A 115,343-nucleotide genomic window follows, 5' to 3' on the forward strand; every position below is an offset into this window, starting at 1 on the left:
GTGAGGATGTGCCTTTGGGTGCGGGCCGCGACTGTGCTTCATAAGATTGCCGCATGGTGCCAACGGGCGCTTGCTGTACGGTCTGTTGCGAGAAGATGGGACGCGCGAGGGAGAGAACGTCTTCCAATGAGAGGATAAGCGCGGTGCGCGAGAGAGACTGCAGGAATCGGCGGCGGGAGAAAGACAATTGCTTGGCTCCGGATGCGTGTTGGATGGTGGATGTTGCGTCTGGAGAGCAAGTATATCGAAACGATGGATAGTATGCGGCGGCCTCGGGCTGGTAGGCTTGGGCCGTACTTCGAGGGTGTGTGCGATGCGTTCTCCCAAATTATTTTTGACGATGGCTCTGGTACTGGTATCTGTCGCCACTGTTCATGCACAGCAGAGTGTCGCCGATCTGCATACGATTGACGCAATTTCATTCCGCATGGATGGCCCGGCTCTGCGCGCGAATGCTGAGGCGCAGAAGCCTTTCACTGTGGCGGGAGAGCGCGGCGTGCTGCTAGGGCAGCAGGATGGAACGATGGAAGCATGGGTGCTTCCAGTAAAGCTGCTTTCGCATCTGACGCTGGAAGCAGAGATGGAGAACTATCCAGTTCCGATTGATGTGAACAAGATGGCCGCGCAGATTGAGGTGCGGCCAGACCGCACAATCATCACGTACTCGCATATCGGCTTTACAGTGCGGCAGATTATGTTCTCGCCAAACAACAATGCGTGGCATGGCGGCCCTGTTGTGCTGTACGAGTTCGATTGTCTGCGCCCAACGGATTTTACCTTTCGATTTACCCCAGAGCTGCAATGGATGTGGCCGGAGCGCAATGAAGGTGTGCCGGGTGTGGAGTGGGTTGCGAACGGCAGACAAGGCTACTATGTTCTGCACTCTGATTACCCGGATTTCGCCGGAGCAATTGCGATGCCGGGAGCGAAGCCGGGGATATTGGCCCCGTATCAGGAAAGGCCGCAGGTTCATCCCGTTGAGTTGCATTTGCATATCGATCCCGCGCGCGACAACGGGAAGCTGTTCCCGCTGTTGATGGCTGTCGGAAAAAATGCAAGCGATGCTGGCAATGCAGCGCTCGGAGCTTCACTGGCAAAGCTGAATGTGAATGTTACAGCGGCATACGCAGCGCATGCGGAGGAATGGAAGAAACGGCTTGCGGATTCAGCGCAGATTGAGACTCCGGACGCGGTGCTGGATGAGGCGTTTCAGTGGGCGGTTATCTCCATCGAGCAGTTGAAAGCAACACTACGAGAGCGTGATGGCAGCGAGGAGACGGCGCTGGTAGCGGGGTACTATTCGTCCGGTGACTCAGCACGGCCAGGCTTTGGGTGGTTCTTTGGACGCGATGCGCTTTATACGCTCTATGCGGTGAACGGATTTGGAGACTTCAAGCTGACGCGGCAAGAGTTGGAGTTTCTAATTCACCGGCAAAGGGAAGACGGCAAGATCATGCACGAGTATTCGCAGACTGCGCCGGCTGTTGATTGGAAGGCCTTCCCATATATGTATGCCGCGGCAGATGCTACCCCGCTGTTCCTGCTGGCCGTTGCGGATTACGTGAAGACGAGCGGGGATGTGGGGTTTCTGCGCGAGCATTGCGATGCCGTAGAGAAGGCGTGGAAGTTTGAGACAACGCATGACACCGACGGCGATGGGATTTACGACAACTCGCAGGGAACTGGCTGGGTGGAGAGTTGGCCGGGTGGGATGCCGCACCAGGAGGTTTATTTAGCGCTGCTGGACCAGCAGGCTTCTGCGGCAATGGCACGGATGGAAATGTTGTTGCAGGATGCCACTGCAGTGAATGCGGCGAAGAAGCGCGCGGAGACGATTGCGAAGACGATTGAGAGTGAGTATTACGACGCGCCAAAGGCTTGCTATGCGTTCAGCCGGAATGCGGATGGAACGCAGGATAAGACTTCTACGATTTATCCGGCGTTGGCGTGGTGGGACCCGGTGGATGGAAGAGCTAAGCTTGCGCATACACGGGAATGCCTGGAGCAGTTTATAGCTTCACCGCTGAATACAGACTGGGGCACGCGGGATGTAGCGAATACCGAGAAAGTTTATGACGGGATGAGCTACCACCAGGGGTCTGTGTGGCCGCTGTTTACGGGCTGGGCTTCGTTAGCGGAGTATCGCGGAGGGCAGTCGTTGGCAGGGTATCAACTACTGATGGAGAATGCGAACCTCACGCAGGCGCAGGATGTTGGCGCGGTTACAGAGCTGCTTTCAGGTGACTACTTTGTTCCGTTTGGGCGCAGTACGAGTCATCAGCTCTGGTCTTCTGCAATGGTAATTACGCCGACGCTGCGCGGATTGTTTGGAATTACCGTGGATGCACAGACCAAGACGATTACGGTGAATCCGCATTTGCCGGCAAGCTGGGAGCACGCTTATATGGGCGATATTTCGCTCCCAGACGGAAAAGCTTCGCTTGATTTCGTGCAGCAGAATGGATCCCTTGATGTTTCTTTCATCGCTCCCGACGATTGGCACTTGCGTAGCGATACTGTGGGCGCATCCTTTGGTCCATTAGAAAGCAGCAGGCTGCCAGAACTGCAAATCATTAAGCCGCGAAATGGTATACGCATTCAACTTCCTGAGCTTGAAGCGGATTTTTCGCTCGGAGACCTGCATCCAATAGAAAGTGTTCTGTCAAAGCAGCCGACATTATCTCCAATTCCGGGTGCGCGTACTTCGCAATTCCGCGTTCTGCATAGCGAATACGCAAATCACAAGCTTGTGCTTACGTTAGAAGGTAGAGCTGGAACCAGTGGCATTCTCAATCTTGTACGCCGAGGCCACCTTATTCCAAAGGCACAGACAGAGCCAGTCGGAACGCCTGATGCTAGCATTTCGTTTCGTGCATGCGATGCGGATCTCTATGCCTGCAAGACACTGCCGCTGGTTGTGAGCTTTCCGCAAGGAGATGGATGGAAGACGATTACCGTGACGTTGACGTGGTGACGACGGTGTTTTCGTGCGCCAGTGCGGTCATTCGCAGGTACACAGCATTGCTCCATCCGAAACCGATTTCGTTGCTCTTGTAGCCGGTTTGTATCTGCACGTTGGCATTGCTGGTAACTACGTTGTACTTTTCGCGGATGGTTCCGTCTTTTGCGAAGCCTGCGTCGATGGTGGCGGTGAAGTGCTCGGAGATGCGTGCTGCATCAGCGTGGAAGCCCGCTTCTTCAAGACCGGCGACGGAGACCCAGTTAGCAGGCGCCCAACCGAAGGGCTCGTCCCATTGCAGGCCAGTGTTGGTGTTGCTCATAGAGAGGCCGCCGGGGCGCTCGAAGAGGTTGAGCTTGGCTACGACTTGCTTGGCTTCATCGTGCGTGGCTACTCCACCCCACAGCGGGTAGAGCGATGTGATGTAGGCATAGGTGTCAGGCGTGTGATGGATAAAGTCGTAGTCGGTGAAGTGGCCTTCTTTCGGCTGCCACAGGTAGCGATGCATGGCGACGTTGCGGGCTTGGGCGCGGTGTTTCCATTCGGTTTCCTCGGATTTTTTGCCTAGCATTGCAGCGAAGTGGGCCATGTCTCGCTCATAGCGATGGAGCAAGCTGTTGAGGCAGACAGGCGCAAAGTGATGCGTGGCTCCGGAGAATGGGCCAAAGCGGAAGCTGGGGTCGTAGCCGGATTCGCGCATGGCGCGGTCGCCGATGTAGAAGTCGCGAGTGAGGCGGTAGCCGCCAGCCCAGGCTTTCATGCAGACGGCGCTGGTGGTGACGTCGCAGCTTGTTTGCTTGAGTTGTTGCGCTTCGGCAGCGCTGGGATGTTCGGAGCCTTTCACTAGGTAGCTGTCTCCGCTGGTACCGGGATGTGCGAGTAGCCAGCGGATGATGTCGGGATAGTAGGTGTCATCATCAGCCATTTCGGGGACAGGGCCGGTGCCGTAGTCGAAGTAGCGAGCAAGACCAGTATCCCCTGCGCGATGTTCGGGGCGCAGCCAGATGGAGTAGTCCTTGGCGGCTAATGCATAGGCGCGTTCCAGCCACTTTTGTTTTTCTGCTTTGCCTTCAGGCGTTGCAGGAAAGCTGGCAGGATTTTCAAGGACGGAGCGAATCATGGAAGTGAGGAACGGAGGCTGCGAGCGCGTGAGGTAGTAGGTGCGGTTGGCATTGAGGACGCCGCCGTAGTTTTCGATTTCAAAGAGGAAGTTATCGACCATTCCCTTAGCGAGTGCTGCGTGATTGTCCGCCTCCAGGCCGAGGAGAATAAAAAAACTATCCCAGCCGTACATCTCGTTGAAGCGGCCGCCGGGCACTACGTAGGGGTTGGGGAGATAAAGCAGGCCGGGCGCTGGGAGTTCCTGGGGCTGCACATCGCCGAGTTTTTCAATACGGCGAGGGAGAGTGATGATTTGCACCTGGCACTGTTGCTTCACTGCATTGACTGTGGGAGGCACGGGCACGCCTGCCGGAAGGTACAGGATGGGATGGGTGGAAATCTTGGTATCGACGAGCGAGCTGCATGAAGTCATCGAACGCGTCAGCGTGTCCCATGAGGCATGGATGTAGCGAAGAGTGGCCTGTGGGTCGGATGCGACAGGTGCGGAGGGCTGCTGCGCGGTGGCGATGGGCAGAATGGCAACTGCGAGAAGAACGATACTGCGAAGTTTCATATTCGCTCCTACGGTGCACCCGTATGATGCACCGCAGTGTATCGCAGTTGCTGGCTGTCAGGCGTTCAATTCTTGCGCGGAGGCGCTTTCTGGAATGTGGCTGAGAGCGTTTGTGCGGAGGCTATAGAGGAAGACGACCGCGTAACAGATGGCTACGACGGAGTAGCCCAAGGCGTAGCTGTCAGAGCGTTTGGCGATGAAACCGACCATGGGTGGCATAACTGCTCCGCCGACAATGGACATGACGATGAGCGAGCTGGCGAGCTTGGTGCGCGGGCCGAGATTCTTTACTCCGAGCGCGAAGATGGTGGGGAACATGACGGAGAGGAAGAAGCTGGTGAGGAGAATAGCGCCTGCTCCGACGATGCTGGGATGGAGAACGCCGGTAGTGATGAGAGCAATGTTGACGAGCGCGTAGACAGACATCATGCGCGTGGGCGGAATCCAGTGCATAAGAGCTGTGGAGAGCGCGCGGCCAGCGGCGAAGGCGATGAGGTTGCCGGTGAGAAAGAGCGCTGCGGTTCGTTCAGGGGCGGATGTGTACTGCTTGACATAGGGGATGAAGGCAGACCATCCGGCAACCTGCGCGCCGACGCAGCAGAACTGCGCGACGATGGCGGCCAGGACCTGCGGCGTGCCGAGGAGACTGCCGATTTCATGCAGAGCGTTGGAGCCGGCGGTGTGTTCTTCTTCGTGTGAAGACGAGGGGAAACGCACGGTTGCGATAATGGCGGCGAGTCCCAGCACTCCGATGCCGAGGCCAACATAGGTGGGAACCACGCGCATCAGTTCGCTGTGCAGGTAGGCTGCGTAAGTCCCCTGCACTTTGAGCTCGGCGATGCGGGCGGGTGAGAGCTCAACGCCAGAGAAGATGAAGAATGTGCCGAGAATGAGGCCGAAGATGGTTCCGGGAGGATTGAAGGCCTGCGAAAAGTTCAGGCGGCGAGCGGAGCTCTCAGGTGCGCCAGTCTGCGCGATGAAGGGGTTCGCAGAAGCTTCCAGCGTGGCGGAGCCGCATCCGACGATGTAGAGAGCCATGAGCATGAGCCAGTAACGGCCAATGACAGCGGCAGGCCAGAACATGAGAGTACCGATGCCGAAGAGAGAAAGTCCGATGAGAATGCTTATCTTGTAGCCCCAGCGCCGCGCTGCAAGCGCTGCCGGGAGCGCCATGCAGAAATAGCCGAAGAAAACGGCTGTTTGGACGAGCTGGGCTTCCAGCGGAGAGAGCTCGAAGGATTTTTTGAATTGCTGTACGAGGATATCGGTGAGGTTGTTCGACATTCCCCAGATAAAGAAGAGCGCTGTGACAAGCGCAAAGGGAAGAAGCTGACCAGCCGGAAAGAGCGGGGCTGTTGTTGAGCTTCCGGATTGGGAACGCGGGGAAGTGTCAATGTTCATACATTGCTCGCAGAGTGGAGATGATAGAGTGCGGCTGCATTTGTGCCAAAGATTTTTCGCTTTTCGTCTTCGCTGAAGGCGGAAAAATATTCGTGGAGCGTTTTCCACCATTGGGAATAAGACGTTGCCAGAAGGCAAACGGGCCAGTCAGAGCCGGCAAGCAGGCGGCTGGGGCCGAAGGCTTCCACGCAGATGTCCAAATATGGGCGTAGCGTGTTGAGACTCCAGGTGTTCCAGTTATCTTCCGTGACGAGGCCGGAAAGTTTGCAGCAGATGTTTGGGCGCTTTGCTAATTCACGAATGCTGGTTGCCCATGGTTCCAGCTCGCGTGCCGCGATGCGGGGCTTTGCAGCATGGTCGAGCACGAATGCTTGTTTCGGATGGCGGTCAACGAAACGGATGGCTTCGGGGAGTTGGCGTTCGTAGACGAGCACGTCATAAGTGAGGCCACGCTGCGTAAGCAGCAAGATGCCGCGATTGAAGGCTGGAGCATCGAGGAAGCCGTCGGGTTCGGCCTGTACGATATGGCGCAATCCTGCGAGGCGTGGGTTGCTGATTTGATCGAGAAGTTCGGAGATATTCTCTGCATTAAGCGGCAGCCAGCCTACTACTGCGGCGATTTCCGGAGTTTGGTTGGCGCAGTCGAGCAGCCATTGGGTCTCTTCGAGAGATTGCCTTGCTTGTACGGAAATTGCGGCGTCTATCTGCACGGAATGCAACGCGGCGGCGAGGTCTGCTTCAAGAAAGCTGCGGCGGATGGTTGCCATCTCCTCGGTAATCCATGCGTATTCCTGCGGGTCATATTGCCAGAGATGGTGATGGGCATCGACGCGGAGCGGGCGGGAGTTTGGCGTGGATTGCGTAGAGGTAGTCATAGGGAAAGTGTGTGCTCAGGCGGATTTAAGAATGATGTTGGAGTATTGCGCGGTGCCGGCAGTGCGAATGAGGCCAATGGCATGTGGGACGCGACGCTTGAACTCGATGTGCGGCTCGAATGTGATGGATGGCAGAAGTTTTGCGAAGGACTGAAGAAGCTCAGGCGGATTGTGATGGCGGAATTCAGTCGCCATCCATGCGTTGCCGATGATGAAGTTGGGCGTGACGGCTTCCAGCACTTGCAGTACGGTGGGAATGTCATCGACAAGCGTGATATCCACGGTCTCGATTTCTGGCCAGAAAGGAAAGCCGCGGTCGGCAATCACCAGGGTGTTGGTGTGCCGAACGCGGCTGAGCAGCGAGTTAATTTGCGGATTGAGAATTCCTGAGCGAAGCATTTTCCTCTTTCCGGTTCCAGCGTTGGTTATGCCTGCCGGGTGCGATTGTGAAGCGTGCCAATTCCTTCGATCTCAATCACCATGTCTTCTTCGGGCTTGAGCCAGCGTTGCGGATTGCGGCCCAATCCTACGCCCGGAGGCGTTCCCGTGCTGATGATGTCGCCGGGCTCAAGCGGCACGATGCTGGAAATATATGCGATCAGCTCAGGGATGCGAAAGATGAGGTCGCGCGTATTGGCGGATTGCATAACTTCGCCGCTGAGCGTGAGCTTGATGCCGAGTGCATGCGGGTCGGCGATTTCGTCGCTCGTGACAATCGCAGGGCCCATAGGCGTGAACGTAGGGAAGCTTTTGCCAAGAGTCCACTGGGAGGTGGCAAGCTGGATATCGCGTGCGCTCACGTCGTTGACGATGGTGTAGCCGAAAACGTGTTTCTCCCAATCCTGCGGCTGAATGTAGTGACCGGGCTTGCCGATAACTACGGCTAGTTCGGCCTCATAGTCGGTCTGCGTGGCGTTAGAGGGCAGCAGAACATCTGCATCTGGGCCACAGATAGACGAAGGCAACTTGAGGAATACGGTGGGTACAGCCTGTACAACCATCTTGGATTCGGCTGCGTGTTCGCGATAATTAAGGCCGATGCCAAAGATGCGTGGCGGATGCAGTAGTGGAGCTAGCAGGGTGACTTCGCTGAGTGGAACCGACTGGCCGTCCAATTGCGGAGCGGCATTGCCACTGGCAATAAAAGCAAGTGCATCGTCGCCACCTGTAGTGGCGAATGTTTTGATGGTTGTGCCCTCCAGGATGCCGCTGCGTGCGGGGCCGCCATTATGACGGAATGAGACCAGTTTCACTGAAGATTTCCTTTCCATTCTGCGCCATCGGGAAATGCGAAGCGCTCAAGAGACTCTTTTAAGATTTCGCCGCTATAGCCGGGTTGCGTAGGCGCCATGTAGCGGCCTTTTTGAATCACAACCGGGTTTACAAAATGTTCGTGGAGGTGGTCGACGTATTCGATTACGCGATCCTGCATGGTGCCGGAAACGCATAGAAAATCGAACATGGCGAGATGCTGTACGTATTCGCACAAGCCTACGCCGCCCGCGTGCGGGCAAACGGGGATACCGAACTTGGCTGCCATGAGAATAATCGCGAGGTTTTCGTTGATTCCGGCAACGCGGCAGCTATCGATTTGGCAGACGTCAATCGAGCCGGCTTGCAGAAGCTGCTTGAACATGACGCTGTTGTGGCAGTGCTCTCCGGTAGCAATGCGCGTGGGCGCCGCCTCGCGGCGGATACGTGCATGGCCAAGGATGTCATCAGGACTGGTTGGTTCCTCCATCCACCACGGCTTCAACTCGGTCAACTGCAGCGTGCGGCGGATAGCTTCTTCCACACCCCACTTCTGGTTGGCGTCCACCATCAGGCGGTTTTCCCAGCCGATTTCTTCACGAACGATGCGGCCACGGCGAAGGTCGTCAGCGGCATCGCCGCCTACTTTCAGCTTGAAGTGCGTCCAGCCTTCGGCCATTCCTTCGTGGCAGAGGCGGCGGATCTTCTCATCACTGAAGCCGAACCAACCAGCGGATGTTGTGTAAGCAAGGTATCCGCTTTGTTCGAGATAGGCGAGGCGTTCGGTCTGGCCTTTTTTCGCGGCGCGCAGAATTTCCAGCGCTTCCTGCGGTGAAAGCGCGTCGGCGATGTAGCGAAAATCAATGATTGCAACAATCTGTTCGGGAGTCATCTCCGAGAGCAGACGCCAGACAGGCTTGGACTCGGCTTTGGCGTATAAGTCCCACACAGCATTCAGGACAGCGGCAACTGCAAGGTGAATTACGCCCTTTGCCGGGCCCAGCCAGCGGAATTGCGTATCGCCTATGAGCTGGAGATAGAAGCCGTTGAGATCGGAGGTGATGGATTCGAGAGTACGGTTGGTAGCGAATTGTGCAAGGTGCTTGAGTGCGCCGGTGACCAGCTCGGTTCCGCGGCCCAGGGTGAAAGTGAGGCCGTGGCCCTCGATGCCGGAATCGGTTTCAAGAATGCAATATGCGGCGGAGTAATCCGGGTCGGTATTCACCGCATCGGAGCCGATGCTCTCACGCGAAGTAGGAAAGCGCAAATCGACGATACGAACGCCGGTGATGGTGATGGGTTTCAAGATGCTCCTTTACAAAAATCGGCAAAAAGCACTGGAATTTGGCGAACACGGAAAAGGCGGAGTTTTCGTCAGAGAAAACTGTAATTCATTAGTGGAAGAGTATGCCAGTCCCGAATTAAGATGCGCAATGTGGGATTTTTCCAGTATTTACAAAGGCGCAGGCATTTGACAACCAGAAGAAACGCACAGTACAACCGAAGCGAGACCGACAGCGGGAGAGTGAAACGTGCTTAGTTTGGCAGGGCGGCGAGCCATTGTGACAGGTGCTGCCAGTGGAATTGGTTTGGCGGTTGCAAAGCTCTTTGCTTCCAGTGGGGCCAGCGTTGCGCTGGTAGACCTGAATGCGCAAAAAGTGTCAGAGGCGGCTCAATCCATTGAGCCCGTGCAGGATGCGCATGTGCACAGCGTCGCTTGCGATGTTTCCAGCGCGGAGAGCGTTGAGAAGGCCTTTGCGGAAATTCCGCAGGCGCTTGGTGGCGCGGTGGGAATACTGGTGAATTGTGCCGGTATCGCGCATGTGGGTAGCCTTGCCAGCACGGCTCCTGAAGCGCTGGACCAGTTGTATGCCGTGAATGTGCGGGGAACGTACCTGACGATGCGCGCGGTGCTTGGGCCAATGTTGGAGCAAGGCGGCGGCGTGATTGTGAATATGGCTTCAATTGCCGCGACGGCGGGTCTGCCAGACCGCTTTGCGTACTCGATGACCAAGGGAGCTGTTCGCTCCATGACGCTTTCCGTGGCCCGGGATTATATTCCGCAGGGGATTCGCTGTAATTGCATTTCGCCGGCGCGCGTGCACACGCCGTTTGTGGATGGCTTTTTGGCAAAGAACTATCCGGGGCGCGAAGCAGAGAAGATGAAGGAACTGGCCGCAGCGCAGCCGATTGGACGCATGGGAACTCCGGAAGAGGTTGCGCAACTGGCTCTTTACCTTAGCTCCGATGCTGCCTCCTTTATTACCGGCGCCGATTATGTGATTGACGGCGGCTTTATGAGCGTGCGCTAGAACGGATTAGGAGCAGTCTTGGACTTAGGACTCAAAGAACATGTAATTCTTGTTACCGGTGGTGGGGCAGGCATTGGCGCGGCGATTACGCGCGCGTGTTTGGCTGAACAGGCGCGCGTGGTTGTAGTTGGCCGGATGTCAGAGAATGTGAAGCATTTTCAGGCGGAGATGCAGACTGCGAATCAAGCGTGCGAGTTTGTTGAAGCGCAGCTTGCGGATGCGGAGCAGTGCAAGCATGCAGTTGAGCATGTTGCCGAATGCTACGGACGCATTGATGGACTGGTGAATAACGCGGGAGCGAATGACGGAGTAGGTTTGGAAAGTGGCGATCCGGATAAATTCACCGAAAGCCTGCGCCAGAATTTGCTGCACTATTATGCGATGGCGCATTATGCGCTGCCTTTGCTGAAAGCGAGCAAAGGTGCGATTGTGAATATCAGTTCAAAGGTAGCGCTGACGGGGCAGGGGGGCACGAGTGCGTATGCTGCTGCGAAAGGCGCGCAGCTTGCGTTGACGCGTGAGTGGGCGGCAGAGCTTCTGTCTTACAGCATTCGCGTCAATTGCGTGCTTCCCGCAGAAGTGATGACACCGCTTTATCGCCGATGGATTAATACGCAGAAAGATCCTGAAGCCGTATTGCAGCGCATTACACAGCGCATTCCGCTTGAGCACAGGATGACGGAAGCGGAGGAAATTGCTGCGATGACTGTGTTCCTGTTATCGCCCATACAGTCCGGGCATACAACGGCGCAGCAGATTGTAGTGGATGGCGGGTATACGCATCTGGACCGTGCTTTGTCGTAATCGCGTTTCAGAGATACGTGAAAAGGCCGGAGCAATTGCTCCGGCCTTTTGTTATTGCGCCTGGTAGAGGCTATCGGGAGCCGTAACCATATCCATATCCGCCCCAACCTCCGTGTCCTCCACCTTGCTGGAAGTCGAAGAGGCTGAATAGGTCGTCAAGTGCGGGAGTGTTGATCGGCGCATACGGATTGCCGGGGAAGGTTACGGGGTTGGGATTGTTATCGCGGCTGCGGCGCGAGACCGTGGGCAGGTTCCAGTTGCGCTCGATTGGCTAGCCCGATGATTTGTACCAGTGAGGAGTTAGTGTAGCGCATTGATCTCTGAGTTCAGATCGATGCAGGTTGTGGCAGCAAGGGGAGCCGGGAGCAAAGCGACTGGCTCCCCTTGCTGCCGATTGGTTGAAGTCAGCCATGCCTCAGGCGCCGTTGCGCTGAGGCCATAGCCGATAGGAACTCCATCCATAGCAACAAGGCCTAGTGGCTGCGGTGCGCGATGCGCGAGCACTTCAAGGTCGAGATAAGTGATTGCCGAGGCATTCAGCACGCGCCACAGTTGCTTCTCTCCGGGTTTCACGCGAATGGTGGCTGGAGGATAGTATCACCACTCTGCGGGGAGGCGTATGCGGCGAGATTCGCTTCGAGCACGCAGCCTTTTGAACGAAAATCCGCAGGTTCTTCTACCAAGCTACCGGGTTGTAGTCTTGTGCATAGCGACTGGGCTTGTAAATGTATGGTGTAGCTTGCTGTAACGGGGAGAGAATATATAACTCCACGCAAAACGTTTGTACCGGATAGGCATTGGGGCATCCGGCAGAAAGGCTGAAGGGGAACCAGAAGCCGCATCGATTACTCCGTCCATCAATGCTTTCAATGGAAGCGGATTAGCGCATTAACGGAGCATGAAATGGCTATGCTTGGAGTTTGCGAATGTGTGCGCCCCGTGGGTTGTATAAGGTTATGCGGCGCGGTTGTAGGCGAGTTGCACAATCTTGTTGATCATGTCTGAGTACGAATAGCCAGCCCTCTTTGCAGCCATGGAGAATTCGGCTGTGCTAGCGAGCCATGGGTTTGGATTGGCCTCGATGACGTAGACTTCGCCTTTCTTATTCAGTCGCATATCAATGCGTCCGTAGTCGCGCAGTTTGAGAGCGCGATAGGCTGCGAGTGCAATCTCCTGAAGTTTTTGTGTAGTCTCGTCGTCAAGGTCTTCGACAGGTGCGGATTTTGTTAACTTGTAGGCTTCAGTTTCGCGAAAGAACTTCACATCCTGGCCGGCGATGCGCGGGGTACCCTTGGGAAGCTTCGAGAGATCCAGTTCGATGAGTGGGAGCACTTCGGGACTGTCATTGCCGATGATTGCTGCATAGATTTCACGGCCTTCGATGTATTCCTCGATGAGTGCGGGACTATCGAATGTTTCGTGGATATAGTGGATACGCTCCATCAGGTCTTTCACAGTGTCCACGACGGAACTGTTGTCGATGCCGATGGAACCGTCTTCCGAAACAGGCTTCACAATAAGCGGAAACTTGATGTCATGTGAGTGGTCGGTGAGGCCTTTGTAAGAGGTTGCGAAGTCAGGTGTTTTAATTTTGTGAAAGTCGAAGATCTTTTTTGCGATGGACTTGTCCTGGGCGAGATAGAGTGCCTGCGGGCCACCGCCTGTGTATGGAATGTGCAACATCTCCATATAAGCGGCAATGTTCTTGTCCATCGTGTCATCGCCTGCGTATGACTCTGTGAGGTTGAAGATGAGGTCGGCGTTGCTCTTGGAGAGCGCAAACAATGATTGGTTCTTGCCGTCGAGGATGTGATAGGAAGGCTCGTATTCAAGCTTGGTCAGCGCATCAAAAATTTCTTCACGCTCATTGAGTGGTTTTCTTTTCTTCGCGGCACTCCCGGCATTTTTGCCGCGCGGTGGTTTAACTGGTTCCGGCTCTGGCTCTGGTGCGGTCTCTTCCCAGGAGTCATATAAGATTGTGACTTTCAGATTTGCCATAATTCCCTACGCGTTTCATTTTGGCCCTAATTCGATCGAGTTCTGCTCTTAGGCAGATAAAAAGTACCAATCAGGGCAATATGAATTTGCCTCTTGCGATGTAGTTCATCGCAAGAGCGGTTGCATATACAGTTACTTCTGTCAGATATTCTCTTTCGTATTTCATATCGGCACGCAGGCCGAGATCGTTTACTTTCGCTTCAATTGCTTCTACTAATTTTTTCACGAGCGGACGTTGAACGCCTGTCCAGTAATTTACTTTGTCAATGAGAACTTTGCGATTTTCCCGAAGAAGATCTGCTGCAGGACGGACATTTTTTCTGAGCCTCTTCGATGCGTTGAAGATATCGCTGAGATCTGTATCGAGCGGAAGTTCACCGGGCGAGAGTTGCTGATCGAGTGCGTGTTCATAGAATTCAGCGACCGTCTCATTCATTTCATCGACAGTGATATCGGTGTTGCCTTGCGCTACTATTGGGTCCGCATTGCCGAATGTACGGCCAATACGGTCCATGTAAAGCAGCTTCTTCATTGCTCCCCAACCCTTGTATCGCTTGCGCCAGTTAGAACGCGGGGTTAGCCATACTGCAAAGGTTTCTGCAAAATCTTCGTCAGGATGCTTTTGCGCATACCATCCTTCCATGTGGCGCACGAACTGGCGTGAGAAGGGGACTGGTTTGTAGTTATCTCGATAAGCGCGCCGGAACGGCCCGAAGAGCTTGCGCCACTCTTCCGTCTTAAAAAGCGCATAAGCGTAATTGAAGGCGTGTCCGGCTTCATGACGCATGTACATCATGATCTGTCTGGCGTCTTCTATGTCATTCATTGCCGATTCCAGGCGTTGCAGTTTTGGATCGGCGAGGTAGAACGGAATTCCAATGACAGGCTCTTCGCTAGGGCATCCCCACTCATCGCTGAGATAGCACATGGGGCGGAACTTCTTGAGCCCTTTCGCATCCAGCTCTTTATAGAGTTGGTGAACGAAGCGTTCGAGGGGCCCACCTTCCAGCTTCAGGCCGAGTTGCTGAATCGGCTTGGAGAGAATTTCCTGAACTTCTGCCGGCGCTTTTTCAAAGTTAGCCACAGGTGGTTAGAGGGTAGCACATACGCGATGAAGTTTGAGCAGCACAGGCTGTTTGGAGCGGGCCGTATATCCCAAACTTGATTGCTTCCGTAAGTGGGAATAATCAGGGACGCGGAATTGCGCCAAGCACTCACGGTTCATCGGCTCATGCCTTTGTCTTGGCAGGCGTGAGCGCGTCTGACTTGAGGATTTTCCCACCTTCCTGAAGAACGTAAACGCGATTCACGTCAAGATTGCTGAACTTATCAATCTGACCACTAAGCCAATGCACTTCAACGAGCTCGGCTTGTTTTGCCTGGTCGAGGCCAAAGTGCAGGCGCGGGTCGTTCTGCGAGAAATAACTCCCTCCGCTGCGCAGTTCGTCCATTTGTACGAGAGGCTTGTCGCCGTTGGAGCCGGTGGTGGCTGTCACGATGACGCGACTGCCTATGCCTGAGCGATTGGTTTTCGTTCCAACAAGCCGGAACTTTATCCAGTTGCGGCGTTGCGTGGAGTCGCAGCGCAGAAGCTGCGGTGTGGAGTTGATGCAATTAACCACAACATCGATATCGCCATCGTTGTCGAAGTCACCAAAGGCACAGCCGCGGGCTGGCGCGTTTTCTAAAATGCCGGAGCCACCTTTGTCCGTGACTTCTTCAAAGCGGCCGTTGCGTAGGTTGCGATAGAGATACTTATGCTCCGCGTATTTCAAGTCCGCTTTGGAGTTATCGACTTCGGGGTAAACGTGGCCATTCGACATAAGAATGTCGGGCCACCCATCGTTGTCCATATCAAAGAAGCCAACACCCCATCCAAGCAAACGAGTGTTGACGCCAAGGCCGCCGGGATAGGTGCGGTCTTCAAAGTTGCCGTCGCCGAGATTGGTATAAAGTGAGTCCGTGTCGCCGGCAAAGTTGGTCTTGACGATATCGAAGCGGCCAGCGTGGTCGTAGTCGGAGACGGAAACCCCCATGCCCGCTTGAGGTTTTGCTTCAGCGGACAATGCAGCGCCGGCTTCAATGGCGATGTCTTTGAAGGTACCATCTTTCTGGTTTTGATAGAGCGTGGCAGGAGCGGAATCGTTGGCGACGTAGATATCAGGCCAGCCATCATTATCGAGGTCTGAGGCTACGACGCTCAGGCCATAAGTGCCGACGGCGGTCCACATGCCGGATTTCTGACTGACATCAGTGAAGGTGCCGTCTCCGTTGTTGTGGTAGAGGATATTTTTACCGCCGGGTAGACCGGGAGGGCCGCAGGCTACGAGGATTCCCTTGTAGGTGCAGGGGCCGTCCTGAGGAAGCGGTGCGGTTTTGAGATCGAAGTCTACATAGTTGGCGACGAAGAGGTCGAGATGCCCATCGCGGTCATAGTCAACGAAGGTACACCCGCTGTTCCAGCGAATTTTGGGGCCGGGCTGGATGAGTCCGGCCTGTGCAGTGATGTCTGTGAATGTACCGTTGCCATGGTTGCGGTAGAGAACGTTCTGGCCGTAGTAGGTGACGAAAAGATCGTCGAGGCCATCGTTGTTGTAGTCGCCAACACAGCATGCCTGTCCCCATCCGGTTTTATGTTCAAGCCCTGAGCCAATCGAGACGTCTGTGAATGTGCCGTCACGGTTGTTCTTGAAGAGGTGGCAGTGTGGCTCCTTGCCTGTCGGGAAGCCTTCAAGGCGCCAGCCGTTGACGAAGAAGAGGTCCATCCATCCATCGTGGTCGTAGTCGTAAAAGGCTAGACCGCAGCCGGTGGTTTCGAGAAGATATTTGTTGTGCAGTTCACCGCCGTAGATAGTTTTGTCAGTTAAGCCGACTTGCTGTGCGACTTCAACAAAGTTGATGCCGAGAGGGGAGCCTTCAATGGGCGACTTGGGGCCAGGCGGTGGCGGAGCCGGCTTAGCGTCATAAGTGCGCTCTTGCGCGCCAATTTTAGGCGCTGCTTGCTGCGCAAGGGCGAGAATGTCAGCGAAGGGTAATACTAAAGCAGTGCGGCTGAGCGATTGAAGAAACGCGCGGCGGTGGATTTTCTGATGAGCCAAACGGGCTGTCCTTTCTGCTTAGTGAGATCCGCCGCTTGCGGTTTGCGGGGGCTGGCTGTACATGCTGCCATGGATATGGAACGGTGCGCTCTCGTTGGAGATTTCAGGATGCTTGCGGAGATATTCGAGCGAGTAGGTCGGCGCTCCGGGATCGATGCGCTTCATGGTGTATTGCGCGGACTCCATCTCTGCTTGATGTTTCATGCCCTTGCGGCGGTAGAGGATTGCAAGGTTGTAATGCGCGGCCAGGTCGTCGGGGTCGATTGCCTGCAGCGCTTTGAACTGGGTAATCGCGTCATCCGCGCGATGTTGTTGATAGTAGGAGATGCCCAACTCGCGGCGCGCATCACGGGACTCAGGGTATTGCGCAACAACTTTTTCGAGGTCGGCAATTTCTGCTTCGGAGTGGCGCTGACGGCGTTCGACTAATGCAAGGTAATAAAGAGCGCGGGCATCATTCGGACGAAGTTCGAGGGCCTTTTCCAAAGGCTTGCGTGCTTCGTCGTACTTTTCCCAATCGATATAAGTAAGGCCGAGGTTGATGTATCCATCTTTGTAATCTGGGCGCAAGCGCACAACCTGCTCAAAGGCGTGGATTGCTTCGGCATGCTGCAACTGGTCAAGGTAGCCAATGCCGAGATTGTTCCAGCGCATCCAGTCAGGATTGTCCGTAGATAACGCAGGCATTGGCTGATTCTCGCCGATATTGAAAACGCGGCTTCGCGAGGCAATTTCTACAACAGGATAAGCCGGATGGTCAGGGCCGAAGATGTTGTTGAGATAGCTTTGGCGCAGATGACGGTAGTTGACTTGCGCGCGAATGGTGATGGGCCCTTTTGCATCAGCAGGGATGTGGAACTGATAGCGAATGAGTGCGGAGCGGCCAGACTGAACGGTGTTGTCGTAAGCCATGGAATGGATGGCAGAGACGACGTGGTTATCTACAAAGTCGCCGAGTACGTTAACGGGACGGTTAGTGAAGCTATGCGCGCCGGGTTCAAGCATTCCGTCAGGCTTGAGGAACCCGCTTTTGTAGATTTCGTTGCCGGATGCGTCAGTGACAGTGAATTGCGTCCATGCTTCGTAGAGGTCGCGGACTTCTGGAACAAGCGAATGGCCGATGTTTTTGTTTTGAACGATGACGATGGCTTCTACCGCATCATTGGCATGGAGTGAAAACGGCGCAGAACCAACCGGCGCGATTAGCGGGCTGTTATCACCGATGCGAAGTGCGGTGATATCAACATTGATATAGTTGCCGGTTTTGAGAAACTCGATTGTTTTTTCGAGCTGCTCTTTGTAGCCGTAATAAAAAGGAACGGCGGTGTTGCCAGCAAGCCAGCGATGGGAGACGAAGGTTCCCTTTTTGGCTCCGGGTTCAGGCAAAACGTTTGGGGCGCGCTTCATGTGGCAACCCTGGCAGGTGGTGAAGTCGGCGGTGTAAAAGCTGAGTGGGTTGCGGTTAGAAAATTTGGAGTTCTGCCACTCGTCGTATGCAGTGAAGGCGCGAATCCACTTGTACTCATTGAGCATGGGGGGAAGGTTGGCTTTGTGGCAGGATGCGCAGAATTCCGGTGAGTGAAGAATATCCTGCATGACAGCTTTAGAGTGGCGGTCGGGATGCGCAAGGATTTCCGAATCAGGCACAACGCCGGGGATTCGTTTGCCGTTTTTATCGACCATCACCGCAGGCACGGCCATGACGAACCCGCCATTGCCCAGTTTGGATTGCACGCTCTGGATGGAGTGGCAGGTAGTGCAGGTGAGGCCGTCGCTATCCATGGCGCGATCCACGTTTGCACCAGTGGTCATGGCTCCGGCGAAGACTGCGACAGGGTTGTGGCAACTGTCACAGTGCCGCGCAAACTCGATGCCCTTGGTGCGGAGCAGGATGTTGACGCTGGCGCGGTAGAACGGCGTGCGGAAGGAGTTGGAGTGCAGCGCCTGCCGCCACTGGCTGTATGCCTCCTGGTGGCAGTGACCGCAATATTGTGCATCTGGAAATGCGCTGGGCTCCAGGAAATCACTGCCTTCCACTGCGGCGTTGCCAGGTAATGAGATGTTGCCTTTTGCAAATGGATAAGCGTAGGTGGTGCGTATCTTGTCGGCGTAAGCTTTGCGTGTCGCAGCTTCATTTTCCTGTGCGCTTTGTGTGCTGTTCTGCGCAGCCACAGAGAAGACACCAAGGGTGCATGACGACAGAGCCAAAAGTACGATGCGCCTTGTGAGGCTACTGTGCACTGTGGACACCTTGGGGAAGCCGCTCAAAACTCAGGGAAAGTATAGGCGAGCTTTTGATTGTTGTATACCCACCTTTCGGTGGAGACGAAAATCCAGGCTACTGAAATGACTTTTGAAGCGATTTTGCCTGTGTGCGCTCCGCTTTAGCCTCTACATATTTGCCCTGTTTTTCGAGGGCGTCAGCCAGGGCTGTATGTGCGTCGGCATAGTTAGGGTCGAATGCGATTGCACTGCGAAACTGGACTACAGCGTCGTCCAGTTTTCCGCTTGCAAGCAGTGTTTTGCCGGAGTTTGTGGCTACTTCGGCGCGTTGCAGATTCATGTGCGTACGCATCAGGCCTGCTGCAATCTTGCGTTCCGTGGCGGCTTCGGCGGCTTGATTTTGCTTTACGAGAACCGAGGCAAGAATCAGGTGGGAGTCGGCCTGGTCCGGAAGCAGGCGTATCGCTTCTCGCAGCGCATGAACAGCATCTGGAAGCTCGTCTAGCTTGTTATAGATGCTGCCGAGAGTAGCCCACGCGTCACCATTGTCTGGATGCAGTTTCAACGATGCTTCTAACTGCTGGGCCGCCTCCGGATAACGCGCAACTTGCATGTAGAGCAGTCCCAGCACATATGGTGCTTCATAGCCTTCCGGATTCAGCTTGGCTGCTTTTTCCAGTTCGGGAATGGCGTCTATGGCGTCATCCTGAAGCTTGTAAGCAACACCGAGGTCGTAGTGGAGTTGCGAGGTGTCGGGGGAAGCAGCGATAGCAGCCTTCAACTGATTGATGGCATCGGCAACCTGGTTGATCTGAATGTAGGCAGCCGCTAGATCCTGATGCGCCGTGGCATTTTGCGGCGCGAGAGCAATCGCACGCTGGAGATATGGAACAGCGTCAGTAGCCTGATGCTGCTGCGTTAATGCGACGCCAAGGTTGGTCAGTGCTTTGACATTCTTTGTCTCTGCTTCGACAACACGCTTAAGGAGCACAATGGCGTCCGTAACGTGATCCGTTCGCTGCAGGACGATTGCCAGTTGGTAGTTGGCCTCGGCAGAGTTGGGTTCAAGCTCAACTGCATGCCGCAGAATAGGTAGCGCCTGCTCGTCCTGCCCGGACTCTGCCAATGCCTTTCCTGCAGAGAGGGCAATCTGATGGTCGGACGGCGCAAGGTTGTAGGCTCTTAGCCATTCGTTAGCGGCTTCTGGATTTTGTTCGGCCTGCAATACGAATCCCAGGTGTAGATGCGCCTCGGCGAAATTGTCTTTAAGCCGAATGGCCTCGGCAAATTCCTCTTGCGCATGCGGCCAATCTCGCTGCTGAGCGTAAAGCGAGCCTAGATCATTGTGGAGTTCTGCATTGTCTGGCGTCGTCGCAACTGCTTCTTTCATCTTTGCTGTTGCGGATGCTTTCTGCCCGGAAGTGGCTAGAGCACGCGCATAGGCTGTCAGTACTGCGGCTGAGAGCGGGTGCCGCTCCGCATTGGCTGCCGATTCGAGTTTGGCGAATAGCGGAAGAGCCTTGGATGCTGTACCCAATTGTGCATAGGCCATAGCCAGATTCATCTGCGCGGCAGCATCATTGGGTTTGAGAGCAAGCGCTTTTTCGAGTTCATGAATGCCTGCTGCCCATTGTCCTTCGCGAATCAGCACCGCTCCTAGGGCGCTATGCCCCTGCTCCGCGGAAGGGGCAAGGCGTGTCACAGCTTCAAATTTCAGTTGTGCAGTTTTGAGGTCGTTCTGGTTGAGAGCGGCGACACCTTCGCGATAATCCGCATCCGCTTCTTTCAAGCTCGCGGAAGGCGCCTGCGCCGCAGCGTATCCCGTCATGTTTATGGGAAACAGGACGCCTGCGAGAAGAAGCCATCTTGGTTGGATACAAGAAAAAGGCACGATAAAAACTCGCCATATTCTACCTTGCGTTGCTGTTTTGGCTTCCGTCACTCGCGCCATTGTGTAACAGCAAGCTGGCCAGAACTAGTTAGCATCTCTCACACAGCGGAATCCCAGAGTACCAGCGCGGTCATATCCCGGAGCCATCATGAGCAGCTTGCTGTGCTGATCATTGTGCTGGGCCTGTGGGAAGTACCAGATGGAACCTTGCGGATGATAGTAACTTCCGCCGCGCAGAATCCCGCCACGCGTGTGGTCATCGACATACTCATCTGTCCATTGCCACACGTTTCCTACCATGTCCATTACGCCGAATGGGCTAGTTCCACTCGGATGGGCATCCACGTCATCCGGCCCGCGCATGGTCCGGCCTGATTCCGGAACAGGGATCGCCGTTGCATTCGGGAAATTTCCCCAGGGATACATGCGGCCATCCGTGCCTTGAGCGGCATATTGCCACTCCCATTCATGCGGCAGGCGCTTGCCGGCCCATTTTGCGTAGGTGCTTGCGTCTTCGCGCGAAACCCACGTCACAGGCTTCTTATCCCATCCTGCCGGATAGGTTCCGTTCGCCCAGTCCTTCAGGAAATTTACATCGTCTTTTGGATGATAGTGTGTCGCATCTAGAAACTTTTTGAACTCAGCATTGGTGACCGGGTACTTGTCGATGTAAAAGGGCTTCACCTGTATGTGGTGTTCATGGAAGCGCCGCGGCGTTTCTTCCCAGGGAAATTGCACATCCACGCCGGTATCATCACTGCCTTCCACTTCTGTTCCACTTACGCGGAAAACGTAATCGCCTCCGGCAATCCGCACCATTCCTTCCACATCGCCTTGCGCAGGTGTGGTCGCGGGAATTTCAGTCATCTGCTGCGTCAGCACCTTCCACTCGTGGGAATAACCGGAAAGAGGTTTCTCCGTCATCGCCTTCATCTTCGCCATTAACTGGCGAATCTGTGCGCTCGGCTCGCCCGAAGTTGCAAGCACCATGCCGTATCCGTGTTCTTCCAGCGGAAATGAAAGCGTAACGTTGTCTCCCTCACGTTCGGGAGTCAGTTCCTCTCCGTGGTACAGGTCAAAATAACGCACGCCCTGTTTGAAGGGGACTGGAAGCACGCGTCCGTCAACGGAATATTCATTACGGTTAACGATGGTCCAGATTGTTTCGTCCTGCAGTGGCCACCGGCTTGCATAAACGCCGTAGACATCTGTTGGATAGAGCGGTTCCCAGCCAGGGCTTGCGAAAAACTTAGCCACGGCTCGCTCCATGGTTGCCACGCGGCGAGTGGCTTCTCCATCTCGCGGAGTAATTCCATTCCAGATGCCCCAGACATTCTCCCAGCTTTCCCACCCTTCGCCGTTGAAGAAGGCAAACTGCAAATCATCGGTCTTATCGCGGTTCCAGCGCCCTTGGATATTTACCTGATGACGTGGTTCCAGCCAGCGATACTTATCAACCGTCGGCGTGAATTGAAACTTGTACTGGCCCCAGGTCAGCACATTCCACGCCAGCGCTTCGTCCGATGGACCATCCTCCGGCTCAAATGCGAGTGGATGCCCCACCTTCTCCGCAGCGAGAGAAAATGCCAGTGGAACGCCATCCTGCGTATCGCCATTTACGCCGTCGGCGCCAATCTCTTTCATCAACTCCGCTGTCGCGTCGTACCAGCTTTTGCCGGGATCGCGCGTTCCCTGGTCCCACATCATAATGGGAAATAGAACTCGCACGCCGCGACGATGAAAGTCAGCAACCATCTGCCGCACTCCCGCCACGCCGCCCGGCATGGAGCGCACCATATCCTGCTGATTGCGATTGTCGATGCCCATGTTCGGATAGGTTGCCCAGATCAACACCGCATCGATTCCGCCGTAGCGTTTTTTCAGATCATCCAGATAGCGATCGACCGTGTATTTGCCTGCAACAGTATCGTAGAAGTAGCGGTCATGCACCATCATCTGGGGCTGCATAAACGCGGATTGAGCCCATTTCAGCTCTGGCATCTCGTAGAGCGAGCCATCATAACCAACGCGAATCCTGCGTTCCGTGCGCCAATCGGTAATGGCTTTAAGCCATTGCTGGTGGGTAAACGAAGTACAGGGAGCGCCGTCACCCTCCCATGGAAAATGAAGTGTAAGGCAAGCCGGCGGAGGAATCTGCTGTTCGCGAGGGGCGTACCGGAAGTCCTGAGATTGGACGATGACTGCTGAGGCGCAGGCAAGAAGCATTGCATTCAAAATCTGTATGACTTGTTCAGTCCTAAGGCGCTTCATCATCCTCAACCTTCTCCCTCCCTCACGGCTCAAAAGCAGTTTTTGCTGTAACGCACGACGAACTCATCCTAACTATTGGCAAGATGTTCGGAGCGATTCTTCTTTGCATATTTGGCAGACGAGGCATCACCCACATCCAAAAATGACAAAAACCTACATTGCAGGCTTTCTGGGAAATGTAAGAAACTGCCACGGACTGAAAGCAGGTATTTTTAGCCTGTGGAATGCAATTTTAAGTTGTTTATTTTGAAAATGGTAGGCACGACTGGACTCGAACCAGCGACCTCTTCCGTGTCAAGGAAGCGCTCTAACCAACTGAGCTACGCGCCTGCGTTTGCCCTTTGCGGGCTGGACTGGGCCTCTGCAGGGATGCTGCAATGGCCCGATAAGTAGTTTATCAAGCATTCACGCCGATGGCAAAGTGGGTTCGGCTATCGCGGCCATCTGGCCCTTGATGGGTAAGATGTTGCATGCTTGGAATCTGGGAACTTTTCTGATCGACCATGTCTGATTTGCCTGCACAGCCTATACGCACGAATCCGCTGCGAGCTATGCCGAATTTGTTGACGCTGGCTCGCATTTGCCTGGCGCCGGTATTGGTGTCCGCAGTGGTGGAACACGAGTTCGGGCTGGCATTTGGGCTGTTTGTGGTGGCGGGGCTTACTGATGCGCTGGATGGGCTTTTGGCGCGATGGCTGAAGCAGCGGACGATGCTGGGGCAGTATCTTGACCCGGTGGCGGACAAGTTGTTGCTCAGCATGCTGTTCTTGGTGCTGACGCACGAAAAGCTTATCCCAGCTTGGATCACAGCGCTGGTCTTTGGCCGGGATGTAGCGATTTTGGTAGTGGCGGCGCTGCTGTTTGCTTCGGTAGGGCGCAGGGAGTTTCAGCCAAGCATTTTTGGCAAAACGAATACTTTGGCGCAGATTACAGCCGTGGCCGTCGTGTTGCTGAAGCAGGTGTATGCTGCGCCATGGGTAGTTGAACTGCGCACAGTAGCGCTCTATGCAGCGGCAGCGCTGACAATTGCTTCAGGATTGCACTATGCGTGGACCGTGAGCCGACGGCCGGCGAATGGAAGCGCCGGAGGGCACGCCGCCTGACGGGCTGCAACTAGGAATCCGCCTCTTCTTTTTCTTCTTCCGCCTCGGCGCTTTCTTCAATTGCCATATCGCGGAACTCTTCGGAATCAAAGACTTCGCCGCATTCCAGGCACTCAACAAACTCGGTGTCTTCGTGCCGGGATACGACGCGCACTCTAGGATGTTTGCAAACGGTAACCATGGTTTCAGATGAGTTGAGATTCGGTCGGTGCGCCCATTGTTGCATCCTCTGTACAATTTTTGCCATCAGGATTTCATTGGGCGGGCGGTTTATGGGGCTGAATGGCTAAAATTCACAATTCAGACACACTTGGGGGATTTTTCGCCGGGTGAGCGGTCCTGAAAAGTCCTACTTTGCGGAATAGAAGCAAATCAACCTTGTATCAAAAATCGGAATAGCCGTATACTTAAAACGGACCTGTCAGGTCCGAATTCCTATGCTAAAGCTGACAAAAAAGGCGGACTACGGATTGATGGCCCTGAAGTATCTGGCCGAGCATCCGGAGACTCCTGCGTTGAGCGCGAAGGAAATTGCCGACGCGTATAGCATTCCTGCGCAGTTGCTGGCCAAGATTCTGCAGCGTCTTACCAAGACGGGGCTGTTGAAGTCGCACGCTGGAATGAATGGCGGTTATGCGTTGGCCAAGGACGCACACCAGATTTCAGCCTTTGAAGTGATTCACGCAATTGATGGACCGCTCTTCATCACTTCGTGCACAAAAGGCGCAAATGGTTGCGACCTGACCCCGAGCTGCACCATCAAAGAGCCATTGGCGCGTGTGAATGAAACGATTGCAGGGGTGCTCAGAAGCATCAGCATTGGTGATTTGGCTGACGAAGCGCAGGTTACGGCAAAGACTCCGGCGCATGGCTTGGTGACGCTGACACTGCCATAGGTTTTTCAGAGAGAATTGGTGCCGTTCCAGAGAAACGGTAAGCGAGAAAACAGGCTGACAGCGAATGCCGGCCATGAAGATTCGGCTGATGGACGACTCAGCCCGCAGATTTAAGGATGGATACACGATGAGCACAGTGGAAACGAACCACCTGGATGTTCCGGCAGGAGTGAGCCTGCCGATTTACATGGATTATCACGCTACCACCCCGCTGGACCCGCGGGTGCTGGAGGCGATGCTGCCTTACTTCACCAGCAAGTTTGGCAATGCGGCCAGCCGCAACCACTCCTTTGGTTGGGAAGCAGAGCAGGCTGTGGAAACGGCCCGCGAACAGATTGCAAAGCTGATTGGCGCAACGTCGAAGGAGATTATCTTCACCTCTGGCGCAACGGAGAGCGATAACCTTGCTATCAAGGGCATTGCGGAGATGTACCGCGAGCGCGGCAACCACATCATTACGCAGGTCACGGAGCATAAGGCGATTCTCGACACCTGCAAGCGCCTTGAAAAGTACGGCTACCGCGTAACCTATCTGCCCGTAAAAGCAGATGGCCTTATCGATCTGGAAGACCTGAAGCGCGCAATCGACGACAAGACGATTCTTGTCAGCATTATGGCTGCGAACAACGAAATCGGTGTTCTGCAGCCGATTCGCGAGATTGGCAAGATTTGTCACGAAAAGGGCGTAATCTTCCACTGCGATGCGGTGCAGATTGCAGGCAAGGTTCCCTTCAACGTAATTGAGGACAACGTGGACGTTGCCTCGCTCTCTGCACACAAGGTTTACGGACCCAAGGGCGTTGGCGCTCTCTACGTTCGCCGTCGCAACCCCCGTGTACAGATTGCCGCACAGATTGACGGTGGCGGTCACGAACGTGGCATGCGTTCCGGCACGCTGAACGTTCCGGGCATCGTCGGTATGGGCAAGGCCTTTGAAATTGCGCGGGAAGAGATGGCTGCGGAAGCCGCATATCTCACCAAGCTTCGCGATCGCCTGAAGGACAAGCTGGAGTCAGTGCTCGACTACGTTCACATCAACGGTTCGTGGGAGCACCGCCTGCCCGGCAACCTGAATATGAGCTTCGTCTACGTAGAAGGCGAATCTCTGCTCATGGGCATCAATGACGTGGCAGTTTCGTCCGGTTCGGCCTGCACTTCGGCCACGCTGGAGCCCAGCTATGTGCTGAAGGCTCTTGGACTTGGCGACGACGTGGCTCACTCAAGCATCCGTTTCGGCCTGGGACGCTTCAATACGGAAGCGGAAGTGGATTACGTGGCTGTCAAGGTCATCGACATTGTGCAGAAGCTGCGCGAGCTTTCGCCGCTCTATGAGATGGTGAAGGAAGGCATCGACCTGACTAAGATTGAGTGGACGGCGCACTAACAACTGGCTTACGAATTGAGTAGCATCGGCAGACGGTTCTGCTGAATCAAAAATGTAGGATACGCGGATTCCCCCCGCGGGAGGAGAACAGAGATATGGCATATAGCGACAAGGTTGTGGATCACTACAACAATCCCCGCAACGTGGGTACGCTGGACAAGGCCGCGCAGGAGGTTGGCACGGGTCTCGTCGGCGCCCCGGAGTGCGGTGACGTGATGCGCCTGCAGATCAAGGTCAATCCTGAGACGCAGGTCATCGAAGAAGCGAAGTTCAAGACCTTCGGCTGTGGCTCGGCCATTGCCAGCTCTTCGCTGGCGACCGAGTGGATCAAGGGCCGCACGGTGGAAGACGCGCTTGCAATCAAGAACACCGACATCGTGAAGGAGCTTGCGCTTCCTCCGGTGAAGATTCACTGCTCGGTTCTTGCGGAAGATGCGATCCGCGCTGCCATCGGCGACTGGAAGAAGAAGAACGGCGTTGCCGAAGCGGCTCAGACTGCAGAAGTAGCCGCTCACTAAGAGCGGGACAGGCTCAGGCGGCCCGGACAACGCTGTTCGGGCCGTTTGCTATGTCGAAAGGGAAGTATGTCGAATTTTGTGAGTATCGAGAGCAAGCCCGCTCAGGGGATAACTGCTGCTTCAGTGCAAACCGCGCCGGAGGCGCAGTCGCCTGGACGGCTAGTCCCTCCTGCACAAGGTCTTCAGGTCACCCCAAAGGCGGTAGCACGCATCAGAATCGCCATGGCCAAGGAAGGCATTTCGCCGGAAGAAGGCGGTCTGCGTCTTGGTGTACTTGGCGGCGGCTGCTCAGGGCTTTCGTACTCCATCAAGTTCGATACGCGGCCCCGCGAACGTGACCGCATTTATGAGTTCGATGGCGTGCGTGTTTTCGTAGACCCCAAATCGTTCCTCTATCTGCACGGAATGACGCTGGACTACGAAGAAACGCTGATGCGCCAGGGGTTCAACTTCATTAATCCGAACTCTTCGCGCTCCTGCGGTTGCGGCTCGTCCTTCTCGGCGTAATTTTTTTGAACAGCCTTGCAGGCCGGAAAGATATCCGGTTAGAAAAGTTGACCATGTTGAACGCCGCAAACTCTGCCACTACAACAGCCGTTGCCGCTGAAACCACCTGTTGGTCCTGTTCGGCAGCCATTGATGAGTCCGCACTCTTTTGTCCGCAGTGCGGCAAGATTCAGCCGCCGCGAGGCGGCAATTTTTTCTCCGTCTTCGGGCTGGTCCCGGCACTGAACCTTGATCTTGGCATGCTGGAACATCAGTTCCACAAACTCAGCCGTAAGCTGCATCCCGACCGCTTCGGACGTGCATCTCAGCAGGAGAAAGACTGGAGCCTCGCTCAGTCCTCGCTGCTGAACGACGCTTACCGCACGCTGAAAGACCCGCTCACGCGTACATACTATCTGCTCAAATTGCACGGTGCGGAAATTGGCGAGGAGTTCGCGGGCAAGGATAAAAAAGACCCATCCCGCGTTCCGGCAGACTTGCTGGAAGAAGTCTTCGAGTTGAACATGCAGCTTGAAGAGATGCGTATGGGCCGCAAGATGGGTGAGGTCGATGAGCAGTTGCTGGCCGACCTGAAGCAAGCAGAAAAGAAGTTTTTAGCATTGCAGGATGAAGTGGACGAGCAGTTGCGCGCACAATGGACCGCGTGGGATAACGGCGATGCCGCCGCACGCGAAGCCGCGCAGAAGACGATGGTGGCGCTTCTTGACCGCCGCCGCTATTTGAGCAATCTCGTCCGCGACGTAACCGAGACATTGGGAGCCTGATCCATGCCATTCGTCCGCATCTCGGTTTACCAATCCACGCCTCTCTCCGACCGCAAGGCCATTGCGGATGCGGTTTACGAGGCGATGCGCGAAACCATCGGCATCCCGGAGGGTGACAAGTTCATCGTCGTCACTGCGCATCCCGCGGAAGAGTTGCACATCGACCCAACCTTCATGGGGATGAACCGCACCGAGCGCTTCATCCTTTCGCAGATCGTTCTCAGCCAGGGGCGCACGGTCGAACAGAAACAGGCACTCTACAAGCGCATTGCGGAGCGGCTGCACGAGGCCGTCGGTGTTACAACGGACGATGTGATGACCGTGCTGACGGAAAACTCTTACCGCGACTGGTCTTTTGGCAAAGGCGAAGCGCAATTTGTTCTGAATCCTCCCGCGTGGGTAAAGCAATCCGCGGAGGGAAACTGAGGAATTATGGCAGCAAACAGTGAAAACAGCCGCGTAGTCGGCATCGACCTGGGAACGACCAACTCTCTCGTAGCCTACATGGAAGGCGGAACGCCGGTGGTCATTCCTGGCGTGGACGGCTCGAATCTCGTCCCGAGCGTAGTAGCGCTGGACCCCGTTTCCACAGAAGGCGGACGGCCCACAGTAACGGTGGGTAATAGCGCTCGCAAGGCTCTGATTGAGACGCCGGAGCGCGTCATCTACTCCGTCAAGCGCCTCATGGGCCGCGGTGTGAGCGAAGTGCAAAGCGAGTTGAAGCTTTTCCCCTTCCGCATGGCAGAGAACGTGGAAGAAGGCGAAGTACCGCGTGTGCAACTTGGCGAGTTAAGCTTCACCCCTCCCGAAATTTCCGCATACGTACTGCGCCAGTTGAAGCGCAACGCAGAGCGCTTCTTCGGAGCCCCGGTCACACAGGCCGTCATCACCGTTCCCGCGTACTTCAACGATGCACAGCGCCAGGCAACCAAGGACGCAGGCCGCATGGCTGGCCTCGATGTGCTGCGCCTCGTCAACGAGCCCACAGCCGCCGCGCTTGCCTACGGTCTGGACCGCGCCAAGGAAGGCACCATCGCCGTCTACGACCTCGGCGGCGGTACCTTCGACATTTCCATCCTCAAGCTGCGCGACGGCATCTTTGAAGTCCAGTCCACCAACGGCGACACGCACCTCGGTGGCGACGACATCGACAACTTGTTGCTGACAATCGCGCTCGATGAGATTCACGCGGAGCACGGCGTTGATTTGCGCCAGCATCCCGGCGCAGTGCAAGCGCTCCGCAAAGCCGCGATTGACGCGAAGATTCAGCTTTCGGCAAATCCAGTTGCGCATTTTGATATCGAGCTGCCCAACGGAGATCGTTACCAGCGCGAGATTCCCCGCGAAGTCTTCGATGATCTGATTGAGCCCATCCTGCAGCGCACGGCTGGGCCATGCAAGCAGGCGATGCTCGATGCCGGCGTGCTCCCCGAGCAGATTGATGAAGTCGTTCTCGTCGGCGGCTCCACGCGCATCCCCTCCGTGCGCCAGCTTGTAGATGATTTATTCCACTTGAGCGCACGCCGCAAGAAGGCGCACACGGAGCTGAATCCCGACGAAGTAGTGGCACTTGGCGCTGCAGTCCAAGCGGACATTCTGGCCGGATGGTCGAAAGCGACGGAAGAGTTACTACTCCTCGACGTAACACCGCTCTCGTTGGGCATTGAAGCATTGGGCGGCACAGTCGCAAAGATTATTCAACGCAACTCAACCATCCCCGCCTCAGCAACGGAGCATTTCACCACCGGCGTCGATGGCCAGACAAACGTTGCCATTCACGTTGTCCAGGGCGAGCGCGAACTCGCTTCGGACTGCCGCTCGCTGGCGCGGTTTGACCTGAAGGGTATTCCGCCGATGCAGGCCGGACTACCGCGCATCGAAGTGAAATTCCTGATTGACGCCGATGGCATTCTGCAAGTCTCTGCCCGTGAGCAGCGCAGCGGCAAAGAAGCGCAGATTGAGGTGAAGCCGACCTACGGTCTCACGGATGAGCAGGTCGAAAGCATGATTCTCGACTCGTTCGATCATGCGGAAGAGGACTTCGCCAAGCGTCTTCTGATTGAAGCGCGCAACGAAGCGGAAAACATTCTCTCCAAGGTGGAGCAGGCACAGGCCAATCCCGCATGGGCGCATCTGACGACAGAAGAACAAGGTGCGATTGAGGCTGCCAGCAGCAAACTGGTCACGGTGAAAACTGGTGAGGACGCAACCGCCATTCGCGAAGCGACTCTGGTACTCGATAAGTCCACGCAGCGGCTTGCGGAGTTGATGATGGATGCCGCTGTAGCAACCGCCATTCGCGGCAAGACAATGGAAGCTGCAGGCGAAGAACTAAGCGACAACATCGCCGCTCCGCACCCGATGGCTCCGGCAGAATTTAAATAGGATTGGCGCGGCAAACGCGCAAGAGGAACTGGGACAAGACTATGACGAACACCACGAACATTCCCGCCGACAAGCTCGTCCGTGTCACCTTCGAACCGGAAGGTAAGACCGTCGAGTTTGAATATGGCACCATGCCTTACGACCACCACGGCAAGCCAATGAGCTTTCTCGACGTGGCGGAAAACTTTGATATCTTCCTCGACCATGCCTGCGGCGGTTCCTGCGCCTGCACCACCTGCCACATCTGGGTGAAGGAGGGTACAAGCGGCATCAGCGAAGCAGAAGACGACGAACTGGATCGGCTAGATATGGCTGCAGACCAGCAGTTGAACTCGCGCCTCGGCTGTCAGGCCGTAATTACCAAGCCGGGCACATATGTGGTTGAGATTCCCAAGTGGAACCGCAACTACACTTCGGAAGGCAAACCGCTGGACATGGCTTAACGAACAATCAGGAGACACGATGCCGCGCGAAATTTACTGGACGGACGCCGAAGAAATCGGCATTCAACTGCAAGAGAAGTTTCCTGAAATCGACCCGCTGACGGTTCGCTTTACGGACCTTCATAAATACATCATCGAGCTGGAAGGCTTCGCCGACGACCCGGCAAAGTCGAATGAATCCAAGCTCGAAGCCATCCAGATGGCATGGCACGAAGAGTACGAAGACGCAAAGGGCTGAGGTCACCACCTCAGCCCTTTGTTTTTGTCCGATTTATATTGAATCGTAGTTCGACATCGAAGCATCTCTTGCGGTAGGATGGCTGCCGTGTCTACCAAACAGAAAGAGAAAACCACTGCGCCCAGGCTCTGGGTCGTGCTGGCGCGGGCCTATGGCGCGTTGGCCGCGTATGTCGAGCAGGTTGTCGAAGAAGAAGGGCTTTGCCTCAGCGATTTCATGGTCTTGGAAGTGCTGCTGCACAAGGGCAGCATGACCATCTCCGAGATCGGTGAGAAAGTTCTGCTCGCCGCACCCTCCATGACTTCCGCGATTGACCGGCTCGAAAAACTCGAATACGTTATCCGCAAGAGCTCGAAGGAAGACCGGCGCATCCGGCTTGTGGAGCTTACGCCAAAGGGGCGCAAGTTTATCTCGGCGCTCTATGAGCGTCATGCCGAGTTGCTTGAATCAATGGCGAGCGTCTTGACCCAGGCGGAGAAGAATCAATTGCGCGACTCTCTGAAGAAGCTTGGCATGGAAGCCTCGGCGCAGCTAGAGGCCCGGCGCAAAGCTTCCAGGGTGGCATAAAGAGAAAGGATAGACACTTATGATTGCTGTTCGCCGTGGCGCAGACAGAGGGCACGTCAAGCGCGACTGGCTTGAGTCCTATCACACCTTCTCTTTTTCTAGCTATCAGGACCCCAATCACAACGGATTCCGCGCATTGCGCGTGTTGAATGACGATGTGATTGCGGCTGGTCGCGGCTTTGGCGCGCATGCGCACCGCGACATGGAGATTCTGAGCTATGTGCTCGACGGCAAGCTGAAGCACAAGGACTCAATGGGCAACGTGCAGCTGATGGGTCCGAACGAGATCCAGAAAATGTCAGCCGGATCAGGCGTAATTCATAGCGAATACAACGGTTCCGAGACGGATTCAGCCCATTTTCTGCAGATATGGATTTTGCCAGAGAAGACCGGAGCGCCGCCGTCCTACGAGCAATTCAAGTTTGAGCCTGAGGAGAAACGCGGCCGCTGGAAGATGCTGGCGTCCAACAACCCAGAACCCGGCGCGGTTTCCATCCAGCAGGATGCGCATGTTTATCTCACCGAACTGGCTCCCGCTGGCACGCTTTCAAAGCCTCTGGCGACTGGCCGCGCAGCATGGGTTCACGTTGTTACCGGCGAAGTGAAGGTGAACAGCGAGGCGCTTACTTCCGGCGATGCCGCCGCAGTAACAGATACAAACGAAGTGCAATTGGAAACAGACGACAAGGGCGCTGAAGTGCTACTTTTCGACCTTGCCTGATTAAAAAAGTGCACTGAGAAAGCAGCAAAATTTGCTCCCATGAAGAAGGAAAGGCCGTCGATGAGGCGGCCTTTTTCATTTCCGCGGCATCTTTCTATGCAGCGTCAGGGCTCAACTCGCAGGCGCAACTCCGTGGATTTTGAAGCCTTATGGGGTTTCTGAATCTTTTTATTCGATATCGAATCTTTTCTTAACGAAGGAGATGCACAATGGACCCTATTGTAGGCCTGCATCACGTAACTGCTATTGCTTCCGACCCGCAGCGCAATCTGGACTTCTACACACAGATTCTCGGACTGCGTTTTGTAAAACGGACCGTCAACTTTGACGATCCGGGAACTTATCACTTCTACTTTGGCGACGATGCCGGTTCGCCGGGCACAATTCTGACCTTCTTCCCCTGGCCCAATGCCCGCAAAGGCAAGGTGGGCGCGGGTGAAACCAATAAGACGGCATTCAGCGTGCCGGTTGCTTCGCTCGACTTCTGGCGCGAGCGTCTGAAGTCCAAGGGCATCGAGTTCACCGAGTCCACGCGCTTCCAGGAAACGCTGCTGACCTTCGCTGATCCCGATGGAATGGGCATTGAGATTGTCGGCAATAACGAGCCGGGCGAACCAAAGGCCCCGCGCTACGCGGATGTTCCATCCGAACACTCGATTCGCGGCTTCTTTGGCGTAACGCTTCTCGTTCGCTCCGGTGAAGGCACAATCGCCACGCTTGAAACCATGGGCTTCAAAAAGGTGGACCAGCACAGCAACATCCACCGCTTCAGCGCGGCGGGCAATGCACTGGGCAACCACATTGATGTCATCGTGGACCCGAATGCCCCATGGGGCCAACCGGGTGCGGGCAGTGTGCACCACATCGCTTTCCGCAATACGAATGATGCCTCGCAATTGGAGTGGCAGAAGGAGCTTTCTAAGACGCTCCACGTAACGCCGGTGCAGGACCGCACGTACTTCCACTCAATCTACTTCCGTGAGCCGGGCGGTGTACTCTTTGAATTGGCGACCGACCCGCCGGGCTTTGGATTGGATGAGCCCGCCGAGTCGCTCGGCGAAGCGCTGAAGCTTCCGTCCTGGTTGGAGCAGTATCGCGGCCAACTGGAGCAGGTGCTGACCAAGCTTGAGCTGAAGAAGGCCGCAGCCCCGGCTGCTGTGCAGGCGTAACCAAAACCTACGAGGGGAACAGGAGACCCAATGGAGCGAGTGCTGGTTGTTTTTCAGGCCACCCAGGCAAAGACAGAAAGCTTGGCGCTCGCCTTTGGGCTCGGTGCTGTGGAAGGTGGCGCAAACATCCGTTTGCGCCACCTCGACAGCACAGCTTCAACCGAACTCGAACATCAAGGCTACACAACGCCGAAACCCGCGGACCTCGAATGGGCTGAGGCGGTTGGTCTGGCGCTGGAATCCCCAGAGCCACAGCCAGTTCTACTCGATTTTCTAAATCTGCTGGATAGTTCAAAGACCGCAGACAAAAAGCTCTTCTACGTCTTCGGAGCGGAAGCGCAGATGCCCGTAGTAAAACACGCGCAGAAGTCGCTTGAGCGATTAGGGGCGGCACTAGTTGGAGCCGAGTCGGCAACTGCAACCACAGAGACGGCGCAGGCTATCGGGAAACAGATTGCTGCGCAAGCTTGAGCGTGTTTTAAAGGTATTTTGCGCTTTGGCACGGATGCAGTCTATTCAAAGTTAGAGACAGATGGCACCACTCTTGATGACTTAAGGGTGCTAATCAATCTAAATTTTCCGTTCATACGCGAGTATAAATTTGTATGCTGGGCATATGCCCTCGTGCATCTTGAATCTGGTTCGCATTGCTGCTGTTGCAATGATGCTTACTTTTCCGGCTCATTGGCTGCATGCGACGCAAGTAAATACGAAAAGTGAAGAGTCGTCCGCCATCGTCATCGATGGCCTGGGCAAGGGGACTGCTTCCCTCAATGGGCCATGGCAATTTCATCCTGGGGACAATCCTGCATGGGCCGCTCCTGCTTTCGATAGTGCGAACTGGGAGCAGTTGAGTGCAGACCGCCCATGGGGCGAGCAGAATCATGCGCATCTCACAGGCTTCGCCTGGTACCGGGCATCCATCACTCTCACTCCCGCCCCCGGAGTACAGCCGCAGTTCTCTCTTCTAATTCCAGATATCGATGATGCGTACGAGGTTTACTGGAACGGCTCGCTCATCGGAAGCAATGGCAATCTCCAATCCCATCCCGTCTGGTACATTTCGCAGCCGGCGCAAACTTTCGAGCTCGGCAAGGTGCAGCACGGCATTCTGGCTGTACGTGTCTGGAAAGCTCCTCTGCTCTCCGATGATTTAGGAGACGTAGGCGGTTTTGAATCTGTTCCCTTAATCGGAAGCCCCGAGGCCATTGCAACTGAGAAAGCCTCACTCGAGTATCAATGGTTGTGCAGCCGGCAGCTTCTTCTTGGCGAGGATCTTCTGTGTGCCGTGATTGCTCTCTTGAGCTTCCTTCTCTGGTGCAGAACACCATCCCGCCGGATTTTGCTCTGGATGGCAGGTTTCGCCGCTGTTCCGCCAGCCGATCTCCTGTTAGTGAATGCTCACATGGGCCTGCCTTACTCCTTGGCCATGGGTGCCGAGCAGCCCCTGACCGCCGTGCAGGATATATCGCTCTGGTTTCTCCTTCTCTGGCTTCTGTGTCTCCATGAGAATCGCACGATTGCCCGTATCACCCGCATCCTCGCCTGGGTTGCAATCGTCAACACCACGCTGGACGGAATACTCGTTGCCATCAGTTGGAATCCGCAGTGGACCGGATTCATCCAGACTGCCGATGCCACATTAGCTCTCCTCTATAACCCGCTTGAAACTTTCCCCCTGATCCTGGTGAGCTACGCGCTCTTCAAGCGCAAGCGGCTCGGTTCCTCCACTTGGCTGGTCGCCGTTCTGGCATTCCTCGACGGAATGCTTCTCGTCTTCCGCAATGCCATCAAGCAAGGCCGCCAGTTCACCGGCTGGCCCATCGCAACCAGCATCGATAAGCCTCTTTTCACCATCCATGGCAGTGCAATTTCTCTTTCCGCACTGGCCGGGGGATTCCTTCTCGTCGCAATCGTCTACGCCGTCTACAGCAGCGTACGCGAAGACCAACGCCGTCAGGACGCATTGGAACGGGAGAAGCGAGAACTGATACGCGAAAGCCACCAGATGCGCCACCATGCGGAGCACGACGGCTTGACCGGCCTTTGGAACCACCGCGTCATCGTGGATCGTCTGCGCGAAGAGATGAGCCGCTCACGCCGCAATGAAACGCCACTCAGCGTAATTCTGGTAGATGTGGACCACTTCAAGAGAGTGAACGACAGCTATGGTCACCCAGCCGGCGATCTGGTCCTGAGGGAGATAAGCGCCATCTTTGCGCGCTCGCTACGCGCCGATGACTGCGCAGGCCGCTACGGCGGCGAGGAGTTCCTGCTTATCTTGCCGGGGTGCGGAATCGAAGATGCGCTTCTTCGCGCCGAACAGATGCGGCTGGCCGTGCAGGCGGCTCGTATTCGGGATGGCGAAACAACGCTGCAGGTGACAGCAAGCTTTGGCGTGGCCTCGGCCTTTCCATCCAATTACGAAGCTGATTCCGTAATCAGGTCTGTCGATATCGCGCTCTATCGCGCAAAAAGCAGCGGACGGAACTGCGTTATTGCTGCAGGAATCAACATCCCGCAGAAGGTATAGGCAAAGGCGTTGCGGCTCATACCTTCTGCAGAAATCTTCTGTTTACTGAAGTGCGTGCAGGCTATTTAAGAGGTTCACCTAAAAGCGGAGACTGCTCTGCAAACGCCTCTTCCGTGCTGGCGCGAACCTTTTTCACAATGCCCGTCCATATCGGATTGGTGTGCGAAGCATCCCATGTTCCGGCCTCCACAGCCTTTTCCATGGCCACGCTCTCTTCCAGCCCGGCTTGATACGCAGGAAGCTCTTTCACCAGCTTGAAGGCTGCAGCGAGCACCACGCCTACATCGTCCTTCAGTTCTTCCGGTATCGTGGCGTAGACCTCAGGCTTGTGTTCCTCGATCCACTGGAACGCAACAGGCAAAACAACAGAGCTAACCCAGTCGCTGTAAGAGTGCAGGGCTTCGACACCTGCAATCCACGACGGGTGCATCTCCCAGTCATGATGTCCATGATGCTTCCGGTGCGTAGGTGGGCAATGCTTGCACTTCTCCTTGGTATGCGACACAAATATTCTCCTTCTCACAGCAATGTCATGCGTGATGGTTCGGTGCCGAATATATCGGCACAATTGGTTTGCTATCGGAGTAGCTTTTTTAAGACGGCGGTTGAGTACGCTTTGGATAGCGCAGTCTTTTTGCAAATCCGGGAGAAAACATCAAGGCAATATTGCGGTTGGGGGAACCAGTTCAGTTCTATCACTCGTATACCGAATTGCAAAGCTGACGAGCTTCCGCTGCATTTCTTAAGACGCAAACTTCTTCATGTGAGACGCTGCTACGTGTCCCGGTGAATAATTCTCCTTGTGAAAAAGACACCGTCCGTATCGTTGAATCGCCGTGACCTCATCCTTGGAGCAGCCTCCGCTGCTTCGTTTGCCGCCATGCCGCTGCGCGCACAGAGCACCAGGCCGTCATTGCCGTTCGCAGACCTACGTGAAGCGCCTGCGCAGTTAACGGTCTTCGCAGGGCTCGACTATGCACGCGCACTCACGCGCTCCGGCAGCGAGTGGCGTTCTGGCGACGTGGTCGTCACGCTCGACAACGTACGAACAGGTGTCGCCGTATCGCTAGCCTCACCTTCCCTTACCCTCACTCACCTGCGTTTCCGCTGGCAACTCCAGCAGCCGGAAGATATCGCCGTACTCGGCGACGCATGGGAGCGTTCCTACGGAGACCTTGGCTGGCGCAACGTAGTTCCCGAGCGCCCTCTGCCCTGGTACTGCGCCGTTCATCAGGATGAAACCACGCATTGCTACGGCGTTGAAACCGGAGCGGCAAGCTTCGCAATGTGGCAGATTGATACCGCAGGCATCACGCTCTGGCTCGATGTGCGCAGCGGCGGAGAGGGCGTCCATCTCGGCTCACGCGTGCTGAAAGCAGCAACAATCGTCACCCGCCGCGGTGACCACGGCGAGTCGATTCACAGCGCTCTGTCTGCATTCTGCCGCACCATGTGCCCATCGCCACGCCTGCCCAAGAGCACAGTCTACGGCTCGAACGACTGGTACTACGCCTACGGCAAAAACACTGCGGAAGGCATTCTTCACGATGCGGAGCTTGTAGCCTCACTCGCTCCCACAAGCGGCCCCAAACCATTCGCCATCGTTGACGATGGCTGGCAGGACAAGCGCGCATTTCCTGACATGGCGGATCTCACAACACAAATCCGCTCCAAAGGTGCTCGTCCGGGATTGTGGATTCGCCCACTGCGAGCGCCGCAGACTGCTGACAGCAAATTGCTTCTTCCCGAAGCGCGCTTCGGCCATCATCGGGAGCGTTTCCGCGACCTCGCCTACGACCCCACCATCCCGGAAGCCCGCGAAGCTGCGCTCAGCACCATGCGCGAAGCCGTGCGTTGGGGAAATGATCTCGTGAAGCACGACTTCTCCACCTACGAACTATTCGGCGCGTGGGGCAGTGAGATGGGCCCTTCGATGACGATAGGCGGCTGGCACTTCAACGACCGCTCGCAGACCAACGCGGAAATCGTGCTCAGCCTGTATCGCGGCCTGCGTGAAACCGCCGGCGAGCAGACCGTCGTGATCGGTTGCAACACCATCGGCCATCTCGCTGCGGGCATCTTCGAGGCCAATCGAACAGGAGACGACGTAAGCGGTCGTATCTGGGAGCGAACGCGCCGCATGGGCGTCAACACGCTTGCCTTCCGGCTCCCGCAGAACCGCACCTTCTTCATCTCAGACGCAGATTGCGTCCCGTTCACAAAGGCCATCGCGTGGGAGAAGACGCGTATGTGGCTCGATGCTGTGGCCCGCAGCGGAACCGCGTTAATCGTCTCACCCGAACCCGATGCAATGGGCAACCCACAGAAGGAGGCCCTGCGAGAAGCCTTCGCCATTGCAGTGGCAACGCCTACTGCTGTAGCCGACGACGCACTCCTAACCAACACCCCGCAGCATTGGACATTTCAACAGGGCAGCAACACGAAGAGAACATCTTATAGTTGGGACGAAGATGGAGCATCGCCGTTCCCAATTTAGCGTGTAGCTTTCGTGCGGCCTCTTAACAAAAGGGCGCAAAATAGAGGCCATACCATGGGAATCTTGCTCACTGTAGCCCCTGCGAGTGTATGCTGTTGCGCATGCCGAAACCATCCCAAAAAATCCTCTCGCAGAAAGTCTCTGAAACTGCCTCGAACTTGCAGGTTGATCGCCGTGAATTTATCAAAACAAGTTCTCTGGCCGCTGGAGCGCTCACGTTTGGGGTTCCGGCGCTCTTGCGTGCTCAAAATCTTAACAGCAAGTTAAACATCGCCTGTGTCGGAATCGGAGGCAAGGGCCGTAGCGACACGGACGCTTGTGCTGGTGAGAACATCGTCGCGTTGTGCGACGTGGATTCAGGCTCTGAGGCCTACACCACCCAGACACAAAAATATCCCAGTGCAAAGTTCTACAAAGATTACCGCCAGATGCTGGACCAGATGGGTAACCAGATTGATGCGGTGACGGTCTCAACGCCGGATCACATGCATGCCATCGTGGCGTCTGCGGCAATGAAGAGAAACAAGCATGTATTCGTGCAGAAGCCGCTGACGCAGACCATCTATGAAGCGCGTTACCTGCGCAAGATGGCACACGAGAAAAAGCTCGTCACGCAGATGGGCAACCAGGGCAGTGCAGCCGACGGCCTACGCCGTGGAGTCGAAACAATTCAGGACGGCCTCATCGGTCAGGTGCATCAGGTTCACGTCTGGACGAATCGTCCCGTTTGGCCACAGGCCATGGACCGCCCCGTCGGAGAAGACCCGGTTCCCGCAACACTGGAATGGGACATCTGGCTTGGGCCGGCCCCGGTGCGGCCATATAAAGCCAGCTCTAAGCCAGACGCCCGGTATGGAATTTACGAGCCGTTCAACTGGCGTGGCTGGCAGGATTTTGGCACCGGCGCGCTCGGCGACATGGCCTGTCACACAGTCAACTTGCCGTTCCGCTCCTTGGACCTCGATTACCCCACGGAAATCGAAGCCATGCCCTTCGGCCACATGAACAAGGAGTCATACCCCGTAGGCTCCAAAATCCGCTTTGAGTTCCCCAAGCGTACAGGCCGCATTCCTCTCGAGCATCCAAGCTTCTTCCACCATTACAGAAAGGTTGAGCACGACCCCGTCACGCTATGGTGGTACGACGGCGGCCAGCCCGATCCCTCAGAGAGAGACGGCCACGACTTCAGCAACAAGCCGCCCGTCGAGCTCACTGCCGACATCGTTGCCCTGCTAGGCGAGATTCCCAAGAGCGGCTGTTTGCTGATTGGTGAGGAAGGCAGCGTCTTCTCGCCGGACGATTACGGAACCAGCTTCTTCATCAAGCTGAAGGGCGACGCGAAGTACGTTCACTACCTCAAGCACCCTGCCATGGCGCAGTACCCAATCCGCATTCCGCGCAACACGTACAGCAAAAACAGCGTACTTGCCCACGCGCAGGAATGGCTTACTGCAGTAAAGGCAAACAAGCCGGAGCAATGCTACTCGCGCTTTGACGTCGCCGCCCGCCTCACGGAAATCATGCTGCTCGGCTGCGTATCTCTACGCGCTGGACAGAAGATAGAGTGGGACGGACCGAAGATGGTCGCGAAAAATTGCCCGGAGGCTGCGCAGTTTATTCAACGCCAGGACCGTTCCGGCTGGGCTCTTTCCTAAGCAAGAGAACTTCCGGCAAACCGAATCAACAAAATCCTGACGGTTGTCATTCAAAGCGCGTTTCCAGTGTTCTTACACTGAAAACGCGCTTTGGCATGAAGCATTCCATGAACACGGTATGGGATCTACAGAAACCCAATAGCCCTTCCCGCAACGCCAACTCCTAGCCACATCACCATCGAAATTACCGCCACAATTCTCGACCACGGAGTAAGCGCGCGCTGGTCAGCCTGGATCAGCGCACGTCTGTGCAGCGTGAAGTAGAACAGAATCGCCGCCGTAAGCAGCGCCATCTTCCACCGAAACGCCGGACTGAAATAGCACTTCAGCGCCTCTTCCGAAAGCAGGGCAATCCCCGTCAGAATCAGCACAACAAGGCTGCCCAGCAGAAGCCTGCCAATATCCCGGCCAAGCACGCGTGCCGGCTCCTTGCGAAAAATCACGCCAAGCAAACGCAAATCGAGAATGAGCACGGACCCGCCAAGCACCGCCAGCGCAAGCAGGTGAATTGCCTCCGTAACCGCAAAGGCCCATACCGAGGTTTGCATGTAACGGCCAAGCGCGGAATGGCCAAGCGCAACAAACAAGGGATGCATTCTTACTTCTGTTCTCCCGCTACAACAAAGGTTTTGTTCGCCGTTTAGAAATACGCAATAAAACGTCCGGCCACAATAACACCGCTCCAAAGCGTGAGCGATGCAAGAGCGGCAATGCGAGCCCGCCACGGAGCTACTTCAGCAAGCTCCCACTCCTCAGCACGGCGATAAATTCCCGTGTGAAAGATAAGCGGATTGAGCCCCGCAAGAATCAGCAGCACAAGCTTGGTGCGAAATGCCGGATTCATATAGTTCTTTGCCGCCTCTGACCAGAACAACAGAAAGCCGCTGGCAAACAACACACCGAACCCCACCCACGTAACCGGCAGCACCGCGCTGGCAATCCGCCTCACTGAAATCTTGCGCAGAATCACGCCCAGCATGCGCAGATCAAGCACGGCAACAGTTCCTGCAAGCAGCGTAATAGCAAGCACGTGAACCGATTCGATAATCGGGAAAGCATAGTCGGACTCGCGAATCGCCGTTCCAATTCGCGAGTCATAAAGTAGCTGGCAAAAATGTTGCAGAAAGAGCATTGGCTAATTCTTCTTTGTTCCTGCGCCTGGTAGCGCGCCCTGATCCGTGCCATTGTCGCCCGGCCCGCCATCGCCCGGCGATCCGCCATAAATCGAGCGGCCATCCGGCAGTGTCACGCGCCGCGCATCGATGAGGTGCGAACCATCTTTCGCGCGATAGCCGTCCACAACAACCTGGTCGCCAATCTTCAGATCGCCCTTCTTCCATCCGCGTCGTGAAAGCGCGCCGGGTCCAGCGCCCTCGCAACCCCATGTCTCCGTCGAGCCCGTTTTTGGATTGACGATATCCACGTAAAAGTACGAGTGCGGATTGGTCCACTCAACGCGGGTAAGCTTGCCGACAAGGCGCACAGGCTTGTTCGCGTCAAACTCGGCAGCAAAGGAGTGATGCGCAAAAGCTGGCGCGGCAGACAGGACAAGAGCGCCGGCAAGCAGGGATGCAAAGACTCGTTTCATGGTGTTACCTTTCCTCGAAAATTTGGTGCGGAAATCCAGCTTGCAAAACCACATGCCGCAAAAAATAAAAAGCCCGCATGCAGAGAGCGGGCTTGACTGGGCTTGATGAATTCTGGCGATAGCGCTTGCTCAACCGGCGTCAAATACAAATAAGCGGAAGAGATTCAACTCTGGCCACATCGCGCGACGAATCGCGGCCCGTTCCCGCAAGAGCGGAAGGGCAACAACAATACGTCCATGCACGAGTAAGCATACGATGCACTTTATGGCCGCGGCTTTGGAATGTCAAGCAAAACCAAAACGCTTGACCACGCTGGAAACATGGTCTATGGTATGCCCATGCATCAATCCAGCATCTGTACCGCCGCATGTTGTTGTACTCGCCGCCTGAGTTGAGTACCTTGCGAGCCTGCGTTTAAGACTGCCGGATTGCTCTTCCCAATTTCCTCTCAAATCAGAATCTCATCTGAGCGTAAGCACGTTGAGCCGCCGCGGAATCGCTGAATCGTTTCCATCTGCTTCTCTTTGCTGCGCTTCCAAAGGAGAACTCCTGCATGCGATTCAGACATCTCGTTCCAGTATTTTTCTTGTCTGTATTGGTAGCGGGGTCGCTGCCCGCACAGGCTCCGACCCAACCTCAGGGACAGGGCAACGAGTGGGCTCTCGACAGGGCACAGCACGGCAAAGAACCGCCACCGCGTGACATATCCGGTCGCGGCGGAGACTCTCCGTTTGCGCGCAATGAGGCCGACCTGCCCAAAGGCCCCGCGCCGCGCATCAACGGTCATCCCGATTTATCCGGCTACTGGATTCCCTCGCGCAAAGACAGGCCGGTCGGCAATCTCGGTAAAGATTTGCCCGGATACAAACTGCCTTTCACGCCGGAAGGCGAAGCCGCGCACAAGTACAACGTAGAGCATACCGTCGATCCCGAAGCGCTCTGCATCGTCGGCGGTCTTCCACGCCATAACGCCAGCGGCCTGCCTTTCCAACTTCTGCAGGGTTCTGACCACCTGGCCTTTCTCTACTGGTACACAACCTATCGTCTTGTTCCCTTTGACGGTCGCAAACACGCGGAGGACCCAGACCCATCTTTCTTCGGCGAAGAGATTGGCAATTGGGATGGCGACACCTTCGTCATCGATTCGATTGCCTTCAAAGACAAGCGCACCTGGGCAGACGAAAATGCCGACCCGCACAGCGACCAGGCACATGTAATTGAGCGCTGGACACGTCCCGACCCCGGCCACATTCACGTAGAGATGGATGTTATCGACCCGAAGTACTACACCAGGCCCGTTCATTATCAGCGCACGTGGCTGTTGGGCAAACCCGGCGATGAAGTAAAGGAATACTCCTGCGCCGAAGACAATGTGGATGCGCCTCATCTGCAGCCCGGCCCCGGTCTCATTGGTGCGGACGGCCAGCGCGGCTATGAAAAGCTTGCGCCTCTTCCTCCCCCGCCAACCAAGGACCATCCCGCCACCACATCCACCGGAATTGATTAAGACAGAGAGTCCATAGCACGCGAAAGGGACTATGCAAACTCGTATGCACGCAGCAAGAAAATACAGTAGGAGCGCGGCTGTTATCGCCGTGCTCGTTATTCCGTCAGCGATGGCGCACAGCCAATCCACGCCGCTGCCGAATGGCGTAGAAAAGATTGGCTCCATAGTTTTTGACAAAGACAAGGTTCGCCCGGCACGTGTAGAAGACAGCGCTGTGCCTGTGATAGAAGAAGCCGTAAAGCGGCTGAAGCAATCGCCGGATAAGAAGCTGGTTCTAGTTGGTCAGGCAGATATAGTGCATGACGCCGAGACCAATAAGAACGGCATGGAGCGTGACACGGAAGATCCATCTGGTCGCGATGTCCGTTTCGAGGACCTCGCCGCCTATCGCGCCATCAATACCAAGTGGTACATCACCACCTACTACCACGTTGATTCATCGCGCATCCTGCCAACCACGCAAGACTACATCGAAGGCCAGACGGTAACGTTTTATCTCGTCCCCGGAACCGCTGATTTCAACCACAACTTCGTAGGCGCCACCAAAACAAACGAAAAGCCCTGCACCATAAAGCCCTGCTACACGCCGGACGAGGAAACGCTCAGTGCCCAGCCCCGTTCGCGCATTGCCAAAGCAAGCCACCCCGCGCCGTAGCAATCAGTGGCGGATTCCATCAGTCCCGCTCAAACCCGTTACAATTCCTGTCGAACATGTTGGGCAGTGGCAATTACGAGGATAACGATGGATCGCCGCTCTTTTCTGATTCGTACCAGCGCCGCCGCGGCCATCGCGGCCTGTTCCGGAATTTCGAACGCAGCCGATGCACCCGCCGAACTGCGCCTGTCAGAAGACGCGTCGCTGGGGCAGATTCCGCTCACCTATACAGGCCTGAGCTATGAATTGGCGCAGCTAAGCGAGCCGGAATTTTTCTCCGCCGCGCACAAGGCACTCATTGCGCACTGCAAGTTGCTAAGCCCGCATGGCGTACTGCGCATCGGCGGCAACTCAAGCGAGTTCTGTTGGTTTGCAGCGGATGCTTCCACGTCCGCCATCAAGCTGCGCGTGCCGCCGGGCGACATCAGCGCCAACTGGATGCCGCATCGCCTCTTCAAAATCACGCCGCAGGCCATTGATAATCTGGCGGAGTTTCTCCACGAGACCGGCTGGCGCATAATCTACGGCATCAACTTCGGAAACAACACGCCAGAGCGCGCAGCAGTCGAAGCAGCATACGTCTACTCAAAGCTAGGAGACAAGCTCGAATACTTCCAGATAGGCAATGAGCCGGATCTCTACCGCACGCCGACAAACGGCACACGCCCACCCGGCTGGGACTTTGACGACTATGTGCGCGAGTGGGTGGAGATGGCGAAAGCTGTGCTTGCGAAAGTCCCGCAGGCAAAATTCGGCGGCCCGGACGTAGCAGGCTCGTCAGACTGGGTAGTGCGCTTTGGCGAGCGCGTGCCGTCGCTGCTGCCGGGCAAGCTCGTCTCACTGAGCGGACACTACTATGTCATGGGCCCGCCAAACGATCCAAGCGTAACCATCGAGCGCCTGCTGCGTCCCGTTCCAAAGGTTGCAGCGGACATGCAGAAGATTGAAGCTGTAGCCAAACCGCGCGGGCTCGCCTATCGCATGACGGAAGGCAACTCCTGCTATCGTGGCGGCAAGCCGGGCATGAGCGATGCCTTTGCCTCAGCGCTATGGGCAGGCGACTACATGTTGAATCTCGCCACGAACGGCTGCATAGGCGTGAACTTCCACGGCGGCCTCGCAGGGTTTTTGAATGCAAGCCTCGGCGACCACGCACCGGGTTATGAGGTAGCAAAAAAGCCGCAATGGAAAAAAGGCGGCTACTACACGCCAATCGACACAGAGCCTGACAGGCAAGTCACTGCAATGCCAATCTTCTACGGCATGATGACCGCAAACCAGCTAGCTGGCGGTGCGCTGCTGAAAACCGATTTGCAAGCCGGCAGCGCCAATGCCACAGCCTACGCTGCCCGGCACGGCAAAGAAACAAAGGTCGCAATCTTCAATAAAGACGAGGCAACCGCGCTCGACCTTGTAATTCATGCTCCGCAGAAAGCGCATTCCGCCACGGCATGGAGATTATCTGCCCCATCACTGGACGCAACTGAAGCCGTAACGCTGGCTGGCTCAGGGATTAACGATGTGCAGGCAACATGGGCTCCGCGAGATGTAGAGAAGCTGGAGATACGCGGCGATTCCGTGCGAATCCATATCCCCGCAGCAAGTGGCGCGTTAGTTTTTATCAGCTAGCAAATCTTGCGCGGCCAATGGATCGCCAGAATCACTGCGCATCAGCCTGCGTAGCAGGCGCTTCCTGCACCTTTAAGTAATTGCCCGCACCAACCACAACCGTAGAGCCAAGCAGTAGCAGCACACCCGCAGTCACCAGCGCCTTGGTGCGCATCGTTGTGCCCTTCCATTCCTTCAGCACAAGCCCCCACAGCGTCGCGAAGAGGATGATCGAAGCCATATGCAGCGTCCACGAGGAAAACTCCAGCCGCCCCATCTTTGTCTGGCCCATCGAGTAGAAAAAGAACTGAAAGTACCAGATAGCCCCGGCAAGCGCCGCAAAGAGATAGTTCGCAACCAGCGTGCCCGTCGAAAGCCGGAAGTGCGACGGGTCTGTCGGGTCAAGATCCTGCTGCGTGTAGCCGCTGCCATGCGTAGCGCGCAGAGGATTGCGCCCCGGGCTCCCAAGAAACTCCGCACCCGAGCGGTTGCGCAAAATAAGAATCGACGACCAGACAAGATTGGTAACAAACCCGCCCCACAGCACCACAATCAGCACAGGCAAGTTCTGCCAAAGCGGCAAATGCCCTTCCGCAACCAGGCTTTCGCGAGTCATGTCGGCAATCGGCTTGCCCGCATCCAGCCCTACCGCGAAAAAGCTGCTCATAATTCCGGCAAATACGGCAACAGCCAGCCCGCGCGCCCAGTTGTAGTCGCGCTCGCCAGCCTCAGCCATGTCCGCCTTGGATATCTCATGCTCCTTGAAGTAGCCCGCCGCTCCATTGACGGCAATCGCCAGCAGGCACACCCCCACGCCCAGCAGAACCACCTGCCCCGAGCGATCTGCAACAATGGAGCCGAACTGCCCGTGCATGATCGGCGGCAGAACTGTGCCAAATGCCGTGCAGAACCCAAGTGAAATGGCATAGCCAAGCGAAAGCCCAAGATAGCGAATGGACAGGCCAAACGTAATGCCGCCGAACCCCCAAAGAACGCCCCAGAAGATAATGTGAGCAATCGTTTCATGCGGCGTCGCGGCAAGAATGGAGAACAGATGCGGAACAAAGAGGGAAGCAATCAGCGGTGGAGCAACAATCCACGCGGCCACACCCTGGATGAGCCAATAAATCTCCCATGACCATTGCCGTATGCCGCGGAAGGGAATAAAGTTTGTGGCACAGGCGAAACCGCCGATCCAGTGATAAATGACTCCAAGAAACGGGTTGGCCCCCATGCAGGCGTGTGCTCCAGCAAGAAAATCAGTTGCGAGCCATTGTAGCCGACCGTCATTGCACATGAGGAATAAATTTGCTATTGAATAACGAGAGGGAAATTCCGTGCGCGTCGCACTCTTCATAACTTGTTATAACGACACACTTTTCCCCGCAACAGGCAAGGCCGTTGTCCAGGTGATCGAGCGCCTTGGGCACGCGGTGGAATTCCCCGCCGGGCAAACCTGCTGCGGCCAGATGCACTGGAACACCGGCTACCAGCGCGAAGCGCTGCCGCTCCTTCCGCGCTTTCTCGATCAGTTTGAGCACGCGGAAGCCGTCGTTTCGCCGTCCTCCTCCTGCATCGCCATGATGCGCGAGCATTACCCCATCATGGCCGAGCGCATTGCCAGCGAAGGCGGCGACAAGTCGCTTCCCGAACGCGTAGCCGCGCTCTTGCCGCGGGTATGGGAATTCACGGAGTTCCTGACAAAGAAGCTAGGCGTAACCGATGTAGGAGCCTACTACCCACATCGCGTAACCTACCATGCAAGCTGCCACGGCCTCCGCTCGCTGGAACTCGGCGGCGGCCCCGAATCCCTGCTGCGAGCCGTTCGCGGCATCGACCTCCGCAAAATCGACAGGCCACAACAGTGCTGCGGCTTCGGCGGCACCTTCGCCATCAAGAATGCCGATGTCTCCGGCGCAATGCTCGCGGAAAAAGTCCAATCCGTATTGGCCACAGGTGCGGAAGAATGCACAGCCTGCGACAACTCCTGCCTCATGCACATTTATGGAGCACTGCACCGCGGCAAAACCGGCGTGCGCACGCGCCACATCGCAGAGATTCTAGCCGGCGAACCCGCGCTACAAGCAGACCTGCGGGAGGCACAATGAGCACCGCTGTTGAAACAAGACTCGATCCGCGCACTGCCCCTTCGTTCCCGAAAGCCGCCAAGGTACTTCTGCGCGAAGAGCAGTTACGCGCCAACGTTCGTCGCGCCACGGACACCATCCAGGGCAAGCGCCGCAAGCTCGTCGAAGAAAAGACCGACTGGCAGCAGCTCCGCGAGAGCGCACGCCAGATTCGCGCTCATGTCCTCAAGCATCTCGACATATATCTCGAAGAGTTCGAGCGCAACTTCACCGCCGCTGGCGGCCACGTGCACTGGGCACGCAATGCTCAGGAAGCACAGGAGATTGTGATTGGCCTGGCGCAACAGGCCAACGCCTCCGAAATCATCAAAATCAAATCGATGACGACGGAAGAAATTCATCTCAACGACGCCCTCGAAGCCGCCGGCATTCACGCCTATGAGACAGACCTCGCCGAGCTGATTATCCAGCTAGGCCACGATCAGCCATCGCACATCGTAGTCCCCGCGCTGCACAAAAACCGCACGCAGATTCGCGAAATCTTCAAGCGCGAAATGAACCTGCCGGAGATAGGCGACACCCCGCAGGATCTCGCAGAAGCCGCGCGTCGTTTTCTGCGTGAAAAGTTCCTGCGAGTAAAAACAGGCATAAGCGGCGCCAACTTCCTCATCGCGGAAACAGGCGGCGTCTGCATCGTGGAGAGTGAAGGCAACGGTCGCATGTGCCTCACCCTGCCGGAAACGCTAATCTCCGTCGTCGGCGTAGAAAAAGTAATCCCACGCTTCACAGACCTCGAAGTCTTCCTGCAGGTACTGGCCCGCTCCGCCACTGGCGAACGCATGAACCCCTACAACTCCATCTGGACCGGCGTAACCCCCGGCGACGGCCCCCGCAACATGCACGTAGTCCTGCTCGACAACGCACGTACCGAAGTGTTGGCCGACGAAGAAGGCCGCCAGACCCTCCAGTGCATCCGCTGCGGAGCCTGCCAGAACGCCTGCCCCGTCTATCGCCAGACCGGAGGCCACGCCTACGGCAGCGTCTACGCAGGCCCCATCGGCGCAATTCTCACGCCACAGCTAATGGAGATGAAACACGGACAGTCGCTCCCCTACGCTTCCTCCCTCTGCGGAGCCTGCTATGAAGTCTGCCCGGTAAAAATCAACATCCCCGAAGTGCTGATTCACCTCCGCAACAAGGTCGTAGAGCAAAAAGGCTGGTACGCTCCGGAAGCGCTGGCCATGAAAGCCGCCGCAAAAGTCTTTCTCTCCGAAAAGAAATTCCGCGCCGCCCAGCGGCTAGGCCGCATGGTCGAAAAGCCGCTCGTCAAGAAGGAATTGGAAATCGTAGGCCAGCAAAAAACAGAGCCGCAAGGCTGGGTTAACTGGCTCCCCGGCATCTTCGGCGGATGGACCGCAACGCGCGACCTGCAGGCAATGCCCAGCGAGAGCTTCCGCGAGTGGTGGGAGAAGAGGCGCGTATGACAACGGCAAGGGAAACAATTCTGGAACGCATCCGCAACACCAACACGGGCAGCACCACCGATGCCAGCGCCAGCTACGCACAAATCGAGCGGACCTACCAGCAATCCGCGCAACTAAGCCACGCGCAGATTCTCGACCTGCTCGAAGAGCGGCTTGTCGATTACGATGCGCATGTCTATCGCGTCACCGAGCCGGAAATTCCGGCAAAAGTAGCGCAGCTACTAGCCGAGCGCAACATCCGCCGCGTCATCACCCCGCAGGGCCTGCCAGGCGAATGGCAAACCGGAGCAGAGTTCGTGCAGGATGCAGACTTCGACCCCATCATGCTCGATACCTTCAGCGGAGTAATGACCGCCTCCGCCTTCGCAATCGCCGAAACCGGAACCATCGTTGTGCAAAACGTCCCCGGCCAGGGCCGCCGCGCCATCACGCTCGTGCCGGACTACCACCTCTGCATCGTTCGCGAGCGCGACGTAGTGGAGACAGTAGTAGAAGGCATGCGCCGGCTCGACGCAACGCACAACCTGCCGACAACCTTCTTCAGCGGCCCCTCTGCCACAGCAGACATAGAAATGACGCGCATCAAGGGCGTGCACGGCCCGCGTTTTGTGGATGTACTACTGGTCAGGGAGTAGCTTCCAGCCGGAAATCTGGATTGACATCCCTATTTCCAGCACGATAGTTTGATAGAGTTTCAATAGGTACGTTATTTCTGAGGTGGAATATGAGCCAGCGCGAGCGCATCTTTGCCGCCCTCGACGCCTTTCGCATCGAGATCCCGTCCTGGGGCTTTGCTAACACCGGCACTCGCTTTGGAAAATTTGTGCAGGCAGCCGCTGCTACAAACCTCGAAGAAAAGTTCGCCGACGCAGGCGAGGTCAACCGTCTCACCGGAGCTGCGCCCACAGTCGCTCTGCATGTCCTCTGGGACCTGCCCAACGGCGTCAAAGATGCCGCCGCAATCCAGAAGCTTGAAAAGCAACACAACGTGCGCGCCGGCTCCATCAACCCCAATCTCTTCCAGGAACAGGAGTACAAGTTCGGCTCCATCGCCAACCCTGACGCGGAGATTCGTCGTAAAGCCCTCGCGCACCTGCTCGACTCCGTAGAGATCGCCACCGAGCTCGGCTCCAACGACATCTCCATCTGGGACTCCGACGGCTCCAGCTACCCCGGCACGCAAAGCATCCGCCGCCGCATCCAGTGGACAGAAGAAGCACTTAGCACCGTCCACGCCGCGCTCAAGCCCAACCAGCGCATCCTCATCGAGTACAAGCCCTTCGAGCCGTACTTCTACCACACCGATATTGGCGACTGGGGCATGGCCCTCGCACTGGCCTACAAAGCCGGCCCGCAAGCCAAGGTCCTCGTCGATACCGGCCACCACTATCAGGGCCAGAACATCGAGCAAATCGTCGCATGGCTCCTGCATCTCGACATGCTGGGCGGCTTCCACTTCAACGACCGCAAGTACGCCGACGACGACCTGACCATCGGCTCCATCGATCCCTATCAGGTCTTCCGCATCTTCAATGAAATCGTGCTCGACAAATCCGGTGCGGCCAACAACGTAGCCTTCATGATCGACCAGAGCCACAACCTCAAAGGCAAGCTCGAAGCCATGGTGCAAACCGTAGCTACCGCGCAGGAAATCTACGCTAAAGCCGCGCTAGTGGATCAGGAACAACTCGCCGCCCTCCAGGACGCATGCGACTTAGTTGCAGCCGAAGAGCTCTTCCGCGGCGCCTTCTTCACCGACGTAAAACCACTTGTACGCGAGTGGCGCGAATCAAAGAAACTCCCCGCAGACCCGCTGGCCGAGCTCTACCGCAGCGGCTACGTGGAAGAGGCAGCGCGTGAGCGCAGCGCCCGCAACGCCGGTTCAGTAGCGAGCTACGCATAAACCCGGCAACAACAAAATTCAGCAACATAGAAATGGAAGTGAGGATTATGGCGGCAACGCTGCGTTTTCTTGAAGACAAGTGGGATGAAAAGCTGGCCGGAACCCTCGACGGCCCGGAACTTTTGCGCTATCGCTCCAACTTACTCGGCTCAGACCTCCGCATCACTAACTTCGGCGGCGGCAACACCAGCTCAAAGCTGGAGCAGCCCGACCCCATCGATGGCACGCCGAAGCAAGTCCTCTGGGTGAAGGGGAGCGGTGGCGACCTCGGCTCCATCAAACGCTCCGGTTTCGCCACGCTCTATCTCGACCGCCTGCACGCCACCGAAAAAATCTACCCCGGCGTTGAGCGCGAAGATGAAATGGTCGCGCTCTACCCGCAGATCACCTTCGGAGCCAATCCCGTCGCCGCATCCATCGACACACCGCTCCACGGCTTCCTGCCTTTCCCGCACGTAGACCATCTCCATCCCGACTGGGGCATCGCCCTCGCCGCATCTTCCAACGGCCTCCAGCGTATGGAAGAGTTCAACGCCGAGTTCGGCCACAAGCTGGTCTGGCTCCCATGGCAGCGCCCCGGCTTTGAGCTGGCCATGATGATGAAGCGCGCCGTAGAAGCCGCGTCCGGCTGCGACGGCATCGTCCTCGGCGGCCACGGCCTCTTCACCTGGGGCAACACCCAGCGCGAGTGCTACCTGAACACCATCACCATCATCGACCAGATCGGCCAGTTCATCGACAAGCACGACAGACAGCTAGGCAAGCCCCATTTTGGCGGCCAGAAATACACCACCCCCACCGACCGCGAGCAGGTAGCCACGCAGGTCTTCTCCGCACTGCGCGGAGCAGTCAGCCGCAAACAGCGCTGGATCGGCAACTACGTCAGCCATGACGACGCACTCAACTTCGTAAACAGTGTGCAGGCAAAGGATCTGGCGTACCTCGGCACAAGCTGCCCCGACCACTTCATCCGCACCAAGATCCGTCCCATGTTCATCGACTGGAACCCAGCGGGTGACGCCAAGGAACTCCCCGGCCTGATTGACGCCGCGCTCGAAACCTACCGCCGCGAGTACGCCGAATACTACAAGAAGCACGCCCAGCCCGATTCGCCCGCCCTGCGTGACGCCAGCCCGACCGTCGTACTCATTCCCGGCATCGGCATGTTCACCTTCGGCAAAAACAAAACCGAAGCCCGTCTCACCGGCGAGTTCTACACCAACGCCATTCACGTCATGCAGGGCGCAGGCTCACTCGCCGGCGCGGCAGACGTAAAGAATGTTCCGCAAGCCGGCCCCGCAGCCAGTGCAGACCAGTTCACCGTCTACGCAAACTACGTAGCCATGCCGCCCAGTGAAGCCTTCCGCATCGAATACTGGGCCCTCGAAGAAGCAAAAATCCGCCGCCAGCCCCCCGAGAAAGAGCTGAGCCGCCGGATCGCTCTCGTCGTTGGCGGAGGCAGCGGAATTGGCCGCGAAGTAGCCCTCCTTGCCGCCGAGCGCGGCGCAGCCATCGTCGTCGCCGACCGTGACGCCGCAGCCGCTGAGCGCGTAGCCGAAGAGTGCAAAAAGATTGCCGGTAAAGAGATGGTCACCTCCACGGCCATCGACATCACCAGGCGAGAGACCATCCAGTCAGCCCTCGATGCCACCGTGAACGCCTTCGGCGGAGTGGACCTGCTCATCAACACCGCAGCCATCTTTCCATCCTCGCCCGACGGCATCATCAACGACGCGCTCTGGGCCACCACGCTTGAAATCAACGTAACCGCCAACTACAAGCTGGCCGACGAAGCCTCCAAGCTCTTCAAGTCACAAAGCATCGGCGGATCCGTAGTTCTCACAAGCTCCGCCAATGCCGTAGTAGCCAAGAAGGGCAGCGAAGCCTACGACGTATCAAAAGCCGCCCTCAGCCACCTCGTACGCGAGCTCGCTGTAGGCCTGGCCCCCGTGCGCGTCAACGGCATCGCCCCGGCAACGGTCGTCAAGGGTTCGACAATGTTCCCCCGCGACCGCGTAAAAGCCTCGCTCGCCAAGTACGAAATCGCCTTCACCGACGCGGAGACTGACGATGAGCTGCGCAACAAGCTGGCCGCTTTCTACGCCAAGCGCACGCTCACGCACGTTCCCATTGATCCCAAGGACTGCGCGGAAGCCATCCTATTCCTCGCCGGCCCCAAAACCCCTGTAACCACAGGCCACATGATCCCCGTTGACGGCGGACTCGTAGAGGCATACCTCCGCTAATGCCAGTTTCTCCGCAACAAGACAAGCGCGCGCTCATTGCAGTTGACCTCGGTGCTGAAAGCTGCCGTGTCTCCATGCTGAGCTGGAGGCATGGGCGCGCGCACATCGAGCTAATCCACCGCTTTGCCAACGGGCCAGAACAACGTCCCGACGGCTTGCGGTGGCCTCTCGACCGCATCCTCCTGGGCGTAAACGAAGGCCTTCGCCAGTGTGCAGCCATTGCGGAAGAAGGTGTACGTTCCATCGCCGTCGATGGCTGGGCCGTCGATTATGTCCGCCTTCACCCAGACGGAAGTGCAATCGAGGACCCCTTCTGCTACCGCGACCCACGCAATGCTGCAGCGCTTGAATCACTCCACAACCGCATCTCATCCGAACGCCTGCGAGAACTCACAGGCATCCAGGTACAGTCACTCAACACCGTCTACCAGCTTCATGCCGACACGCTAAGCGGCACTCCGCAATCCTGCTGGCTCAACCTGCCCGAATACTTGCTGCATCACTGGGGCGGCGAGCCCGTAGCCGAGCGAACCAACGTCACACACACCGGCGTCGTCGCACTCAACGGCGACTGGAGCGAAGAAATCCTTAAAGCAGTCGGCGCAGAGCTCTGCCATGCGCCTCGCATCGTCGAGCCCGGCACGGAGATAGGCGAATATCGCGGCAGCATTGCCCGCCTTCGCGGTGTCAAGCTCATCGCCCCCTGCTGCCATGACACCGCCAGCGCCGTCGCAGGCATCCCTGCTGAAGGCGAAAACTGGGCCTACATCAGCTCTGGCACATGGTCGCTCGTCGGCGCAGTTTTAGCGCAGCCCTGCAACACCGCAGACGCTACACGCGAAAACTTCACCAACCTCGGCGCAGCCGGTGGCCGCACCCTCTTCCACAAAGGCATCCCCGGCATGTGGCTGCTCAAGCAGTGCATGGACGCATGGAACCAGCCCGACGTAGCCTGGCTCGTCGAGCAGGCCCGCATCGCGCCAGCACACGCGCCAAACGAGCTCCTCGACATCGAAGACCCCGCTCTCGCGCTCCCCGGCGACATGCCCGCCCGCATCAATGCCCAACGCACCCAGCGCGGCCTCTTGCCCATCAACGAGGAACCACAACTGACCCGCCTGATTCTCGACTCGCTGGCCGCACGCTATGCCCAGGTGCTCCACGCTATCGAACAAATCACGGGCAAAAAGCTGGAGCGCATCTACATCGTAGGCGGAGGCTCGCAAAATGAACTGCTCAACCAGCTCACCGCGCAGGCAACCGGGCTGCCCGTCTCTCGTGGAGCAGTAGAAAGCTCCACAGTAGGCAACTTCGCCGTACAGTCGGCTGCTACAGAAGGCAACGCCTCCGCAGACAGCGTAGCGCGATGGGCCGCCCAGCTCTCCCCCGAGCTTACATAAGCGCTTATCCTTGATTTTTCTTAGCCTTGCCGCAAAATTCCATTACAGAAATAAGGTTTCTTCGGTAAGCTTAGGACTGAAAATCAGGAGCACAAGTCTTGGCTCGCAAGAAAAACCTCTATCTAATCCCTGTTCTCTCCAAGGCGCTCGACATTCTGGAGCTGCTGCAGAATGAAAACCGCCCGTTGACGCTCGAAGCCATTCACCAGCGCACGCGCGTATCCAAGACCACCGTCTACCGCGTGCTCAAAACCTTCGTGCATCGCGGCTACTTGGTGCAGACCCCGGAAGGCACCTACCGCCACATCCTCCGCCGCCCCAAGATGCGCTTCGGCTTCGCCGGCCAAAGCACGGAGATGCCATTCTCCAATGAAGTTTCGCGCAGCCTGTCAGACGCGGCCCTTGCAGTAGGCGTCGAGCTCACAATCCTCGACAATCAATACGACGGCGCCGTCGCCATTCACAACGCAGAAGAACTCATCCGCGGCGGCGTAGACCTCATCTTTGAGTTCAACGTAGTGCATGAGGTTGCACCCGTCATCGGCGACCGCGCCGCCGCCGCGCACATTCCTCTCATCGCCATCGATATCCCGCACCCCAACGCCATCTTCTTTGGCGTAGACAACTACCGCGTAGGCGTCGATGCAGGAGAACTACTCGCCGCGCACGCCAAAGCGCACTGGGACAATCAAGCGGACTGGATGCTTGGCCTCGACCTTCCCGGAGCGGGCACGCTAGTGCAGGGCCGTGTCTCCGGCGCATTTGAAGCCATCCGCGCCGCCATCCCCACACTGCCTGCCGAAAATTACCTCCGCATCGATGGCCGCGGCCAGCTTGAAGCCAGCCAGAAAGCCGTCGGCGACTTCCTCGACAAGCATCCAAAGGAAAAACACATCCTCATAGCTGCAGCAACCGACTCAAGCGCCCTCGGCGCAGTAGCCGCTGCACGCGAGCGCAAGCGCACACGCCATGTCGCCATCGTCGGCCAGGACTGCATCCATGAAGCAGTCACAGAAATGGACCGCGCCGACTCGCCGCTCATCGGCACCATCTCGCACGAGACAGCCACCTACGGCCCGTCGCTCATGCACATCGCGCTGGACCTGCTCAAAGGCCAGCCCGTAGCCCCATACAACTACGTCACGCACAAAATAGTCTCGCGTGGCTCGCTGCTTCAAAAATAAGAAGGCCATCCCGCATGAAACACCTATTGCTTCTTGCCGCCGCGCTCGCGCTCACAGCCGCTCCGCATCTCCCCGCCCAATCAGAAGGCGCGCAAAAGATTGCCGACCTCGGCGCTTGCAAACTCGAAAGCGGAGCAGTGCTTGAGCATTGCCGCGTAGGCTACCGCACCTTCGGCCATCTCAATGCCGCACGCGACAACGCCGTGCTCATGCCCACATGGCTCTACGGCAAAAGCAGCGACCTCGTAGCCCTCTTCGGTGACGGCAGCTCCCCTTCGCATCTCGTAGACACAGGCAAGTTCTTCGGCATAGCCGTAGATTCCCTCGCAAACGGCGTCTCCTCCTCGCCATCCAATAGCGAAACACAGCACGGCCCGGACTTCCCCGCAATCACAACACGCGATATGGTCAATGCTGAGTACCGCCTGGTAACCGAAATCCTCGGCCTCAAGCATCTCCATGCCGTCATAGGCCTTTCCATGGGCGGCGAGCAGACCTTTGTCTGGTCCGTAGCCTATCCCACCTTCTTTGACCTCGCCGTGCCAATACTAGGCACCCCGCGCCCCACCCCCTACGACCTGCAGGTCAAGCAAATTCAGTTGGAAACAATGTACGCCGACCCCGACTTCAACGGCGGCCACTACACCAAACAGCCCGCGCTCAAATTAGCTAATCTCTTCGGCTCGCTCACCGTCACCACACCCGAGTACCGCAACGCGCAAACAACCCGCGATAACTTTGAAGAGTTCCTTCGCGTCACGGAAGCTCCGCAGCCCATCGATGCCAACGACCGCATCGCACAAGTCAAAGCGATTATCCGCCATGACGTAATCGGCAAGCGCACACTCGCTGAAGCCGCGCAATCCACATCCGCGCACTTCCTCGTCATCGTTAGCGCGGAAGACCACCTCGTCAACCCTGGTCCCGCGCTCGACTGGGCCGCCGCGCTCCACGCGCCAACCTACATCTCGCACGGAAGCTGCGCGCACATCATCATGAGCTGCGACGCCGCGGCAGTCTCCGCCCGTGTGCGGCAGTTCCTCGCAACCGGCGCCCTGCAGCATTGAGAGACACAAGCCCATGCCGCAAGATATTCTGCCAATACACAGAGCCCGCCGAAGTCTGTCCTTTTTCCAGTGCTCTCACTTTCAAGGTGGTAAATAATGCGTCGCCTCTTGTCCGTCTTTGTCCTGTTTCTTGCCTGTAGTAGTGCATACGCCAAGCCCTCGGCCATGTTCTACATGACGAACGACGCAAACTCGGTCCAGTCCTTCCTCGACCACGCCGCAAAAATTGATGTGCTCGTCCCCGCCTGGTACAGCGTGGATGAAAACGGCCTCGTAACAGGCATTCCCAACGCAACCGTAATGGCAAAGGCGCATGAAAAAAACGTGCCCGTAATGCCCATCATCGCCCTCTTTAACAAGAAGAAGTTTCACGAGCTGGCCACCAGCATCGAAGCACAAAAGCAGATGAACGACGCCATGATCCGCGAGTGCAAGTTGCACGGCTACACCGGCTTCCAGCTTGATCTTGAGAACGTGGACTATCTCGACAAAACAAACCTGAACAACCTCGTGCACGAGTCCGCCGAGCGTCTGCACGCCGCGGGCCTCAAAATCACCATCGCCACCGTGCCCAACGCACCCGGCTATCCCGGCACCGGCGGATTCTCCAAGTGGATATTTACCGACTGGCGCGGAGCCTATGACATTGCAACGCTAGCCAAGTACGTAGACCTGCTCTGCCTCATGACTTACGACCAGAACACGCGCTGGACCGAGCCCGGTCCCGTAGCAGGCTGGCAGTGGACCGTCGAAAACCTCGACTACGCGCTCAAGGTCGTGCCCAAAGACAAGCTCTCCCTCGGCATCCCGCTCTACGGCTACCACTGGTACACCAACGCGCCCACCGTGGATAAAGATGGCACCGAGCGCCCCAGCCCCAGCGCGGATTACATCAGCACCTCAGAAGTTCTGCGCCTTGCCGCCGAGTTCAACGCCAAGCCGCAATGGGATGACTTCGATCACACCGCGTTCTTCTACTTCTATCGCGACCAGATGCGCGAATGGATTTTCTACACTGACCAACGCACCTTCCAGGACCGCTACGAGCTTGTAAAGCAGCGTGGCTTGCAAGGCTTCTGCTCATGGATGCTCGGCACCGAAGACCCCGCCATCTGGAGCCTTCTGCCTGATGTTCACTAGAGCCATCGAGTTGGGCTTAGACAAGCCGGAGTTATAGGAAAGAATGTCGTATTTTCTCGCAATTGATTCAGGCGGCACCAAAGCCGAGTACCTTCTCGCTGACGAAACACGCGAGTTGAAACGCACCTTCAGCGGCGCCATCCGCCGCGTCAATGCCGACGCAGCCGTAGCGCAGCAAAACATCGCTGGCGCGCTCGCGGAGCTGGAACAGGCCACAGGTGTCAAGATGTCCGAAATCACCTGCACCTGCATCGGCACATCCGGCAACACCGTCCCGCTCGTCACCGACTGGCTACGCGAAGAGTTCTCCAAGCGCGTCGGCGGCAACCTGCTTATCCTCGGCGATGTAGAAATCGCGCTCGATGCATCCTTCCAGGGAGGCCGTGGCGTGCTGATTCTCGCAGGCACTGGCTCCAACGCCGCCGCCCGCGCCGCAAACGGCGAAATCATGACCGCCGGCGGCTGGGGCCCCAACCTCGCGGACCAGGGCTCAGGCCACTTCATCGGCCTTGAAGGCCTGCGCCGCGGCTTTCTCGCCCGCGATGCACATCGTTCCTCGCAACTACTGGAAGCCGCGCGAAAACTATTCGACCTTCCAACCGTCGATGCGCTTATCGAGTTCGCCAACGCGCAGCATCCCGTGCGCTACGCATCCAAATTTGCGCCGAAAGTAGTCGAGCTGGCAGAGCAGGGCGATGAAGTCGCCATCGAAATTCTGGAACAAGGCGGCCGCGACCTCGCTTATCTCGCCACTCTGCTCATCGAGCGCATGCGCGCCATTGAAACCGGAGCCGCAGAAACCGCAACCTTCGCCCCGCCGCGCGTCGCCACCGCGGGCAGCATTCTCACGCATGTCGAGCGCGAGCGTGACGCCATGCGCGCCGCACTGCGCGAGCGCTATCCTGCCATTGAATTTCTCGATATACCCGCCGACCCGGTGCGCGGCGCGTTGTGGCACGCCATGCGCGGGGAGTAGAAACCTACCCCCGCTCCGTGCCCACCGTAACCGCATCCAGCGCCTGGCGCAATGCACGCACATCCTCGGCATACACCGCGTTTCGCACATACTCCACGCCCGGCGTGCCAAGGTTCACCCTGGGATTTTTATAGCGGGAAATACTAGGCGCAGTCGCACCCAGCGAAGTGTGTACCGCCTCCACACCCGTAGCAAGCACAAAATCGTGCACATTATTGCAGCGCACGCCGCCCCCGGCCAGGATAGTAATCCGTCCGCGAGCATCCTTCCGCAACTGCGCAATGCTCGCCGTGCCTGCAATGCTGTCCCGTTCGCCGCCCGATGTCAGCAGAATCTCCGCGCCAGCCGCAATCACGTCTTCGAGCGAGCGGTCCAGCTCACGCGTAACGTCAAAAGCGCGATGAAAAGCCACCTTCATCGGTCGCGCTGCCGCAACAAGCTGAGAAGTAACCGCAACGTCCACATCGCCATCGGGCGTCAGCACGCCAAACACCACGCCGTCCGCACCCAGCGCACGCGTCTGCTCAATGTCTTCGAGCATCGTCTTCACTTCGTCAGGTGTGTAACAGAAGTCCCCGCCGCGCGGGCGAATCATCACATGGACCTTGATGGTCAGAGCCTCGCGCACTGCGCGAATCAACCCCGCGCTGGGAGTAATCCCGCCTTCGCTCAATGCTGAGCACAATTCGATTCGGTCCGCGCCACCCGCTTGGGCGGCAATGGCGGATTGCAGAGAGTCCACACAAATTTCAAGCAGCATGATGCTGAGCCAAATCCTTCAAGCCTGGCCTTTCGAGCCAGTAAATCCGTAACCTGCACGGAAACGGCTGTCGAAAAAATAGCAGCCGCCTATCCAAAAGTGTAACGCGGTTGGAAACACACGGAAACAAACATCGTCTGAAAGCAAAATATTTCACATAAAAACGTCCAAAGCGTGCGGTTCCGGACAGTCGGAACCGCACCCGGAAGCTACTGCACTCGCAGCGTAGCCACCGCCGGCAAATCGGCGGAAGAACTCCCCACCATCAGCCTCACCGGCTCAGCCTCCACGCGGAAGTCCTTAGCCTTCTCATCCCAGTAAGCCAGCGCGCTCGCCTTCAGCGGAATCTCCACCGTCTTCGTCTCACCCGGCTGCAGCGTCACGCGTTGAAAGCCCTTCAGCTCCTCATTCGGCCGCACAACCTTGGAAGCCAGGTGCTTCACATAAAGCTCCGCCACCGCATCCCCGGCCCGGCTGCCCGTGTTGGTCACATCCACGCTCACCGTCACCGAGCCATCTTTCGCCACGCTCGCCGCACTGGTGCGCAGGTTCGCGTACTTAAACGTGGTGTAGCTCAACCCAAACCCAAACGGATACAGCGGTTCGCCCTTGAAGTACATGTACGTTTTCCCATGGCGAATGTTGTAGTCCATCATAGGCGGCAACTGGTCCAGGCTCTTCGGCCACGTCTCCACAAGATGCCCACCCGGATTCAAATAACCAAACAGCGCCGCCGCCAGCGCCGTGCCCTCATCCTGCGACGAGTGCGCCATATGCAGAATCGCCGGCACATTCTCCTCGGTCCAGTTAATCGCCAGCGGAAAGCTCGAAACCAGAATCACAACCGTCTTTTTATTGACGCCGTAAACCTGCTTCACAAGCTGTTCTTCCGTAGTGTTGATCGTCTCGCGGTCGCGCCCCTCGCGCCCATCGCTGGGATTGCTGCAGGGAAACGTTCCATTGTCCGACCAGTCATGCGCCATGTCCGCATCGCACTTCGGGTCGTTGCCAATCACAACAACCGCAACATCAGACTCCCGCGCCGCCTTCACCGCGGCCTGGTCAACCTCGCTCTCCGCATAGTTGATCTTCACATCCGGCCCCACCGCGGCCTTGATGCCATCCAGCGGAGTCACCTTATACGCCGGCGTACCGCCATACCAATCCCACTCCACGCTGTTAGCCAGCGGCCCAATCACCGCAATCGATTTAATCTGCTCCTTCTTCAGCGGCAGAAAATCCTTCTCGTTTTTCAGCAGCACAACCGACTCAAACGCAATCTTCTTCGAGACAGCCTTGTCTTTGTCAGAGTTCCAAGGCTCCGGCCCGTCCTTGATCTTGGCGTAAGGCACCAGCTCCTGCGGGTCCAGCAGCCCCAGCCGAACAGCCACGCGAAACTTGGGCCGCAGCAGCTCGTCAATATCCTTCTCGCTGATTGAGCCATCCTTCAGCAGCGCATGCGTCTCGTCTTCCCACTTATCAAGAAACTGGTTGATACCCGCCTTCAAACAAGCCCGCACTGCGGCCTTCTGGTCAGCAAAAAGATGCCGCCGCTGCCACAGCAGCCGCACCGCTCCTCCATCCGACGAAAGAATATCCACGCCCCACTTATCGCGCAGAATCGACTTCAAAATCGGATTGATAGCCATCGCCGTACCATTCCACGCGTTGTAGCTCGCCATCACGGCCTTCGCGCCGCCATCCTGAAAACCCATCCGAAAGGGAACCGAGTAGTACTCCCAAAACAGCCGCTCATCAAAGTCAGAAGAAGTCCCAGCGCGGTCATCCTCATTACTGTTCGCCAGAAAATGCTTCAGCAGCGCCGCAGCCTGCCAGTACTTCGGATCGTCCCCCTGCAGCCCATGAATAAAAGCAGTGGCCATCGTCCCGTTAAAGAACGGGTCTTCCCCATAAACCTCTTCGCTGCGCCCCCAGCGCGGGTCACGCGCCAAATCCGACTGCGGCCCCCAGTTGATAAGAATCTGCCGGTCGTACTTCGCTGTCTGCGTAATGTACCGCGACTCATACCCCTGCACACTCGCAGCCTCGCGCACAATCTCCGGGTCCCACGTATCGCCCATGCCCGGTGGCTGCGGAAACTGCGTGGTAGTCACAGGCTGGCGTCCGTTCCGCGGTTCACGTTGCACCACGCCATGAATGCCTTCTGTAGAGCCCATATTCGGCACGCCCAGCCGAGGCACCCCCGTCTGCGTTCCCAGCACAGCCACCTTCTCATCAATCGTCATGTGGCTAAGCAGGTCAGTAATGCGCTGCTCCATCGGCAGCGTCGGATCTTGAAAGGGATATTTGGAGCTCTGCTGCGCAAACGCACACGCAGCCATCGAGAAGACAGACACAACCAGTAGAGCAACAGCTTTCTTCGTCATCACAAGGCCAGTCCTGAAGAGTTTTTTGAGAAGTATCTGCATCACCGCGAGCGCCGCAAAATTAGCGTGCTGGCGGTAGCGCTCTTCCCAGGCGCACCAACTCTATCACGCGGCATCTATCGCAAGTAAAGCGATTGATTCAAAGCTTTTCGCACACATTTAACTTGGAGTAGAGTTCAATCCGCCGCGCCCTGGCGCCCTGCATTCACCCCAAGCGCGGCATCTATAGCATGCAGCAATTTGCCATTCGCATCGCCCTCGTAGCTCCAGAACATCATGCCGGCCAAATGATGCTCACGCACATAGCGCCCCTTCGCCGCAATCGATTCCGCATCCTCATACGAAACAAAAATGTGCTTCTCTGCGTTGTAGAGATAAGGCACCGAAGCGACAGAATCCCAGTAGCGCACATACCCCTGCCCCAGCATCGTGGACTCAATCCCGTTGTATGCCGCATAAGCCCCCGGAATCGGCTTGCCCGCCTGGTAAAGCCCATGCGCCGTGCCGCCAACCTCGCCCCACACATGGCCATAAAACGGCACACCCAGCACAATCTTCTCCGCAGGCACGCCCGCGCTCTCAAAAGCCGTCACAGAAGCATCCGCAGAAATCTTCTTCGGGTCTGCAGGATTCGTAAACAGCGGCGCATGATGCCCGGTCAACTTATCCGAACTAGGCTCGTAATAGTCATAAGCCATAACGTTGACCGTATCCACAACCCGCGCAACCTCCGCCATCTCCGTATGCGCAAGCCATTCATCCGAACCCCCTGCGGCAATCGTCAGATAAAGCCGCCGATGAGTCTTCTTCTGTTCCTCATCAAAGCGAGCGCGCAACTCCCCAAGCAGCAGCGTAAAGTTGTGCTTGTCCTCCGCACGAAACACATGCCCCGCGCCCACCATCCCCGGATACTCCCAGTCAATATCCAGTCCGTCGAGGTCGTACCGCCGCAAAAACTCCATCACGCTGTCAATAAACACAGCGCGGCTCTGCGCCGTAAGCGAGGCATCGGAAAAGCCCCCCGACCAAAGCCATCCGCCCACAGAAACCAGCACTGTCAGCGAAGCATTCTGCCTCCGCATCGCAGTCAGCGTGGCATAGTTCGCCGCATCATTCGCAAACCCTGCCACCATGCGCCCGTTCTCAATATTCGCAAAGGCATAGTTGATGCGCGTCAAAGCACGCCCATCCACCTGCCCAGCCGCCAGCGCCGCATTCTGCGGAAACACATAAGCCGCCACAACAGGCGCATCCTTCTGCGCACCTGCAAAAGAACCAGCAGCCATCGCCATCATCAGCGCACCCTTAAACCACCTTGTCATCCGCTTGCTCCATACTCGCATCGCCATAATGCTGGCATCCAAAGACGCGAAAATCCTTCACACCCTTCAGACGGAACTGTCCGCTCTTCTTGCGTTGCGGAAACTTCAGCCGAAAGAAATCAGCCCCATCCACATCTTCCAGGTAAAACGCAGGCCGCGCATCCTCGCGCCCGGTAGCAATCTCCACATTGCTCAACTCAAGGTTCCGCGCATGCCGCACAAAAATCCCCGCCGCTGGCAAATCGCCAAACATTCTAGGGTCAGGATACTTCTCCGCATTCTCCGGCGGGTTGATCGAAGCCATCGCCTGTTCCGCACCGCCCACCTGGTGCAGATACACATCGCTAATCTTCACATCCTCCACCGGATGTCCCGGCACTCCCGCAATAATCGACGGCAGCAGGGAAGCCCCCGAGCTGCTCACACCGCTGATAATCACCCGCTTCAGTGACCCAATCACCGTCTCCGGCTTCGGCCCGCGCAGCCGCGCTCCCAGCCGCAAAAACAGTGGAGCCGTATTGATATCCCGCATCGTCACGCCGGTAACAGTAACGTCTTCCACAATCGCGCCATCTTCCGTCTCCAGCGCAAATCCCTGGCAAGCCTCAAACACGCAGTTGGAAATCGCAATATTGCGAAAACCGCCATTCGATTCCGTGCCCAGCTTAATGCGCCCCGTGCCTGAACGCCGTCCATCCACGCTCATAATCGGCTTCCACGTCCCATCCAGCACCGAGCCCAGCCTGTACCCAGCCGTAACAAAGCAGTTCGTAATCGTCACATTCTCCGTCATGCGCGCATAGCCCAGCGAATACGAGCTCTTCGGACAAATCGCATCGTCCCACGGCGAGTTCACCGTACAGTTCGACACCCGCACATTACGGCAACAATCAATGTCCATCCCATCGCGATTCGTATCAATCTTCAGGTTGTCGATAGTCAGGTTGTCCACGCCCGTGGCCAACACCCCAAACCACCCGCCCTGCAAAATCGAAAAGTCGCTCAAAATCACGTTGTAGCAGTTTTTGAGCGCAATCGCCTTGTTCCCCACACCGGGAGCCGTAGTGTTCGGCAGATTCTTCCCATCATCGTCATGCCCGCGGCTCAGTCCCTTGCCATAAATCAATCCCGGCCCAAAGATGCCAAAGTCGTGTATCCCCTCGCCCCAGATAAGGCTGTTGTGCCAATGGTTGTGCCCATAGTCCTGATATGGGTCCCACTTCCCATTCGACTCCGCCGCATCATAGCCGCCGCTCGTCACACCCTCATACGGGGTGGAAGCCGCAAGAATCGTCGCTCCCTGCGAAAGGTACAGCGCCACATTGCTCTTCAGGTGAATCGAATAGCACGCATACACGCCCGCGGGAAAAATAACCGTGCCACCGCCCGCATCCGCCGCCGCAGCAATCGCTGCATTAACCGCAGGCGTATCAATACTGTTGCCATCGCCCTTGGCTCCATAAGCGCGCACATTGAAATAAACAGGCCGCCCATACGTTACTGAGCCGCTCTGCGAACCCGCAGGCTGCGGAACCAGCGTCGTCGCTCCGCCCACAACCCCCAGCCCCGCCATACGCAAAAACTCTCTGCGAAACTCCTGCATTCTTCACCTCGTGAGTAAACCGCATCGGGAAAGCACAACCATCCAATCAGGTCGCGCCATTTCACCGCAACTCGGCAATCCCGCATCGTGCGTCAAATATGCGAGACTTGGTGCGAGGCAGAATACAAGCGCAGTCAGGTACCTCAACAAAAATTCTCGGCAAAATTTCTCCGATGGATCAGTACGAAAAACAGTCCGCTCTTTCTCTTCTGCTAATCGACGACGACGAAGAGCTCTGCGCCATGATGACCGAGTTCTTCACCCAGGCCGGCCACCGCCTCGACTTCATCACCAATGGCCGCGACGGTCTCTCCACCGCGCTCAACGGAGCCTATGACCTCGTGGTCCTCGACGTCATGCTGCCCATCCTCAACGGCTTTGAAGTCCTCCAGCAGCTTCGTCGCCGCAAAAACGTGCCCGTCATCATGCTCACCGCGCGCGTTGAAGCGCAGGACCGCATCCTCGGCCTCAACACCGGCGCAGACGATTACCTCCCCAAGCCCTTCGACCCCGACGAACTCCTCGCCCGCATCCGCGCTGTCCTCCGCCGCTCCGAGTTCGTTCCCCCCGCGCAATCCTCCGAGCGTTCCATCGGCGGCATCCGTCTCAACGCCGCAACCCGGGAAGCATGGGGAAACAACCAGCTACTCCCCCTCACCGGCATGGAGTTCGATCTGCTCGAAATGCTCGTCCGTTCCGCTGGCCGCGCCGTCTCCCGCGAAGAAATCACCGCCGCCCTCTTCGAGCGTGAAGCCACGCCCTACGACCGCTTCCTCGACGTGCACATCAGCCACCTGCGCAAAAAACTCCCCAACGGCCAAAACCTAATCCGCACCGTCCGCGGCGTAGGATACATGTTTACGGGAGCCGAATAGCCGTGGAGCGCGTATTCCAGCTCAAATCCCTCATCGTGGCCACGCTTGTTTCGCTCGCGGTCATCCTCGGCTTCTCGTTCGTCGTCTTCCAGGCCATCTCCAACCGCATCACGCAAATCCGCTTCGAGCCCACCTTCGACAAGATGGACGAGGTGCAGCTCGAAAGCCTCCGCTCGGCCTATGAGCAGGATGGCGCACAAGGCCTCTCCGTCTACACCGCCATGCTCAACCGCATCTTTAGCGGCAAGCACTTCCTGCTCGATACGCACGGCGTAGACATCCTGACCGGAGAAAACCGCAGTTGGCTCCTGCCTCCCCAGCCCGCCGTGCAATCCCGCACCAACGACGGTCACGGCCACTGGATCGTCACCCGCCGAGCACGGGACGGAGAATTCTGGTTCGCTGCTACCGGCCAGCAGGGCCGCACGCTCATCTGGACCTTCCTGCCCTACTACTTCCTCGTTATCGCCGCTGTAGCCGCCGTCTTCTGGCTTACAGCGGTCGGCGTCGTGCTGCCCATCCGCCGTATCGCCTCCACCATCTCCATCTTCGGCCAGGGAGATCTCTCCGCTCGCACCAACAACAGCCGCCCCGACGAAATCGGCCAGCTCGCCCGCTCCTTTGACCGAATGGCCGAACGCCTCGAACGCCTCATCGTCAGCGAGCGCCAGCTCCTCGGCGACATCTCCCACGAACTGCGTTCCCCGCTCGCCCGCCTCAAATTCGCCGTCAAATTGGCCCGCACCGCTCCCGACCCGCAATCTGCCCTCGACCGCATCGAGCGCGACATCGACCGCATCTCCGCCCTTGTCGCCGATATCGTAGAAGTCACCTTCGTCGAAGGCGATCCCGCCCTGCGCGGCGCGGAAAATGTCTGCGTCTCCGATCTGGTAGAAGACGTAGTCCGCGACTGCGCCGTAGAAGCCGAAATTCGCGGTTGCCACATCGAGCTTTCCGGCAGCATCACGGGCCACATTATGGGCAGCCGCGAAATGCTTCGCCGCGCCGTAGAAAACGTCCTTCGTAACGCTGTCCGCTACTCGCCCAAAGACACAGCCGTAGAAGTCACCGTCTCAGAGGTAGACCGCAACGCCGTTATCGTAGTCCGCGACCACGGTCCCGGCGTCCCGGAAGAAGCCCTCGCCCGCATCTTCGACCCCTTCTACCGCGTAGAACAGGCCCGCAACAAAGACGGCGGCGGCTCCGGCCTCGGCCTCGCCATCGCCCGCCGCGCCGCACAAGCCCACCACGGCTCCATCGACGCCGAAAACATGTACCCCGGCCTCCGCGTCCGCATAGTGCTCCCCCTCGCCACCGCCCGCCTCGCCGCGTAAAAAATCTTTATACGCCGCACCATTTTCGAGGCACTTCTGAAAACGTATTCAAATATGGTACGGCAGGAAATGTCATCTAATTGAATTATTTTCAATAGTTTCCACTCCAAACCAGCACCGTAATTTAAGCGCTTTACATTTCTTAAAGTTCATTCTTGACAATCGTGTGTTGCAATCTATCTAATGCCGTACCCCACACGGGGTAATCTTCACGCGGCAGGTTTGAGGAGATCCTCCTATGAAGCGCTTCCTTTCTTCCGCCGCAATCCTTGCTCTGGTTTCCGTTGCTCCCGCTTTCGCTGCCGCCAACCAGAAGTCCGTCACTTTTCCTGAAGCTGTGACGATTGGTTCCACCCAGCTCCCGGCCGGCGACTACAAGGTCACCTGGACCGGCACCGGCTCCAATGTTCAGGTCAGCTTCGAGCAGAAGGGCAAGAAAGCCGCCCCCGCCGTTGTTACCGCCAAGGCAGAGGACCAGAAGGACGGCCACACCGGCTTCACCGTCAACCGTCAGGGCAGCGTCAACCAGCTTGAAACGCTGCAGCTCGGCAAGACCAACCTCCTCTTTGGCGCCGCTCCCTCAAACGGCCAGTAAGTTTCTTCAAGTTTCTCGGTCGCGTTTTAGCCCGTGGCCGTGAAAAAAGCATCGTGCCAACCAGTGCGGTGCCTCCTGACTTTCGTGCTGTTGCACCTTCCGAACTCCCTTGTCCACTCGCTGCGGACAAGGGAGTATTTTTCTGCTGCGCACACAGCGAATCGTGCTCCACGCCGTCTGTCTTCTCCCAATAACAAAGCTGTCATCCTGAGCGACCGGAGGGAGTCGAAGGATCTGCAGTTGTTTTTGCATTTCAGGCCCCCCAGCCCTCAGTCCACAAAGTCCCTTGTCATCGACTGCACTCCAATCCGACAATCAACAAATGGACATCCAACGCACAGGCATCAAGCCATCGAGCAAAGGCCCATCCGACTGGTTCACCGGCAGCGTCCGCATCGACCCGCTCTTCAGCGCCCCTGATCCAGCCTTAGTGGCCGGAGCCAGCGTAACCTTCGAGCCCGGCGCGCGCACTGCATGGCACACCCACCCCCTCGGCCAAACGCTCATCATCACAGCGGGCACAGGCTGGGTACAGCGCGAAGGTGGCCCCATCGAAGAAGTCCACCCCGGCGACGTAGTCTGGTTCCCGCCTGAAGAAAAACACTGGCACGGAGCCACGTCCACCACCGGCATGACCCACATTGCTATTCAGGAGCGCAAAGACGGCAAAGTAGTCGATTGGCTCGAACACGTCACCGACGAGCAATACAGCCGCTAGAGGAACGTCTTTATCGTTCCCTCGGACCCTTGTTCCCTCGTTCCCTGCGGTTTGAGACTTCCCCTCAACGCGTACTTGCGCTATACTAGAAATTCGGCAAGCCGTGGGCCGCGAGCCAAAGTGCGCGTACGCCCCGTTTCTGCCGGTCCGGACCAGCGTTGATGCGCGGCCTTGGACCCGCAAGCCGCCCCAAACGGGCAGCATCCGCGCGAAATTCAGACAAGTTTTGGAGCAGAAGTCATGGCACAGGTATGTGAAGTTTGCGGCAAGGGTCCGCAGTTCGGTAACAACATCTCGCACGCGCACAACGTAACGCGCCGCCGCTGGAACGTAAACCTCCAGTCGGTCAAGGCTCTCGTCAACGGAGCCTCCAAGCGCATCCGCGTCTGCACAAGCTGCATCAAGACTGGCAAGATCGTCAAGGGATAAGCACCCGGCGATAAGAAGCCAGCAGCCTTTCCTCATAAATCTGCGTTCCACGAACGAACCCCGTCCCTCAGACGGGGTTTTGTCGTGCCTGAAAACTTCCTATAGCATTGGCAGCGATGAACCGCCGAAGCTTTGCAAAGCTCATAGCTGCCGCCACGGCCAGCCCACTCGCCGCGCCCACCCTCCACGCACAGCCCCAGCCCACCCCGCCCTACTCGCTTTCTGTCATGCTGTGGTCCGTCTTCCGCAAGCTCCCACCCGGCCCTTCTAATTTCGAGCAGCGCCTTGCAAAAATAGCTGAAGCCGGTTACCGCAACGTCGAGCTGGTCAGCGAGTACGACCACTGGCAGCCCGAAGACTTCGATCGCGCCAAAGCCGCCTGCAAGCGTTACGGCATCCAGATCGACTGCACCGCTGGGCTCCCGCACGGCATCGGCAACCCCGCCGACCGCGACGCCTTCCTCGCCGACCTCCTCCACTCCCTCGTCATCATGGAAACCCTCTCCATTCCGGCGATAATCGTGCTCACCGGCAACACCGTTCCCGGCCTCTCCCGCGAAACCCAGCACCAAAGCTGCATCGAAGGCCTCAAGCGCGCCGCAGCCCTCGTCGAAGGAAAACAAATCAACGGTCAACCAATCCGCATCCTGCTCGAGTGCATCGACCTCGAAGAAAACCCCAAATACTTCCTGCCCTCAGCCGCCGAAGCCATCGAGATAGTCCGCGCCGTCAACCACCCGCAGGTGCAATTTCTCTACGACATGTACCACGAGCAAATCGCCGAAGGAAACCTCATAGAAAAACTCGAAAAACACATCGATGTAATTGGCCTCATCCACGTAGCCGATGTCCCGGGCCGCCACGACCCCGGCACCGGCGAAATCAACTACGCCAACATCTTCCGCAAACTGAGGGAGCTGAACTACCGCCACATCGTAGCCATGGAATTCTACCCGGAAGGCGACGAAGTAGCCGGCCTAGCCGCCGCCCGCCACCTCGCAGGCTTTTAAAAACAGGGAATAGGGAACAGCATCGGATGCCGTACGCCCCAATTCGGGTGCCCCCGGCCCTTCGCATTTGGGAACAACCGGGATATCGATACCGATAGTTCCCCCATCCAGGCTCTTCCACAAAAGAAAGCAGTGTCATCCTGAACGAAACCGTTTTTCAGGCGGAGGGAAGGATCTGCGGTCGTCCTTTATAGCTTTTGCTTTTTATAGCTTTTCTGTCCTTTACAGCTTTAGCTATTTATCTATAACCCTGTCCCCCGTACCCTGAACCCTGTACCCTGTCTCTATGTCCACCCGCGTCCGCTCCCACGCCAAAATCAACCTCGGCCTCTACATCGGAGCCCCGCGCCCAGACGGTTTCCACGAGCTATCCACTGTCTACCAGACGCTCGAAATGCACGATTTCGTGACGGTAACCGCCCGCCCCGCCACGAAAACCGCCATCAAGCTCACCTCCAACGACCCCCGAGTTCCCACCGACAACCACAACACCGCGTGGAAGATGGTAGAACTAGCCGTCAAAGCCCTCGAAATTCCTGCCGAAATAGAAATCTACATCGAAAAACACCTCCCCGTGCAGGGAGGCCTCGGCGCAGGCTCAGCGAACGCCGTAGCCGCCCTTGTTGGCTTGGAAGAGGAGCTAGCCACCAATCTGGACGATGGGCTGGAAGGCTCAGAAGCCATGGTGGATATTCTCCAACGCGTCGAAAAAATCAGCGGCGACGACTGGGCACAGAAAAGACTAGCCTTAGCCGCCCAGGTAGGCTCGGACGTACCGCTTTTCCTCATCGGCGGAACTTCGCTGGGCGTAGATCGCGGCCAGGAAGTCTACCCCCTCCCCGACATCGAACCCACCTGGACCGTCATCGTAGCTCCCGCCCTCGGCGTCTCCACCGCGCAGGCCTTCCGCGACTGGGACGCCCTCTGCGCCACACAAGGGTTGACCCAGCAGGGCAGTGCAAGTAAACTAAAACAGTTGAGCCGCGCCTACGCGAGTGCTTTTGCGGGTAGTCGAGGCTCCTCCGGTGTTCTTCCAGGCAGGAAGAACCTGGCCGGACCAGAAGAGTCCGCGCTTGTCCGCACCGGGATACTTAGCTGGATTCAGAACGATTTTGAAACTGTCGTCTTCCCCCAGCATCCCTCCTTGCGCGAAATCAAGCGTCTTCTCTCATCCGCCCACACACCGGAGGCAGCCCTCTACGCCTCACTCTCCGGGTCCGGTTCCGCTCTCTTCGGGTTATACCCAACCCGCGAGAGCGCAGAAGCTGCTCTCCACCGGCTGAGCCAGTTCACGGAAGTTGAGGTAGAAACAACCCTCACTCGAACCGTGCCTCGCGCAACCTATTGGAGCCAGATGTTGGGTTGACAAGCATCCGTTCGGCGCGAAACATTAGCCAACGGCTGCCGGACAGATTCAGTCAGGCGTACTTGCCTGTCTGGGAGAAGTTGTTGGGCGATCGTCTAACGGTAGGACAGTGCCCTTTGGAGGCATTAGTCTAGGTTCGAATCCTAGTCGCCCAGCCACAAATTTTGTTGTTTGTTTCACCGGTTAAGAAGCACAGCCAAAGCAAACCAGCTTGGAGGTACTTGAAAGATGGAAACGGGAACGTCAACGGTGACAGTGGAAGAAAACAAGGGCGCGGCCAGCGCAGTAAGTGACGTGGCCGCCTCTACCGCCAAGGCGCAGGACACCAAACAGCCTGCTCCCGAGCGTAAGCGCAGCAAGAACCTTGCCGAAGGAAAGCGATTCAAGCTCTTCTCCGGCACCGCCAACCGGCCTCTTACAGAGGAAATCGCCCGCCACATCGGCGTGCCGGTAGGCGAGGCCAAGCTGCAGCGCTTTGCCGACGGCGAAGTCTACTTCCAGTTGCTCGAAAACGTTCGCGGAGTGGATGTCTTCGTGGTGCAGCCGACCTGCTATCCGGTCGATCAGCACCTTCTGGAGCTCCTGATTATGATCGACGCGCTCAAGCGTGCGTCGGCGGCCCGCATCACGGTGGTCGTTCCGTATTACGGATACGCCCGCCAGGACAGAAAGGACCGCCCCCGCGTCGCCATCAGCGCCAAGCTCATAGCGGACCTGCTCACCACGGCTGGCGCCAATCGCGCTCTCTTCGTGGACCTGCACGCCGCCCAGATTCAGGGCTTCTTCAACATCCCGGTAGACCATCTCTTCGCGAGCCCCGTGCTTGTCAGCTATTTCGACAAGCTCAAGCTCCCGAACCTCACCGTCGTCTCGCCCGATGCGGGCGGCGTGGAACGCGCGAGATTCTTCGCGCAAAAGATTAAGGCGCCCTTGGCTATTGTGGACAAGCGCCGGACAGATATTAATGTCACCGAGGTGATGCACGTGATTGGCGATGTAAAAGACCGCACCTGCCTCATCATTGATGACATCGTGGACACGGCAGGAACGCTCGTTAAGACCGTCGATGCCCTGTACGCCAACGGCGCTGCCAGTGTTCACGCCTGCGCCAGCCATGCGGTGCTCTCGGGCCCCGCGATTGACCGCATTACCGCCAGCCGCCTCGAGCAGTTGGTAGTAACAAACACCGTGCCTCTGCGCGAAGCCGCCCAGAAGCTCGAAAAGATTAAGGTGCTCTCCATCGCCGGCCTCCTGGGCGCAGCCATTGAGAGCATCCACATGGAGACCAGCGTCAGCACGCTGTTTTCTTAAAGGCAGCTTCCAGCTACTAGCTCTTAGCTTTTAGCTCGACTGCACAGGGTTTGGCCTTCGTGATTGCGCGAAGGAAGGGAAGCGATGAGGTTCAGGTCTTGAGACCGCTTATTGCACAACGAAGCTAACAGCTAGTAGCTAAGAGCTGTTTTTACAAAGGGAGCGGTGAGCAACCAAGCTCGCAGCAGAACGAACAAGCTAACAGCTAGAAGCTAATAGCTAAAAGCTGCTTTCCCGTGCCCGAAGAAAGCGAAGAGAAAATGCCAGAAGTAGTCATCGCCAAGCCCCGCGAGGGCAAATTCAACAAGAACGCAGCCCGCCGCGTCCGCGCCGCCGGCAAGATTCCCGCAGTCATCTACGGTGCCGGCCACGAGCCCGTTGCCGTCGAGGTCGATCCCAAGCAGATCACCCGCATCCTCTACTCCGAGTCCGGCCACAACACCATCTTCGACGTGGACCTCTCCGGCAAGGAAACCGCCAAGGCCATGATCGTCGATTGGCAGATCGAGCCTATCAAGGATGCCATCATCCACATCGACCTCAAGCGCATCGCCCTCGACAAGGCTCTCACCGTCAGCGTGCCCGTCAAGCTCGTCGGTACCGCGGTTGGCGTCAAGACCCACGGCGGCATCCTTGACCAGGTCCTCCGTGAAGTCGAAGTCGAGTGCCTCCCGGCCAACATCCCCAGCCACATTGATGTGGACGTGACGAACCTCGATCTCAACGCGATTCTCCGCATCAAGGACCTGCCGCACTCCGACAAGTACACCTTCCTCGCCGAAGAGGACACGGCCATCGCCCACGTCATCTCCGTCAAGGAAGAAGCTCCGGCCGCTGATGCTGCCGCCGCTCCTGCCGAGCCGGAAGTGGCCAAGAAGGGCAAGACTGACGCCGCTGGCGACAAGAAGTAACGATTGCCTGAGCCTATGGATTCCAGTTCGAAAAGAGGCCCATTTATCATCGTGGGCCTCGGCAATCCGGGCCCTGAGTATCTTTGGACCCCTCACAACGCAGGGTTCCTTGCAATTGACCGTATCGCTCAGCAGGAGGGCGTTACGGTTCTCAACCGGCGATGCAAAGCCATGACCGCAACTCTGCGAATCGCAGGCCGCGAAGTGGTTTTAGCCAAGCCGGAGACATACATGAACCTCAGCGGAGCAAGCGTCTCCGCCTTGGTTCGAGAGTTCGAAGCCGACCCGGCCCAGGACCTGCTCATCATCTACGACGAGCTCGACCTTCCGCTGGGCAGCTTCAAGATTAAGGAGCGCGGTTCGCCCGCGGGCCACAACGGCGCCCGCAGTGTAACGGCGGCTCTGGGAACGCAGGAATGGCTGCGGCTGCGCATCGGGGTAGGGCACAACTTGCCGCCCGAAGCCATCGCCGCAGGGGCCAGCTTAAAGCGCGGAGGCAAGGATTTTCTCCTGACGCCAATGCGCAAAGCCGACCTGGCAGTCCTCGACGAGGTGCTCGACAAAGTGGCCACAGCCACAAGGCGGGTAATCGAAGTCGGAGCGTCAGCGGCCATGAACGAATTTAACCGTCGCGATTAGCGGCGGAGTGTTGAAAAAGCAGTTTGTTGCGTGAAAACCAACCGCTGCAAGCTGCGATAACAAGCTAGGAGCTAACAGCTAGAAGCTAAAAGCTGTGGTTCAGAAAAGAGAAACAATGTCCCGAGTCTACGAAGTAATGTTCATCGTTCGCCCTGACGTGGTTGACGAAGAGCTCGACAAGCTCATTGCTGGCTTTGAAGCTACCGTCACCAACGGCGGCGGCGTGGTCAAGTCCACTGAGAAGATGGGCCGCCGCAAGCTGGCCTACCTCGTCCGCAAGTTCGCTGACGGCAACTACGTTCTGCTCACCATTGAGGCCGATGGTGCTCTCGTGGCCGAGCTCGAGCGCCGCCTCCGCGTCTCCGAGCCGGTGATCAAGTTCATCACCGTCCGCATCGACGAGGAAGAAAAGCGCGTTGCCAAGATCAAGGCCATCCGCGCCACCAAGAAGAAGCTCAGCGCCGAGCAGCCTGCTGCAGCCGCAGCCGCTCCTGTAGCAGCGCCCGCAGCTCCTGCTCCCGTGGCCGTCGAAGCCGCTCCGGTTGTTGCCGAAGCCGCCGCCGAGCCCGCGCAAGCCAGCGCCTAACAATTTTTAGGGTCCCAGAGAAATCTGGGTGCCCCAGGTCTCCCGGTTTTGGAGACCTGGGATAACCAAGCCCACAACGATCAGGAAAAAGAGGAAACATCATGGCAGAAGAAACTCAATCCAAGGCGCCCGAGACGGGCGCAGCTCCAGCAGCACCCCAGCAGGGTGGCCCCGGCGGTTCCGAGCGCGGCCCTCGCCCTGGTGGTCGTCCCGGTTCCGGCGGCCCCGGCGGACGCGGCAAGTTCTTCCGTCGCAAGAAGGTCTGCAAGTTCTGTACTGAAAAGATTGATGCGATCCCGTACCGCGACGTCCGCCTCCTTCAGGGCTTCGTCGCCGAGCGCGGCAAGATCGTTCCCCGTCGGCTCACCGGCGTGTGCACCACGCACCAGCGCCGCCTGACCCGCGCCATCAAGCAGGCCCGCAACATCGCGTTGCTGCCTTTTGCGACCAAGCACTAATGTGTAACGCTGGCGAGACGATTGTCCCTATGAAGGGGTAAAATCGCCTCCGGCAAATTGGAGAATTAGGAACATGGAAGTCATCCTTAAAGAAGACGTAGCCAACCTCGGCCACCGTGGAGATGTAGTTAAGGTCGCCGACGGCTACGGCCGCAACTTCCTGCTGCCCCGCAAGCTGGCGCTGCAGGCCACCCTCGCCAACAAGAAGCAGATTGAAGAGATGCAGGCCTCTGCCGCCCGCCGCTCCGCCGCCGAAAAGGTTGTCGCGGAAGAGCAGGCAGCCAAGCTCGCCCCAGTCGTCCTCGTCTTCACCCGCAAGTCGGGCGAAGAGGGCCATCTCTTCGGTTCGGTTACCTCGTCGGACATTGCCGCCGAGCTCGCCGCCAAGGGCTTCGAGATCGACCGCCGCAAGATCACCCTCAACGAGCCCATCAAGGCCCTCGGCAACTTTGAAGTAGCCATCAAGCTGCACAAGGAAGTCTTGGTCCCGGTCAAGGTCAAGGTCCTCGGCGAAGCCGTAGCCGAAGGCGAAGCAGCCCCCGCCGAGGCCGCAGCCGAAGAAGCTCCCGTAGCCGAGTAGTCCTTCGCGGACGGCGAACCGCGCCTCCGGCGCCATTCGTGTCTGCGTACCAAATTAACTGGGTGTCTCAGGTCCGGAGTCCCCGGAAAACGATTTGCGTTTTCTGGGGTGGAGGTCTGTTTGTTCGGACCTGGGATAGCAATCGATTGATCCCTCTATTATCTAGTGGGTGCCCCGCTCTCGCGGCTCAGTAGTCTTTGCCGCTAGGGTGGGGTTGTCTATTGATTGCCGCAATTATGACGCAGATGCACAAATGCTGTTGTTGGGTAGGTCGGGGATTTATCCCCGACGATAAGTCCAGCAAAATGGGTGGGGCCTTTAGGCCCTGAGGTATGCTTTTCGCAGCAAATAACCGTATTGTGCGTCAGCGCCATAATGGCCTCTATTGTGGAAAGGCACATGGCGGAGAGACTATGTCAGTTTCTGACATACATTGCTACAATCGAAGCGGAGAACTGCGATGCCTGCCAGAAATATCCACTTAACGGCGGAATGGGACAGCTTCGTGGCCGACCGCGTTCAGAGCGGGCAATACGCAAACGCCAGCGAGGTCGTCCGCGCCGGTCTTCGAGCGCTCGAACAGAATGAAGCAGAGGACAGGGCAAAGGTTGAGGCCTTGCGCTCAGCGATCCAGGAAGGACTGAACGGGCCGTTCTATGACGGAGAAACCGTGATGGCCGACCTGAAAGAACAACTCGCACAGCGAGCCAGGCGCAATTCAAGAAAGTTGACAGCTTGAGCTACCGGCTTTCCGAGTCCGCAAAGCGCGACCTGACCTCCATTCTCTTTTACACACAGGACGAGTGGGGCGCGGAACAGGCGGAGCGCTACCACGATTCCCTGTTGAAAGCCTTTCGGTCACTGGCCGCTTCGCCGCGCATTGGCATGGTGTCGGATAGTCTCGTTCGCGGCTTGCGTCGTTTCCCGGTCGAGCAACACGTGGCGTTTTACAAGATAGAAAAGAATGGCATTTTGATTGTGCGCCTGCTGCATAAGCGAATGTTGCCAACAAGAGAACAGTTCTTGTCCCGTTCCGGAAAATAGCTGGGTGCCCCATTCATGGTACGTTTTTGTGCCACGGCTGGGATAACCGAAAAATCCCCGCCATCGTACAATTCCTCATGCCCTCGACGCCCCTCTTGCGCGCCGCCGTTCTTGCTCTGGCAACCGCCGCCGTCATCGGGCAATCGAAAGCCCAGACCGCCGCACCCGCCTTCGATGTAGCCTCCATCCACGTCTCGCCGCCCTCGCCCGACGGGCATACTCACATCTGGAACAGCATTCACGAGAGTCACTTCCGCACCGGCAATCTCTCCGTCCGCGACCTGATTCAGTACGCCTGGAACCTACCCAAATCCCAGATCATCGGCGGCCCCGCATGGCTTAATTCGGCAGCCTACGACATCGACGCCAAATCTGGTCCCGAAGTGGATGAGCGGCTGAAAGCCATGCCGAACGAAGACGCTGCGCAGCAAAAGCGCCTGATGGTGCAGGCGCTTCTCAAAGATCGTTTTTCCCTCGTCACGCACGAAGAGACGCGGGTGCTCCCGGTCTACAACCTGGTTCTCGCCAAAGGCGGAGCAAAGTTCCAACCTTCGGACAGCAACGGCACCACCATCGACACAGGCCGTGCCCGCGTTCACGTACGCGGAAGCGACGATACCCTCAACCTGCTCGCCCGCGAACTGGCGCAATCCCAGGGCCGAGTCGTCATCAACAAAACTGGCCTCACAGGCCGCTACGATCTGACCCTTCGCTGGACGCCCGACGACGCGCCCACCCCGCTGCTGAACGGCCAACCCGACCCTAATGCGCCTCCCGGCCTGTTCACGGCTATTCAGGAGCAGCTAGGCCTAAGGCTTGAAACCGACAAGGCCCCCGTGCCCGTGCTGGTGATCGACAGCATTGAGCCTCCCTCAGGGAATTGAAACCGATAAAGTAGTATCCTTCCTCCATATGCCCCCCCCCGCCGAACTCATCACCGAAGGCAAACAAGCCCGCGCCCGCTACGCAGAGGCCGCGGGCATCTATCAGGGCGCAAGCGACCAGCTAGCCTACGCCCGCACCATCCGCCATATCGCGGACATGTATCTGCACGAAGCGAAGCACACCGAAGCCAAACCACTTTACGAAGAAGCCCTGGAAATCTACCGCACCAACCTAAACACCAAACTCATCGACCTCGCCAACACCGTCCGCCCTTACGTCCAGCTCAACGAAGCCACCTGTAATTTGGAAGCCGCCCGCCAGCACTGGCAGGAAGCCCGTAATCTCTACGCCTTCCTCCGCCTCGAAGTCGGCGTCACAGAATGCGACGCACACCTCAAGAAGCTCGCCTGATTCCGACCGAAACTCACTTGTGGAAAACCCATGTCAAGCCCCAAACCGGAAAATATTTTCTAACTCATTGATTCCATTGCACAAAAATCTTCTCAGGTTTTGCGCTCAATTATCTCGAATTTGCTAACCTTGAATCAGTAGCAGAAAAACGGCCCGATTCCTTAGGAATCGGGCCGTTTTGTTTTCTGCTAACTCGCTAACTCAAAGAAAGGAGCACTCAATGGCAGGCACACCCCACTTGTCCCCTGTCCCTCTTCCCTGCCTTTTGCACAGTTCCGAAATAAAGAAACTGCACAGTCCCTGTGCAATCACCCGCAATTCACACAAAATAAAGGCACTGGAAAACCACCCCACTGTGCGCATACACACGGACGCCAATTATCGAACAACCGCCAGCGGCTCATCCCGCCGCGTCAGCATCGTCGGCACAGAAGCCAGAAGGCTCCGCGTATAAGCATGCTTGGGCCGCGTCAGCACTTCGCCCACAGCGCCAGTCTCCACTATCTCCCCATACCGCATCACCGCCACGCGTCCCGCCACCTGCCCCACAACCGCCAGGTCATGCGAGATAAACAGCATCCCCAGCCCATGCTGCTGCTGAAGCTCCTTGAGCAGCGCCAGGATCTGCGCCTGAACCGTAACATCCAGCGCCGTAGTCGGCTCATCTGCAATCAGCAGCCGAGGCGTGTTAATCAGAGCCATAGCAATCAGGATGCGCTGCCGCTGCCCGCCCGAAAACTGGTGCGGATAATCGCTATATCGCCGCGCCGCATCGGGAATCGCCACAGCCTCCAGCGCCTCAATCGCCCGCCGCTTAGCCTCACTCCCTGTCCAGGAAGCTGCATGAGCAGAAGCCGCCTCAGCTACCTGCGCCCCAATGGACATCACAGGATTCAGCGCCGTCATCGGCTCCTGAAAAATCATGGCAATCTCGTGCCCGCGCAGCTTCCGCAGCTCCTTTGCAGGCTCGCTCAGCAGGTTCGTCGCGCCGCCATCTGCGCCATTCCAAAGCGCCTCTCCGGAAACCTGGGCCGTACCTGGAAGCAGTCCCATCACAGCCAGCGAAGTCGCGCTCTTACCCGACCCAGACTCGCCGACAAGGCCCAGCACTTCGCCCTCACCAATCTCAAAATCAATCCCCCGCACCGCCTCGGAAGCGCCAAAGCGAATCTGCAGGTTACGCACAGCAAGAAGGGCAGCCATGCAGTCATCCTAGCCCATCAGCCCCTAAACCTTAACTGCAACACCCTGTACACCCGCATCTTGCAGCCAGCAAACAAGATTCATGACACCGTAACCGCGCAAATGATAACCTTCGCAGGCAACGCCTAACAGATTTAGCTCATCTGTTGGGATTGTGTCCGCAACTTTTGGCACGAACAGGAGTCTTTACCAGCTATGAAGATGAAAGGCTTTGCTGCTTCTTTGCTCGCACTTTCTTTGTCCCTGGCCGGCGTTTCTGCCGCCCACGCAATTCCGGGACCGCCTTCGCCTCCACCCCAGGGCTACGGTCCGCCTCCGCCGCTGCGTCCGGGCTGGGACACCGTACCCGGCAGCTACGCTTCGGATGTGGAGCGTCGCGCATATCAGGAAGGCATTCACGGCGCCCGCAAGGACCGCGAAAATGGTCGCGTTCCCAACGTGAACAACCGTGACGAGTTCCGCCGTCCCGATTTCGCAGTTCCGCCGCAGCTCTTCCGCGCTTACCGCCATGCCTTCCGCGCCGGCTACCAGCGCGGCGTGCAGATGTTCTACAGCGGCCGCCGTTACTAATCGCAGCTCAGCGTTTACTCACGCACTCCGCCACCATCAGTGTGGCGGGTGCGTGAGTGCGTATAGACATGTAAGGATTCCGCACCGCACCGGGTGCAAACACCGCTTCTATCTAAAGACGGCATAAGAACCGTATATTTTCCCGATAACTTGCGAATGTGCTGTGCTACGCTTTGCGTAAGTGACTACGCGGCGCACAATTCGACGCACCTCTATCAAGGTGCAACTGCGCATCAATCATATGGATGTGTGCTGCGGCCCACCGTCTCTTACTTCCTTCCACGCGTAACTGGAACTGCCACCGGATAGCCCGGTAAGCCGTTCTATATATAGGCAGAGTGTATCTGCAGCTTCCCTTCAGGGAGTGGCAGTGGTGTCTGTCAATCATCGAAATCGCGAACATACGCTGCCACTGTATCTTCCGCGCTGACGAAATTCTGTCTACATACGCGGCAAGGCAACGAAGGCACCAGTGCATTCTCTCCGCATCGGTACATGATGCCATAGAGACAACGGTGACGTGTATCCCGGTTTCCCTTAACGTTCTGACAGCCAAGGGAGTGGTGTCCATGGTGGAGTCCAGTGTTCTTTGTAGTGAAGTCGTATCGGGTGGGGCCACATGGTCCCATGTGTTGAAGCGAGGCACCTCTCTTCGCTTAACTGACGTGGAAGGCGGCGCGAATGTGGCGGCGTATTTCCTGAACTTTGAGCTGCCCGCAGAGCGTTTTAACCTGCCCGATACTTTGAAAGCGCAACACACTGCGCGTCTGACAAAGGGCCATGTTCTCTACTCCGATATGGGCCGCATTCTCTGTTCGATTACGGATGACACGGTAGGCTGGCACGACCCGCTGGCTGGCATCTCGAATGCCGTACTGGTCGAAAAGAAATACGGCAAGCTGACCTATCAGCAGGCGCACAATGACTGGCACCAGAACGCCCGCGACGGCATGCTCATTGAGCTTGGCAAATACGGCCTGGGTCCGCGAGATTTGCACGCTACGGTCAACTTCTTCAGCAAGGTGATGGTGGACGACGACGGCAACCTGCAGTACGTGGAAGGCAACTCAACACCGGGCAGTTTTGTGGAACTGCGCGCGGAGATGAACACGCTGGTAATTCTCAACACCTGCCAGCATCCGCTTGATCCAAGCGCACAATACGCGCCGAAGCCGGTTGAGCTGAGCATTCAGCGCGTGCCTGCACCGCGGCCGGATGATCCTTGTCGCCTGCAATGCCGGGAGAACGCCCGCGGATTTCTGCTGACAGAGTTCTACTTTCTCTAGCTGTTGGGCACATACGAAAAGAAGGAAAAATGGCAACACTGAATTTGCAAGTGAGCCCGCTTGAGCCCCGTACGGCCATCAAAAGCTTTGTAGTGGAGGCGGGCGATGCGTTCATCCACGAGATTTTGAAGGGACAGACGGTCCGGATCGTTGATCTCGAAGGCAATCAGGCAGTCGATACGCTCTTTTATAACGCGCATGATTATTCAGATCGCTACAGCGCACAGGACACCGTGCGCGAGCAGGCAAGCCTCTATCTCACGGCGGGCACAAAGTTGATTTCAACCGAAGGCCGCGTGATGCTGACGATTACCGCTGACACATGCGGACGCCACGACACTTTTGGCGGAGCCTGCGCACAGGAGTCCAATCAGGTTCGCTACGCCATCGAGAAAAAACTGATGCACGCCTGCCGTCAGAGCTTCATGAAGGGCATTCAGCACTGGAAGCTCGGTATGGAGAAGAAAGACATTACCAGCAACATCAACTTTTTCATGAATGTTCCAGTAACGCCGAATGGCGGTTTGACGTTTGAAGATGGTGTTTCTGAAGCAGGGAAGTACGTTGAGTTACGTGCGGAAATGGATGTGCTGATTCTTGTCTCCAACTGTCCGCAATTGAATAACCCATGCAATGCCTACAATCCGACCCCTGTGCAGGTCCTCATCTGGGAGGACGCTGTTAGTGAGTAGGTTCAGTAAGGTTCTGGTAGCAAATCGCGGTGCCATTGCATGCCGCATTATTCGTACGCTCAAGCGGATGGGAATCACATCCGTTGCAGTTTACTCTGAGGCAGATAGAGATTCGCGTCATGTCCTTGACGCAGATGAAGCCGTACTCGTAGGTCCTGGTGCGCCAAGCCAGAGTTATCTCGCCGTGGAAAAGATTCTTGCTGCAGCGGAGCAGACCGGTGCGCAGGCTGTTCATCCCGGCTATGGATTCTTGAGCGAGAACATTGAGTTCGCGCGAGCCTGTGCAGCGCGTGGAATTGCCTTCATCGGCCCGCGTGTAGAGCAGATTGAAGCCTTTGCCTTGAAGCACACAGCGCGTGCCATTGCCGAGCAGTGCGGTGTACCATTGTTGCCGGGAACGGGCGTGCTCAGCGGTCTTGACGAAGCGCTGGCACAAGCAGAAAAGCTAAGTTATCCCGTCATGCTGAAAAGCTCCGCAGGCGGAGGTGGCATTGGCATGCGTGTCTGTCACAATGCTGGGCAATTGCGTGACGCGTATGAGAGTGTTGTCCGCCTCAGCCAGAACAGCTTCCGTGACGGCAGCGTCTTCCTCGAAAAATTCGTTGCGCGCGCCAAGCACATAGAAGTACAAATCTTTGGCGATGGCAAAGGCAACGTGCTCGCGCTGGGCCTTCGCGATTGTTCCGCGCAGCGCCGTAATCAGAAGGTGATTGAGGAGACGCCGGTTCCGGGTCTCGATTCCAGAATTGCAGATGCAATTCGCAATTCAGCCATTCTGCTGGGCAAAGCAGTGAAGTACGCAAATGCCGGTACGGTTGAGTTCCTTTTTGACGCGGATACTGAAGCGTATTACTTCCTCGAAGTCAACACGCGCTTACAAGTGGAACATGGGGTTACAGAGCAAGTTACGGGCCTCGATCTTGTAGAGATGATGGTTTGCGAGACTGCCGGAGAACTGCCTGCTCTCAATTCGCTTGTAATGGAACCGAGCGGCTGCTCTATTGAGGCGCGTATTTATGCGGAAGATCCTGTGAAGAACTTCCAACCGGCACCAGGCAAGCTTTCAAAAGTAAGTTTCCCTGCAGATGTACGCATAGAGACATGGGTAGAAAATGGCACGGAGGTTACGCCACTTTACGACCCAATGATCGCGAAAATCATCGTCACCGGCAAGGACCGCGCCGATGCTGTGCGCAAGCTGCAGGGTGCACTCGCCGCAACCTCACTGTATGGCACGGAGACAAATCTCCGCTACTTGGGCGCAGTTGCTGCATCGGAGACATTCACCTCTGGAGCTATGACGACAGCATTTCTCGGCGGCTTCAATGTAATGCGAACTGCCTTTGAAGTGCTCGATGGCGGTATGCAGACAACAGTGCAGGATTGTCCCGGACGCCTTGGATACTGGCATGTGGGGGTTCCGCCCTCCGGGCCCATGGACGCTCTGGCATTTCGTCTAGCAAACCGCTTGGTTGGAAACAGTGAAGATGCCGCTGCGTTGGAAATGACGACGATGGGAGCACGCCTGCGCTTTGATGCCGATGCCATCGTTGCCATCACTGGTGCAGAGATGGGAGCATCTCTGGATGGTGCAACCGCTCCTTTATGGCGTGCCTTTGAAGTAAAAGCAGGAGCTGTGCTGCGTCTTGGTGCAGCTAAGGCAGAAGGGGCGCGTGCGTATCTCGCAATTGCAGGCGGCATTGATGCGCCGAGTTTTCTTGGCAGTCGTGGAACCTTCATGCTGGGGGGCTTTGGCGGTCACGCTGGACGCGCGCTGCGTGCAGGCGATGTCGTCCATTTCCTTCCGCAGCAGAAAATAGCGGGAGAGTTGTTGCAACTTGCGCCCGCACAGCGCCCCGTTTACACGCACGCCTGGGAGTTGGGTGTTCTCTACGGCCCCCACGATGCACCGGAGTTCTTTACGTCTCGCGATATCGAGACGCTCTTTGCCACCGATTGGAAGGTTCATTATCAGTCGGACCGTACGGGCGTTCGCTTGATTGGACCAAAGCCGGAATGGGCGCGTAAGGATGGCGGCGAGGCCGGTCTACACCCTTCCAACATTCACGACAATGCATACGCAGTAGGCTCTATCGACTTTACAGGCGATATGCCGATTCTTCTCGGGCCTGACGGCCCAAGCCTCGGTGGATTCGTCTGCCCAGCCATTATTGTGGAAGCGGAGCGCTGGAAGATGGGCCAGTTGAAAGCCGGCGACACGGTACGTTTTCGCCGTATTACGCTGGCGCAAGCGGAAAAGTTGGAAGCCGATCTCGAACAATTTGTAGCAACACTTGAGGGTGCGCCTCCGTCGCTTCCGCAAGCTTCTATAAATGAGCCGGAGGTACTGCGCATAATAGAGACGCCTCAACCCGCGATGGTCTGCCGCGCGGATGGCGACAAATACCTGCTTATTGAGTACGGACCGCGAGCTTTGGATTTAGGGTTGCGTTTTCGCGTGCATTTACTGGAAGAAAAGCTGCGCGCAGCAAATCTCAAAGGGATTATCGACATTACCCCTGGAGTGCGTAGCCTGCAGATTCACTACGACAGCCGCAAGCTGCGGCGCGAGGAGCTGTTAGCCGCGATTGAGTCGTTCAATGCAGCGCTTCCAGAACGCCCGCAGATTGCCGTTCCCTCGCGCATCGTACATCTGCCCCTTTCGTGGGACGATCCTGCAACACGGCTGGCACAGGCAAAATATGGGCAGGCTGTACGTCCCGACGCGCCGTGGCTGCCAGATAACATCGAATTTATCCGCCGTATCAATGGCCTCGACAACATCGATGATGTTCACCGTATTGTGCACGAAGCCAGCTACCTTGTGCTGGGGCTTGGGGATGTTTATTTGGGCGCTCCGGTCGCTACACCAACAGATCCACGGCATCGTCTCGTCACTACCAAGTACAATCCCGCACGCACATGGACGCCGGAAAATGCCGTCGGCATTGGCGGGGCGTATATGTGTATCTATGGCATGGAAGGCCCCGGCGGTTATCAACTCGTGGGCCGCACCGTACAGGTATGGAATACGCATCGTGTAACACCAACCTTTGTGGATGGCACGCCATGGTCACTGCGCTTTTTTGACCAGATACGCTTTTATCCGGTCACAACAGAAGAGCTGCAGGAGTTGCGCCGGGATATTCTCAATGGCAGCTTTAATCCACGTATTGAAGAGGCGAAATTCAGCCTTTCGGAATACGAAACCTTCTTGAATGCAAATCATGCAGGCATTGCAGCCTTCAAGGAACGCCAGACTGCTTCCTTCAATGAAGAGCGTGAGCGCTGGCGTATTAACGGCCAGTTGGATTACGGCTCGGCGCTTGTTGAAATGCCGGAATCGAGCACCGATGAGTCTGTTGTTCCCGAAGGCTGCGAAGCTGCACATGCTCCGATGACAGCAAGTGTCTTCCAGATAGCGGCAGAGCCTGGGCAGCGCGTAGCCGCAGGGCAGAGGCTGGTTGTTCTGGATGCGATGAAGATTGAAATGGAAATTACAGCTCCGGTTGATGGTGTGGTGAAAGAAATACTATGCCAGCCAGGCCAGATGGTAAGTGCCGGACAGCAGTTGGCGATTGTATGCGCGTCTTGTTGACGCCGAAGATCAAAGGAAAACGAGGACGGGATGGACATTCACTCGCTCAAAAACGCATACCGCGCTGGATCACTGACGCCGAGCGCGGAGATTACGCGCATCTACGACGAAATTGAATGCGTAGGCGAGCGTCCCGTCTGGATCTCGCTTGTCTCTCGTGAGCAAAATCTAGCTCGTGCCCATGCTTTAGATGCGGATGAGAATGCTCACAAGCTTCCGCTTTACGGAATCCCCTTTGCCGTGAAAGACAACTTTGATGTTGCAGGCATGAAGACAACGGCAGCCTGTCCGTCGTTTGCTCATGTGCCGGAAAAGACCGCAACAATTGTGCAGAAGCTGCTCGATGCAGGCGCAATTCTCATCGGCAAGACCAACATGGACCAGTTTGCCACTGGACTTGTCGGTACGCGCACGCCATACGGCATTTGCTCAAGCGCATTCAACGATAACTATATTTCTGGTGGGTCGAGCTCGGGCTCTGCAGTTGCTGTAGCGCAGGGGCTGGTAAGTTTTTCGCTCGGTACCGATACAGCAGGTTCCGGCCGCGTGCCAGCAGCGTTCAACAATCTCGTCGGACTGAAGCCCACGCGTGGATGGCTCAGCACCGCTGGGCTTCTGCCCGCCTGCAGAACGCTTGATTGCGCCACCGTTTTCGCAGAGACATGCGCAGATGCAGCGCAGGTTTTTGCCGTGATACGCGGACGAGATGAGACGGATGCCTATTCACGCGAACCTCGCCCAGGAGAAGGCGCATCTCCATGGAGCGCTAGCGCAGACTTCCGCTTCGGCGTGCTCGCGGAGGAAAGCAGGGAGTTCTTTGGCGATACAGCGTCCGCCGCGCAGTATCAGGCCGCTGTGGATGCTCTCGCGAAACTTGGGGGAACCGCAGTCCCGTTCGACTATGACCCTTTCCACAAAGCCGCTAACCTGCTTTACAAAGGCCCATGGGTTGCCGAACGGCTTGCTGCCATCAAGGACTTTCTCGCCAATGATCCTGAGACTGTAGACCCAACTGTTGGCGGTATCATTCGCGGTGCAACGAAATACTCCGCAGTAGATGCCTTCGAGGCCTTCTACGCTCTCGAAGATTTGCGCCGTGAGACAGCCTCAGTTTGGGAAGGGGTAGACTTCCTTCTGCTCCCCACTACGCCCACGCACTACACCATCGAGCAAGTGAAGGCCTCACCTGTTGAACTGAATACAAATCTTGGCTACTACACCAATTTCGTCAATCTACTGGACTTGGCCGCCGTGGCCGTGCCGGCTGGATTCAAGCCGGATGGACTGCCTTTTGGTGTAACTATTATTGGACAGGCGTTTACCGATGAAGGGCTCCTGTATATAGCTGACCGCATGCATCGCGTATTTTCAAGGACACTCGGTAATTCCTCGCGAGAGCTGGCATCCACACCGCGCATTCTGACAGATACAGCTCCTGCCGGATGTATGTATATGACAGTTGTCGGTGCCCATCTTACAGGCCAGCCGTTGAACTGGCAGCTGACGGAGCGCAAAGCTCGCCTGGTACAAGCGACGCGCACGCACGGAGATTATCGGCTCTATGCGCTTGCAAACACTACGCCACCCAAGCCTGGACTGGTATATACGCCGGGTTTGGGTGGTGAAGGGATTGAAGTTGAAGTTTGGGCTATGCCAATAGAAACGGTTGGAAGTTTTCTCAACTTGATTCCACCGCCGCTCGGATTAGGCACAGTGCGGCTTGCTGATGGCGCACTTGTAAAGGGATTTTTGTGTGAACCTGCAGGGCTAGAAAATGCGCAGGAAATTACGCACCTTGGAGGGTGGAAGAAGTTTGTAGCACAGAAAAGTTAGCGTGAGGGAATATCGAGGACTGCCATCAGACTCCTCGGCTCTCTGCAGTTTTTTCTGTAGCGCTCAATTCTTTTTTGTGTGGCACTCGTTTCTTTGTACTAGGTTTCAATGTGATTACACGGGATGTGAGTTATGGACTTTGAACAGCTAAAGACCTTTTTGCATGTATGCAGGCTAAAAAGCTTTTCTCGCGCGGCGGAAAAGCTTGGCGTGACGCAACCGGCAATTTCGGCGCAGATTCGTTCGCTCGAAAAAGAGGTCGGTGCAAGACTCTTTGACCGCGACGGCGGCAAGGTAACCTTCACGGCTGCCGGGCGTCTTTTTGAACCTTTTGCGGAACATTGTCTACAGTGCCAAGGGCACATTGTCATGGCGGTTAACGAACTTTATCGTTCCGCGCGTGGAGAGGTTGCTGTAAGCGCCAGTGAGGCTACAAGCTTATACGTGCTGCCGCCTGTATTTGCGGAGTATAAGAAGCACTACACGCGCGTGAATCTCAACATTGTGCGTGCCGAACATCTTCGCTCTATTGAGATGGTCCTGAATCGCGAGGTTGATTTTGCCATAGCGTCTATGCCTGTGAAAGATCCGCGCCTTGTCGTCCAGGTGATTCACCGCGATGAAATCATACTGGCCGTTGCGCCGACGCATCCGCTGGCCTCGCGTCCCAGCATTAAGGTGGATGAGATGTTGCAATTTCCCATGCTGTTGCTAAAGCAGGGCCGCCAGCGCACGCTCATCAACAACTTTTTTGACGCGTTTGACGCTCAACCCAGGATCGCCATGGAAGTAGATTCGAGCGAACTGCTCAAGCGGCTAATCTCCGCAGGGCTCGGCATGGGCTTTTTGCCGCGCGCTAACGTGCTCAATGATGTGAATGCCGGGCTGCTCAAGGTTGTGCGTGTGGACGGAATGCGCCTGAATCGGGAGCTGGCACTGATATTCCGCAAAGACCGGACGCTGACTCATGCAGCGCAAGCGTTTCTGGAAATTGCCACGAGTGGAGAGTGGCAGGCATACCCGCCAACTCGCACGGCGAAGGCTGCGCGGTAGGGTAGTCATTACCGTGCTGGAAACATGGCGAAAGAACGAAAATTTCCAATGTTTATGCGGTATTTATGGATATGACAGTATTGTCTTATCCATTGCATAAATAAGCTGTATGGAGTCGGTGACCACCTTGGCGGTGGGGTAAATTTGGGATACAGCTCCTGAGCTTTGGCCTGTATCTGCTCACGCCAGATTTCTAAACGACAGCATTTCTAAAGCGATAAAGGTGGAAGGATTTTGTACCGGATTCTTTCAGGCAATCGGTCTCTCTTTCGCGGCATCCTGGCTGCGATTATTTTCTCGCTGGCACTTTGTGCGCCTGAGGCTCACGCCGCCCCGCCCACATTTACCGTGGGATGGTCCGTCTATGCCGGCTGGAATCCGTATTTCTACATGGCCCGTTCCGGCATCTTGAAAAAGTGGGCGGACAAATACGGCATTGTCATCAAGGTGCAACGCTTTGATTACGCCGCTTCGCTCGATGCCTTTGTCGCCAAGAATATTGACGCCTGCACGATGACCAATATGGAAGCGTTGGATATGCCGGCGGCCGCAGGCGTGGATTCCACCGCGCTCATCATCGGCGATTACTCAAACGGTAATGATGCAGTTCTTGCGCGCAACGATCTGTCGCTGGCGCAACTTCCCGGCAAGTCCATTCTGCTGGTGCAAAAGACAGTTTCCGAATATCTGCTGGAACGGGCCATGGTGATGAATGGCCAGGAAAGTCAGTTAAGCAAGCTTCGCCTGATGAATACAAGCGACTCCGACATTGTTGGTGCGTTCCTTGGCAACAAGGGCAATCAGGTTGCTGTTACGTGGAAGCCGCTGGTATCGGAAATACTTTCTCAGGATTCAGGCGTAAAGCCTCTCTTTGATTCGTCCAAGATTCCAGGTGAAATTCTCGACCTGCTCGTGGTGCGCAGCGAGATTCTGAATCGTTCTGACGGCTCCGGTCAGCGCTTTGCCAAGGCCATTACTGGTGCGTGGTACGAGACCATGGCGCAGTTGACGGGTTCTGGGCCGGACTCTGCGAAAGCCATCAGCGGAAGCGCAGCGGCTTCTAATGATTCCGTGGCTTCGTACAAGGAGCAGTTGAAAACGACGCATCTGTTCTCCACGTCGCAGTCCGCCGCGCAGTTTGCAACAGACGCTGCGCTTAAACAGAAGATGGACCTGGTGCGCCAGTTTTGTTTCCGTCATCAGCTTTTGGGGCAGAACATTAAGTCAGTGGATGACGTGGCGATCCTCTATCCCGATGGAAGCGTGCAAGGAAAGAAAGACCGCATCCGTCTCCGTATGGATGCTACGTATATGAAGCTGGCAGCGCAGGGAAAGCTTTAAGGCTATGCAGGCTGGATTTCATCCCGCGGATTTAGTAGGGGTGCAGGTGCGCCCTTCACGGCTGTGGACGCAGTCGATGAGCTGGATTCTGTTTCTGGTTGGAATTGTGCTTTATGCACAATTCTCAATTGCAAGGCACAAAGAGAATCCAGAAGATCGCGTGGCGCCTTCCGCGCAGCAGTTAGTGGATGGAATCAAATCCGCTGCGCTTGAAGCTCCAGAAGAAGACGATCCAGTTGATGCTTCGGCGCCGCTCTTTGAGCGCGTTAGTCACAGCATGTTGTGGAAGGATACCGTCTCAAGCGGCAAGCGTTTTCTGATTGCGCTGGTCTTGCTTGTTCCCGCAATTCTGCTGGGCTTGCACATGGCGGTTTTTCCTTATTTTGGTGCGCTGTGTCTGCGTTTTGTTCTCTTTTTCGACAAGATTGTTGCGCTGTCGCTGTTGCCGATTCTGTTCATCATCTTCGGCATTGAAGAGTGGTCGAAAATCATGCTGATGGTGATTGGCGTTGCGCCTACGCTGATTCTGGATACGTACAACATTGCCAAGGGCGTGCCGCGTGAGCAGGTGGTGAAGGCGTTCACACTCAAGTCGTCGAACCTGGATGTTGCTTATCGCATTGTTCTCAAGCAAGTGCTGCCGCAAATCATTAACAGCGTTCGGCTGAACCTGAAACCGCTTGCGCTTTTTCTGTTTGCAGGCGAGATGATTGCTGCAACCGATGGGCTGGCTTATCGAATTGCGCTGATGCGCCGCCACATGGGCATGGACATTATTTTGCCGTACCTGTTGTGGGTGGCGCTGCTGCTCTTTCTTGCCGATGCTGTTTTGCGTTTTGCTAACCGGAGATTGCACCCGTGGTATCAGCCGCTCTAAAAGTCGATTCCGCTTTTGTGGGAGCACCCAATGCTCAGTCGCGGCCAGTGGAGATTGCGCTGCGCGATGTCGGTGTTGCGTATCCAGCAGGCAGGGATGGCGTCAAGACGGTGCTTTCCGGCATCAATGTGGAGATTGCTGCTGGTGAATTTGTAGTTCTGCTAGGTGAAACTGGATGCGGCAAGAGTACGCTGCTGCGTCTTGTGCTTGGCCAGGAGTTTCCAACAACGGGTACGGTTTGCGTCGATGGCAAGGATGTTTCTCGTATTGATGCACGATGTGGTTACGTGCCGCAGAAATACTCGCTCTTTCCGGACCGCACGGTTCTTGGCAACGTGATGTATGGGCCGGAGAATGCGAAGGCAGGTTTGCTGGGCCGCCTGAGTCCGTCTTTCTGGAGCTTTCGCAGCGAGCTGAAAGCAGAAGCAGTTCGCTATCTCACTCGCATGGGATTACGCGAGCAGGATATGACGAAATATCCGCATCAGCTCTCTGGCGGAATGCAACAGCGCGTGGCGATTGCGCAGGCGTTGTTGATGCGGCCTCCGGTGCTGCTGATGGATGAGGCGTTCAGCGCGCTGGACCCTTCCACGCGCTCAAGTTTGCAGGAGCAGTTGCACTTGATATGGGCGGAGTCGCGGCCTACGGTCGTTTTTGTTACGCACAATACCTCCGAAGCACTTCTGCTTGGGACACGGCTGATTCTGATGGGTCGCCATCACGACGGGCAGCCGGAGAAGAGCAATGTGCTGCTTGATATGGAGATTCCCGCCTCCGATTTACCGTTCCATGAGCGCAGCCAGAGCGAGCAGTTCAAGGAACTGCATGAGTATGTGAAGCAGGTTGCTTTTTCGGCTTCGTCGATGAATCGGTAGGAATTGCCGACGGTGCAGGTGCGCTCGTCCGCTCCAATGAGTCTCAATTTATGAGTTGATAGGATAGGTGACGAGTGGGTTGTGTGCTGCCTGCTGCTGGGGAGTTGCGAGAATGATTCACCTGCCTGTGGGACGCACGATGATGTGCCCCATGACGCGTCGAGATGTGCTTCGCACGATGGGGTGCGGATTTGGCTACCTGAGTTTGGCCAGCATGGTGGGGCAGTCGTTGGCTCGTGCCGCGGATGTGGTTGGTGGAACGCGGCCTGCGTGGATGCACACGGATAAGCCGAAGGCGAAGCACGTTATCTTTCTCTTCATGAATGGTGGGTTGTCACAGGTTGATAGCTTTGACTACAAGCCTGCGCTGGAGAAGTATCACGGGCAGTTGATGCCGGGTGGTGCGCATGCTTCGGGGAACCTTATGAAGTCGCCGTTCCCATTCAAGAAATATGGGCAGAGTGGGATTGAGATTTCGGAGATTTTTCCGCGCCTGGGTGAGTGCGCGGATGATATGTGCGTGGTGAAGTCGGTTTATACGGAGAGCTCGAATCATGAGGCTGCGCTGGAGATGATGAATACCGGCGCGACGTTTGCCAGGCGGCCTTCGATTGGTTCGTGGATCACGTATGGGCTGGGCATGCTGAACGAGAACCTGCCGGGGTTTGTGGTGCTATGTCCAGAGGCGACGACTACGGTTGGTTCGCCGTTGTGGTCGGGTGCTGCTCTTTCCGGTGCGGAGCACGACGCTCCATTGGAGGCGGCGATTGGGGAGATGGAGAGGGTATACCGGATGCAGACGGAGGAGCCGGATGTTTTGGATGTGCGTGGGGAGCCGGAAGCTACGCTGAGGCTTTATGGCGAGGGCTCGACGGCGCGGGGATGTTTGACGGCGGCACGGTTGATTGAGCGTGGTGTGCGGATGGTGCAGGTCTACTCTGCAAAGGGCGACCCGTGGGACCACCACTTTGATATTGAGATGCACCGGAAGACGGGGCGCGATTCGGACCAGCCGTTTGCGGCGCTGATTACAGATTTGAAGTCGCGCGGGCTGCTGGAAGAGACCATCATCGTGGCTGGCTCGGAGTTTGGGCGTTCGCCGGTGGTGGAAGTCGGCAGTGGGTTTATGGGTGGGCAGGCGCACAAGGGGCGTGACCACAATCCGCATGGCTTTACGATGTGGCTTGCAGGTGGCGGGTTTAAGAAGGGGTTCACCTACGGGGCTACGGATGAGTTTGGGTGGAAGGCTGTTGAGAATCCGGTCCATGTGCATGATATTCATGCGACGATTCTGTGGCAGTTGGGGATTGACCATCGGAAGTTGAGTTATCAGCATGGCGGGCGGGAGTATCGGCTTACGGGTTTGCAGGGGAATGTGGTTCACGAGCTGATTGCATGAAGCAGCTTTTAGCTATTAGCTCCTAGCCCGGTTGTTGGGGTGCCAGCGGCTGCAGTTGACTTGGCATCCAAGTCCAGGCCGCTTCTGCAGGTGACTATGCGGAAGCGGCTTTCTCGTATCTTTATCCCATGAAATGAGGACCTTGATGAGGCGTTGGATTGCTGGGGTGGTGTTGTTCCTGTTGTGGGCTTTTGTGCCGGTGGCGGCGCAGTTTGCGGAGCCGGATGGGGGGAACCTGGAGCGCGGGGCGTTGCCGCGGCAGTGGATGACGGGCGGGCCGAAGTGCATGGAGATGCCGGAGTGGCAGGTGCATGAGTACAACCCGACGTTCTTTATTCTGCGGCAGTCGGGATGCACGGATTATGAGAAGCCGTTTGTGTATCTCATCTTTGGGCAGGATAAGGCGCTGTTGTTTGATACGGGGTCGCGGAACGGGAATATTGTGCTGACGCTGACGCGGACGATTCACCTGTGGCTGGAGCGGAATGGGCGGAAGAGCATTCCGCTGGTGGTGACGCACTCGCATGCGCACTCGGACCATACGTGGGGCGACAAGGATATCCAGGCGATGACGGACCCGGCGATTCCAGTGACGTTTGTGCCGGCGAAGGTGGCGGAGGAGAAGGCGTTCTTTCAGATTTCGGATGGGGATGACGCGCATGGGCTGGTGGATCTGGGCGGGCGGCCTATCGATGTGATTCCGATTCCGGGGCATGAGGCGGCGGCGATTGCGCTCTATGACCGGAAGACCGGGATTCTGCTGACAGGGGATAGCTTGTATCCGGGGCGGCTTTATGTCCGGGACTTTGCGGCGTTCCAGGCTAGTACGGAACGGCTGATTCGGTTTACAGCGGGGAAGCCGGTGGCGTACATCCTGGGATGCCATGTGGAGCAGACGCGGACGCCGTTTCTGGATTACACGATTGGGACCATCTACCAGCCGGATGAGCATCCGCTGGAACTGCCGAAGGGCGCGCTGCTGGAGTTGGAGGATGGGCTGAAGTCGCTGAATGGGACTCCGAAACGGCTGGCGATGGCGGAGTTTTCCATCTGGCCGAGTGGAGTGAGGGACCCGGCGGAAGGGAAGAAGATGCGGGAGAACATGGAGGAGCAGCAGAGGAGGAAGTGGGATCAGAAGGCAGGGGCCAGGGACCAGGGACTTAGGGACTAGTAAAGACAGGGACTGCAGGGGGGCTGCAGTCCCTTTGCTTTTGGGTGTCGGTGAGGTGGAGGGGGTGTTTGAGGTGGATGTGACGGTAAGATGTTGATTATTTGTGTTTTAAGTGTTTGTTTTGGTGTTTACTGATTGGTATATAGGGTTTTGAAAAGTGGTTACTTTTCGGAAAAATAAAAATTCTTTCCTTTTTTTCAGGCTGCGGGGAGGATCAGCTCCTTGAGGTGGAGCTTGTCCTGGTGGCGCTGTTCGCGGGATTTGGAGAGCTCGATTTTTGCGTTGATTTGCGCAAGGCGGGTGTCGGTTTCAAGGGCCTTTTGCTCGGCGCGGATGGCGTTTAGGGTCAGGCGGGCGGTGGTCAGGAGAGCGGGAACGTCCTGCGGGTGGATGACGGCGATGGCTACGGCGTGCTGGAGGCAGGCGGCGTAGTCCTTGACGTCGGCTGTGGTGGCGATGGCCGGCAAAGCGGCGAGGTAGGCTTCGACGCCGAGCTGGGAGGTGTGGAGTTCGCCGAGTTGGAGGCCTTTGCAGTCGGCGATGGCCCGGTTGCGGGCCTGGCAGCAGCGGTAGATGGCCTTGTTGACGGATTCCTGTTTGAAGCAGAGGCAAGGGCGGCTATGGGGCATCGGGTTGTTCCTTTCGCGTAAAAACACGAAGGCCCTGCTTGTGGCAGGGCCTTGCGGGGAGTGAGATTTTTCTTGCTCTATTTATAAGTATGCACATTTGGGGTTAAATGAGCGCAAAAGTTATCCACAGATTTGGGATTTATTTTGCATTGGCATTGCATGCAGCGGCTGCGCGCTTTGCGCGCCACGGGGATTTTGTGGCCCTCCCGGTGGTCGGGGTCGAGATGGGGGTGTGGCAGTCAAAAAGGCAACCGCTGATCCTTCGCTCCGCCTACCCCACGAACGATACAACCGTTTGCGGGGCCCAATGCGCTTCGATCAGGATGACACCACCTTACTTATGGGGGCCGGGGATGTGGGGGCGTGGGCGTGAGATAGAGGGTTGGTGGGAGGAAATACAATTCGGGTGTTTGCCTTGTGGGGAAAATTTTGTGCGCGGGTGGGGCGTGTGAAGAGATTGCCTGGGCTGTGTGCGGTGGTGGTTTTGTTGGTGGCTGCAGGGATGACTGCGGGGGCGCAGGTGGTTCGGCCAGGGGAGGTTTGGCTGGATAATCGCGGGCAGCAGATACAGGCGCATGGCGGTGGGGTGGTTCGGTGGAAGGGCAAATACTACTGGTTTGGTGAGGACCGGACGCAGACGAATGATGCGGCGAAGCGGTATGTGGGGTGCTACTCGTCGAAGGACTTGACGCAGTGGAAGGCTTGCGGGCAGGTGATGGTGCTGGATGATCCGGAGCACCTGGGCGAGCACTGGGTGATGGAGAGGCCGAAGGTTTTTCCGAATGCGCGGACGGGGAAGTTTGTTTTGTACTTTCACCTGGATGACGCGCGGTACAAAGTGGCTCGCGTGGGCGTGGCGGTGAGTGACAGGATTGATGGTCCTTATAAGTATGTGAAGAGTTTTCGGCCGCTGGGGCAGGAGAGCCGCGATATTGGGCAGTTTATTGACGATGACGGGGCGGCGTATTTGATTTTTGAGTCGCGGCCTACGGGCGGGTTTTATATTGCGCGGCTTTCGGATGACTACATGGATGTGAAAGAGCAGACGAGTTTTGTGAAGGCGCCGCTGGAAGGTGGGGCGCTGGTGCACTATAAGGGACTTTATTATGTGGTGGGCTCGCATATGTCGGGGTGGGCTCCGAATCCGAATGTGTTTGCGACTTCGGCTTCATTGAGCGGGCCGTGGACGGAGTTTAAGAATATTGCTCCGCCGGAGGCTAAGACTTACCAGGCGCAATCGACGATGTTGGTGAAGGTGGAAGGGACGAAGGCGACTTCCGTTATTTTTATGGGGGATATCTGGAAGCCTAAGATGCTTTGGGATTCGCGGTATTTGTGGATGCCGGTGGAGATGGGGGATGGGGAGTTGCATTTGCCGGAGCCGCGGGGGTGGAAGTTGGATGTTCGGAGTGGGATTGTTACGGGGCAGTGATGGGAGAGCGAGAAAGAGCATGCCTCAGGGGCTAAAGCCCCACGAAGCTCGATGCTGATTCTGTACGGGCTGAAGCCCGTACAGAATCACCCGTTTCCTTCATGAAAACTCTTTGCAGGCAGTGTCATGATTGCTTTTGAAAACGATTTGCAAAAACAGGAGAGATGATAACGATGTGTGCGCTTAGCCGGAGAGATTTTCTTGCTGCATCCTCGACGATTGCGGGTGTGATGGCGGTGGATGGCCGTTTGGGATGGGCGATGCCGGCGGAGGAGCGCGGGGCGGAGCTGAAGCTTTGGTACAAGGAGCCGGCGAACCAGTGGGTGGATGCGTTGCCGATTGGCAATGGGCGGCTGGGCGCGATGGTGTTTGGCGGCGGCGCGACGGAAGCGCGGGTTGCGAAGGGCACGCTGACGGAGTTTGCGGAGGAGCCGGTTGCGGTGGAGGCGGGCAAGGAGACGCTGACGCTGAATGTGGATACGCTGTGGTCGGGATGGCCGCAGGATGGGAACAATCGCGAGGCTCCGCAGTACCTGAGCCAGATTCGCGAGGCTATTCTGGGGCACCAGGATTATCACCGCGGGGATGAGCTTTGCCGCAAGTTGCAGGGGCGGTTTTCTGAGGCGTTTCAGCCGGCGGGTTGTCTGCATGTGGATTTGCAACATGACGGCGTGGTGACGGGGTATCGACGCGAGCTGGATTTGCGCGAGGCTGTGGCGGCGACGCGGTACACAGTGGGCGACGTGCGGTTTGAGCGCGTGGCGTTTGCTTCGGCTCCGGAGAATGCGATTGTGTTGCGGCTGACGGCGAGCAAGCCGGGAGCGCTGAGTGCTTCGATATGGCTGGATGGTGCGCTGAGCCAGTCGGTGGATGTGGAGAGCAATGGCCGGATGGTTTTGATTGGCAAGGCTCCGAGTCATGTGGCGGGGGCGGGGCATCCGGGGAGTGAGCATCCGGTTAGTTATTCGGATAAGGCTGGCGAAGGGATGTATTTTGCGGTGGCGCTGCATGCGGTTGCGGAAGGCGGGAGCGTGCGTGCGGAGGGTGGCCGGCTTGAGGTGAAGGATGCGACGGCTTGCACGGTTTTGATAACGGCGGCTACGGGATTCAAGGGATTTGATGCTGTTCCGGACACTGCGGCGGATGTGGTGAAGGAGCAGGCGGTGCGTGGTTTGGATGGCGCGCTCAAGTATGGGTACAAGGAACTGCTGGCGCGGCATGGGAGCGATTACCGGCCGCTGTTTGAGCGGGTTTCGCTGAATCTTGGCAGCGGGGCGGATGCGCAGTTGCCTACGGATGAGCGGCTGAAGCGGTTTGCGGATGCGCCGGATCCTTCGCTGCTGGCGCTTTATTTTCACTACGGGCGGTATCTGCTGATTTCGAGCTCGCGGGTGGGGTCGCAGCCGGCGAATCTGCAGGGGATTTGGAACTTCCAGGTGATTGCGCCGTGGAGCTCGAACTACACGACGAATATCAATTTGCAGATGAACTACTGGCATGCGGAGAGCTGCAATTTGAGCGACTGCACGGAGCCGCTGACGCGGTTTATGGAAGAGCTGCAGCAGACGGGGAAGCAGGCGGCGGCGGAGACGTACAACTTGCCGGGCTGGGTATCGCACCACAACGCGGATTTGTGGCGGACGGCGAATCCGGTGGGGTTGGGCGTGGGCGAGCCGACGTGGGCGAACTGGCAGATGAGCGGGCCTTGGCTGTGCTCCCACTTGTATGAGCACTATTTGTTTACGCGGGATGCGGAGTATCTGCGAAAGCGGGCTTATCCGGTGATGAAGGGCTCGGCAGAGTTTTGTTTGGCGTGGCTGGTGGAGGATGGGCATGGGCGGTTGACGACTTGCCCGTCGTTTTCTACGGAGAACCACTTTGGCGCGCCGGATGGGAAATCGGCTTCGGCGAGTGCGGGATGCACGATGGATGTTGCGCTGATTCGTGAGCTGTTTAAGAACTGCATGGAGGCGGCGAAGACGCTGGGTGTGGATGCGGAGTTTGCGGAGAAGCTGAAGGCGGCTCGGGAGAGGATTATTCCTTACCAGGTGGGGAAGTGGGGGCAGTTGCAGGAGTGGTCTGTCGATTTTGATGAGCCGGAGCCGGGGCAGCGGCATATGTCGCATATGTATCCGCTGTATCCGGGAAGCGAGATTACTCCGAAGGGAACGCCGGAGCTGGCGAAGGCTGTGCGCACTTCTTTAGAGCGGCGGCTGGCGAATGGCGGCGCGTATACGGGATGGAGCAGGGCTTGGGCGATTGCGTTCTGGGCGCGGCTGGGTGATGGCGACAAGGCGTGGGAGTCGCTGGAAATGCTGATGAAGCATAGTACGAACCGGAATTTGTTTGATACGCATCCGGCGGGGAAGTCGGCGATTTTTCAGATTGATGGGAACTTTGGCGCGACGGCGGCGATGGCGGAGATGCTGGTGCAAAGCCATACGGGCGTGCTGGAGTTTTTGCCGGCGCTGCCTGCGGCGTGGCATAGTGGCGAGGTGCACGGGTTGCGGGCGCGCGGGGCTGTCAGCGTGGATTTGAAGTGGGCGGGCGGGAAGGTTGTGGAGGCGGTGCTGCGGGCGGATAAGGATGGTTCGGTTGTGCTGCTGCCGCCGGTGGGGCAGACGATCGCTGGTCTGAGTGGCGTGCGGGTTACGCATGAGGAGATGGGTAAGACGGTGCGTGCGGAGCTTCGTGCGGGGCAGGTATATCGGGTGCGGTTTGCTTGAGTTGAATGCAGAAACAGGAAAACGGCCTTTCGGGGCCGTTTTCCTGTTTCTGCTGAAACTGATTGGCGCCGAGAGAACTGCTCGTGGCCCAGCATGTCTGAGCATTGTCGTAACTGGAGTGTTTCTGATCGCAACACGCTACGAACGTGAAGGCCTATGACTGGTGGAGGCACTCAGAAGTGGCGGAAATATGGACGAAAGCTTACCTCTGTATTATCGGATTCGGCTTTGAGATCTACGCTGTGCGAAGATGAATGGCCCTTACTGCGAGCGATAGACTGGCGGTGTGAGAGCCGTTGCAGCTGTCATGATTGATTCGATTTATGTCCATCAGGACTCGGCGGTTTTGCTTTCATTGACGGAAGGTCATACGACTTCTTATTTGATGGTGGTATCCATTTCATACTTACAGGCCAGGATGGATGCGGCACTCTTATCTCGATAATTTTCTCCCAGAGAAAGAGCAGTCTAGAAAGTTGTACCCGGACGGCGTTCGTAGTTGGAATGCCGTCCGGTTTTCTTTGTAGTTAGTGCGCAAGTAACTCTTCTGCCTGATTCCTTGCGCGGTTTGCTTCGGCATCTTGCGGGGTGTTTTTCTCAAACGAGTGTCCGGTTAACAGTCCCAGCACAAACCATCCCAGCAGCGCAGCGCCGACGGCGAAGAACACGTCGCCGGGAACACGCAGCCAGCGCAAACTTTGCATGGTGCCAGACTGCAGAAACTCCGCCGAGCGCGCGTACCATGTGCCGTGCTCAATGGAGGCCCATGCCTGCAGCAAGCCCATGGGCAACATGCTGAGCAACACCATGAAGACAAGGCCGAGGTTGATGCACCAGAACGACGTGCGAAGGATTTCAAGCAGTTTGAGCCGCGTGAAGAGAAACGCGATTACCACCGTGGCGAAGACTTCAAAGAATCCTTCGACCCAGAGATGAACAACCCACCAGCGCCAGTATTCCGCGGTGACAAGATGGCTGCGCTGGCCGTACTCAGGTCCGCTGCGTAGAACATGGGAATCGCAATGCTGGAGACAAGAAAGAGTGAGAGCAGCGAACGATCTTCCATCCATGTGGGGCGCGACATCGCGACCGTCACGGTTTCAATCCACGCGCCCCGTGTGGGGCGCGACGCGCTGCGGCCACCAGATTATGTGCAAGTTAGCCGGTTTCAATCCACGCGCCCCGTGTGGGGCGCGACGCCCCGCCTCGTCCATTTCCACGTCATGTCCGTGGTGTTTCAATCCACGCGCCCCGTGTGGGGCGCGACGGCAAATGCATGAAGGTGACGGACCTGATGCATGTTTCAATCCACGCGCCCCGTGTGGGGCGCGACAACTCCTCGTGCGATATTTATTTTCGCCAGTAGTGTTTCAATCCACGCGCCCCGTGTGGGGCGCGACTGTGCTCAGTGCGGGCACGCGTTTGAGGTGCGGAGTTTCAATCCACGCGCCCCGTGTGGGGCGCGACTTCCGGTGTTGCTCGGAAGCTTACGGAACAGCAGTTTCAATCCACGCGCCCCGTGTGGGGCGCGACCCTTGCCGTTGGCATCGGAGGTGATAGGGTCCATGTTTCAATCCACGCGCCCCGTGTGGGGCGCGACGGTCGCCACTCAATTTGCAATCTCTCGGTCAAGGTTTCAATCCACGCGCCCCGTGTGGGGCGCGACCATGCCGCTATAAAGAGCGCTAAGGACGGCGAAGTTTCAATCCACGCGCCCCGTGTGGGGCGCGACGTTTGACGGTAATTTTTCCGATTTTTGGAGCAAGTTGTTTCAATCCACGCGCCCCGTGTGGGGCGCGACTTTCCAAGGCTGGAGCTATCGGCATCATGCAGCTCGTTTCAATCCACGCGCCCCGTGTGGGGCGCGACCAAGCCTGTACGGTGGCCCAAGCGCACTTCGACGTTTCAATCCACGCGCCCCGTGTGGGGCGCGACGGATTCGCCATTTTGCGAACATCTCCTTTGTCTGTTTCAATCCACGCGCCCCGTGTGGGGCGCGACTCCAATCGCACTAGCGACTGTTTGCGAGGGGTCGTTTCAATCCACGCGCCCCGTGTGGGGCGCGACGTTCCTCGCCGCGCAGTTTGTTCTCTGCCGCAAGTTTCAATCCACGCGCCCCGTGTGGGGCGCGACGCCGTGGGATTTGGAAGGCGTCTCTGACTCGAAGTTTCAATCCACGCGCCCCGTGTGGGGCGCGACAAAGCCAGTAACTTGCACCTCAAGGCGATTTTGCTGTTTCAATCCACGCGCCCCGTGTGGGGCGCGACCGATACCGCGCTCGCAGTTGACGCAATGGTATCGTTTCAATCCACGCGCCCCGTGTGGGGCGCGACTGCAACCGCTACGCCCTCCCCCAACCGCTACAAGGTTTCAATCCACGCGCCCCGTGTGGGGCGCGACAGCCGCTTCCGCGAGCGGTTCATCGATTCCCCGAGTTTCAATCCACGCGCCCCGTGTGGGGCGCGACCGCTGCGGTCAATCTCAAAGCCGAAAGCCTTCGAGTTTCAATCCACGCGCCCCGTGTGGGGCGCGACGGGTATTTTGTTTAATCTCCGCGTAGCCTCGTCGTTTCAATCCACGCGCCCCGTGTGGGGCGCGACGGAAGTACGGCCAACTTTGGTGTCGGGAATGGTGTTTCAATCCACGCGCCCCGTGTGGGGCGCGACGAGCCATGCCCAGACATGGCAGAGCCGCCAATGCAGTTTCAATCCACGCGCCCCGTGTGGGGCGCGACAACCAGGGCGACGACTAAGGAGAAGGCATGGAAGAGTTTCAATCCACGCGCCCCGTGTGGGGCGCGACTTCGGCGCGGTGGAGATTAGGCGATCACGCCGGTGTTTCAATCCACGCGCCCCGTGTGGGGCGCGACATTTTCCCAACGCACTATAAAGGCTTTCATACTGTTTCAATCCACGCGCCCCGTGTGGGGCGCGACAGGTTATCCAGTTGCTTTGCGGATTGGGAACTGTGTTTCAATCCACGCGCCCCGTGTGGGGCGCGACACCTCAAGTTGGCGCTTGAATATGATTGGTCGCGTTTCAATCCACGCGCCCCGTGTGGGGCGCGACGCACCGACTCTCTTCGATCTGCTGCACAAAGAAGTTTCAATCCACGCGCCCCGTGTGGGGCGCGACTTGACACGAGACGGTGCAGCGTTCCGCCATCGCTGTTTCAATCCACGCGCCCCGTGTGGGGCGCGACGATTTCGACTATGGCAACATTAATCGCAACTGCGTTTCAATCCACGCGCCCCGTGTGGGGCGCGACCAGACTGCGACACTCCCGGCACGTCCGAGAGACGTTTCAATCCACGCGCCCCGTGTGGGGCGCGACCTTGATCGGCTCCACCGTAAACTATGCAACGTGGTTTCAATCCACGCGCCCCGTGTGGGGCGCGACTATAAAGCCAGGTCTTTTTTTCCGCTTTATGCCCGTTTCAATCCACGCGCCCCGTGTGGGGCGCGACGATTAAAGCCATTGTGAGCGGCCCCGGTTCTCGTGTTTCAATCCACGCGCCCCGTGTGGGGCGCGACGGGGATGTTTACCGCGCCTCTCGCTTGCAAGGCGTTTCAATCCACGCGCCCCGTGTGGGGCGCGACTCAGGTGCAGACAGGGATTTCGTCATCGCAAGTTGTTTCAATCCACGCGCCCCGTGTGGGGCGCGACCTGTGGGCAATACAGGGCTGATTTGGGTGTACGGTTTCAATCCACGCGCCCCGTGTGGGGCGCGACAGCTACCCGTAAAAGGAGCAGAAACATGATTAATGTTTCAATCCACGCGCCCCGTGTGGGGCGCGACGCGTATACCGGCGAAGCGAAAGGAAGTGACTAAGTGTTTCAATCCACGCGCCCCGTGTGGGGCGCGACTCTGGCAGGCTTGCATCGCTTTGGATGCCCAACCGTTTCAATCCACGCGCCCCGTGTGGGGCGCGACGCCGCCTTACGACGGGCACGTCTCCTATCTTTGGTTTCAATCCACGCGCCCCGTGTGGGGCGCGACTTGCCGGATTTGTCCATGGTCAGGAGTTTGTAATGTTTCAATCCACGCGCCCCGTGTGGGGCGCGACGTTTGATAAGGGCTCAAGCTCGATCCGCGATCGATGTTTCAATCCACGCGCCCCGTGTGGGGCGCGACCGGTGAGTTCCATCGTCTCGATCTTGAGGTTGGGTTTCAATCCACGCGCCCCGTGTGGGGCGCGACAGGGCGACGACTAAGGAGAGAGGAAATGGAAGAGTTTCAATCCACGCGCCCCGTGTGGGGCGCGACCTGGATGAGACGTGCCCCTTTAGTCGCGTCATGGTTTCAATCCACGCGCCCCGTGTGGGGCGCGACTGCGGACAGCCTAACTCTCTGTCACGCTTGCAGTTAGTCTGGCATATGCGCGGATCTGTGACAAGAGCCATGACAAGTTATGACATAAGGACCGGAGTTGGCGCGAAATGCAGCCAAACCACCCACTTAGCTCTTGCGCGAATCCGTCAGAGATTGCGTGATCGCTTGAGGTCCGCGCGAAGAGGTGTCACGGATTGGAAGAATTTCCAGCCTGGAGAATCGTCAGAGGACTAGTGGGCCTTCAGGGTCGTAGGCTGGCTTTGTGCCTAGGTGTTCGACTCGACCCTTCCAATTGTTGCCGAGGAAGTAAAAGCGCAGGCTGTCTTCCTCCGCATCCGCCACGTCAAGAAGCGCTGCGCGGAATGCTACCCATTGGGCGGAATCAACCAGACACTCGAAGACCGAGTTCTGGACGCGCTGGCCACGATCCTGGCAGAGGCGTGCAACGCGGCGCAGGCGACGTTTTCCTGCCTCTGTGCGAGTACTGACATCGTAACTGACCAAGACAAGCATCTCCTATCACCTCTGACAATTTATTTCCAGAGAAAGGCGGGGTAAGCATCTAGCCCTCCGCGCAAATGACGCGCAAGGAGCAGTGACTGCACGTAAGGAATGAGGCCTAACGGAATACGCTCCTCGATGAAGGGATGCTCGATCTCTTCCTGTTTCCTCATCTGCCACGCTGAGATGATGGTTTTGCGGGCCTTATCGTCGAGAAGGATTCCGCCACCTTCCTGCTCGATAAAATCTTCGCTCTGTAACTGGCGCCGATTGATGAGCGTGAGGGCAAGGCGGTCGGCAATTGGTGCGCGCAGCTCCTCCATCAGATCGAGTGCGAGACTAGGGCGTCCCGGACGATCGGTATGGAGAAACCCGACTGCGGGGTCGAGACCGACGCTCTCAAGCGCGGACTCTACATCATGGCGCAGGAGCGCATAGATGAATGACAGGAGAGCGTTCACACGGTCGCGAGGTGGACGCCTGGTGCGGCCCGTAAAGCGGAAGGCCTCCTTGTTGCTGACGATCATCCGGTCAAAGGCTGAAAAGTAGAGTTGCCCAGCCATGCCCTCGTGTCCGCGAGCTTCGTCTATTGAAAGAGCTTTCATAGATCCTGCTCCTTCCCACCCCAACTTGTCTGCCACGGCTCTCAGCGCCTCCTGATCGTCAGGAGTGGAGGATTCACGTGCGGCGCGAAGCAGCACAATGCGGCTGTTGGCAATCTTGGCCGTCACGATGGAACGAACGATGGGCAGTGCTATCTCTTCTTTATCCGCTGCGCGGAATTGTTCCCGGCGCAGAAGAACATTGCCGGAGACTGGCCCCTGGACGCGCGCGAGAAATCGGCCCTGTTCGGTGAGGTACGAGATGCCGACGCCGTGTTCGCAACAGAGAGCAAGCACGGGCGGCGAGCAGGAGACGCGCCCCCAGCAGACCAGTCCTTCGATAGTGTGGACGGGGAGACGCAGACGTGTTTCATCCTCGATCTTGACTGCAATCGTTTCTCCGTCGCGGTGGAGATAGGCTCCCTGCGTGGTGACGTGCAACGTGTTGAGCAGCTTTCGCATGGTGAGTCACGCGGAGAGTTGAAGGGCTTGGCGCTGGAGCCGGTTCCAGCGGGTTTGAATGGTAGATTCGGCGGTGGCATGGGGTAGACAGATGTTAACGAGCGAACAATTCTGGCAGTAGTTACCAGGTTTAGCAGGCGGAGTTTCACGGGACTGGTAGAGACGGTGCATCTCGGCTGCGAGCGCTTCCGTCCGGACGCGGAGGGCGGGAGAAAAGTCCACTTCGAGCCGACGGCGCGGGTCGCCGTAAAAAATGGCTCCACGCGATACAGTTTGACTTAACATTTCTTCAAGACAGAGCGCCTGAGCACAAAGCTGCACCAGATCGCAATCGTCCGGCTTGTGTTTGCCACGCTTGTACTCGACAGGAAAGGGCTCCGGGCGGAATTCGACGACATCGGCACGGCCAGTGAGACCAAGGCGGCGGCTGGCAAGCGGAAGACCGCGAACGGTGCGAAGATCATGCCGTCGCGACTGGCCGGGGAGGTCGGCTTTCTCATGGAGAAGCCGACCCTCAGCTGTAAGGCGATTCTCTGCCCACGCCTGTTCAAGGTGAATCAACGCCCATTGCCGTGGACAGAAAGCAAGATGCTGCAGTCCGCTTAGCGGCAGAGCGTTTTCGAGTTCCTGCTCGGCGGAAAAATCAGAAGCCATCAATTTCTTCTGGAGTGAGTCCATTGAGGTTCACCAGGGTGTAGGTTCCGTCTGGATTTACCTTGAGGGTTGCGTGGACTTTTGCGGAAGAGTACTGGCCAGCCTTGCTCGAGTGTTTCCACCAGAAGACTTTGAGAACTGCCATACTTCCCTCGGGGCGGGCCGAGGAGGCGTCGTTTTCAAAGAGCTTCGGAAGCTGGGCCTTGATCGCCGTGGCATCGTCATCGCTGAAGCCAGTGCGCTCGGCCAGTTGCGGGTTCATGCTGCCGAAGAAGACGTAGACGGCATTGTCAACGCGGTGCTTCATGCCCATGGTGTCTGAGCCGCGCTTGGTGCCGTCTCCTTCGCCGGATACACTTTTCGTGATCTGCGTGCTGGTGACATCGACCGGTGCGACACTGAAGGCAGACTGCACAGTAACGGGACCACGGATGGGAATGGAGACGCCAGTGTCGCCAGCGCTGTCATCTTCCGCATCGGCTTTCTTTTTCTTAGACGATTTCATGGCGAAGAGTTGGCCGAAAGCGCGAACGTCGAGCCATTTCTCGCTGGCCTTCTTTGCTGTTTCCGGACCACCGAAATCTTTGCCTAGACCTTTGACCGCCCGGTCCTGCAGGCTGGTGGCATCGTCCTTCTTGCGATCGTCGGACTGAACAAAAATCTCAGCGCCGCTTTCCTGCAAGCGGTCGCGGAGCTTGCGCTTCAAGCAGACGTCGCTGATCTCGCCAAGGCCGTTGTAGTCGGTGCGAGGACGGTTGCCGTTCAGCGGATCGCCGTTTGGGTTGGCGTGGTTCACGCGGAGGATAACGGCAAAATCAATCTTGTTGGACAGGCTGCTCACTAATTGTCTCCTTCTTCGGTCGTAGCGCCGGGTTCAGTATCGTTAGAGTTATCTTTGCGTTGCCTCAAGGCTTCACGCTGGTTGTGAAAGCCGAGCAAAAACTCTCCGGAGAGTGGGCGATTGTCCAGAAAAGCGCTTCCTCCTCCGCTGCTTTCAAACAGAGCGTAGACAGAGTCGATGAGGCTCTGCCGGCGCTGCAAGGCGGCAGCACGACTCGAACGCAGTTGCGCGAGGTAAGGCGTCAACTGGAGTTCGATTGTGCGCCACGTACTATATGGATGGTCAGCAAAGCGCTGCATGAGGCGCGCTGCCGTAGTGTCGCGCTGCACCTTCGCAACATTCAGGGCGAGGCCTTCGATGCTGTCGGCAAGTGCCAGAAGACGGCCATAGAGATAATCGCGCGAGGTGCGCGACTCGTCGAGACTCATAGAACAATTCTCCTTTGGATGTGCACCTCGATAGAGTGAACAGGCTACGCCCAGATTGCGTTCAAATTCCCAAGGGTCAAGAGCCGCGCGATTCACCGCGCGCCGAACAGCCGACTGCACCAGGTCACGTGGAAGCGGGCGGCCATCGACGATACAAGGAAGCAGGCGCTCTTGTGTGGCTTTGCGGAGTTTCTCATCCACACGCTGCCCATAACATGCCTCGGCGATGTCGCGTGGTGCGGGAGCGCCGATGAAGCGGCGGTCTTTGCCCATGTTCTGCGGCCAGGCAAGGGATGTATGCCAGTGTTCGAGGCGTGTAAGAAACTCTGCCTCCCTGAATTCCCGGTAAAAAAGAATTGCCATGCGCCCCGGCGTGGCAGAATCAAGCCCCATGACGACGATGTCGGCTGAGTCATCGAGCTTCTGCTTATATCCACCGATAGCTTTCTTCAGGCGTAGCGCGAAGAGCTGCCCCGCATCGCCTGAATATGCTGCTTCTGGTATTTCTTCGACGCTCTCTCCCGCCTCGCGGAAAAACTGCCAGCTATCAACTATTACTGGGGGGGCATTTGCGGATTTCACAGACCATGCAACAACAACCTGGTCACCATTCTTTGCACCCTGGCGGTCGATGAGCCAACGCAGAGCGTTATGCGCCTTCTGTGTAGCCGTTGAGCTTAGCCCGTAGGCTTCGCTTGCCTTGGCGAATCTGCCGCGGAAGGTGAATCCTTTCGTGTCGTTCGAGGAAATCAGCTTCGCACCGTCGCCTCCGTGCCGAAGGCGCTTTGGATGGTTCTCCGCGAGCGGAGCCAGATCTCCAGTGCTCAGGCAAAGCCCTTGTTCTGACTGGTTCCTGGCGTTGAATGCAGCCCAATCCTTTTGCAGTTCGATGTCTTTCCAGACGGCGCTTTCGAGTTTTCCCGGAATCTCTACACGCCAGCGCACGAAAGCATCACTTTGGTCTCGCTCTTTTGTCTTCGCATCCGCAGTGAGCAATTTAGCCAAAGGCGCATTCTTAATCTCGTCTTTGCTCCATGAAGTCTTCCATGATCCATCATCGAGCTTCGTCATAATGCCTGCATTAACCAGGTCGCTTGCGACTGCACCCTTTTTCACATAGTTCAGAATTGCGCGAAGGGTAGGATTATTTGATTCGTTTGCCCAGGATGCGAGTTGATCGGTAAAAAGCTGATAGTCGTCAGGGCTAAAGTCTTTGGCTACGTAGCGAATTTTGTCGCACAGCGGGTGGGCGACTGGGCCGGATGTTCTTCCCGCTGATTTCTCCGTTACAGGGATCAGTGTCGGTTCCTTCTGCACAACCGCGGCGCGCAAAAAAATCCCATCTTCGTCAATTGCAATTTCGATGTGGGTATTTTGCTCCACATGGTCGATGGGAATCAGGGGGTGAGTTGCAAACTGCGGCTGCCCAAAGCAAGCATCGTAGGTCTCAACCAGTTTCTGTATCCAACTCACGATGCCGCCTCCCGATCGAGATTGCCGGTGGCGGCGGCTAGTTCTACGGCTTCCATTTCAACTGAGCGCACATGATCGACGCCGAAGGCGCGTGGCTGCATGGCACGAATATCTTTCTTCACGATCAACTCGTTGTCATTCGGGCGGGGGAATGTCAGCACGCCGTTGATGAGCTTGGGTCGCCAGAAATTAGCTCCGAGCCGAAACGATCCCGTTTGGTCGGGGCCAGTTTCGTCCGGGTAGTCGAAGCTATGGAAGGTAAGGCCGTAATCAAGCGAGCCATCATTGTCGTAGTCGCTCGGACCTTCTCCGAAGTGGCATGGCGCCACGTAGCCCTGGCAGTCTCGCGTGCCCAGGAAAATGTCCTGGCGACCACCGCGTTCGAGACTGCGCTTGGCAATCGCGTAATGCTTGCCATCGACGCGGTCTGCATCAAGCGCCTCGTGATGCTTGTTCCATTCAAAGTGCGCACGGACCTGGTACTCGACGCCGGGGCCATCGGTAATATCGACAGGGTTTTCTGAGCGGGCGTCGCCGGTCAGATAAGTATAGATAGCCAGCGTGTTGCCCCCGGAAACGTAATCGAGCGGCTTCATGCTCCGCGTCTGCGTACGGATTCGGCGCATGATACGAACTTTGTCGATGTACCAGATAAAGGTCGGCTTCCAGTAAATCGACTTGCAGATCCCCTTCAACGCCTCGTAGGTTGGCAGATGATAGGAGGATTTTTCGCCGCCTACGCGCGTGAGTGGGTCAGTAAAGAGCGCATAGCGTCCCCATACACTAAACTCAAGACAATTCTTTGGTGTAGCAAATGTTTCAGGCAATGAGGTACTCCAAAGGCCCGGCTTCTTCCCGTAGCCCAAATGCAGAATCATAAAATTCGGAACGGAGGCAGTATACTCCTGCCCCTGGCTGGACCTCATAAATCGCGCCGTTACTCATTAGTTTCGTAAATTGCGAGGCATAGACCGAGAGCGTAAATCGCTGCGCCTTACGGAGCAGTTGCCATTCCAATTCAAGATCGAAGGACGCAGCAAGCTGATTGACAATCCCCCGACCTTCTTCGCCGTAAGGAACGACGATACCCTGCGTGTTTGCGATTAGCGCAAAGGCATTGTTTGCGGTCTGGAAGCTCTGGAGAAGCATGGAGCGGCGCAATCGTTGATTTGGCCTTTCCGCATCATTCTTCGCCTGCCCGTTTGCGCCGAGCAGTTCAAGCAAGGATGTGGTTCGGCCAACCCTGTCTGGACCAACACTGTACGACATTTCATCCCTGCGGCGGTAGAAAGCGCGGCTGTAATACTCCTTCATCTGTTCGGGGTCATCGAGTGGAAAAGGCTTTCCGGGATTCTCTCGACGCCACAGGCCCAGTAATTCCCGCGCAATCGTGCGCCCTTGGCGAATCTCATCAAGTTGTGCCGGTGGCTCTGGCAACTCGACGATATGTACCCTTCCCAAAGTGGGGTACGCTCCATGCCTGTTACAGCGACCGGCTGCTTGCGTGATCGAATCGAGCCCCGCGAGGTCGCGAATGACACATGCAAAATCAATATCGACGCCCGCTTCGATTAACTGGGTGCTGATACAAATAACCGGCTGGCCTCCGGTTGCATGCGGCAATTGCGCATGTAACGCTTCAAGTTTCTCGACACGATGTGCTGGGCACATGCCTGTACTGAGATGCACGACCAGTGCATTGCTACCTACCAGATCATGCAGAGTCTGAAAGAGTTCCCGTGCATCTTTCTTTGTATTCACGATTGTCAGGCAGCTTCCATACCTCTGTGCTTCTATCAGGGCCAGTTCTGCTATCTGCGCAATTTGCCAGCCTCCCGGCTGATCCGTGTGGTCGAAGACTTCATACCGCTTCAGTTGCTTGAAAAGCAGTGGGCTAGATATAAGCCCTGAGGGATTGCTCAATCGTGCGGCTCCCTTTGCCTTGGAAACCGCCTCAAGTAGTGGTTGTGTGGCTGTACACAGTACAACCGTTGACCCGCAGCAGGATGCAAGCAGGTTGATCGCGTTGTTAAACAGATGCACTATTTTGATAGGCAAGGTCTGTACTTCGTCAAAGATAATGACAGCGCGAGCCATGGCATGAAGCCTGCGCACGGCGCGTGTTCCCGATCCGAAGAGAGCTTCAAGAACCTGTACGCTTGTCGTGAATACGACAGGAGCATCCCAGTTTTCGGCGAGAACTCTCCGCCGCCATAGGTCTGGTTGGCCTACCTCGTCATTCGGATCATCCTGGACATTCGAGTGATGTTCGAGAACAACGCTCGCGTATGGAGCGTCCTCGGGCTCAAGAATAGAGCGGGCCACTGCGGCATTCTGGTCCACAATCGATATGTATGGGCTGACAAAGATGATTCTATCGAGCGTATGGTGTCGCGCATGTTCGAGAGCAAAACGAAGCGCGGAGAGCGTCTTGCCGCCGCCTGTTGGGACCGTCAGTGTATAGATCCCGCCCGGCCGACCCGCTGCCAGAAAGCACTCATCGGAAACCTGACGCCGAATGCCGTTTACAGGTCCATCTGTATTCATTTGGGAAAGGTTTCTATCAAAGCGCTCAAGTAATTTTTCCCATGTCTCATACGCCTGATCCTGTCGGTATGCGGCTGCCGCAGGTTTTTCAAAATTCGCTGTATCCGTCCGGTCCGCGTCGATCAAGCAACTGAAGAGCAGGCGCAGCAGAAGACCAACTTGTACATCCTTGTCTCCTTCGCCTTTGTCGAACGAAGTCATAAGGCGGGCAATTGTATTACGGACTTCCGCAATAAGATTCGGGTCTTTCATCAAGGCTTCCGCGCGGCTTTTCACTGACAGTTCGAGATTTGTCCATGCCTCTACGAATCGGGTGCTGCGGTCCGACTTTTTAAGTCTTTGAGCGAGTTTGTCATTACCATCGGGCTCAAGACAGTCAATCAAGCCCGAGTGGTGAGAAGCAATGCAAACAGCTAAAAAGCGCGCGACGACACCTTGAAGACTATCTTCCTGCTGCGCGCTGTGAATGTTTGCTAGAAGACATTGTGCGCCTGCGGTCGAATGGTCGACCTTCCCGCGCAGATCATCACGTTCCTCGCCATCGATTGCGAAACTGAGCAAGTAATCCTGGAATTCCTTCGTGGCCTTGCCCAGATCGTGCAGCAGACCAATCAACTCGCCGGCTTTTTCTAATCCAAACTTCTTTGCTAATTCCGAGCAGCGCCCTGCTACTCCACTCAGATGCTCGGAAAGCAATTGGTTTCCCGTCTTACCCAGATGGGCAAGGTAGGGGGCATAAGCCTCAGTATCCTGGACTCTATTCATTTCCTTCTCTCTCGTAGAATTACGATAGACGCAGACGGGTATGCGCCTACGATTCCTTAATATGTGCTGTTGTATTAGTTGCGGCCAATACAACAGCACTGATGGCGCAGGTATCCGTGTGTTTTCTGGTGGGACTACTTTAACTGTGAGTTAGCCCGGCCAGAGACTCCTAACGGCATTGATGCTCTCATTGCTGCCCATCATCGGCATGCGGGTGGGGAATCATCAATTTTGTATGCCGACCCGGATTTATATGTCATGCAACGAGCAGGTACAGAGTCACAAAGCGGATTGATCTATGTTCTGAATAACCTTGGCAATCAATGGAGCGGAACGTCCGTAAAAACGAAGTGGACTAATCAGAGATTTAAACCAATTGCGTGGGGTGGATATGATTCGGCACATCCCGATGAAAGAACAACCGATGCGGAAGATCTCGCCGAGTTTCCTGCGCCTCCGCGGGGGTACTGCGTTTACGTGCCGGATATTTCCTAATGATCCTCAGCTCGCGAAGTGAATTGAAGAGAGTCGCTTTATTTCTTCAAAGTAAAAGGCAAAGACCTCTAATTTCCAGGGCGTTCCAGAGAACGCAGGAAAGTAGTAATGCGAACAGTAATATGGAATTTAAGTGATTGATTCTAAATGATTTGGTGCCGAAGAAGGGACTCGAACCCCCACACCCTTGCGAGTACTTGGACCTGAACCAAGCGCGTCTGCCAATTCCGCCACTTCGGCACGGGACACAGTCAGGCTAGACGCTGACCGGCAGTAATATTGAGTTTCGCAGATTGGGCCTGGTAAGTCAATTGTTGGACGGCTTTAGACTGGGGTTTTTACGCCGGCGTGGAGCATTTCTATTGCTTTGGACAGGCGGCGCTGGCGGGTTTCTTCCTTTTTGGCTTCGGTGATCCAGCGGATGTACTCCTTGCGGTGGCTGTAGCTTAGTTTTTCAAAGCTGGCGAGGAGTTTTTCTTTCTTTAAGAGCTGGGCGAACTCTTCCGGGGTTTCGATGGTGCGCTCGGAGTCGTCCCTGGTGATGGTGACTTCGATGGTGTCGCCTACGTTTTTGCCTAGCTGGTCGCGGATGGAGTTGATGAGCGGCAGCATGTGCTGCGGGTGGCCATACTTGATGAGCGAGCCGGTGTAGGGGACGCCGTCGAAGGTGGCTTTGACGGGGACGCGGCCGCGGGTGCCGAACTCCTGCTCTACGTCATAGGGGAAGAAGATGGCGCATTCGCGGGTTTTTTCGCCGCCGATTGTGGCTGTGAATTTGTAAGTTTTGGAGGGCATGGTGTGGGCTCCTCGCGGACAAGTGTACGAAAAGCAGGGACAAGGGACAAGGGAAATAGGGACTAGGGAAACGCAAGGGCAAAAGCGAAAGGCCGATCCTTGGAGGGATCGGCCTTTTGTAGATGTGACTCGATGCTTAGACGAGCTTGGCGTCGAGGGTGATTTCGGTGTTGTTGGCGAAGAGCTTGGAGATGGGGCAGCCTGCCTTGGCTCCGGCAGCGGCGGCTTCAAAGACTTCCTGCGTGGCGCCGGGGACCTTGGCGGTGGTGGTGAGGGCGATTTTGGTGACGGCGAAGCCGCCATCGACCTTGGCGAGGGTTACGGCTGCTTCAGTCTCGATGGACTCGGGCGTGAGGCCGGAACCGCCGAGCTGCGCGCCGAGCGCCATGGAGAAGCAGGACGCGTGGGCGGCGGCGATGAGCTCTTCCGGCGTGGTGCCGGAGTCGGCGCCTTCAAAGCGGGTGGCGAACGAGTAGTTGGCGTTTGAAAGCACGCCGGTTGCGGTGGAGATGGTGCCCTTGCCTTCCTTGAGTGAGCCGGTCCAGACTGCGGATGCCTTGCTTGCCATGTGAGTCCTCCTTGGGTGCTGCGTGGCTTGGTGGTGCGTGTATTCGTTACTGCCGCTTCTCCTTGTCTGACGCGGGGAAGCGCGAGGGAGAAAGCGGGAGTGATATCTGGGGCACCTTGCTGGCTGTTGCCCAGTGGTTGTGCCCTCCACACCATGCTAATCTCTGACCCATGCTGCCTGAGATGCCTCGCGCACTGCAATTTGGTACGGAAGATGAAATTCTGGAGACTGCGAGCGCGGTTGAGGACTCTCGCGTGGATCATCATTGCCAGATTTGCCCGAATTGCAGCGAGAAACTGAGCGGACACCACTGCAAGCTGGTGTGTACGCGGTGCGGATATTACCTTAGTTGTGCAGATTATTATTGAGGGCTGCCTTTCGATTTGGCGTAATCTTGCGCTATTTCATTCCATGTGGCTCACGTGAGGATGCTGATGCTGGTTCGCAGAATGTTGTTGTTTCTTGCCTTTGCCTGTCCCGTGGTTAGCCAGACTGCAGGTCCGGCTGCTTCTCCTGCAGACGCACCTGCTCACATCAAGAAAATCTTTGCGGCTTTTAACCATACTGATACACCGGGATGCACTGTGGGGGTATCACTTGCGGGCAATGAGGTTTTTCGCGCGGCGTATGGAATGGCAGACCTTGAGCACAGCATTGCGTTAACCCCGGACTCGATTGTGGAAGCGGGATCTGTTTCCAAACAGTTCACGGCGGCGGCGGTTTTGCTGCTCGCCCAACAGGGGAAGCTTTCGCTTACGGACCCGGTGCGCAAATACATTCCTGAGCTGCCTGATTACGGAACGCCCATCACGGTTGAGCAATTGCTGCATCATACGAGCGGATTGCGGGACTGGGGGGCTGTTGCCGGGGTTGCGGGATGGCCGCGCGCCACGCGCAAGTACTCCAACAGCTGGGTGCTCGATATTGCATCGCACCAGAAGGCGCTTAACTATAAGCCCGGAGACGAGTGGTCTTATACCAACACCGGCTACAACCTGCTGGCTATCCTGGTGCAACGCGTTTCCGGCAAATCGCTGGCCGAGTACTCACGCGAAAATATCTTTCTTCCCCTTGGAATGCAAACGACAAGCTGGCGCGATGATTTTCAGCGGATTGTGCCGAATCGCGCAATTGCCTACGAGCTGTCCGGTGGTGGTGAGCATCAGTTGATGCCGTTTGAAAATGCCTACGGCAATGGCGGCCTTCTGACAACGGTGGGTGATCTGCTGCGCTGGAATGACCGCTTTTTTGGGGCCAAAATCGGTAGCTCTACTTTTGTTTCGAGTGAACTGGAGCCGGGCAAGCTGAATGATGGACGCTCGCTTTTCTATGCGGCAGGACTCTTCCTGACCACGCATGATGGCGCGCGCGAGATCAGCCACTCTGGCTCCACTGCCGGATATCGCTCGTGGCTTGGCTATTATCCCGATCAGAAAGTTTCCGTGGCCGTGCTGTGCAACGCGGCCCAGGCGAACACGACACTGCTGGCACATGAGGTTGCGGATATTTATCTGCCGTCATCCAGCGCGAATGTTCCTGCGCCCCCCACCCTTACCGTGGATGCGGAAGGTTTGTATGAAAGCCGTCGCGACCACACCACTTTTTCCATCGAGCGCAAGGACGGCAAGCTGCTCGCCGATGGGCACACAGCGCTCATTCCTGTTTCTTCCAAGACGTTTCTTCTTTCTCCTTCGTTGGAAGGCTCGGTTTATGAACTCCAGACAGATGCCGCAGGCAAAGTGACAGGAATGCGGGTTCAATCCATGGGTTATGAGATGAACACCTTTGACAAGGTGCAGCCTGCCACGCCAAGCCAGGCGGAGATGCAGTCGATGACGGGTGAGTATGTAAGCGATGAGGCGGAGACTACGTTCCAGGTCGTGCTTACACCCAAGGGGCTCGAAATCCATCAACGTCCCGATGCAGTTTTCCCGCTTACTCCAACGTATGCGGACGGCTTCAAGTCGGACCTGGGCAGTATCCGGT

At 57.0% G+C, this 115,343-nt stretch carries 102 protein-coding genes, 3 tRNA genes and 1 CRISPR repeat array (2 of these 106 running past the window's edge); of the genes, 66 read left to right on the forward strand and 39 right to left on the reverse strand.

What is annotated here, in order from left to right:
- A protein-coding gene (locus AC5S3R_RS00915; RefSeq protein WP_494264955.1) for a CRTAC1 family protein crosses the window boundary here: on the reverse strand, positions 1-55 show its beginning. It extends 1,700 nt beyond the left edge of the window; only the first 55 of its 1,755 coding nucleotides appear in the window; its start codon is at positions 53-55; the stop codon falls past the left edge of the window.
- Between the two features lie 258 nt (positions 56-313).
- On the opposite strand from AC5S3R_RS00915, the gene AC5S3R_RS00920 reads away from it, so the two are divergent.
- A complete protein-coding gene (locus AC5S3R_RS00920) occupies positions 314-2,974 on the forward strand; it encodes an amylo-alpha-1,6-glucosidase (protein ID WP_494264725.1) in 2,661 nt (886 codons plus the stop codon).
- On the opposite strand, the gene AC5S3R_RS00925 is transcribed toward AC5S3R_RS00920, so the two are convergent.
- From AC5S3R_RS00925 to AC5S3R_RS00950, 6 genes are read right to left on the reverse strand one after another with little or no spacing between them, the layout of a single operon-like run.
- Positions 2,952-4,634, reverse strand: coding sequence for a trehalase family glycosidase (locus tag AC5S3R_RS00925; protein ID WP_494264726.1), 1,683 nt, complete (start codon positions 4,632-4,634; stop codon positions 2,952-2,954). The genes AC5S3R_RS00920 and AC5S3R_RS00925 overlap by 23 nt on opposite strands.
- 57 nt (positions 4,635-4,691) lie before the next feature.
- Positions 4,692-6,035 (reverse strand): L-fucose:H+ symporter permease, encoded by a 1,344-nt coding sequence (gene fucP / locus AC5S3R_RS00930; RefSeq protein WP_494264727.1) that lies wholly within the window; start codon positions 6,033-6,035, stop codon positions 4,692-4,694.
- Positions 6,032-6,910, reverse strand: a complete 879-nt coding sequence (locus tag AC5S3R_RS00935; RefSeq protein WP_494264728.1) for an amidohydrolase family protein — start codon at positions 6,908-6,910, stop codon at positions 6,032-6,034. The genes fucP and AC5S3R_RS00935 overlap by 4 nt, the downstream gene beginning before the upstream one ends.
- A gap of 15 nt (positions 6,911-6,925) precedes the next feature.
- Positions 6,926-7,309: an RbsD/FucU domain-containing protein gene (locus AC5S3R_RS00940; RefSeq protein WP_494264729.1), complete on the reverse strand. Its 384-nt coding sequence runs from the start codon at positions 7,307-7,309 to the stop codon at positions 6,926-6,928.
- 26 nt (positions 7,310-7,335) lie between these two features.
- The gene (locus tag AC5S3R_RS00945) at positions 7,336-8,163 is read right to left on the reverse strand and encodes a fumarylacetoacetate hydrolase family protein (RefSeq protein WP_494264730.1); all 828 of its coding nucleotides are present in this window, start codon (positions 8,161-8,163) and stop codon (positions 7,336-7,338) included.
- Positions 8,160-9,467 carry an L-fuconate dehydratase gene (locus AC5S3R_RS00950; RefSeq protein ID WP_494264731.1) on the reverse strand — a complete coding sequence of 436 codons (1,308 nt, stop codon included), beginning with the start codon at positions 9,465-9,467 and terminating at the stop codon, positions 8,160-8,162. Before AC5S3R_RS00950 ends, AC5S3R_RS00945 begins: the two co-directional genes overlap by 4 nt.
- A 226-nt stretch (positions 9,468-9,693) precedes the next feature.
- Here AC5S3R_RS00950 and AC5S3R_RS00955 point away from each other — a divergent pair, with 226 nt between their 5' ends.
- Both AC5S3R_RS00955 and AC5S3R_RS00960 read left to right on the forward strand, forming a co-directional pair.
- A complete protein-coding gene (locus tag AC5S3R_RS00955; protein ID WP_494264732.1) occupies positions 9,694-10,473 on the forward strand; it encodes an SDR family NAD(P)-dependent oxidoreductase in 780 nt (259 codons plus the stop codon).
- An 18-nt stretch (positions 10,474-10,491) separates the two neighbouring features.
- Positions 10,492-11,277, forward strand: coding sequence for an L-fucose dehydrogenase (locus AC5S3R_RS00960; protein WP_494264733.1), 786 nt, complete (start codon positions 10,492-10,494; stop codon positions 11,275-11,277).
- Positions 11,278-11,328: 51 nt separating this feature from the next.
- Here AC5S3R_RS00960 and AC5S3R_RS00965 read toward each other — a convergent pair whose 3' ends face one another.
- The 9 genes from AC5S3R_RS00965 to AC5S3R_RS01005 form a co-directional block, all read right to left on the reverse strand.
- Positions 11,329-11,460 (reverse strand): hypothetical protein, encoded by a 132-nt coding sequence (locus tag AC5S3R_RS00965; RefSeq protein ID WP_494264734.1) that lies wholly within the window; start codon positions 11,458-11,460, stop codon positions 11,329-11,331.
- Between the two features lie 117 nt (positions 11,461-11,577).
- Positions 11,578-11,850, reverse strand: coding sequence for a hypothetical protein (locus AC5S3R_RS00970; protein ID WP_494264735.1), 273 nt, complete (start codon positions 11,848-11,850; stop codon positions 11,578-11,580).
- 381 nt (positions 11,851-12,231) lie between these two features.
- On the reverse strand, positions 12,232-13,275 hold the full coding sequence (locus tag AC5S3R_RS00975) for a D-alanine--D-alanine ligase family protein (protein WP_494264736.1): 1,044 nt from the start codon (positions 13,273-13,275) through the stop codon (positions 12,232-12,234).
- A 70-nt stretch (positions 13,276-13,345) separates the two neighbouring features.
- Positions 13,346-14,359 (reverse strand): putative zinc-binding metallopeptidase, encoded by a 1,014-nt coding sequence (locus AC5S3R_RS00980; RefSeq protein ID WP_494264737.1) that lies wholly within the window; start codon positions 14,357-14,359, stop codon positions 13,346-13,348.
- Between the two features lie 145 nt (positions 14,360-14,504).
- Positions 14,505-16,373, reverse strand: coding sequence for a CRTAC1 family protein (locus AC5S3R_RS00985; RefSeq protein ID WP_494264738.1), 1,869 nt, complete (start codon positions 16,371-16,373; stop codon positions 14,505-14,507).
- Positions 16,374-16,391: 18 nt separating this feature from the next.
- Positions 16,392-18,545: a tetratricopeptide repeat protein gene (locus AC5S3R_RS00990; RefSeq protein ID WP_494264739.1), complete on the reverse strand. Its 2,154-nt coding sequence runs from the start codon at positions 18,543-18,545 to the stop codon at positions 16,392-16,394.
- 166 nt (positions 18,546-18,711) lie between these two features.
- Positions 18,712-20,424, reverse strand: coding sequence for a tetratricopeptide repeat protein (locus AC5S3R_RS00995; RefSeq protein ID WP_494264740.1), 1,713 nt, complete (start codon positions 20,422-20,424; stop codon positions 18,712-18,714).
- Positions 20,425-20,571: 147 nt separating this feature from the next.
- Positions 20,572-22,761 (reverse strand): formylglycine-generating enzyme family protein, encoded by a 2,190-nt coding sequence (locus tag AC5S3R_RS01000; protein WP_494264741.1) that lies wholly within the window; start codon positions 22,759-22,761, stop codon positions 20,572-20,574.
- A gap of 250 nt (positions 22,762-23,011) precedes the next feature.
- Positions 23,012-23,088: transfer RNA gene (locus tag AC5S3R_RS01005), tRNA-Val, on the reverse strand.
- Between the two features lie 173 nt (positions 23,089-23,261).
- On the opposite strand from AC5S3R_RS01005, the gene pgsA reads away from it, so the two are divergent.
- Positions 23,262-23,861, forward strand: coding sequence for a CDP-diacylglycerol--glycerol-3-phosphate 3-phosphatidyltransferase (gene pgsA, locus AC5S3R_RS01010; RefSeq protein WP_494264742.1), 600 nt, complete (start codon positions 23,262-23,264; stop codon positions 23,859-23,861).
- A 10-nt stretch (positions 23,862-23,871) separates the two neighbouring features.
- On the opposite strand, the gene AC5S3R_RS01015 is transcribed toward pgsA, so the two are convergent.
- Positions 23,872-24,108 carry a hypothetical protein gene (locus AC5S3R_RS01015; protein WP_494264743.1) on the reverse strand — a complete coding sequence of 79 codons (237 nt, stop codon included), beginning with the start codon at positions 24,106-24,108 and terminating at the stop codon, positions 23,872-23,874.
- Positions 24,109-24,298: 190 nt separating this feature from the next.
- On the opposite strand from AC5S3R_RS01015, the gene AC5S3R_RS01020 reads away from it, so the two are divergent.
- From AC5S3R_RS01020 to AC5S3R_RS01085, 14 genes are all read left to right on the forward strand, one after another.
- Positions 24,299-24,757, forward strand: a complete 459-nt coding sequence (locus AC5S3R_RS01020; protein WP_494264744.1) for an RrF2 family transcriptional regulator — start codon at positions 24,299-24,301, stop codon at positions 24,755-24,757.
- A 127-nt stretch (positions 24,758-24,884) separates the two neighbouring features.
- Positions 24,885-26,141, forward strand: coding sequence for an IscS subfamily cysteine desulfurase (locus tag AC5S3R_RS01025; RefSeq protein WP_494264745.1), 1,257 nt, complete (start codon positions 24,885-24,887; stop codon positions 26,139-26,141).
- Between the two features lie 95 nt (positions 26,142-26,236).
- The gene (gene iscU / locus AC5S3R_RS01030) at positions 26,237-26,659 is read left to right on the forward strand and encodes a Fe-S cluster assembly scaffold IscU (protein ID WP_494264746.1); all 423 of its coding nucleotides are present in this window, start codon (positions 26,237-26,239) and stop codon (positions 26,657-26,659) included.
- Between the two features lie 66 nt (positions 26,660-26,725).
- Positions 26,726-27,166 (forward strand): HesB/IscA family protein, encoded by a 441-nt coding sequence (locus AC5S3R_RS01035; protein ID WP_494264747.1) that lies wholly within the window; start codon positions 26,726-26,728, stop codon positions 27,164-27,166.
- 53 nt (positions 27,167-27,219) lie between these two features.
- Positions 27,220-27,930, forward strand: coding sequence for a Fe-S protein assembly co-chaperone HscB (gene hscB, locus AC5S3R_RS01040; RefSeq protein ID WP_494264748.1), 711 nt, complete (start codon positions 27,220-27,222; stop codon positions 27,928-27,930).
- 3 nt (positions 27,931-27,933) lie between these two features.
- On the forward strand, positions 27,934-28,356 hold the full coding sequence (locus AC5S3R_RS01045) for a tautomerase family protein (protein ID WP_494264749.1): 423 nt from the start codon (positions 27,934-27,936) through the stop codon (positions 28,354-28,356).
- 6 nt (positions 28,357-28,362) lie between these two features.
- A complete protein-coding gene (gene hscA, locus AC5S3R_RS01050) occupies positions 28,363-30,315 on the forward strand; it encodes a Fe-S protein assembly chaperone HscA (protein WP_494264750.1) in 1,953 nt (650 codons plus the stop codon).
- 41 nt (positions 30,316-30,356) lie between these two features.
- Positions 30,357-30,758: a 2Fe-2S iron-sulfur cluster-binding protein gene (locus AC5S3R_RS01055; protein ID WP_494264751.1), complete on the forward strand. Its 402-nt coding sequence runs from the start codon at positions 30,357-30,359 to the stop codon at positions 30,756-30,758.
- Between the two features lie 19 nt (positions 30,759-30,777).
- A complete protein-coding gene (gene iscX / locus AC5S3R_RS01060; RefSeq protein WP_494264752.1) occupies positions 30,778-30,996 on the forward strand; it encodes a Fe-S cluster assembly protein IscX in 219 nt (72 codons plus the stop codon).
- Positions 30,997-31,074: 78 nt separating this feature from the next.
- Positions 31,075-31,563, forward strand: coding sequence for a MarR family winged helix-turn-helix transcriptional regulator (locus tag AC5S3R_RS01065; protein ID WP_494264753.1), 489 nt, complete (start codon positions 31,075-31,077; stop codon positions 31,561-31,563).
- A 19-nt stretch (positions 31,564-31,582) separates the two neighbouring features.
- Positions 31,583-32,284, forward strand: a complete 702-nt coding sequence (locus tag AC5S3R_RS01070; RefSeq protein ID WP_494264754.1) for a pirin family protein — start codon at positions 31,583-31,585, stop codon at positions 32,282-32,284.
- Positions 32,285-32,493: 209 nt separating this feature from the next.
- Positions 32,494-33,453 carry a ring-cleaving dioxygenase gene (locus AC5S3R_RS01075; protein WP_494264755.1) on the forward strand — a complete coding sequence of 320 codons (960 nt, stop codon included), beginning with the start codon at positions 32,494-32,496 and terminating at the stop codon, positions 33,451-33,453.
- Between the two features lie 30 nt (positions 33,454-33,483).
- The gene (locus tag AC5S3R_RS01080; RefSeq protein WP_494264756.1) at positions 33,484-33,924 is read left to right on the forward strand and encodes a hypothetical protein; all 441 of its coding nucleotides are present in this window, start codon (positions 33,484-33,486) and stop codon (positions 33,922-33,924) included.
- 145 nt (positions 33,925-34,069) lie between these two features.
- Entirely contained in the window at positions 34,070-35,986 is a 1,917-nt protein-coding gene (locus AC5S3R_RS01085) for a GGDEF domain-containing protein (RefSeq protein ID WP_494264757.1), read from the forward strand.
- 61 nt (positions 35,987-36,047) lie between these two features.
- Here the strand turns inward: AC5S3R_RS01085 and AC5S3R_RS01090 are convergent, their stop codons facing one another.
- Positions 36,048-36,491, reverse strand: a complete 444-nt coding sequence (locus tag AC5S3R_RS01090; protein ID WP_494264758.1) for a hypothetical protein — start codon at positions 36,489-36,491, stop codon at positions 36,048-36,050.
- Positions 36,492-36,788: 297 nt separating this feature from the next.
- Between AC5S3R_RS01090 and AC5S3R_RS01095 the strand changes: the two genes are divergently transcribed.
- Entirely contained in the window at positions 36,789-38,483 is a 1,695-nt protein-coding gene (locus AC5S3R_RS01095) for an alpha-amylase family protein (protein WP_494264759.1), read from the forward strand.
- A gap of 101 nt (positions 38,484-38,584) precedes the next feature.
- A complete protein-coding gene (locus tag AC5S3R_RS01100) occupies positions 38,585-40,138 on the forward strand; it encodes a Gfo/Idh/MocA family protein (RefSeq protein ID WP_494264760.1) in 1,554 nt (517 codons plus the stop codon).
- 125 nt (positions 40,139-40,263) lie between these two features.
- On the opposite strand, the gene AC5S3R_RS01105 is transcribed toward AC5S3R_RS01100, so the two are convergent.
- From AC5S3R_RS01105 to AC5S3R_RS01115, 3 genes are read right to left on the reverse strand one after another with little or no spacing between them, the layout of a single operon-like run.
- Positions 40,264-40,734, reverse strand: coding sequence for a DUF6644 family protein (locus AC5S3R_RS01105; protein WP_494264761.1), 471 nt, complete (start codon positions 40,732-40,734; stop codon positions 40,264-40,266).
- Between the two features lie 44 nt (positions 40,735-40,778).
- A complete protein-coding gene (locus AC5S3R_RS01110) occupies positions 40,779-41,270 on the reverse strand; it encodes a DUF6644 family protein (RefSeq protein ID WP_494264762.1) in 492 nt (163 codons plus the stop codon).
- 3 nt (positions 41,271-41,273) lie between these two features.
- The gene (locus AC5S3R_RS01115) at positions 41,274-41,726 is read right to left on the reverse strand and encodes a DUF6152 family protein (protein ID WP_494264763.1); all 453 of its coding nucleotides are present in this window, start codon (positions 41,724-41,726) and stop codon (positions 41,274-41,276) included.
- 554 nt (positions 41,727-42,280) lie between these two features.
- On the opposite strand from AC5S3R_RS01115, the gene AC5S3R_RS01120 reads away from it, so the two are divergent.
- The 3 genes from AC5S3R_RS01120 (at position 42,281) to AC5S3R_RS01130 (ending at position 45,518) form a co-directional block, all read left to right on the forward strand.
- Positions 42,281-43,234, forward strand: a complete 954-nt coding sequence (locus tag AC5S3R_RS01120) for a hypothetical protein (protein WP_494264764.1) — start codon at positions 42,281-42,283, stop codon at positions 43,232-43,234.
- Between the two features lie 43 nt (positions 43,235-43,277).
- Positions 43,278-43,889: a hypothetical protein gene (locus AC5S3R_RS01125; protein ID WP_494264765.1), complete on the forward strand. Its 612-nt coding sequence runs from the start codon at positions 43,278-43,280 to the stop codon at positions 43,887-43,889.
- An 87-nt stretch (positions 43,890-43,976) separates the two neighbouring features.
- Complete coding sequence (locus AC5S3R_RS01130) at positions 43,977-45,518, forward strand: glycosyl hydrolase family 79 C-terminal domain-containing protein (RefSeq protein WP_494264766.1); 1,542 nt, start codon at positions 43,977-43,979, stop codon at positions 45,516-45,518.
- A 31-nt stretch (positions 45,519-45,549) separates the two neighbouring features.
- On the opposite strand, the gene AC5S3R_RS01135 is transcribed toward AC5S3R_RS01130, so the two are convergent.
- Complete coding sequence (locus tag AC5S3R_RS01135) at positions 45,550-46,731, reverse strand: L-rhamnose/proton symporter RhaT (RefSeq protein ID WP_494264767.1); 1,182 nt, start codon at positions 46,729-46,731, stop codon at positions 45,550-45,552.
- A gap of 103 nt (positions 46,732-46,834) precedes the next feature.
- On the opposite strand from AC5S3R_RS01135, the gene AC5S3R_RS01140 reads away from it, so the two are divergent.
- The 10 genes from AC5S3R_RS01140 to AC5S3R_RS01185 all read left to right on the forward strand — a co-directional run bounded on the left by AC5S3R_RS01140 (position 46,835) and on the right by AC5S3R_RS01185 (position 58,984).
- Entirely contained in the window at positions 46,835-47,605 is a 771-nt protein-coding gene (locus AC5S3R_RS01140) for a (Fe-S)-binding protein (RefSeq protein ID WP_494264768.1), read from the forward strand.
- On the forward strand, positions 47,602-49,068 hold the full coding sequence (locus AC5S3R_RS01145; protein WP_494264769.1) for a LutB/LldF family L-lactate oxidation iron-sulfur protein: 1,467 nt from the start codon (positions 47,602-47,604) through the stop codon (positions 49,066-49,068). The genes AC5S3R_RS01140 and AC5S3R_RS01145 overlap by 4 nt, the downstream gene beginning before the upstream one ends.
- Positions 49,065-49,703, forward strand: a complete 639-nt coding sequence (locus AC5S3R_RS01150) for a LutC/YkgG family protein (protein WP_494264770.1) — start codon at positions 49,065-49,067, stop codon at positions 49,701-49,703. The genes AC5S3R_RS01145 and AC5S3R_RS01150 overlap by 4 nt, the downstream gene beginning before the upstream one ends.
- A gap of 89 nt (positions 49,704-49,792) precedes the next feature.
- Positions 49,793-50,971, forward strand: a complete 1,179-nt coding sequence (locus AC5S3R_RS01155) for a sugar isomerase (RefSeq protein ID WP_494264771.1) — start codon at positions 49,793-49,795, stop codon at positions 50,969-50,971.
- Positions 50,972-51,018: 47 nt separating this feature from the next.
- On the forward strand, positions 51,019-53,217 hold the full coding sequence (locus tag AC5S3R_RS01160; RefSeq protein WP_494264772.1) for a bifunctional rhamnulose-1-phosphate aldolase/short-chain dehydrogenase: 2,199 nt from the start codon (positions 51,019-51,021) through the stop codon (positions 53,215-53,217).
- Complete coding sequence (locus AC5S3R_RS01165) at positions 53,217-54,617, forward strand: rhamnulokinase (RefSeq protein WP_494264773.1); 1,401 nt, start codon at positions 53,217-53,219, stop codon at positions 54,615-54,617. The genes AC5S3R_RS01160 and AC5S3R_RS01165 overlap by 1 nt, the downstream gene beginning before the upstream one ends.
- A gap of 98 nt (positions 54,618-54,715) precedes the next feature.
- Positions 54,716-55,801, forward strand: a complete 1,086-nt coding sequence (locus tag AC5S3R_RS01170) for a sugar ABC transporter substrate-binding protein (RefSeq protein ID WP_494264774.1) — start codon at positions 54,716-54,718, stop codon at positions 55,799-55,801.
- Between the two features lie 14 nt (positions 55,802-55,815).
- Positions 55,816-56,868 carry an alpha/beta fold hydrolase gene (locus tag AC5S3R_RS01175; protein ID WP_494264775.1) on the forward strand — a complete coding sequence of 351 codons (1,053 nt, stop codon included), beginning with the start codon at positions 55,816-55,818 and terminating at the stop codon, positions 56,866-56,868.
- 96 nt (positions 56,869-56,964) lie between these two features.
- Positions 56,965-58,008 (forward strand): glycosyl hydrolase family 18 protein, encoded by a 1,044-nt coding sequence (locus AC5S3R_RS01180; RefSeq protein WP_494264776.1) that lies wholly within the window; start codon positions 56,965-56,967, stop codon positions 58,006-58,008.
- A 43-nt stretch (positions 58,009-58,051) separates the two neighbouring features.
- Positions 58,052-58,984 (forward strand): N-acetylglucosamine kinase, encoded by a 933-nt coding sequence (locus tag AC5S3R_RS01185; protein WP_494264777.1) that lies wholly within the window; start codon positions 58,052-58,054, stop codon positions 58,982-58,984.
- A gap of 4 nt (positions 58,985-58,988) precedes the next feature.
- On the opposite strand, the gene AC5S3R_RS01190 is transcribed toward AC5S3R_RS01185, so the two are convergent.
- The 4 genes from AC5S3R_RS01190 to AC5S3R_RS01205 all read right to left on the reverse strand — a co-directional run bounded on the left by AC5S3R_RS01190 (position 58,989) and on the right by AC5S3R_RS01205 (position 65,056).
- Positions 58,989-59,744, reverse strand: coding sequence for a copper homeostasis protein CutC (locus tag AC5S3R_RS01190; RefSeq protein ID WP_494264778.1), 756 nt, complete (start codon positions 59,742-59,744; stop codon positions 58,989-58,991).
- A 209-nt stretch (positions 59,745-59,953) separates the two neighbouring features.
- Positions 59,954-62,131 (reverse strand): glycoside hydrolase family 3 C-terminal domain-containing protein, encoded by a 2,178-nt coding sequence (locus AC5S3R_RS01195; RefSeq protein WP_494264779.1) that lies wholly within the window; start codon positions 62,129-62,131, stop codon positions 59,954-59,956.
- A 176-nt stretch (positions 62,132-62,307) separates the two neighbouring features.
- Complete coding sequence (locus tag AC5S3R_RS01200; RefSeq protein WP_494264780.1) at positions 62,308-63,453, reverse strand: glycoside hydrolase family 18 protein; 1,146 nt, start codon at positions 63,451-63,453, stop codon at positions 62,308-62,310.
- Complete coding sequence (locus tag AC5S3R_RS01205; protein ID WP_494264781.1) at positions 63,437-65,056, reverse strand: rhamnogalacturonidase; 1,620 nt, start codon at positions 65,054-65,056, stop codon at positions 63,437-63,439. Before AC5S3R_RS01205 ends, AC5S3R_RS01200 begins: the two co-directional genes overlap by 17 nt.
- A 173-nt stretch (positions 65,057-65,229) precedes the next feature.
- On the opposite strand from AC5S3R_RS01205, the gene AC5S3R_RS01210 reads away from it, so the two are divergent.
- From AC5S3R_RS01210 to AC5S3R_RS01295, 18 genes are all read left to right on the forward strand, one after another.
- On the forward strand, positions 65,230-65,931 hold the full coding sequence (locus AC5S3R_RS01210; protein WP_494264782.1) for a response regulator transcription factor: 702 nt from the start codon (positions 65,230-65,232) through the stop codon (positions 65,929-65,931).
- Between the two features lie 2 nt (positions 65,932-65,933).
- Positions 65,934-67,265, forward strand: coding sequence for a sensor histidine kinase (locus AC5S3R_RS01215; RefSeq protein ID WP_494264783.1), 1,332 nt, complete (start codon positions 65,934-65,936; stop codon positions 67,263-67,265).
- Positions 67,266-67,503: 238 nt separating this feature from the next.
- The gene (locus AC5S3R_RS01220) at positions 67,504-67,860 is read left to right on the forward strand and encodes a hypothetical protein (RefSeq protein WP_494264784.1); all 357 of its coding nucleotides are present in this window, start codon (positions 67,504-67,506) and stop codon (positions 67,858-67,860) included.
- Positions 67,861-68,182: 322 nt separating this feature from the next.
- Positions 68,183-68,578 (forward strand): (R)-mandelonitrile lyase, encoded by a 396-nt coding sequence (locus AC5S3R_RS01225; protein ID WP_494264785.1) that lies wholly within the window; start codon positions 68,183-68,185, stop codon positions 68,576-68,578.
- Positions 68,579-68,818: 240 nt separating this feature from the next.
- Positions 68,819-69,007, forward strand: a complete 189-nt coding sequence (rpmB, locus tag AC5S3R_RS01230; RefSeq protein WP_494264786.1) for a 50S ribosomal protein L28 — start codon at positions 68,819-68,821, stop codon at positions 69,005-69,007.
- 116 nt (positions 69,008-69,123) lie between these two features.
- Entirely contained in the window at positions 69,124-70,017 is an 894-nt protein-coding gene (locus AC5S3R_RS01235) for a TIM barrel protein (RefSeq protein WP_494264787.1), read from the forward strand.
- A gap of 286 nt (positions 70,018-70,303) precedes the next feature.
- On the forward strand, positions 70,304-71,383 hold the full coding sequence (locus AC5S3R_RS01240; protein WP_494264788.1) for a 4-(cytidine 5'-diphospho)-2-C-methyl-D-erythritol kinase: 1,080 nt from the start codon (positions 70,304-70,306) through the stop codon (positions 71,381-71,383).
- An 84-nt stretch (positions 71,384-71,467) separates the two neighbouring features.
- Positions 71,468-71,541, forward strand: a tRNA-Gln gene (locus AC5S3R_RS01245).
- Positions 71,542-71,611: 70 nt separating this feature from the next.
- A complete protein-coding gene (locus AC5S3R_RS01250) occupies positions 71,612-72,694 on the forward strand; it encodes a ribose-phosphate diphosphokinase (RefSeq protein WP_494264789.1) in 1,083 nt (360 codons plus the stop codon).
- Positions 72,695-72,954: 260 nt separating this feature from the next.
- Entirely contained in the window at positions 72,955-73,605 is a 651-nt protein-coding gene (locus AC5S3R_RS01255; RefSeq protein ID WP_494264790.1) for a 50S ribosomal protein L25, read from the forward strand.
- Positions 73,606-73,620: 15 nt separating this feature from the next.
- Positions 73,621-74,244, forward strand: a complete 624-nt coding sequence (pth, locus tag AC5S3R_RS01260) for an aminoacyl-tRNA hydrolase (RefSeq protein WP_494264791.1) — start codon at positions 73,621-73,623, stop codon at positions 74,242-74,244.
- 115 nt (positions 74,245-74,359) lie between these two features.
- Positions 74,360-74,830 carry a 30S ribosomal protein S6 gene (gene rpsF / locus AC5S3R_RS01265; RefSeq protein WP_494264792.1) on the forward strand — a complete coding sequence of 157 codons (471 nt, stop codon included), beginning with the start codon at positions 74,360-74,362 and terminating at the stop codon, positions 74,828-74,830.
- Between the two features lie 101 nt (positions 74,831-74,931).
- Complete coding sequence (gene rpsR, locus AC5S3R_RS01270) at positions 74,932-75,288, forward strand: 30S ribosomal protein S18 (RefSeq protein WP_494264793.1); 357 nt, start codon at positions 74,932-74,934, stop codon at positions 75,286-75,288.
- Positions 75,289-75,361: 73 nt separating this feature from the next.
- Complete coding sequence (gene rplI / locus AC5S3R_RS01275; protein WP_494264794.1) at positions 75,362-75,868, forward strand: 50S ribosomal protein L9; 507 nt, start codon at positions 75,362-75,364, stop codon at positions 75,866-75,868.
- Positions 75,869-76,328: 460 nt separating this feature from the next.
- A complete protein-coding gene (locus AC5S3R_RS01280) occupies positions 76,329-76,607 on the forward strand; it encodes a type II toxin-antitoxin system ParD family antitoxin (protein ID WP_494264795.1) in 279 nt (92 codons plus the stop codon).
- A complete protein-coding gene (locus AC5S3R_RS01285) occupies positions 76,604-76,912 on the forward strand; it encodes a type II toxin-antitoxin system RelE/ParE family toxin (RefSeq protein ID WP_494264796.1) in 309 nt (102 codons plus the stop codon). The genes AC5S3R_RS01280 and AC5S3R_RS01285 overlap by 4 nt, the downstream gene beginning before the upstream one ends.
- A 77-nt stretch (positions 76,913-76,989) precedes the next feature.
- Positions 76,990-77,796, forward strand: coding sequence for a TIGR03435 family protein (locus AC5S3R_RS01290; protein WP_494264797.1), 807 nt, complete (start codon positions 76,990-76,992; stop codon positions 77,794-77,796).
- A gap of 28 nt (positions 77,797-77,824) precedes the next feature.
- Positions 77,825-78,208, forward strand: coding sequence for a tetratricopeptide repeat protein (locus AC5S3R_RS01295; protein ID WP_494264798.1), 384 nt, complete (start codon positions 77,825-77,827; stop codon positions 78,206-78,208).
- 378 nt (positions 78,209-78,586) lie between these two features.
- Here AC5S3R_RS01295 and AC5S3R_RS01300 read toward each other — a convergent pair whose 3' ends face one another.
- Positions 78,587-79,411: an ATP-binding cassette domain-containing protein gene (locus AC5S3R_RS01300; RefSeq protein ID WP_494264799.1), complete on the reverse strand. Its 825-nt coding sequence runs from the start codon at positions 79,409-79,411 to the stop codon at positions 78,587-78,589.
- A gap of 195 nt (positions 79,412-79,606) precedes the next feature.
- Here AC5S3R_RS01300 and AC5S3R_RS01305 point away from each other — a divergent pair, with 195 nt between their 5' ends.
- The 11 genes from AC5S3R_RS01305 to AC5S3R_RS01355 all read left to right on the forward strand — a co-directional run bounded on the left by AC5S3R_RS01305 (position 79,607) and on the right by AC5S3R_RS01355 (position 94,106).
- Complete coding sequence (locus AC5S3R_RS01305) at positions 79,607-79,981, forward strand: hypothetical protein (RefSeq protein WP_494264800.1); 375 nt, start codon at positions 79,607-79,609, stop codon at positions 79,979-79,981.
- A gap of 569 nt (positions 79,982-80,550) precedes the next feature.
- Positions 80,551-81,267 (forward strand): urea amidolyase associated protein UAAP1, encoded by a 717-nt coding sequence (locus AC5S3R_RS01310; RefSeq protein ID WP_494264801.1) that lies wholly within the window; start codon positions 80,551-80,553, stop codon positions 81,265-81,267.
- Positions 81,268-81,296: 29 nt separating this feature from the next.
- Positions 81,297-81,959, forward strand: coding sequence for an urea amidolyase associated protein UAAP2 (locus AC5S3R_RS01315; RefSeq protein ID WP_494264802.1), 663 nt, complete (start codon positions 81,297-81,299; stop codon positions 81,957-81,959).
- Positions 81,952-85,557 carry an urea carboxylase gene (gene uca / locus AC5S3R_RS01320; protein ID WP_494264803.1) on the forward strand — a complete coding sequence of 1,202 codons (3,606 nt, stop codon included), beginning with the start codon at positions 81,952-81,954 and terminating at the stop codon, positions 85,555-85,557. Before AC5S3R_RS01315 ends, uca begins: the two co-directional genes overlap by 8 nt.
- Positions 85,558-85,587: 30 nt before the next feature.
- A complete protein-coding gene (atzF, locus tag AC5S3R_RS01325; protein WP_494264804.1) occupies positions 85,588-87,390 on the forward strand; it encodes an allophanate hydrolase in 1,803 nt (600 codons plus the stop codon).
- 132 nt (positions 87,391-87,522) lie between these two features.
- Positions 87,523-88,443, forward strand: coding sequence for a LysR family transcriptional regulator (locus tag AC5S3R_RS01330; RefSeq protein ID WP_494264805.1), 921 nt, complete (start codon positions 87,523-87,525; stop codon positions 88,441-88,443).
- 234 nt (positions 88,444-88,677) lie between these two features.
- Positions 88,678-89,784, forward strand: a complete 1,107-nt coding sequence (locus AC5S3R_RS01335) for a putative urea ABC transporter substrate-binding protein (RefSeq protein ID WP_494264806.1) — start codon at positions 88,678-88,680, stop codon at positions 89,782-89,784.
- Between the two features lie 4 nt (positions 89,785-89,788).
- Positions 89,789-90,661, forward strand: coding sequence for an ABC transporter permease (locus AC5S3R_RS01340; RefSeq protein ID WP_494264807.1), 873 nt, complete (start codon positions 89,789-89,791; stop codon positions 90,659-90,661).
- Complete coding sequence (locus AC5S3R_RS01345) at positions 90,643-91,536, forward strand: ABC transporter ATP-binding protein (RefSeq protein WP_494264808.1); 894 nt, start codon at positions 90,643-90,645, stop codon at positions 91,534-91,536. Before AC5S3R_RS01340 ends, AC5S3R_RS01345 begins: the two co-directional genes overlap by 19 nt.
- Before the next feature lie 112 nt (positions 91,537-91,648).
- Positions 91,649-92,935 carry a DUF1501 domain-containing protein gene (locus AC5S3R_RS01350; protein ID WP_494264809.1) on the forward strand — a complete coding sequence of 429 codons (1,287 nt, stop codon included), beginning with the start codon at positions 91,649-91,651 and terminating at the stop codon, positions 92,933-92,935.
- 145 nt (positions 92,936-93,080) lie between these two features.
- On the forward strand, positions 93,081-94,106 hold the full coding sequence (locus AC5S3R_RS01355; RefSeq protein ID WP_494264810.1) for an MBL fold metallo-hydrolase: 1,026 nt from the start codon (positions 93,081-93,083) through the stop codon (positions 94,104-94,106).
- A 197-nt stretch (positions 94,107-94,303) separates the two neighbouring features.
- Here AC5S3R_RS01355 and AC5S3R_RS01360 read toward each other — a convergent pair whose 3' ends face one another.
- Positions 94,304-94,735, reverse strand: coding sequence for a hypothetical protein (locus AC5S3R_RS01360; protein ID WP_494264811.1), 432 nt, complete (start codon positions 94,733-94,735; stop codon positions 94,304-94,306).
- 448 nt (positions 94,736-95,183) lie between these two features.
- On the opposite strand from AC5S3R_RS01360, the gene AC5S3R_RS01365 reads away from it, so the two are divergent.
- Both AC5S3R_RS01365 and AC5S3R_RS01370 read left to right on the forward strand, forming a co-directional pair.
- On the forward strand, positions 95,184-96,167 hold the full coding sequence (locus AC5S3R_RS01365) for a family 43 glycosylhydrolase (protein WP_494264812.1): 984 nt from the start codon (positions 95,184-95,186) through the stop codon (positions 96,165-96,167).
- A 164-nt stretch (positions 96,168-96,331) separates the two neighbouring features.
- Positions 96,332-98,893 carry a glycoside hydrolase family 95 protein gene (locus AC5S3R_RS01370; protein ID WP_494264813.1) on the forward strand — a complete coding sequence of 854 codons (2,562 nt, stop codon included), beginning with the start codon at positions 96,332-96,334 and terminating at the stop codon, positions 98,891-98,893.
- Between the two features lie 527 nt (positions 98,894-99,420).
- On the opposite strand, the gene AC5S3R_RS01375 is transcribed toward AC5S3R_RS01370, so the two are convergent.
- From AC5S3R_RS01375 to cas3, 8 genes are all read right to left on the reverse strand, one after another.
- Positions 99,421-99,963, reverse strand: a complete 543-nt coding sequence (locus AC5S3R_RS01375; RefSeq protein ID WP_494264814.1) for a hypothetical protein — start codon at positions 99,961-99,963, stop codon at positions 99,421-99,423.
- Positions 99,964-99,990: 27 nt separating this feature from the next.
- A CRISPR array of direct repeats spans positions 99,991-103,226; the repeat unit is 33 nt; unit sequence GTTTCAATCCACGCGCCCCGTGTGGGGCGCGAC.
- A 222-nt stretch (positions 103,227-103,448) separates the two neighbouring features.
- Positions 103,449-103,739 (reverse strand): CRISPR-associated endonuclease Cas2, encoded by a 291-nt coding sequence (cas2, locus tag AC5S3R_RS01380; RefSeq protein ID WP_494264815.1) that lies wholly within the window; start codon positions 103,737-103,739, stop codon positions 103,449-103,451.
- A gap of 20 nt (positions 103,740-103,759) precedes the next feature.
- Positions 103,760-104,791 carry a type I-C CRISPR-associated endonuclease Cas1c gene (gene cas1c, locus AC5S3R_RS01385; protein ID WP_494264816.1) on the reverse strand — a complete coding sequence of 344 codons (1,032 nt, stop codon included), beginning with the start codon at positions 104,789-104,791 and terminating at the stop codon, positions 103,760-103,762.
- 6 nt (positions 104,792-104,797) lie between these two features.
- Entirely contained in the window at positions 104,798-105,445 is a 648-nt protein-coding gene (gene cas4 / locus AC5S3R_RS01390; protein WP_494264817.1) for a CRISPR-associated protein Cas4, read from the reverse strand.
- Complete coding sequence (cas7c, locus tag AC5S3R_RS01395) at positions 105,435-106,286, reverse strand: type I-C CRISPR-associated protein Cas7/Csd2 (protein WP_494264818.1); 852 nt, start codon at positions 106,284-106,286, stop codon at positions 105,435-105,437. The genes cas4 and cas7c overlap by 11 nt, the downstream gene beginning before the upstream one ends.
- Positions 106,286-108,187, reverse strand: coding sequence for a type I-C CRISPR-associated protein Cas8c/Csd1 (cas8c, locus tag AC5S3R_RS01400; protein WP_494264819.1), 1,902 nt, complete (start codon positions 108,185-108,187; stop codon positions 106,286-106,288). Before cas8c ends, cas7c begins: the two co-directional genes overlap by 1 nt.
- Complete coding sequence (cas5c, locus tag AC5S3R_RS01405; protein ID WP_494264820.1) at positions 108,184-109,014, reverse strand: type I-C CRISPR-associated protein Cas5c; 831 nt, start codon at positions 109,012-109,014, stop codon at positions 108,184-108,186. The genes cas8c and cas5c overlap by 4 nt, the downstream gene beginning before the upstream one ends.
- Positions 109,007-111,499 carry a CRISPR-associated helicase Cas3' gene (gene cas3, locus AC5S3R_RS01410; RefSeq protein WP_494264821.1) on the reverse strand — a complete coding sequence of 831 codons (2,493 nt, stop codon included), beginning with the start codon at positions 111,497-111,499 and terminating at the stop codon, positions 109,007-109,009. Before cas3 ends, cas5c begins: the two co-directional genes overlap by 8 nt.
- A gap of 258 nt (positions 111,500-111,757) precedes the next feature.
- Here cas3 and AC5S3R_RS01415 point away from each other — a divergent pair, with 258 nt between their 5' ends.
- The gene (locus AC5S3R_RS01415) at positions 111,758-111,994 is read left to right on the forward strand and encodes an alpha-amylase domain-containing protein (RefSeq protein ID WP_494264956.1); all 237 of its coding nucleotides are present in this window, start codon (positions 111,758-111,760) and stop codon (positions 111,992-111,994) included.
- 153 nt (positions 111,995-112,147) lie between these two features.
- Here the strand turns inward: AC5S3R_RS01415 and AC5S3R_RS01420 are convergent.
- From AC5S3R_RS01420 to AC5S3R_RS01430, 3 genes are all read right to left on the reverse strand, one after another.
- Positions 112,148-112,234, reverse strand: a tRNA-Leu gene (locus AC5S3R_RS01420).
- Positions 112,235-112,318: 84 nt separating this feature from the next.
- Positions 112,319-112,789 (reverse strand): YdeI/OmpD-associated family protein, encoded by a 471-nt coding sequence (locus AC5S3R_RS01425; protein ID WP_494264822.1) that lies wholly within the window; start codon positions 112,787-112,789, stop codon positions 112,319-112,321.
- Positions 112,790-112,925: 136 nt separating this feature from the next.
- Complete coding sequence (locus AC5S3R_RS01430; RefSeq protein WP_494264823.1) at positions 112,926-113,357, reverse strand: OsmC family protein; 432 nt, start codon at positions 113,355-113,357, stop codon at positions 112,926-112,928.
- A gap of 434 nt (positions 113,358-113,791) precedes the next feature.
- Between AC5S3R_RS01430 and AC5S3R_RS01435 the strand changes: the two genes are divergently transcribed.
- Positions 113,792-115,343 carry the 5' portion of a serine hydrolase domain-containing protein gene (locus AC5S3R_RS01435; RefSeq protein ID WP_494264824.1) on the forward strand. Its footprint extends 92 nt past the window's final position, so 1,552 of the gene's 1,644 nt are visible here — the first part of the coding sequence; it begins with the start codon at positions 113,792-113,794; its stop codon lies off the right edge, out of view.

The sequence above is a fragment of the Occallatibacter sp. FHG110214_02 genome (genome assembly GCF_059115385.1).

Coding starts and splice junctions, on each gene's coding strand:
- AC5S3R_RS00920 (WP_494264725.1), top strand. CDS start 314: ATGCGTTCTCCCAAATTATTTTTGACGATGGCTCTGGTACTGGTATCT.
- AC5S3R_RS00925 (WP_494264726.1), bottom strand. CDS start 4,634: ATGAAACTTCGCAGTATCGTTCTTCTCGCAGTTGCCATTCTGCCCATC.
- fucP (WP_494264727.1), bottom strand. CDS start 6,035: ATGAACATTGACACTTCCCCGCGTTCCCAATCCGGAAGCTCAACAACA.
- AC5S3R_RS00935 (WP_494264728.1), bottom strand. CDS start 6,910: ATGACTACCTCTACGCAATCCACGCCAAACTCCCGCCCGCTCCGCGTC.
- AC5S3R_RS00940 (WP_494264729.1), bottom strand. CDS start 7,309: ATGCTTCGCTCAGGAATTCTCAATCCGCAAATTAACTCGCTGCTCAGC.
- AC5S3R_RS00965 (WP_494264734.1), bottom strand. CDS start 11,460: ATGCGCCGATCAACACTCCCGCACTTGACGACCTATTCAGCCTCTTCG.
- AC5S3R_RS00975 (WP_494264736.1), bottom strand. CDS start 13,275: ATGGCAAATCTGAAAGTCACAATCTTATATGACTCCTGGGAAGAGACC.
- AC5S3R_RS00995 (WP_494264740.1), bottom strand. CDS start 20,424: ATGACGGGATACGCTGCGGCGCAGGCGCCTTCCGCGAGCTTGAAAGAA.
- AC5S3R_RS01000 (WP_494264741.1), bottom strand. CDS start 22,761: ATGATGAAGCGCCTTAGGACTGAACAAGTCATACAGATTTTGAATGCA.
- pgsA (WP_494264742.1), top strand. CDS start 23,262: ATGTCTGATTTGCCTGCACAGCCTATACGCACGAATCCGCTGCGAGCT.
- AC5S3R_RS01015 (WP_494264743.1), bottom strand. CDS start 24,108: ATGGCAAAAATTGTACAGAGGATGCAACAATGGGCGCACCGACCGAAT.
- AC5S3R_RS01020 (WP_494264744.1), top strand. CDS start 24,299: ATGCTAAAGCTGACAAAAAAGGCGGACTACGGATTGATGGCCCTGAAG.
- AC5S3R_RS01025 (WP_494264745.1), top strand. CDS start 24,885: ATGAGCACAGTGGAAACGAACCACCTGGATGTTCCGGCAGGAGTGAGC.
- iscU (WP_494264746.1), top strand. CDS start 26,237: ATGGCATATAGCGACAAGGTTGTGGATCACTACAACAATCCCCGCAAC.
- AC5S3R_RS01035 (WP_494264747.1), top strand. CDS start 26,726: ATGTCGAATTTTGTGAGTATCGAGAGCAAGCCCGCTCAGGGGATAACT.
- hscB (WP_494264748.1), top strand. CDS start 27,220: ATGTTGAACGCCGCAAACTCTGCCACTACAACAGCCGTTGCCGCTGAA.
- AC5S3R_RS01045 (WP_494264749.1), top strand. CDS start 27,934: ATGCCATTCGTCCGCATCTCGGTTTACCAATCCACGCCTCTCTCCGAC.
- hscA (WP_494264750.1), top strand. CDS start 28,363: ATGGCAGCAAACAGTGAAAACAGCCGCGTAGTCGGCATCGACCTGGGA.
- AC5S3R_RS01055 (WP_494264751.1), top strand. CDS start 30,357: ATGACGAACACCACGAACATTCCCGCCGACAAGCTCGTCCGTGTCACC.
- iscX (WP_494264752.1), top strand. CDS start 30,778: ATGCCGCGCGAAATTTACTGGACGGACGCCGAAGAAATCGGCATTCAA.
- AC5S3R_RS01065 (WP_494264753.1), top strand. CDS start 31,075: ATGGCTGCCGTGTCTACCAAACAGAAAGAGAAAACCACTGCGCCCAGG.
- AC5S3R_RS01070 (WP_494264754.1), top strand. CDS start 31,583: ATGATTGCTGTTCGCCGTGGCGCAGACAGAGGGCACGTCAAGCGCGAC.
- AC5S3R_RS01075 (WP_494264755.1), top strand. CDS start 32,494: ATGGACCCTATTGTAGGCCTGCATCACGTAACTGCTATTGCTTCCGAC.
- AC5S3R_RS01080 (WP_494264756.1), top strand. CDS start 33,484: ATGGAGCGAGTGCTGGTTGTTTTTCAGGCCACCCAGGCAAAGACAGAA.
- AC5S3R_RS01085 (WP_494264757.1), top strand. CDS start 34,070: ATGCCCTCGTGCATCTTGAATCTGGTTCGCATTGCTGCTGTTGCAATG.
- AC5S3R_RS01100 (WP_494264760.1), top strand. CDS start 38,585: ATGCCGAAACCATCCCAAAAAATCCTCTCGCAGAAAGTCTCTGAAACT.
- AC5S3R_RS01105 (WP_494264761.1), bottom strand. CDS start 40,734: ATGCATCCCTTGTTTGTTGCGCTTGGCCATTCCGCGCTTGGCCGTTAC.
- AC5S3R_RS01110 (WP_494264762.1), bottom strand. CDS start 41,270: ATGCTCTTTCTGCAACATTTTTGCCAGCTACTTTATGACTCGCGAATT.
- AC5S3R_RS01115 (WP_494264763.1), bottom strand. CDS start 41,726: ATGAAACGAGTCTTTGCATCCCTGCTTGCCGGCGCTCTTGTCCTGTCT.
- AC5S3R_RS01120 (WP_494264764.1), top strand. CDS start 42,281: ATGCGATTCAGACATCTCGTTCCAGTATTTTTCTTGTCTGTATTGGTA.
- AC5S3R_RS01125 (WP_494264765.1), top strand. CDS start 43,278: ATGCACGCAGCAAGAAAATACAGTAGGAGCGCGGCTGTTATCGCCGTG.
- AC5S3R_RS01130 (WP_494264766.1), top strand. CDS start 43,977: ATGGATCGCCGCTCTTTTCTGATTCGTACCAGCGCCGCCGCGGCCATC.
- AC5S3R_RS01135 (WP_494264767.1), bottom strand. CDS start 46,731: ATGGGGGCCAACCCGTTTCTTGGAGTCATTTATCACTGGATCGGCGGT.
- AC5S3R_RS01145 (WP_494264769.1), top strand. CDS start 47,602: ATGAGCACCGCTGTTGAAACAAGACTCGATCCGCGCACTGCCCCTTCG.
- AC5S3R_RS01150 (WP_494264770.1), top strand. CDS start 49,065: ATGACAACGGCAAGGGAAACAATTCTGGAACGCATCCGCAACACCAAC.
- AC5S3R_RS01155 (WP_494264771.1), top strand. CDS start 49,793: ATGAGCCAGCGCGAGCGCATCTTTGCCGCCCTCGACGCCTTTCGCATC.
- AC5S3R_RS01160 (WP_494264772.1), top strand. CDS start 51,019: ATGGCGGCAACGCTGCGTTTTCTTGAAGACAAGTGGGATGAAAAGCTG.
- AC5S3R_RS01165 (WP_494264773.1), top strand. CDS start 53,217: ATGCCAGTTTCTCCGCAACAAGACAAGCGCGCGCTCATTGCAGTTGAC.
- AC5S3R_RS01175 (WP_494264775.1), top strand. CDS start 55,816: ATGAAACACCTATTGCTTCTTGCCGCCGCGCTCGCGCTCACAGCCGCT.
- AC5S3R_RS01180 (WP_494264776.1), top strand. CDS start 56,965: ATGCGTCGCCTCTTGTCCGTCTTTGTCCTGTTTCTTGCCTGTAGTAGT.
- AC5S3R_RS01185 (WP_494264777.1), top strand. CDS start 58,052: ATGTCGTATTTTCTCGCAATTGATTCAGGCGGCACCAAAGCCGAGTAC.
- AC5S3R_RS01190 (WP_494264778.1), bottom strand. CDS start 59,744: ATGCTGCTTGAAATTTGTGTGGACTCTCTGCAATCCGCCATTGCCGCC.
- AC5S3R_RS01195 (WP_494264779.1), bottom strand. CDS start 62,131: ATGACGAAGAAAGCTGTTGCTCTACTGGTTGTGTCTGTCTTCTCGATG.
- AC5S3R_RS01200 (WP_494264780.1), bottom strand. CDS start 63,453: ATGACAAGGTGGTTTAAGGGTGCGCTGATGATGGCGATGGCTGCTGGT.
- AC5S3R_RS01205 (WP_494264781.1), bottom strand. CDS start 65,056: ATGCAGGAGTTTCGCAGAGAGTTTTTGCGTATGGCGGGGCTGGGGGTT.
- AC5S3R_RS01210 (WP_494264782.1), top strand. CDS start 65,230: ATGGATCAGTACGAAAAACAGTCCGCTCTTTCTCTTCTGCTAATCGAC.
- AC5S3R_RS01220 (WP_494264784.1), top strand. CDS start 67,504: ATGAAGCGCTTCCTTTCTTCCGCCGCAATCCTTGCTCTGGTTTCCGTT.
- AC5S3R_RS01225 (WP_494264785.1), top strand. CDS start 68,183: ATGGACATCCAACGCACAGGCATCAAGCCATCGAGCAAAGGCCCATCC.
- rpmB (WP_494264786.1), top strand. CDS start 68,819: ATGGCACAGGTATGTGAAGTTTGCGGCAAGGGTCCGCAGTTCGGTAAC.
- AC5S3R_RS01235 (WP_494264787.1), top strand. CDS start 69,124: ATGAACCGCCGAAGCTTTGCAAAGCTCATAGCTGCCGCCACGGCCAGC.
- AC5S3R_RS01240 (WP_494264788.1), top strand. CDS start 70,304: ATGTCCACCCGCGTCCGCTCCCACGCCAAAATCAACCTCGGCCTCTAC.
- AC5S3R_RS01250 (WP_494264789.1), top strand. CDS start 71,612: ATGGAAACGGGAACGTCAACGGTGACAGTGGAAGAAAACAAGGGCGCG.
- AC5S3R_RS01255 (WP_494264790.1), top strand. CDS start 72,955: ATGCCAGAAGTAGTCATCGCCAAGCCCCGCGAGGGCAAATTCAACAAG.
- pth (WP_494264791.1), top strand. CDS start 73,621: ATGGATTCCAGTTCGAAAAGAGGCCCATTTATCATCGTGGGCCTCGGC.
- rpsF (WP_494264792.1), top strand. CDS start 74,360: ATGTCCCGAGTCTACGAAGTAATGTTCATCGTTCGCCCTGACGTGGTT.
- rpsR (WP_494264793.1), top strand. CDS start 74,932: ATGGCAGAAGAAACTCAATCCAAGGCGCCCGAGACGGGCGCAGCTCCA.
- rplI (WP_494264794.1), top strand. CDS start 75,362: ATGGAAGTCATCCTTAAAGAAGACGTAGCCAACCTCGGCCACCGTGGA.
- AC5S3R_RS01280 (WP_494264795.1), top strand. CDS start 76,329: ATGCCTGCCAGAAATATCCACTTAACGGCGGAATGGGACAGCTTCGTG.
- AC5S3R_RS01290 (WP_494264797.1), top strand. CDS start 76,990: ATGCCCTCGACGCCCCTCTTGCGCGCCGCCGTTCTTGCTCTGGCAACC.
- AC5S3R_RS01295 (WP_494264798.1), top strand. CDS start 77,825: ATGCCCCCCCCCGCCGAACTCATCACCGAAGGCAAACAAGCCCGCGCC.
- AC5S3R_RS01300 (WP_494264799.1), bottom strand. CDS start 79,411: ATGGCTGCCCTTCTTGCTGTGCGTAACCTGCAGATTCGCTTTGGCGCT.
- AC5S3R_RS01305 (WP_494264800.1), top strand. CDS start 79,607: ATGAAGATGAAAGGCTTTGCTGCTTCTTTGCTCGCACTTTCTTTGTCC.
- AC5S3R_RS01310 (WP_494264801.1), top strand. CDS start 80,551: ATGGTGGAGTCCAGTGTTCTTTGTAGTGAAGTCGTATCGGGTGGGGCC.
- AC5S3R_RS01315 (WP_494264802.1), top strand. CDS start 81,297: ATGGCAACACTGAATTTGCAAGTGAGCCCGCTTGAGCCCCGTACGGCC.
- atzF (WP_494264804.1), top strand. CDS start 85,588: ATGGACATTCACTCGCTCAAAAACGCATACCGCGCTGGATCACTGACG.
- AC5S3R_RS01330 (WP_494264805.1), top strand. CDS start 87,523: ATGGACTTTGAACAGCTAAAGACCTTTTTGCATGTATGCAGGCTAAAA.
- AC5S3R_RS01340 (WP_494264807.1), top strand. CDS start 89,789: ATGCAGGCTGGATTTCATCCCGCGGATTTAGTAGGGGTGCAGGTGCGC.
- AC5S3R_RS01350 (WP_494264809.1), top strand. CDS start 91,649: ATGATTCACCTGCCTGTGGGACGCACGATGATGTGCCCCATGACGCGT.
- AC5S3R_RS01355 (WP_494264810.1), top strand. CDS start 93,081: ATGAGGCGTTGGATTGCTGGGGTGGTGTTGTTCCTGTTGTGGGCTTTT.
- AC5S3R_RS01360 (WP_494264811.1), bottom strand. CDS start 94,735: ATGCCCCATAGCCGCCCTTGCCTCTGCTTCAAACAGGAATCCGTCAAC.
- AC5S3R_RS01370 (WP_494264813.1), top strand. CDS start 96,332: ATGATAACGATGTGTGCGCTTAGCCGGAGAGATTTTCTTGCTGCATCC.
- AC5S3R_RS01375 (WP_494264814.1), bottom strand. CDS start 99,963: ATGGATGGAAGATCGTTCGCTGCTCTCACTCTTTCTTGTCTCCAGCAT.
- cas2 (WP_494264815.1), bottom strand. CDS start 103,739: ATGCTTGTCTTGGTCAGTTACGATGTCAGTACTCGCACAGAGGCAGGA.
- cas1c (WP_494264816.1), bottom strand. CDS start 104,791: ATGCGAAAGCTGCTCAACACGTTGCACGTCACCACGCAGGGAGCCTAT.
- cas4 (WP_494264817.1), bottom strand. CDS start 105,445: ATGGCTTCTGATTTTTCCGCCGAGCAGGAACTCGAAAACGCTCTGCCG.
- cas3 (WP_494264821.1), bottom strand. CDS start 111,499: ATGAATAGAGTCCAGGATACTGAGGCTTATGCCCCCTACCTTGCCCAT.
- AC5S3R_RS01415 (WP_494264956.1), top strand. CDS start 111,758: ATGCAACGAGCAGGTACAGAGTCACAAAGCGGATTGATCTATGTTCTG.
- AC5S3R_RS01425 (WP_494264822.1), bottom strand. CDS start 112,789: ATGCCCTCCAAAACTTACAAATTCACAGCCACAATCGGCGGCGAAAAA.
- AC5S3R_RS01430 (WP_494264823.1), bottom strand. CDS start 113,357: ATGGCAAGCAAGGCATCCGCAGTCTGGACCGGCTCACTCAAGGAAGGC.